Raw genomic sequence first — 110971 nt, 5'->3', positions numbered from 1 at the left:
TTTGCGCTGTATCCCCCGCACATTCGACACAAGGAGCCACACGTCATGGCCGACTCCAGTTTCGACATCGTCTCGAAGGTCGAGCGGCAGGAGGTCGACAACGCCCTCAACCAGGCCGCCAAGGAGATCTCCCAGCGTTACGACTTCAAGGGCACCGGTGCCTCGATCTCGTGGTCCGGCGAGAAGATCCTGATGGAGGCGAACGGCGAGGAGCGGGTCAAGGCGATCCTCGACATCTTCCAGTCCAAGCTGATCAAGCGGGGCATCTCGCTGAAGTCGCTGGACGCCGGTGAGCCGCAGCTCTCCGGCAAGGAGTACAAGATCTTCGCCACGATCGAGGAAGGCATCTCCCAGGAGAACGCCAAGAAGGTGGCGAAGATCATCCGCGATGAGGGTCCCAAGGGCGTCAAGGCGCAGGTCCAGGGTGACGAGCTGCGCGTCAGCTCCAAGAGCCGGGACGACCTGCAGGCCGTGCAGGCGCTGCTGAAGGGCCAGGACTTCGACTTCGCGGTGCAGTTCGTGAACTACCGGTAGGGACCGGGGCCGGGCCGTCGCGGCCGGGGCACACACCCGCGGGGGCACACCGCCGAGGCCCACCTCGACGGCGTGCCTCTCCGCTTTTCGGGCCGGGGGACGAGCGCATGGGCGTGGCGTCCGAAAACCGCCGGTGACGGGTGCGGGGTGCGGAGCAGACTGGCTGGTACGGATCCGGGTCGGCCGAGGTCCGCGGTTCGGTGGTCGGCCGGTTCGGCGGTCGGCCGGTTCGGCGGTGAGGGAGGTGAGTGGTCGTGACGACGGTGTACACGCGGGTGGCCGGTCCACTGGGCGAGTTGCTGCTGGTGGGTGAGTCGGACGGTACGGCCGAGGGGCTGCGGCTGGTGTCGTCGTCCGTGCCCGGGCAGAAGGGCGGTGCGGTCGTCCAGGACGGGTGGCTCCGGGCGCCCGAGTTGTTCGCGGGGGTCGTCGCCCAGGTGGAGGCGTACTTCGCGGGGCGTTCGACGCGGTTCGACGTGCCGTTCGCCGAGGCGGTGGGTACCGAGTTCCAGCGGCGCGTGTGGAAGGTGCTGGAGTCGATCCCGTACGGGCGGACCCTGTCGTACGGGGAGGTCGCCGCGCGGGTGGGGGCCTCGGGCGCGGGGGTGCGGGCGGTGGGGACGGCGATCGGGCGCAACCCGCTGCTGGTCGTGCGGCCGTGCCACCGGGTGATCGGCGCGGACGGGGCGCTGCGGGGGTACGCGGGGGGCCTGGAGCGCAAGCAGTTGCTGCTGGGGCTCGAAGGGGCCGCGTGTGTGCCTCGGGTGTGAGGACCGATGGCCGAGGGTGGTGTGACGGGTGGTCTCGCGTGGGGTTCCGGCGGCTTCCGGCGGGCTGTTCCCACGGCCCCGGCAGGTGGTCGCGCCGGGCGCCGTGCACGTACCGGAGTGGCTTTCGGTCGAGCGGCGGCGGGAGTTGGTGACGGCGTGCCGGGAGTGGGCGCGGGGGCCCGTTCCGCTGCGGCACACGGCGCTGCCGGGCGGCGGCGTGATGTCCGTGCGGACGGTGTGCCTGGGGTGGCACTGGCAGCCGTACCGCTACACGCGCACCGCCGACGATGTGAACGGCGCCCCGGTGGCTCCCTTGCCGCAGTGGCTGGTCGCGCTGGGGCGAGCGGCGGTGGCCGAGGCGTACGAGGACGAGGGCGCGGCGGAGGCGTTCGCTCCGGACACCGCGCTGATCAATTTCTATGACGACGCCGCGCGGATGGGGATGCACCAGGACAAGGAGGAGCGGTCGGGTGCTCCCGTGGTGTCGCTGAGCATCGGGGCGACGTGCGTGTTCCGCTTCGGCAACACGGAGGTTCGTGGGCAGCCCTATACGGACGTGGAGTTGGTCTCCGGGGATCTCTTCGTCTTCGGCGGCCCGTCGCGCTTCGCGTTCCACGGGGTGCCGAGGGTGTACGCGGGGTCGGCCGACCCGGCCGCGGGGATGCGGGCCGGCCGGCTGAACGTCACGCTGCGGGAGACCGGGCTGAGGTGACGGCCGTTCGCCCGCGGGCGCCGGTCCTCTTGCCCCGGGTCAGCGGCGTGCGCGGGAGTGGCCGCAGAGCAGCCGATAGAGGATCAGCAGTACCAGGGAGCCGGCGACGGCGGCGATCCAGGTCGCGGTGTCGTAGAAGTCGTTGCTGATGGGACGGTCGAGGAACTGGCCGGAGAGCCACCCTCCGACGAAGGCACCGGCGACGCCGATGACGGTGGTGCCGATGATGCCGCCCGGATCGCGGCCCGGGAGCAGGATTTTGGCTATGACTCCGGCGAGCAGCCCGAGAATGATCCAACCGACAATGCTCATGCCGCCGCTCCTGCCCTTCGCTCCGTCCTGGAACTCAAGACGCGGCGAGCGCTTGTTCGGTTGCCGGGAGCCGTCGGGAGGGGTGGGCGGATGCCGTTCGGGAGAGGCGGGACGGGTGCCTACTGCGGCGTGGCGCCCCTGTTCTCCCGGTCCGGCGCACCGCCGCTGCTGAGGGCGGTCTCCAGAAGAACGATGTCCGCGGTGTCCTTGGCCCGGCGCGGGCGTCCGGGGATCCAGACCGGTGTCATCCGCTTGATCTCGATCTGGGCGGCGGGGCTGATGACCGGGCAGGCCGTGGTGCCGATACGACCCACCGGACCGTCGAGCATGCCGTCCGGCCAGCGCTCGCCGGCCCAGGGGCCGCCCGCGACCACGGGATGGCCGGAACGGTCCGCGTCCAGCAGGGCGAAGCTGCTCTCCTCGCCGTGCTTCCCGAAGTCGAGCTGCTGCTCGGCGGGTGGGCCGGAGAGGCGTGTCCATCCCGACCGCAGCAGTTCACGGGTGAGCGGCCCGGCGTCCCGCTTCCGGGCGAACCAGTCGATGTCCATGTGGTCGCGGGTGGGTGAGCCGAGGAAGAAGTCCATGGCCCAGCCGCCGCGGAGCCAGAGGTCCACGCCGAGCGCGTCGGCGATCCGGGTCGTCTCGGCGATCAGCCGCAGCTGGCGTTCCGTGCGTTCCTTGTCCACGGCTGTGGAGGGTACGGGAGGGCTCCGGACTCGTCCGCTGATTTTCCCGGGCCTCAGCGGGCGGCGAAGGGCTGGTCCGTCGGGACGACCTCCTTGCCGAAGGGCATGAGGGAGACCGGGATCAGCTTGAAGTTGGCGATGCCCAGGGGGATGCCGATGATCGTGACGCAGAGGGCGATGCCGGTGGTGATGTGGCCGAGGGCGAGCCACCAGCCGGCGAGGATGAGCCAGAGGACGTTGCCGACGCAGGAGGGCGATCCCGCGTCCCTGCGCTCGACGACGGTGTGGCCGAAGGGCCAGAGCGCGTACATCCCGATCCTGAAGGCGGCGAGGCCGAACGGGATGCCGATGACGGTGATGCAGAGCAGGGCGCCCGCGGCGAGGTAACCGAGGAACATCCAGAAGCCGCACAGGACGAGCCAGATGACGTTCAGGATGGTGTTCATGGGCGGCGACCTGCCATCTGTTCCAGTCGGGTGATGCGCTCCGCCATCGGCGGATGGGTGGAGAACATCTTGGCCATTCCCTGTCCGGGGCGGAAGGGGTTCGCGATCATCATGTGGCTCGCGGTCTCGATCCTGGGTTCTGCGGGTAGCGGGAGCTGCTTCGTTCCTGCGTCGAGCTTGCGCAGGGCGCTGGCGAGGGCGAGCGGGTCTCCGGTGAGCTGCGCTCCGGAGGCGTCGGCCTCGTACTCGCGGGAGCGGCTGACGGCGAGCTGGATGACGGAGGCGGCGAGCGGGCCCAGGATCATGATGAGGAGCATGCCCAGGAGGCCGGGGCCTTCGTCGTCGTTGGAGCGGCCGATGGGGATGAGCCAGGCGAAGTTGACCAGGAACATGACGACGGAGGCGAGGGCTCCGGCGACTGAGGAGATGAGGATGTCCCGGTTGTAGACGTGGCTGAGCTCGTGGCCCAGGACCCCGCGCAGCTCCCGCTCGTCGAGGATCTGGAGGATGCCCTCGGTGCAGCAGACGGCCGCGTTGCGCGGGTTGCGTCCGGTGGCGAAGGCGTTGGGCGCCTGGGTCGGCGAGATGTAGAGGCGGGGCATCGGCTGCCGGGCCGCCGTGGAGAGCTCGCGGACGGTCCGGTAGAGCTGGGGCGCTTCGAACTCGCTGACGGGCCGGGCCCGCATGGCCCGCAGGGCCAGCTTGTCGCTGTTCCAGTAGGCGTAGGCGTTGGTGCCGACGGCCACGAGGAGCGCGACGACCAGGCCCGTACGTCCGAAGAAGCTGCCGATGACGACGATGAGTGCGGACAGGCCCCCGAGGAGTACGGCGGTTTTCAGCCCGTTGTGCCGGCGGTGCACGGTACGCCCTCCAAGTGGTGCGGCAGGGGAACCCTTTGCGTGGTGGTGCTCCACTCCCCCAGTGGAGCCTTCCGTACTGGTCAACGCCAGGCGAGGGGAGCTAGTTCCCTTGTGCGTGCGGCCGGAGGGCGGGGCCGCTCCGGCGTGATCCGGCCGGTTCGGGCTTCCGGCCCGTACGGAAGCGCACTGAGCCGTACGGGTGTCGGGGGCGTACGTCAGCGCTGGACGGGAAGCTTGGCGAGGGAGAGGGCCTCGGGGTCGGGCTCGACCTCGCTGGTGCAGTGGGCGCAGCGGGAGGCGACGGCGGGGATCTCGCTGAAGCAGCGCGGGCAGTCGCGGACGGCTGCCTTGATGTTGACCTCTTCCTCCTCCTTCGCGGTGAAACGGTTCTGGACCTTGGCCATGGGGACCACGACGCAGAAGTAGAGGACCGCGGCGGTGATGAGGAAGGCGATCGCGGCGCTGAGGAAGAGGCCGTAGGGGAACTCGACTCCGTCGGCCTTGAAGGTGGCCTTGCTGAAGTCGCCGGTGCCGCGGGTGATGACGCCGATGAGCGGGACGATGAAGGCGTTGCTGAAACCGGTGACGACGGCGGTGAAGGCCGCTCCTACGGCGAGTCCGATCGCCATCGAGATGACGTTTCCGCGCAGGATGAATTCCTTGAACCCGTTCAGCACCGCTCTGTCTCCTCTTGTCCTGGTATGCCGTCACCCTTATGAGACGTATGCAGCGAAAACCTTGCCCTGTGGCGGCGGCCACGGGCAAACCGGTCCTTCGCTTTTGAAGGACGTCAGAAGAGGGTGACGGCGGCGAACCTCAGGACGACCTGCGGGGCACCGGAGAGGAGGACGCCGACGACGGCGGTGAGCACGATCGCCGTGGTGAGCGGGGCGGGGGTCCGGAATCGGTGCGGCGGTTCGGAGGCCGGTGTCCGGGTTGCCGCTCCGGTGGATTCCGGGTCCCTGAAGAGGATCGCGGTCCACTGAAGGTAGTAGTAGAGCGCGATCACGACGTTGACGGCCATGACCAGGGCGAGCCAGCCGAGACCCGCGTCGACGGCCGCCGAGAAGACGGTGACCTTGGCGAAGAGGCCGATGATGCCCGGCGGCAGTCCGGCCAGGCAGAGCAGGAAGAAGCCGAGCGCGAGGGCGGCGAGGGGCCGGGTGGCGTACAGGCCCCGGTAGTCGGCGATGCGGTTGCCCGGCTTCGTACGGGCCACAAGGGCCGCGACACCGAAGGCGCCGAGATTCACGACGGCGTACATGAGGGCGTACGCGACGGTGGAGCCGATCTGTTCGTCGCTGGAGTACGCGGCGGCGGCGATGGGGACGAGCAGATACCCGGCCTGGGCCACGGAGGACCAGGCGAGCAGCCGGACCGCGCTGCGGGCGCGGCCGGCGTTCTGGCGGAGGGCCGCGACGTTGCCGACGGTCATGGTGAGGGCCGCCAGGACGGCCACGGCGGGCCCCCAGACGTCGGCATAGGAAGGGAACGCGATGACCGTGACGAGGATGAGGCCCGAGAAGCCGACGGCCTTGCCGACCACGGAGAGGTAGGCGGCGATCGGGAGGGGCGCGCCCACATAGGTGTCGGGCACCCAGAAGTGGAAGGGCGCGGCGGCGGTCTTGAAGGCGAAGCCGACGAGGGTGAGGACGACGCCGGTCTTGGCGAGGGTGTCGAGCTCCGGAGGCACGTCGTCCAGGTGGGCGGCGATATCGGTGAGGTGCAGGGTCCCCGTGGTCGCGTACACGAAGCTGACGCCGAGAAGCATGACGGCGGTGGCGACGACGGAGGAGAGGAAGAACTTCAGCGCGGCCTCGGAGGAACGCCGGTCGCCGCGCTTGATGCCCACGAGGGCGAAGGCGGGCAGCGAGGCGACTTCCAAGGCGACGACGAGGGTGGCGAGATCCCGGGAGGCGGGCAACAGGGCCGCGCCCGCCCCGGAGGTGAGGAGCAGGAACCAGTACTCGCCCGCCGGGATCTTGCGCGTGTCGTCGAGCGAGAGCAGCGCGGTGAGGAACGCCCCGCCGAGCACGAGGGCTTGGATGACCAGGGCGAAGTGGTCGGCGGTGTAACTGCACGCCTGGGCACCGGTGGTGACGCAGAAGGTGGCGCGGTCTCCCGCGCGCAACGGGATGAGGAGGGCGAGGGCGGCGGCGAGCGCGATGAGCGTTCCGTGGCCGAGGAGCCTCTTGCGGTGCTCGGGGAGGAAGAGGTCGGCGACGAGGACGAGCAGGGCGGCCAGCGCGGTGAGGGTGGGGGGCGCGACGGCGAGCCAGTCGATGGTCTGGACGACGCTGGGGGCGGTGTCGGCCGCCGCGGTGAGGGCGCCGGGGGCGGTGCTGAGGTCCGGGGCGGTGCTGAGGTCCGCGGTCACGACTTGCCTCCTGCGAGGAGCTTCTGCACGGCCGGGTCGGTGAGGCCGAGGAGGACGGCGGGCCAGAGTCCGGCGAGGACGGTGAGGGCGGCGAGCGGGGTCCAGGCGGCGGCTTCGTAACGCTGGATGTCGGCGAGCTGCGGGGTGGTGGCCGGCTGGACCGCGGCGGTCCCGGAGGGCCGGGACGCGTCGTTCGGCCGCTGGGGCTGCGTACTCGGGGAGAGCGGGGAGTGGGGCGCGTGTTCGCCCATGCAGACGCGGCGGACCACGATGAGCATGTACGCGGCAGTGAGCAGGGTGCCGAAGGCGCCGATGGCCATGAAGGTGCGGAACGCGGGGCGGCTGAGGCCTTCGGCGGGGCTGTAGGCGCCGAACAGGGTGAGCATCTCGCCCCAGAATCCGGCGAGTCCGGGCAGGCCGAGCGAGGCGACGGCGGCGAAGGCGAGCAGGGCGCCGAGACGGGGGGCCCGGCCGTAGAGCGCGGCTCCGGTGGCGCCGGCGAGGGTGTCCAGGTCGGCGGTGCCGTAGCGGTCCTTGATGGCGCCGACCAGGAAGAACAGCAGGCCGGTGATGAGGCCGTGGGCGATGTTGGCGAAGAGCGCGCCGTTGACTCCGGTGGGGGTCATGGTGGCGATGCCGAGGAGTACGAAGCCCATGTGGCCGACGGAGGAGTACGCGATGAGCCGCTTGAGGTCGCCCTTGGCGCCCCTGCGGGCGAGGGCCAGGCAGGCGAGCGACCCGTAGACGATGCCGACGACGGCGAACGCGGCGAGGTAGGGCGCGAAGGTGCGCATCCCGTCGGGGGCGACGGGGAGCAGGATCCGGACGAATCCGTACGTTCCCATCTTCAGCAGGACACCCGCGAGGAGCACGGAGCCGACGGTGGGGGCGGCGGTGTGGGCGTCGGGGAGCCAGCTGTGCAGGGGCCACATCGGGGTCTTCACGGCGAGCCCGATGCCGATCGCCAGTACGGCGGTGACCTGCACGGATGTGGTGAGCCCGCGGCCGTTGTCAGTGGCGAGTGCCACCATGTCGAAGGTGCCGCTCTTCAGTCCGATGAGGAGCAGGCCCAGCAGCATGACGACCGAGCCGAGCAGTGTGTAGAGGATGAACTTCCAGGCGGCGGCGCGCCGCTGGTCACCGCCCCAGCGGGCGATGAGGAAGTACATCGGGATGAGGACCATCTCGAAGGCCAGGAAGAAGAGCAGCAGGTCGAGGACGGCGAAGGTGGCGAGGGTGCCGGATTCCAGGATGAGGACGAGGGCGGTGAACGCCTTCGCTGAGGGGCCCGCGGGCAGCTTGAAGTAGCTGTACAGCGTGCAGAGGAAGGTCAGCAGCGCGGTCAGCAGGAGGAGGGGGAGCGAGATGCCGTCGATGCCGAGGTGGATGCGGACGTCGAGTGCCGGGATCCAGCTGATGTCGGTGGTCGCCTGCATCGTGGCGGGGTGGTCGTGGTCGAAGCCGGCGGCCAGGACGATCGCGGCGACGAGAACGGCGCCGGTCACGGTCATACCGTGGCGGAGCACGGCCTGGTCGGGGTTCCTGCCCCGGAGTCCGGGCGGGGCGGGGAGCAGGGCCGCGACGGCGCCGAGGAGCGGGGCGACGACGATGAACGCGAGAAGGAACTGCATCACGGACGGGTTGATATCGATCACGGTCACGACCCCGCGTTGACGTTGGCGAAGACGACGGCGGCGATCCCCAGCACGAGGGAACCGGCGAGCAGGGCGCTGAGGTAGGTCTGCACGTTTCCGGTCTGGGCGCGGCGTACGGCGGCGCCGAGGAGGCGCGTGGCGGCGCCCGATCCGTTGACGTAGGTGTCGACGACCGTGCGGTCCAGGAAGCGCACGAGGCGGGCGGCCTGCTGGACGGGCCGGACGAACAGCGCGGTGTACAGCGCGTCGAGGTGGAAGCCGGTGACCGCGTGGCGGTGGAGCGGGCCCAGGAGGAGGCGGCCGGGGTCGGCCGGGTCGGCGGCGTCCGCGATGGTGCCGTAGGCGGCGGTGTGCGACGTCATGGCCTCGGCTTCGACGAGGGCGGGTTCGGCGCCGGGGTGGGCGGCGACGGCACCGAGGGGGATGCGGGCGGCGAGCGCCGTGGTGTGGCGCCAGGCGCCGTAGGTGACGAGGCCGCCGACAAGGCCGGCGCCGGTGGAGAGGACGGCCGTGGTGAGGGACGGGGTGAGGGCATGGCCGTCGAACCAGTCGCCGATCACGCCCGCGGTGAGCCCGAAGGCGATGGTGGGGACGGCCAGGACCCACAGGACGGAGGTCATGGCCAGCGGCTGCCTGCCGCGGTCGGGGAGTTCGGCGCCGCGGCCCTTGAAGGCGAGGAGCCAGAGGCGGGTGGCGTAGGCCGCGGTGAGGACGGCGGCGAGCAGCCCGGCGGTCAGGATCGTCCAGCCCGCGGCGGCGGGGGCGACGGTCCGGTCCCCCAGCGCGGTGTGCTCGGCGGCGACGAGGACGGCTTCCTTGGAGAAGAAGCCCGCGAACGGCGGGATGGCGGCGAGCGCGAGGAGGGCGACGGTCATCGTCCAGTAGGCGTCGGGGACGCGGCGCGCGAGGCCGCCCATGCGGGACATGGCGGCCAGTGAGTTGGTGCCGGCGGCGTGGATGACGACGCCGGCCGCGAGGAAGAGGACCGCTTTGAACGCACCGTGCGAGATCAGGTGGAAGACGGCGGCGCCGCGGTCGGCGACGGCCAGGGCGCCGGACATGTAACCGAGCTGACCGATGGTCGAGTAGGCGAGGACGCGCTTGATGTCGTCCTGGGCGAGGGCGGCGAGTCCCGAGCCGATCATCGTGACGGCCGCCATCACGGCGAGGACGACCAGGGCCGCGCCGGAAGCGGCGAAGACGGGGAGCAGCCGGGCCACGAAGTAGATCCCGGCGGCGACCATCGTCGCGGCGTGGATGAGCGCGGAGACGGGGGTGGGGCCGGCCATCGCGTCGGGCAGCCAGGTGTGCAGGGGGAACTGGGCGGACTTCCCGGCGACGCCCGCGAGGAGCAGCAGGGCGATCAGGGTGGGGTGGTCCAGGCCGCCGTTGGTGACGGCCGCGAGGACCTTGGTGATCCGGAAGCTGCCGGTGTCGGCGGCCAGGGCGAACAGACCGATCAGGAAGGGGACATCGCCGAGCTTGGTGACGAGGAATGCCTTCAGGGAGGCGGCGCGGGCCTCGGGCGTCTCCCAGTAGTGGCCGACCAGGAAGTACGAGCAGATGCCCATGATCTCCCAGCCGACCAGCAGCACCATCAGGTCGCCGGAGTAGACGACGAGCAGCATCGCGGAGGTGAAGAGGGAGACCAGAGCCGCGTAGGAGGGGTAGCGGGCGTCGTCGCGGAGGTACGCCGTGGAGTAGAGCTGTACGCAGGTGGCGACGAGCCCGACGAGGACGGCGACGAGGACCGCGAAGCCGTCCAGGCGCAGGGCCAGGTCGATGGGGATCGACCCGGTGGGGGTGAGCTGGGTCGCGGCGTCGATGGCACGGCCGCCGCCCTGGCGGACGGCGACGACCACGGCGAGGACGGCCGCGGTGAGCGTCGGCAGGATCGCCAGGGGGCGGACGAAGCCGGGGGCGGTACGGCCGGTGGTGAGACCGGCGACGGCCCCGAGGAAGGGGAGGAGCGGGACGAGGGCGGCGAGGGTCGTCGTGGTCACGAGGTGGCCTCTGCGTTCGTGGTGCTCCCTGCTGTTTCGGCGTCGTCGGTCTCGGCGGTGTCGCGGAGCCGGTCGATGTCGGAGGAGCCGCGGTTGCGGTAGACGGCGAGAACGATCGCCAGGCCGATGCCGATCTCGGCGGCGGCGATGGCGATGGTGAAGAGGGTGAGGGCCTGGCCGGAGTGGAGGGTGTCGCGGAGCCAGACGTCGAAGGCGACGAGGTTGAGGTTGACGGCGTTGAGCATCAGCTCGACGGACATCAGGACCAGGATCGCGTTGCGGCGGGCGAGGACGCCGTAGAGGCCGGTGCAGAAGAGGAGCGCGGCGAGTACGGCCGGATAGGCGAGGTGCATCAGCTCCGTTCCTCCCTGTCCCGTCGGGCGGCCGGGTCCGGGCCGGGCTGGGCGACGGTGTCCGGCCGGGACGTGGTGTCCGGCCGGACGGCGGTGTCCGTGTCGTGCTTACGGGACAGGACGATGGCGCCGACGAGGGCGGCGAGCAGCAGGACGGAGAGCGCCTCGAAGGGGAGGACCCAGTTCCGGAAGAGGAAGGCTCCGGTGACGGCGGTTGAGCCCTGGGCCGCCCCTTCGAGGTCGATCCAGGTGGTGCGGAAGGCGTCCACCACGACCCAGACGAGCGCCACCGCCGAGGCGAGGGCCACACCGAGCGCGATCCACCGGTTGCCCGAGTCGGCGTCCGGGGAGCGGCCGATGGGGGCCCGGGTGAGCATCAGGCCGAAGAGGAGGAGGACGACGACGGAACCGACGTAGATCAGTACCTGCACCCAGGCGATGAACTCCGCGGTGAGCAGGAGGTATTCGACGGCCAGTCCGCCGAGCGCCACGACGAGCCAGAGCGCGGCGTGCACCAGCTGCCGGGTCGTGACGGTGATGACAGCGGCGCCGAGGGTGGCGAGGCCGACGAGGACGAACGCGATCTCCACGCCGGTCGGGGAGAGGAAACCGGGGTGGCCGGCGGCGGCCGCGGCGAGCACGGGGGGTGCGGTGTGAAGGGTCACGGGGTTCCTCCCTTCTCGTCGGGGTCCTGTGGCTCGGGGTTCCGAGGCCCGGGTTGCTGCGGCTGGGCGACCTGCTGGGCGGCGAGTTTGTCGGCCGCCTTGCGGGCGGCGGCGACCTCCTTCGGCTCCTCCGCCCCCGGGTCGAGGGCGGGCGGCTCCGGCACGGTCCACATCCACTCGCGGAGCTTGTCCCGCTCATGGGTGAGTTCGTGGATGTCCGTCTCCGCGTACTCGAACTCGGGCGACCAGAAGAGGGCGTCGAAGGGGCAGACCTCGATGCAGATACCGCAGTACATGCAGAGGGAGAAGTCGATGGCGAAGCGGTCGAGGACGTTGCGGCTGCGCTCACGTCCGCCGGGGGCGGCGGGCGGCACCGTCTCCTTGTGGGAGTCGATGTAGATGCACCAGTCGGGGCACTCACGGGCGCAGAGCATGCAGACCGTGCAGTTCTCCTCGAACAGCCCGATGACGCCCCGGGAGCGGGGCGGCAGTTCGGGCTGGGTCTCGGGGTACTGCGCGGTGACGGTCTTCCTCGTCATCGTGCGCAGGGTGACGGCGAGGCCTTTGGCCAGGCCTGATCCGGGGATCGGGGACATCAGTTGATCGCCACCTTCACGATGCCGGTGAGCGCGATCTGCGCGAGGGCGAGGGGGACGAGGGTGGTCCAGGCGAGCTTCTGCAACTGGTCCTCCCGCAGACGCGGGTAGCTGACGCGCAGCCAGATGACGACGAACGCGAGGAGGGCGGTCTTGAGGAGGGTCCAGAGCCAGCCGAGTCCGTCGGCGCCGAACGAGCCGTGCCAGCCGCCGAGAAAGAGGACGGTGGTCAGGGCGCAGAGGATGACGATCCCCGCGTACTCGGCCAGCAGGAACAGGGCGAAGCGCAGCCCCGTGTACTCGGTGTACGCGCCGAAGATGATCTCGGAGTCGGCGACCGGCATGTCGAAGGGCGGGCGCTGGAGCTCGGCGAGACCGGCGACGAAGAAGACCAGGGCTCCGACGATCTGCCAGGGCAGCCACCACCACTCGAAGGCGTCGAGGATGCCGGTGAGCGAGACCGTTCCGGCCGCCATGGCCACGGAGGCGGCGGTGAGGAGCATCGGGAGTTCGTAGGAGAGGAGCTGGGCGGCGGTGCGAAGCCCTCCGAGGAGGGAGAACTTGTTGGCCGAAGCCCAGCCGGCCATGAGCGAGCCGAGGACGCCGATGCCCATCACAGCCAGCACGAAGAAGATGCCCGCGTCGATGACCTGGCCCACCGCGCCGTCGCCGGGGCCGATGGGGATGGCCACGAGGACGAGGAGGTAGGGCAGGAGGGCGACGGCGGGGGCGAGCTGGAAGACGCGGCGGTCGGCGGCGGCCGGGACCACGTCCTCCTTCTGCGCGAACTTCACGCCGTCCGCGACGAGCTGGGCCCAGCCGTGGAAGCCGCCCGCGTACATGGGGCCCAGGCGGCCCTGCATGTGGGCCATCACCTTGTGCTCGGTCTGGCCCACGAGGAGGGGGGCGACCAGGAACACGACGAAGACGATGGCCAGGCGGAGGGCGACGTCGAGAACGTCGTTCACTCGGTATCGCCTCCGGCGGGGTGGGGGGTGTCGGGGTCGGGCTTGTCGCGGGTGGGGTCGGGCTTGTCGGGGTCGCCGCCTTCCGAGGGCTGGCGGGAGGGGGTGGGAGCGTCCGGGTCGTCGGGCGAGGTGTCCGGACCCTTGGGTGGGGTGTCCGCGCCCCTGGGCGAGGTGTCCGGACCCGTAGGTGGGGTGTCCGGACCCTTGGGTGGGGTGTCCGGACCCCTGGGCGAGGTGTCCGGGTCGTCGAACGCTGGTCGGGCGTCGTGCCAGGGGGCGTCCGTGCTGCGGGCGCGCCCGCTCGCCGAGCCCTGGGAGGCCGAGCGCGAGCGGCGCGGCGGGCGCGGTGCGGCGGCCTCCGGGCTCTGCTGCTGGCTCGCCGAACCGTCCGAGGCGGAGCGGGAGCGGCGCGGGCGCGCGGCCGGAGGCGGCCCGGTCGGTACGTCGTCGGGCGATGCGTCGCTGGGCGGCGCGGTCGCGGACGGAGGCTGTACGGGCTTCGGCGTCGCCGTGTCCGGCGCTGCGGGCGCGGAATCCTCAGGCCCGGGAATCTCGGGCGCGGAGGTCTCGGGCCGGGGAGTATCGGGCGCGTAAGTCTCAGGTTCGGGAGTCTCGGACCGGGACGTCTCGGGCGCCGGAGTCCCGGGCCGGGACGCCTCGGGCGCCGGAGTCCCGGGCCGTGAAACCTCAGGGGCGGAAGGCGCCGCCGGTCCCGTCTGCGGGCGTTGCGCTGCTGATCCCTCGCTCGCCGAGCGGGCGCGGCGCGGCGGGCGGTCGGCCGCCGGGCGGGCCGCCCGGGTCGGGCGCGCTGCGGCAGGGGGGAGCTGGCCCTTGAGAGGGCCCCATTCGTTCGGGTCCGGGACGCCGGGGGGAAGCATCGTGCGGCGCTTGGGGCCGCCGTGTTCCGACTCCCCGGGCTCCTTCGCACCGGGCCAGGCCTTGGCGACGCGGGCGGCCAGGACGAAGTCCTTGCGCAGCGGGTGGCCCTCGAAGCCTTCCGGAAGCAGCAGCGGGGCGAGGCCGGGGTGGCCCTTGAAGGCGACGCCGAACATCTCGTGCGTCTCGCGCTCGTGCCAGGCCGCGCCCGCGTAGACGTCGATCGCGCTGGGCAGGACGGCCGTGTCGTGCGGGACGGTGGTGCGCAGCATGAGCCGGCGGACCGAGCCGTCCCCGACAGCCGCGACGTGGGCGCAGACGCGGAAGCCCGTGCCCGGCTCGTCGACGGCGCTGAGCCAGTCGAAGTAGCGGCAGCCGAGGTCGTCGCGGGCGGTCCGCAGCGCGGTGATCCAGTCCGTGGCGGGGACGTCGACGGTCAGCAGGTCGTACGCCGACTCCGCCGTCGCGCCCTTGCCGAAGATCTCCGTGACGGCGTCCGGCAGCCGGTCGTACGGGTGGTGGGGCGGGGGTTGACGCTCGCTCACCGCTGCTCCTCCCCCGTTCCCGTCCCCGGTTCCGTCCCCGGAGTCGTTCCTGGTGCCGTCGGTGCGGCGACCAGGCCGCTGCGCAGCGCCGCCGTGGACGGGGCTCCGCCAGCGGGGCCGGTCGCGTACCGCTCCGCCAGGGACTCGCGCGCGATCTTCTCCTGGAGCTTGAGAATGCCCTGGAGCAGCGCCTCGGGCCGCGGCGGGCACCCGGGTACGTACACGTCGACGGGGATGATCTGGTCGACGCCCTTGGTGACGGAGTACGAGTCCCAGTAGGGGCCGCCGCAGTTGGAGCAGGCGCCGAAGGAGATGACGTACTTCGGCTCGGGCATCTGCTCGTAGAGGCGCTTCACGGCCGGGGCCATCTTGTCCGTCACCGTGCCGGAGACGATCATCAGGTCCGCCTGGCGGGGGCCGGGGGCGAAGGGGATCACGCCCAGCCGGATGAAGTCGTGGCGCGCCATGGAGGCGGCGATGAACTCGATGGCGCAGCAGGCGAGTCCGAAGTTGAAGACCCAGAGGCTGTAGCGGCGGCCCCAGTTGAGGACGACCTTCATCGGTTCGGGCGCGAGCCGGGAGAGGATGCCGAGGCGCTTCGGCTCCGGGAGGAGCACCGGCTCCGACGCGGCGGCGGCCCCTGGGCCGGCGGAAGGCGGGGGTGTCGGCGCGGGCTGCTGCGATGTGGAGGCCGGCCGGCTCGTCAGGCCCATGCGAGGACGCCCTTCTTCCATGCGTAGAGCAGTCCCACGGCGAGGAAGCCGAGGAAGATGAACATTTCCACCAGCGTGGTCGCACCGTACCCGGGTGCCGCGAAGACCGTGGCCCACGGGAACAGGAAGATGGAGTCGACGGCGAAGATGACGTAGAGGAACGCGTAGACGTAGTAGCGGACCTGGGTGTGCGCCCAGCCCTCACCGACCGGGTCGACGCCGCACTCGTACGTCAGCAGCTTCTCCGGCGTCGGGACCACGGGCCGCAGGAGCCGCCCCGCCCCGAACGCGACGGCGACGAACAGCACACCGACCAGGGTGAGCAGGCCGACCACCGAATAGCTCTGGAAGTACTCCGATGCGAGGGTGGCCGATGTGCCGACCGGGGGGCCAGGCACGTCCGGCACGTACGGCATGTGCGGCACTTCCGGCACGTACGCCACGTCCGTCACGTCCGCCCCTCGTTCCTCGTCGTCCGGCTCCGGCCCCGTCCGTTCCTGGGGCCCCTGTGTACGCACGGGAGTCTAGGCCCTGATAAACGCACGGTAAGCAGTCGCGTCGCGCACAGGTTAAGCAGTCGCGTCGCGCACAGGTGGGGTTATCCCTACTTCACGCCACCCATGAGCCCCATGGCGTGCGGGGACGCGGCCCGGCAGGCTGGTGCCATGACCATGAGCCCTTCCGTCCCGATCCCCGACCGGCCGCCGCCCGCCCGCCTCGCCCTCGACCGCTGGACCTGGCGGGAGATCGCCCACCTGCTCGTCAATCTGCCGATGGCCATCGCCGGATTCGTCTACGCGCTGCTCGTGATCGCCGTCGGCGTCGGCCTCTCCGTCACGGTGGTCGGCCTGCCGGTGCTCGTCGCCGGGTTGCGGGGAGCGCGGTTGCTGGGCCGGGGGGAGCGGGGCCGTGCCCGGTCGTTGCTCGGGATACGGATCGAGGAGCCGAGTCCGTTGACGCGCGGCCGCCAGGAGGAGGGGGTCTTCTCCTGGCTCTGGTCGGGGCTGAAGGACCCGGTGGGCTGGCGTTCCCTGCTGTACGCGTTCATCCGGCTGCCGTGGGGGGTGCTGACGTTCACGGTGACGCTGGTGAGCTTGTTCGTCCTGTGGCCGGTACTCCCGTTCATAACCCGCGGGCTGACGGCGGCGGACCGGGCGATGGTGCGGGGGCTGTTGTCGCCCTCGGACGAGTTGGAGCGGCGGATCGCGGAGCTGGAGTCGGACCGGGGCGTCGTCGTGGACACGGCCGCCGCCGACCTGCGCCGCATCGAGCGGGACCTCCACGACGGTGCCCAGGCCCGACTCGTCGCCCTCGCCATGGGGTTGGGGCTGGCCAAGGAGAAGCTGACGGACGATCCGGAAGCGGCCGCGCGGATGGTGGACGAGGCGCACGGGGAGATCAAGGTCGCTCTGCAGGAGTTGCGCGACCTCGCCCGGGGTATCCATCCCGCTGTCCTCACCGACCGCGGTCTCGACGCCGCCCTGTCCGCCATCGCCTCCCGTTGTACCGTGCCGGTCAGTGTCTCGGTGGACCTGGCGGGGCGCCCGGCGGAGGCGATCGAGGGGATCGCGTACTTCACCGTGTCGGAGCTCCTGCAGAACGTCAGCAAGCACAGCGGTGCCCGGTCTGCGTCCGTCGAGGTGTGGCGAGCAGCGGACCGGTTGCTGATCCAGGTCACGGACGACGGGGCGGGCGGGGCACGGATGGACGGCGGCACGGGGATGGCGGGGCTGGCCGAGCGGCTGGACGCGGTGGACGGGGTGTTCGTCCTCGACTCTCCGGTGGGCGGGCCGACGGCCGTCACCGCCGAGCTGCCCTGGCGCGACCGGGTCCCGGCCGGCAGCCGGGCGTCCTGAGCGCCCCGAGCGTGTGCCGGGGGTGGGGAAAACCCCCGCATGGATACGGAGACCGGCCGCATGGTGCCGGAGACGGCGGCCCAGCACCCTTGAAGAAGCACGGTCCGCTGAAGGAGTACGGTCCGCAGCGGCTGAACACGGACGCGGAACACGGACGCGGAGCACGGACGCGACACACTCCCCCGATCGACAGAGAAGACGGAACGGACGGCACTCATGGCCACGGCATACGGACCGGAGATCCGGGACCACAAGGGATCGGGCACGCGCGGCCACACAGGTCAGGGCCCGGGGCCCCAAGGGAAGGTCCCGGTGAGGCACTTCCTCCCGGCGGCGTTGCGCGCGCCGCTGGAGGCGCGCAGCTGGCGCGAGCTCCTCTACGTCCTGCTGAGCCTGCCGCTGAGCACGGTGATGTTCGTCTTCGCGGTCGCCATGACCTCGGTCAGCGCGGGCCTGCTCATCACCTTCATCGGCGTTCCGCTGCTGGCGGTCGGCCTGGCCGTCTGCCGGGGGTTCGGCGCGATGGAGCGGGCCCGGGCGCGCGGGCTGTTGAAGCTGGACGTGGCGGAGCCCGTGCGGGTGCGGGGGAAGACCGGCGGCCCGATGGCATGGATGGGCGCTGTCCTGCGGAGCGGGGTCTCCTGGCGTCACCTGCTCTATGCCCTGCTGCACTTTCCCTGGGCCGTGTTCACGTTCTGCGTGTCGGTGGTGTTCTGGACGTACGGCCTGATGGCTCTGGCGTACCCGCTGTGGCAGTGGGTCTTCCCGGTGTTCGTCGGGGCCGACGGCATCCAGTTGTACGGGGACCGCACCCACGCGTACTACCTGGACTCCCCCGTCGAGCTGGCTGCGACGAGCGCGGTGGGTCTGGTGCTGGTGCTGGTGGCGCCGTGGATCGTGCGGGGGCTGGTCTCGGTGGACCGGCTGATGGTGTCCGGTCTGCTGGGCCCGTCCGCGCTGTCCGCCCGGGTCACCGAGCTGGAGTCGGACCGCGGCGTGGTCGTGGACACCGCCGCCGCCGACCTGCGCCGTATAGAACGGGACCTCCACGACGGGGCACAGGCCCGGCTCGTCGCCCTGGCCATGGGCCTCGGGCTGGCGAAGGAGAAGCTCAGCGACGACCCGGAGGCCGCCGCGCGGATGGTGGACGAGGCCCACGGCGAGGTGAAGGTCGCCCTTCAGGAGCTGCGCGACCTGGCCCGGGGTATCCATCCCGCCGTCCTCACCGACCGGGGTCTCGACGCCGCGCTCTCCGCCATCGCCTCCCGCTGCACCGTCCCGGTCACGGTCGAGGTGGATCTGGACGAGCGGCCCGCACAGGCCATCGAGGGCATCGCGTACTTCACGGTGTCGGAGCTCCTGCAGAACGTCAGCAAGCATGCGCGGGCGACCCGGGCCACGGTCGACGTGTGGCGGACGTCCGACCGGCTGCTGCTCCAGGTCACGGACGACGGTCGGGGCGGCGCGGCCGTCTCGGCAGGCAGTGGTCTGGCCGGACTGACGGAGCGGCTGGACGCGGTGGACGGGGTCCTGGCGGTGAACTCCCCGGCCGGCGGCCCGACGACAGTCACCGCCGAGCTGCCCTGGCGCGGCTGACCACCACGCCAGCTGCCCTGACGCGACGGACCCCCACGCCAGCTGCCCTGACGCGACGGACCACCACGCCAGCTGCCCTGACGCGACGGACCGCCGCCGAGCTGGCCAGGTGCGACGGACCGCCGCCCCCCTACCCCCGCCGCCCCCCCTACCCCCGCCCCGGGCAGCCGCCGTCTCTCCCCGTCCCACCCCGTCGCCGGACTCCTGTCCGGTAGCCCCCCGTCACCGGACTCCTGTCCGGTGCCCCCCGTCACCGGATCCTGTCCGGGTGCCCCCCGTCACCGGATCCTGTCCGGTGGCGGGGTTTCCAGCTGGGTGGCCGGATCGGGCGCGTTATCCACAGGGCCCCCATCCGTGCCCCGGGCCTGGGATGCTGGGGCGTCGGGCGCGGTGCGCGCACGAGCACAGCACGAGCACGAGCACAGCAGCAGAGACTGGCTCGCTGACTCAGAAACTCTCTGACTCAGAAACGCAGAACAGCGGGGGACGCAGGGCCGTGGAGTACGTGGAGAACAGAGTGCGGGTAGTCATCGCCGAGGATTCGGTCCTGCTGCGGGAAGGGCTTACCCGTCTGCTCACCGACCTCGGGCACGATGTGGTCGCGGGGGTGGGGGACGCCGAGGCCCTGCTGAAGACCGTGGCGGACCTCGGCGCGGAGCAGGCGCTGCCCGATGTGGTGGTGGCCGATGTGCGGATGCCGCCGACCCATACGGACGAGGGCGTACGGGCGGCGGTGCGGCTGCGGAAGGAGTACCCGGGGATAGGGGTGCTGGTCCTCTCCCAGTACGTGGAGGAGCAGTACGCCACCGAGCTGCTGGCGGGCAGCAGCCGGGGCGTGGGGTATCTGCTCAAGGACCGGGTGGCCGAGGTCCGCGAGTTCGTCGACGCGGTCGTACGGGTGGCCCGGGGCGGGACGGCGCTGGACCCGGAGGTGGTGGCGCAGCTGCTGGGCCGCAGCCGCAAGCAGGACGTGCTGGCGGGGCTGACGCCACGCGAGCGGGAGGTCCTGGGCCTGATGGCCGAGGGCCGGACGAACTCGGCGATCGCCCGGCAGCTCGTGGTGAGCGACGGGGCGGTGGAGAAGCACGTCAGCAACATCTTCCAGAAGCTGGGGCTCTCGCCCAGCGACGGGGACCACCGGCGCGTCCTCGCCGTGCTGACCTACCTGAACTCCTAGCCGTCTGACACCCTGCCAATTGATCGACCCGGCCGCCGATCGGCGCCGGACGAGCACCCGGCGTACACCCGGCGGATCTCCGCCAGGGGTGTCCGGCGAGCTTCCGCCGGGCAGTCCTGGGCGGAAGGACCTAGCACCAAAGACCTACGAGCAGAGCACGTCCATCCGATGATCGGGGGGCTTGAGAAAGATGGCAAAACGGACTAAAAGGGTGTCTCAAAACGGGGTCCACCATATGATCGGCCCCTGGAGGGCGAACCGCACGGACGTAGGGTTGCCTCTGGGACCGCCGGCTGGCCGGACGGTTCCGAACCGCCGCCCCAAGGGAGGTCCAGTTCAGTGACGAGCCAGGTCAGTAGCGCGGCAGAGAAGGCCGATGAGGCCAACGACGCCGTCCTCGGGGGTCAGCGCGCCCCCCTGTCAGGAACGACGGGAACGACCGGCGGCGACGGTAAAGAGGTCCGCCGCCTGGACCGGGTGATCATCCGTTTCGCGGGTGACTCGGGTGACGGGATGCAGCTCACGGGTGACCGGTTCACCTCGGAGACGGCATCGTTCGGGAACGATCTCTCCACCCTGCCGAACTTCCCCGCCGAGATCCGGGCCCCCGCAGGCACCCTGCCTGGGGTTTCTTCCTTCCAGCTCCACTTTGCCGATCATGACATCCTCACCCCCGGTGACGCGCCCAACGTCCTGGTCGCGATGAATCCCGCCGCTCTGAAGGCGAACATCGACGACGTGCCGCGCGGCGCCGAGATCATTGTGAACACCGATGAGTTCACCAAGCGGCCGATGGCGAAGGTGGGGTATGCGACCAGCCCGCTGGAGGACGGGTCGCTGGAGGCGTACAACGTCCACCCGGTGCCGCTGACGACGCTGACGATCGAGGCGCTGAAGGAGTTCGGGCTCTCCCGAAAGGAGGCCGAGCGGTCCAAGAACATGTTCGCGCTCGGGCTGCTGTCGTGGATGTACCACCGGCCGACCGAGGGGACGGAGACGTTCCTGCGGCAGAAGTTCGCCAAGAAGCCGCAGATCGCCGAGGCGAACGTGGCCGCCTTCCGGGCCGGGTGGAACTTCGGCGAGACCACCGAGGACTTCGCCGTCAGTTACGAGGTCGCTCCGGCCTCGCAGGCGTTCCCCACCGGCACCTACCGCAACATCTCCGGGAACCTCGCCCTGTCCTACGGCCTGATCGCCGCCGGGCGGCTGGCGGACCTGCCGCTCTACCTGGGCTCGTACCCGATCACCCCGGCCTCGGACATCCTGCACGAGCTGTCCCGCCACAAGAACTTCGGCGTGCGCACCTTCCAGGCCGAGGACGAGATCGCCGGGATCGGGGCGGCGCTGGGTGCGGCGTTCGGCGGGGCGCTGGGCGTGACCACGACATCGGGGCCGGGTGTGGCGCTGAAGTCGGAGACGATCGGGCTCGCGGTCTCCCTGGAGCTGCCGCTGCTCATCATCGACATCCAGCGGGGCGGGCCCTCCACCGGTCTGCCGACCAAGACCGAGCAGGCCGACCTGCTCCAGGCGATGTACGGCAGGAACGGCGAGGCCCCGGTGCCGATCGTGGCCCCGCAGACCCCCGCCGACTGCTTCGACGCCGCGATCGAGGCGGCCCGCATCGCCCTGACCTACCGCACCCCCGTCTTCCTGCTCTCCGACGGCTACCTCGCCAACGGCTCCGAGCCGTGGCGCATCCCGGAGACCGACACCCTGCCCGACCTCACCACGTCCTTCGCCACCGGCCCGAACCACACCCTGGCCGACGGCACCGAGGTCTTCTGGCCCTACAAGCGCGACCCGCAGACCCTGGCCCGCCCCTGGGCCGTCCCCGGCACGCCCGGCCTCGAACACCGCATCGGCGGGATCGAGAAGCAGGACGGCACCGGCAACATCTCTTACGACCCCGCCAACCACGACCTGATGGTCCGCACCCGCCAGGCGAAGGTCGACAACATCGAGGTCCCCGACCTCACCGTCGACGACCCCGCCGGAGCCCGCACGCTGGTGCTCGGCTGGGGCTCGACGTACGGGCCGATCACCGCCGCCGTACGCCGTCTCCGCGCCGCCGGGCAGCCCATCGCCCAGGCCCACCTCAGACACCTCAACCCCTTCCCGAGGAACCTCGGCGAGGTGCTGAAGGGTTACGACAAGGTCGTCGTCCCGGAGATGAACCTCGGCCAGCTCGCCATGCTGCTGCGGGCGAAGTACCTGGTGGACGCCCACAGCTACAACCAGGTCAACGGAATGCCGTTCAAGGCCGAGCAGCTCGCCACCGCCCTCAAGGAGGCCATCGATGCCTGACACCGAGGAACTGCAGCACAACGAACTGCTGCAGTTGGTGCCCAAGGCCGAGGCGAAACAGTCCATGAAGGACTTCAAATCCGACCAGGAGGTGCGCTGGTGCCCCGGCTGCGGCGACTACGCCGTCCTCGCCGCGGTGCAGGGCTTCATGCCGGAGCTGGGGCTGGCGAAGGAGAACATCACCTTCGTCTCCGGCATCGGCTGCTCCTCCCGCTTCCCGTACTACATGAACACCTACGGGATGCACTCCATCCACGGCCGCGCCCCCTCCATCGCCACCGGGCTCGCCACCTCCCGCCGCGACCTGTCGGTCTGGGTCGTCACGGGGGACGGTGACGCGCTCTCCATCGGTGGCAACCACCTCATCCACGCCCTGCGCCGCAACGTCAACCTGAAGATCCTCCTCTTCAACAACCGGATCTACGGGCTGACGAAGGGCCAGTACAGCCCCACTTCGGAGATCGGCAAGATCACCAAGTCGACGCCGATGGGCTCGCTCGACGCGCCCTTCAACCCGGTGTCCCTCGCCATCGGCGCGGAGGCGTCGTTCGTGGCGCGGACGGTCGACTCCGACCGCAAGCACCTCACCAGCGTGCTCCGCGCGGCGGCCGAGCACCCCGGCACGGCGCTGGTGGAGATCTACCAGAACTGCAACATCTTCAACGACGGTGCCTTCGAGGTCCTCAAGGACCAGGAGCAGGCCGCCGAGGCCGTCATCCGCCTCGAACACGGGCAGCCGATCCTCTTCGGCACCCCGGCGGAGGACGGCCGGAGCACCAAGGGCGTCGTCCGGGACCCGGACACCGGCGATCTGAAGGTCGTCGCCGTCACCGACGAGAACCGCTCCCAGGTCCTCGTGCACGACGCCCACGCGGACTCCCCCACCACGGCGTTCGCGCTGTCCCGGCTCGCCGACGCCGACACCCTGCACCACACCCCCATCGGGGTGCTGCGCAGCGTCGTGCGGCCCGTCTACGACACGCTGATGGCCGATCAGGTGGACGCCGCCGTGGAGCGCGACGGCAAGGGTGACCTCGGCGCGCTCCTCGCCGGGGCCGACACCTGGACCGTCGTCGGCTGACGTACGGCGGCACAGGAACGACCCCCGGGGCCCGGGCCCGCTCCTCGACCAGGAGGATCAGGCCCGGGCCCCGTCGTACGCCTCGCGCGCGCTCTGCACGGCGTCCACCTGGCGTTCGGTCCAGCGGGCGAGCGCCCACACCTGTTCGGCGGCCTCGGCGCCGAGCGGGGTCAGCGAGTAGTCCACGCGCGGCGGGATCACCGGCTTCGCGTCGCGGTGGACGAATCCGTCGCGCTCCAGCGTCTGCAGGGTCTGGGCCAGCATCTTCTCGCTGACCCCGCCGATCGTGCGGCGCAGCTCGCTGAAGCGGTACGAGCGCTCCAGCAGGGCCGCCAGGACCAGAACCCCCCAGCGGCTCGTCACATGCTCCAGCACCAGCCGGGACGGGCACATCGGCTGATTGACGTCCGGAACGGCTCCCGTGCCTCCTGCACCGACTTCCCTTGCACTAACTTCCATACCAGTAGCTTACTTCAAAGTAGGTACTTTCCCCTGGTTAGTGCTCGGCGTACGCTCGATCGGGAAAGCCCCCCGCTGAAACAACTGAAACAGGAGCCCCCCATGAGCATCGTCGTCACCGGAGCCACCGGAGAACTCGGCCGCCTCGTCATCGATGAGCTGCGGGCCACGGTCCCCGCCGGCGACATCGCCGCCGTCGTCCGCAGCAAGGAGAAGGCCGCCGCGCTCGCGGCGCGGGGCGTCGAGCTCCGCATCGCCGACTACGACCGCCCCGAGACCCTTGACGAGGCGTTCCGGGCCGGCGACCGGGTGCTGCTGATCTCGGGCAGTGAGGTGGGCAAGCGGGTACGGCAGCACACCGCGCTGATCGAGGCGGCCAAGGCGGCGGGCGTGGCGCAGCTCGCGTACACCGGCGTCCTGGGCGGGCCGGACGCCGACTTCCTGCTGGCCGACGAGCACAAGGCCACCGAGCAGCTGATCCTCGGCTCCGGGCTGCCGCACACCCTCCTCCGCAACGGCTGGTACACGGAGAACTACACCGCCAACCTCGCCCCCGTCCTGGAGCACGGCGCCGTCGTCGCCAACGCGGGCGCGGGCCGGGTCGCCTCCGCCACCCGGGCCGACTACGCCGCCGCGGCGGCGACCGCGCTGACCGGCGAGGGCCACCTCGGCAAGGTCTACGAGCTGAGCGGCGACACCGCCTGGTCGTTCGCCGAGTACGCGGCCCTGCTGTCCGAGGTGACCGGCAAGGAGATCACGTACAACGACGTTCCGGCCGCCGTGCACCAGGAGATCCTGGTCGGGGCGGGCCTGCCCGAGGGGTTCGCCGCGGTCCTCACCGACGTGGACGAGGCCGTCAAGCGCGGCCTGCTGGCGGGGACGAGCGGTGACCTGGCCCGGCTGATCGGCCGCCCGACCACGCCACTGGCCACGACGGTACGCGCCACCCTCGCCACCGCCTGACGCACCACCACCACCCCCACCCCCTGTCATGAGCGTCTCCCTGAGACGGCTATGACACGAGGCCCCTCCGGCGTTACCTTCATCCCGTCGGCAGACGCGTCGGCGCAGGCAGTCCAGGAGGGGCCCGTGAACGGGAAGAACGAACAGCGGGCCGGCCTGCTGTACGGAGTCGGCGCATACAGCATGTGGGGCTTCGTCCCCATCTTCTGGCCGCTGCTGAAGCCGTCCGGGGCGGTCGAGATCCTCGCCCACCGGATGGTCTGGTCCCTGGCCGTCGTCGGAGCGGCCCTGCTCGTGGTCCGGCGCTGGGCCTGGATCGGCGAGCTGGCCCGTGATCGGCGCAAGATGGGCCTGATATCGATCGCGGCGACGATCATCGCCGTCAACTGGGGCCTCTACATCTGGGCCGTCAACAACGGGCAGGTCGTCGAGGCGTCGCTGGGTTACTTCATCAACCCGCTGGTCACCATCGCCATGGGCGTCCTGCTGCTCGGCGAGCGGCTGCGGCCGGTCCAGTGGATCGCGGTCGCCACCGGCCTGACCGCCGTGCTCGTGCTGGCGATCGGGTACGGGAGGCCGCCGTGGATCTCGCTGGTCCTGGCGTTCTCCTTCGCCACGTACGGCCTGCTGAAGAAGAAGGCCGACATGGGCGGCCTGGAGTCGCTGGCGGCCGAGACCGCCGTCCTGTTCCTGCCCGCGCTCGGCTTCCTCCTCTGGCTGGCGGCCACCGGCACGTCCACCTTCACCACCGGAGGCGCCGGCCACGGGGTGCTGCTCGCCGCGACGGGGATCGTCACGGCGGTGCCGCTGATCTTCTTCGGCGCGGCGGCGATCCGGGTGCCGCTCTCCACGCTGGGGCTGCTCCAGTACCTGGCTCCGGTCTTCCAGTTCGCGCTGGGCATCGCCTACTTCCACGAGGAGATGCCGCCCGAGCGGTGGGCCGGGTTCGCGCTGGTCTGGCTGGCCCTCTCCCTCCTGACCTGGGACGCGCTGCGCAACGCCCGGCGCAACCGGACCCTGGCGGCGAAATTGCTGGCGACAGCGGCGGCCGCCCCCGCGACCCCGGAGACCTCCGGCGACGCCCAGTTCCCCGACGGGGCGGAGGCGACCTGGTCGGCACGGTGGACGCCGAGCGGTAAGGCTGATTGAGTGCCCGGATGGGGACTGTCCTGGGCCAGATGAGGAACGTGCGATGGCACGAGTTGCAGCATGCGTACGGCTCCGCTTCCCAGGTTCCCGGCATGTTGTCGCGGATCGCCTGGGGTGACGGCCCGACCGCCGAGGACGCGCTGAGCGATCTGGGTCAGTGGATCGGCGCCCCCGCCGTGTTCGACTCGACCGTGGCCGCGGTGCCGTTCCTGTGGGAGCTGGCGGTGACGGACACGGTCGAGGACCGGGCGGGCGTGCTGGAGCTGCTCGCCTCGATCCTGGCCTCCGGGCACGCCCAGCACCCCGAGTGGACGCGCGCCGCGCACGACGCGGTGGCGCAGGGGCGCCCGACAGCCGTCCGGCTGGCCGCGAGCACCTCTGCGCCCCAGGTGCAGACGCGGACGCGGGCCCAGGCACAGGCGCGGACACCGGCGCAGGCACAGGTCGTACGGGACGCTGCCGCCCGTCTGCTGACCGCGCTGGACAGGCACACCTGCGCGGCCTGCCCACCGCGTACGGCGTAGAAGCGCAGCCCCCGCGTACGGCGTGGAAGCACAGCCCCCGCGTACGGCGTGGAAGCGCAGCCCCCGCGCCTGCCCCGGCGCACCGCCCCCGCGCCCGCTCCCTCACGTCAGCTCGGTGACCACCCGGTCCATCACGCCCTTCCAGTGCGTACGCCGCTCCTCCCGCTCCTCCGCGCTCGCCAGCCGTTCCTGGTGGAAGCGGAGCACCGCCCGGTCCTCGGAGCTGCCGGGCGACACGGCGACCTGGATCGTGGACGTGCCGTGGGTGAGGCGGACGCGGTCGACCGGGCGGTAGCTGCGGATCTCGCCCTCGGTCCCGTCCGCCGTACGGTATGGAGTGCCCTTCTCCGTCGGGAGCGGGCCGTCGATGCCGAGCCAGAGCGCGACGCCCTCCGGCCCGGTGATGAAATCCCATACGGCCCGCGGAGGTTGCTGGATCGTCCGGGAGACGCCGATCTCCCAGCCCGCGTCCTGAGTGAGTCCGGTAGGCATGGCGAAGACCCCTTCGGTTTCAGTCGTCCCTACCTTGTTGATCGGGCTGAGCGAGCCATTCGTAGGGTTGGCTCACCCAGGGGTGCCGGGTGTGGCTTTCAGTCGTCTGCCGTAGTTGTGGCTTCCGTCGATTCGCCGCCCGGCGCCCCACGACGACTCGGCTGCTCATGAGGAATTGCGGCACTGATCGCTCAGTAGGGACTCGACAGCGAGGTCGTCCGTGGTACCTGTCCGAACACGACCTGCGGAGTAGCGAGTGACAGCGATCTGGGCCGGTATCGACGCCGGGAAGACCCATCACCACTGCGTGGTGATCGACGACACCGGCAAGCGGCTGCTGTCCCGGCGCGTCGCCAACGACGAGAACGACCTGCTCAAGCTACTCGGAGACGTTCTAGATCTGGGCGACGAAGCGACATGGGGCATCGACCTGGACCAAGCCCGCATCCGGCGCGACCTCACGCCCTTGCGGCCCGGCGACGAGCTGGTGTCCGAGCTGAAGGTCCTCACTCGCCACCGCCGAGATCTCAGCGACGACCGCACCCGGACCATCAACCGGCTCCGCGGCCACCTCACCGAGATCTTCCCCGGCCTGGAACGTGAACTCGACCTGGGCAACACCGGCCCCCTGGTGCTGCTGACCGGTTACCAGACCCCAGCAGCCATCCGCCGCACCGGCCGGCGACGCCTGGCCACCTGGCTGCGCAACCGCAAGGTCCGCAGCGCAGACGAACTCGCCGCCAAGGCCGTCCAGGCGGCCGAAGGACAACACACCACCGTCCCCGGCGAGGAAATGACCGCCCACGTCGTGCACTCCCTGACCAGGGAGGTGATGGCCCTCAACGAGAAGATCGCGGAGACCGACAAGCTCATAGAGGGCCGGTTTCGCCGCCACCGCAACGCGGAAGTGATCACGAGTATGCCCGGCATCGGTGTCCTGCTGGGCGCCGAATTCCTGGCTGCCGCCGGCGGAGATATGGACGCCTTCGCCAGCCCGGACCGGCCGGCCGCCTTCGCCGGCGTCTCCCCGGTGCCTCGTGACTCCGGGAAGGTGAGCGGCAACCTGCACCGTCCCACCCGCTACAGCCGACGCCTCCAACGCGTCTTCCACACCTCCGCATTGATCAGCATCCGCTGCTGCGACGAATCCCGGCGCTTCTACGACCGCAAGCGCGCCGAAGGCAAACGACACAGCCAGGCCGTCATGGCCCTCGCCCGCCGCAGGGTCAACGTTCTATGGGCCCTTCTGCGTGACGGACGGTGCTACGACCCCACACCGCCCGTCACACTGGCCGCTTGACATCTCCATGAGGAATCGTCGGCAGTGGCCAGCCGGGCGCGGTGGGCCCGGACCTTGTGGCGGTTGCCGCACCGTTCCATCGAGCACCAGCGCCGCCTGCCGGGCCGGGAGGTGTCGACGAACAGCAGGCGGCAGTCGTCCGCGCCGCACGTACGGACCCGGTGGGCGTAAGCCCCGGTGAACAGGTCGACGGCGTCGCGCGCGACGGTGGAGAGCAGCCCGGTCCCGGTCGCGCCCGGCCCCCACTCCCGCTGCCCCTCAGCGGTCAGCCGGGCAACCAGGGGCGGGTGCGCCGCCGCGTCGTTCACGGTGGCGAGGTCGTCCGAAGCGGGCTGCCGGGCGGACACATGGGCCTCCGCCAGCCGCCAGAGCGCATCACGCAGCGCGCGCGCGGCGTCCACCTCGACCTGGCTCACGGCGGGTTCGAGCTCACCGGGCAGCCGGCTCTCCCCCACCCAGCGCACCAGGTCCTCCGGCCCGTGCAGCACCTCGAAATACGCGAGCGGCCCGGGTCCGCCGGTCGGCAGGAGCTCCAGGCAGAGCGCGCCCGGGTCGAACCGGAACGAGCTGCCGTCCGGGTGGACCAGCAGCATCCCCGTCGGTTCCGGCCGTCGTCCCGGCGCCACTCCCGGCGTGTCCATTGCGCTCGCACTCATGTAACCATTATAAACGGTTTCCATGACACAGACACTGTCCTGGAAGCTCGTCATCGACAGCGCCGACCCGCACGCCCAGGCCGGCTTCTGGGCCGAGGCCCTCGGCTATCTGATCGAGGACAACAGCGCCCTGGTCGAGCAGCTGCTCGCCGCCGGAGCCGTCCCCGAGGCCGCCACCACCCGCGCCCACGGCCGCCGCGCCTGGCGCGATCTCGCGGCGGCCCGGCACCCGGACGACCCGTACGACGAGACGAGCGGTACGGGGTTGGGGCGGCGTCTGCTGTTCCAGCGCGTCCCGGAACCGAAGACGGTGAAGAACCGCCTCCACATCGACGTCCACACCGCCCCCGGGGAGCGCGACGCGCAGGCGGAACGGCTGGTGGCGCTGGGCGCGCGCATCCTGCGCGCGGTCGACGAACAGGGCGGCAGCTGGCTCGTCCTGGCAGATCCCGAGGGCAACGAGTTCTGCGTCAACTGAGGCACCGAACTCCTGCTGGAACCGGATCGCCACCGCGCGGTCGGGCCCTACCGGACGGCCCTGGTCGAGGACGGCATCCCGGCCGCCGCCTTCGCCGTGGACGACGTACGGGCGGCGTACGGGCGGAGTTCGGCCGGCTGCGGGGGCTCAACCTGATCCAGCTCGCGCGGCACGGCAAGCGGACGCGGGCGTCACGTAGGCGGCTCCCCGCCCCGCTCGCGCCGGATCTCCTCCCTCATCCGCTCGGCCATCAGGTCCGCGAGCGGGTCCGTGACATCCCAGGAGTGCGGGGCCGGGTGCCGGTCGAACAGGAGGCATGCCTCCCGCTCGCCGGTCGCCAGGGTGCGCATGACCGCCAGGCACGGCGGCAGTTCAACGAACCGGAACGTGCGGCGCACGCGGTTGTCGGCGTCGGGACCCGGGCCGGGGTCAGGGTCGGCGTCGGGGTCGGGGTCGGGGTCGGGGTCGGGGCTGACATCAGCACCGGCGTCGATCCAGAACATCCACAGGTCCCGCGCCGCGTCCATCTCACCCGCCCAGAGCTGCGCGGCGTGCTCGGTCGCCCCGTCGTGCTCACCCAGCTCGCACAGCAGCATGTCGTCCAGGTCGGGCACCTCCGTCGTGGGGCCCGCTTCGGCGTTCATGGCGATGAGCACGACGAGCGCGCCCATCTCGGGGACCGCCGCGAAGGCGGTGCACTGCAACACGTCGATCGATCCTCGGTGGTTGGGGGTGGGGGCGGACAGGCGCCCGGAGCGGGGGCGCGTCCGGTTACCGGCGGCCCAGCGGGCGGACCACGAGCCCGTACCAGGCCAGGGCGTCGCGGGCGACGAACTCGTACGGGAGCCCGTCCGCGAGCCGCAGCAGCGCGTAGTCGTGCTCGCGGAGACTGTCCGCCCACGCCCGGAGTTCGGCCGGCGCGTCGGGCAAGGCGCCGGCGGCCGGAAGCCGCGCGCCGGTCACCGGGTGCGGGATGTCCGTGACCGGGTGCGGGGCGCCCGCGACCGGGTGCAGCGCGTGGGCCGGAACCCAGGGGGCGTACGGGTCGGGGTCGAGCGCGTCCGCGAACCGCCGCGCCTGCCGCCGCAGCCACCGAAGCGCGAGCCGCCGGGTCGGGGCGACGACCCCGCCGAGCCGGACGGACCTCGCCGCATCGCCCGCCCGGCACTCGGCGGCGTACCAACGCACCGGCCGCTGCGCGGGGTTCACAGCACCTCTCCCCGACTGCGCGCGTTGAGGCGGGCGGTACGGGCCCGGAGCTGCTCCATGAGGAGCGCGGGGCGTACGTAGCGGGGCTCGACCTCCCACTCGACCCCGCCGCCCACGGGCCGCAGCGACCAGTAGAAGCCGGCGACCCCCCGGAACTCCCCCACGCGGTCACCACGACTGGTGTCCACCAGGAGGGTGCCGGGATCGGGGACGCGCGGACACCGTTCGTTATTAGGACAGACGTTCTCGCCGTACACCTACGGCTCCTCTCTGTAGCCATTTGACTACCGGGGAGCTTCAGCGTGGCCTACCGTCGAATGGTCTTCAACATGGCCGTATTGGAGGGCACGTTTGTGTACCGCAAGGAACTGAATCCCGAGGCCAACCCCCAGGCGGCGTACGGGGCGCGACTGCGCAAGTTACGCGACTCGCGGGGCTGGACCCAGGACGAGCTGGGCGATATGGCGGGTTGCACCGGCCGCCATATCTCAGCGATGGAAACTGGTCGCAAGTCCGCAACCCTGCCGTTCTCGCGGCGAGCCGATCAGATCTTCGGTCTGGTCGGCAGCCCCGAGTCCTTCGAGCGCGAATGGCGGGAGATCAAGCAGGGCAGCCTGCTGGAAGGCTTCCCGGAATACCTGCGCCTGGAGCGGCGGGCGGCGGAGATCCGGCTGTACGAGGTCGGTGTCATGCCGGGGCTGCTCCAGACACCGGAGTACGCCACGGTCCTCGCGGAGAGCGCCGTCCGGCGCGGGGTCATCACCCCCGAGCAGGCCCAGGAGCGGGTCGCGGTCACCGCGGAGCGGCAGGCGGCGGTCTTCGGGGGCCGGGAGACGATGGTCTTCGGCATGCTGGACGAGAGCTGTCTGCGCCGCCCGGTCGGCGGGTCCGAGGTCATGCGGGCGCAGTTCGATCACCTCATCGCGTTCGCCGCACTGCCCAACACGATCCTTCAGGTGGTCCCGTTCGACCTGGGCGAGCGCCGCCCGTTCGACCTGCCGGTCTACGTCCTGACGATGGTGGACCGTTCGATCATGTCGTACGCCGAGTCCGCACAACAGGGCTATGTGGAACGGGAAACCACTGCTGTGCTGCCCCTGCTCTCCGCCTACCATCAGATGCAGGCGGTAGCGCCCTCGCAGGCGGCCTCCGTTGACATCGTCAAGCAGTTGCGAAAGGGCACCCCGTGACAACCGAAACCCCCCGCTGGTTCACGTCCTCGTACAGCAACAACGGCGGCGCGTGCGTCGAGGTCGCCACCAACCTCGCCGCCCCCCACGGCATCGTCCCTGTCCGCGACTCCAAGAACACCACCACCGGCCCGGTCCTCACCGTCCCCGCCACCGCGTTCTCATCATTCGTCGCGGGCGTCCGGGCCGGGCGGTTCGACACCGTCTGAGCCGTTCGGCCGCGAAGCCCCACCGCACACGTGCGGTGGGGCTTCTTCAGCTTCTCCGTCCCGCCCGATTTCCAGTAACGGAAACCGACACCCCTTGTGACCCTCCGTGGGACCCGCGATCATCGGACGGGACACCCGACGACGAGGGGGCGGACTGTGAAGCTGACACGGCTGGTTGGCGAGTGCGAGGACGGCGACTGCCCGACCGTCTACGCGACGGACCGGGGCACGCTCGCCATCCAGGGGGACAGGGTCGCCGACCACGGACTGAACCTCCCGGCGCAGGAAACCCTGGTAGAAATTCCGATCGCGCTCATCCGAAAGGTCATTCGTGACAACCTCATCTAAGACCCCCGGCGACTGGTTCGACGAATTTGAGCGGGAGGCATTCCGGCTGGAAACGCTGGACGACTACAGCAAGTCGGGGGGCGTTGAAGCCTACCGCGCATTCCTTGCCGACGAGCCTCAGCCCGAGGACTACGCGACAGCCGACTGGATGACGACGGTCGGCAACGCCGTCCAGACGGGAAGGCGCATCTACCGCGTCCACATTCTCGCCCGTCCGCTGACGGACTATCTACGTTTCGAACTCTCCTGGGGCTACCGCCGAAACATGACGGCCGGGGAAGAGTTCTTCATCCTGGACACGACCGACCAGGAGAACCCGATTCCGCATGCCCCGGATTTCTGGCTCTTCGATGAGCGGGTCATCAGCACCATGAAATATGACGGAGCGGGCAAGTATCTGGGTTCCGATTTCCTCGGGGAGGACCAGCTGCCCAGGTTCCTCGCCTACCGCGACACGGCCTTGGCCCAGGCCGTACCGTTCTCCGACTGGTGGGATAAGTACGGGGAGTGAACAAGTCCGGCCTCGGGGCAGCACTGCGGGTACTGCGGGAGTCTTCCGGTTTGGAAGCCAAGGCAGTTGCCCGCAGCGCTGCCATGTCCCGTTCCAAACTCTCCAAGATTGAGACCGGGAGTATCGCTCCGAGCATCACGGATGTCGACTGTGTCCTCTCGGCCATAGGCGTATCGGATGACGTCAAGGCCGAGTACATGGCTGCCGCCAGGGAAGCGGCCACAGAGATTACGGCCTGGCGGCTCATCCGGCGCCTGGGGTACAGCAGGAAGCAGCAACAGGTGCAGGCCCTTGAGGCCCGAACGGCACTGCTGCGTCTATTCCAGCCGTCGCTCGTTCCCGGGCTGCTCCAGACGCCCGAGTACGCGCGGGCGGTCTTCGCCCGAAAGAACCTTTCCAGTGCGCAGCTGGAACGCACCATCGGCGCACGGCTGGCGCGGCAAGCTGTTCTGTACGCGGAGGGCAAGGCCTTCCGGTTCATCATCGTGGAATCGGTTCTCCACTGGCGCATCCTTCCGCCCCTGGCCATGGCAGGGCAGCTCGACCGGTTGATTTCGGCCTCTCGGCTCCCCGGCGTGGATATCAGCGTTGTTGAGCTGTCGGCTCCGCAGGTGGACTTCCCGGGCCACTCATTCTGCATCAAGGACGACCGGACCGTGACTGTCGAGCTGGTCCACGCGGAGACGGTGGTGACCGACCCGAGGGACATTTCCCTGTACGTATCCAAGTTCGAGAGGTTCAGCGAATCCGCCGTTTCCGGTGACGCCATGCGGGCCCTGATCGAAGGAATCCGGGACGAGCTTTTGCGCGAACAGGAAACCGCCTAGAAACCACCCCCCCTCCTGGACACCATTGCTGCCGACACACGAAGACGTCAGCATCCCAGAAAGGGAGGATCAACCATGTCCGACCTGTACGAGCTCCCCATCGACGGAGCCGAATTCTCGAAGGCCTGCGGCGGCAACACTCACCCCGACGGCGAGGCGTGCGTGACGCTCGCGCGGATCGGGGCGGACGCGTGGGCCGTGGGTGACAGCAAGCGTCCGGGCGCCGAGCCGCTGCGGTTCACCACGGCCGAGCTGGACGCGGCGGGCATCGACCCCGCCCGCTTCGACCTCTCCGCCTGAGCGGCAACGCACCGGTGCACCACCACGGTTACGCCTGGCTCGGGGAGAAGCGGACCTTCGACAAGGAGAGCCTCCGCAGACCCCCGGGCCAGGCCCCGACGGCGACCAGCGACCCCGATGTGCACAACCGCTACCGGGAAGCCGTGGCCGCCTTCCCGACCTCCGACGTACCCCCGATCCAGACCGCGCACTGGCTCCTGAAACCACCCTCGATGATCCGGGGCACCTGGGAGGAGCCGAAGGAAGCCGGCGCCTGGCTGGGCCGGCAACTCAGCGAGTTCGCGCCCCGGTTCGCCTCCGCGCAGGACCGGGAGGCGGCCAGGCTGGTCCTCCTCGTCAGGGCGGCCGTCGAACGTCTCACGTGGGGCGGCGACGCGCACCTCGGCCACTACCTGAAGGGCACGGTCTTCCACTCCGTCGCCCTGGTGACCTGCTCGCCGAACCGCAGCACCCCCGACCTGCCCTGCCCCGCCCGGCCGACCAGCTCATGACGGGAGCGCGCACGACGGCGCGTTCGCCACCTCCGACGTGGGTAGCAAGCCCTCAGAGTTGCAGCACCCACCCGCCCCAACCGACAGGCTACGAAAGGGCACCTCGTGACGACCGAGACCGAAATCCCCCGCTGGTTCACGTCCTCGTACAGCGAAAACGGCGGCGCGTGCGTCGAGGTCGCCACCAACCTCGCCATCCCCCACGGCTTCGTCCCCGTCCGCGACTCCAAGAACACCACCACCGGCCCGGTCCTCACCGTCCCCGCCACCGCGTTCTCGTCGTTCGTCGCGGGCGTCCGAGCCGGGCAGTTCGACACCGTCTGACCGTCAGGCCGCCCCAGGCCCGGCCGAGAAGCCCCGCCGCACGCGTGCGGCGGGGCTTCTCCGTGGTGGCGGGCGGTGCCCCGCTCGACAGGGCCGCGCAGGAAGGCCAAGGTGACGTACAGGCGCACGAACCACGGGGCTTCACCCCACCGGCCCGAATCGACGGAGGCTCCGATGCAGGTCGACTCACTGCCCTACCTGGACGAGCACGCGACGGTCATCACCGCAGCGGCGGACGGCGTCTGGCGCGTTCTGTGCGCGGAGCTGGAACGGTCCTTCTCGCGGGCCCCCGCAGCCGCCTACGCGCGGCTGGTCCGGGCCGACGACACCCGGCCGTCCGGGCCGCGCCCGCTCGCCCAGGGATCGGCGTTCCCCGGCTTCCGGGTGCTCGTCGCCTCACCCGGACAGGAGCTGACCCTCCAGGGCCGTCATCGCTTCTCCTCCTACGCCCTGATCTTCCGGCTCGAACCCGACGGCCCGGGCCGCACGCGTCTGCGCGCCGAGAGCCGTGCCGCCTTCCCGGGCCTGGCGGGGGGTGCCTACCGGCGGCTCGTGTTCGGGTCGGGCGGTCACGCGGTCGGTGTGCGGCGGCTGCTCGCGGCGGTCCGCCGTGCCGGCGAGCGCCCGGGCTGACCGGCCGCCGCCCCCGCCCTCGTAGCGCTTACCGGATCTCTCCCTCGCGCGCAAGCGGACGTCCGGGCCCTCCTAGGCTGTGGCCCATGCCCACGCCACCCGCATATGCCCTCGTCGCCACCGACCTGGACGGCACCCTGCTCCGCCCGGACGACACCGTGAGCGCCCGCTCCCGCGCGGCGCTCACCCGCGCCGCCGCTGCCGGGGCCCGGCACCTGATCGTCACCGGGCGGCCGGTCCCCGGCATACGGGCGCTGCTCGCGGACCTGGCGTACACCGGGCTCGTCGTGTGCGGCCAGGGCACGCAGTTGTACGACGCCGGGGGCGTGCGGCTCCTGCGTTCCGTCAGCCTGGACCGGGAGGCCGCCGACACCGCGCTCGGGAAGATCGAGGCGGAGGTCGGGGCGGTGTTCGCGGCGGTGGACCAGGACGGGGTGGACGGCCTCACGCTGATCGAGACCGGCTACCGGATGCCGAACCCGACGCTCCCCGCGCTCCGCGTCAACTCCCGGGACGCCCTGTGGGAGCGGCCGGTGATCAAGGTGCTGGTCCGCCACCCGGAGCTGGACGACGACGCGCTGGCCGCCGCCGCACGCGGGGCGGTGGGTGACCTGGCGAGCGTCAGCATGGCGGGGCCCGGCACGGTCGAGCTGGCTCCGTACGGGGTGGACAAGGGCACCGGGATCGCGGCGGCGGCCGAGTTGCTGGGGGTCGGTCCCGAGCGGACGGTCGCGTTCGGGGACATGCCCAACGACCTGCCGATGTTCCGCCGCTCCGGCCACCGGGTGGCGATGGGCAACGCACACCGGGAGCTGCGGGCGGCGGCGGACGAGGTGACGTCGACGAACGCGGAGGACGGGGTGGCGGCGGTCCTGGAGCGGCTGTTCGGCTGAGCCGGTCCTCGCGGGCCGTCTCCCTCCGCCCACGCTCCTGCCGGCCGGTCAGGGCGTGCCGCCGCCCCCCGGAAGGTCCTGTTCCGTCCACAGCACCTTGCCGTCCGGGCCGTGCCGGGTTCCCCAGTGGGCGGCGAGGCGGGAGACGATGAACAGGCCCCGGCCGCCCTCGTCCACCGTACGGGCGTGGCGCAGGTGCGGGGAGGCCGTCGAGCCGTCGTGGACCTCGCAGGTGAGGGTGGTGTCCAGGAGGAGGCGCAGCCGGAGCGGCGGGGTGCCGTAGCGGACGGCGTTGGTGACCAGTTCGCTGACGATCAGCTCGGTCGAGTCGACGGTGTCCTCGTCGAGTCCCCAGCCCTGGAGCCGGTCGCGGACCATCAGACGGGCGTCGGCGGGGGTCGTGCGCTCCTGGGCGAGGTCCCAGGTGGCGACCCGGTGGTCGCAGACCGTACCCGTGCGGGCCAGCAGCAGCGCCGCTCCGGCGGAGCCGGCGTCGTCGGGGAGGGCGTAGACGATGTCGTCGCCCAGTTGCTGGAGGCTGCGGTCGTTGCGGGCGAGGGCGTGGGTGATGCGTTCCGCGGCGCGCTCGTCGGCGAGCAGTTCGGCCGTGCAGAACGCGAGGACGCTGCCCTCCTCCAGAGTGACGGTGGCGGGGGCGAAGAGGGCGCTGTCGGTGGCGAAGAGGCCCGGGCCTTCGGGGGCGTCGACGGTGACCGTACGCCCGTCGGGCCCGACGACGAGGGGCGCGGGGTGGCCGGCACGGGCGACCGTGCAGGTCCGGGTGAACGGGTCGTAGATCCCGTACACGCATCCCGCCCGCAGGGGTTCGCCGTGCAGGGAGTCGCTCGGGGGCAGGGACGCGCGTTCGTGGGCGAGACGGTCCGCGGTCTCCTTGAGGCGGGCCAGTACCTCCTCCGGCTCCAGGTCGAGACCGGCCAGCGCCTGGATGACCGTACGGAGCTGGCCCATGGCGATGGCGGACTGGAGACCCTCCCCCGCGACACCGCCGACGACGAGTGCCGTCCGGGCCCCGGAGAGGGGGATCGTGTCGAACCAGCAGCCGCTGTCCCGGCCGGGCAGCAGCACGTGGGCGGTCTCCACGGCGGCCTGGTGGCGTTCGGCCGGCGGGAGGAGGCGGCGCTGGACGGTGGAGGCGATGACGTGCTCGCGCTCGTACCGGCGGGCGTTGTCGATGGCGAGGGCCACGCGGGTGGCCGCCGAAGCCGCGAGGCAGACGTCCTCCTCGTCGAAGGGCTCGGCGGCCTCGCAGCGGTAGAGGTTGACCAGGCCGAGGACGGCGCCCCGCAGGGTGAGGGGTACGACGATCAAGGAGTGCGCGCCGGCTTCGACGAAGGCTCGGGACCCGCCCGGACCGGAGTCCAGCCACGGGGTGTCGGCGGTGAGCGGGACGAGCCGGGGCCGCAGGTCCGCGACGGCAAGCGCGTACGGCGTACGGAGGGGGAGGCGGCGGGTCCCGCCGATCGGATGCCCCCCGCTCACCTCGTCGCACTGGAGGGAGTCGCAGCGGCCGCTCGCCGCCCGGCGCAGCGGGGTGTCCGGCGGCAGCGGCCCCACCGGCGGGTCGGCCCCGCGCAGGACCTCGTCCACCACCTCGATGACGGCGAGATCGGCGAACCCGGGCACCAGCGCGTCGACGAACGCCCGGCAGGCGGTGGCCACGTCCAGGGAGCCGCCGACGGCGTCGCGCACGGCGGCCAGCGTGGTTTCCCTGGCCCTGGCCCGCTCGCGCTCGGTGACGTCGACGACCGCGGCCAGCAGGCCGAGGGCGCTGTGCCCGGGGCCGTCGTCGGGGCCGTCGAGGCGGTAGGCGGAGACCAGGAAGACCCGGTCACCGGGGATCTGCCGGAGCCGGCCGCGTACGAGATGGTCGCGTACGGGCCCCTCGCCGGCGAGCACCCCCTTCAGCAGCTGCTCGGAGCCGCCCGGGTCGTCGGGCCGGAAGGCATCGCTGAAGCGGAGGCCGATGTACCCGCCGGTCCCGACGCCCTCGACGAGGGAGTTGGCGCGGACCAGCCTGAGCTGCGGGTCGAGCACGAAGAGGCCTACGGCGGACTGGGCGAAGAGGGCCTTCAGGAGCGCGTCGCCCAGGGCTTCCGGACGGGTCTCGCCTTCGGCCCGTTCGCGCCCGGCCCGTTCGCCCCCGGCCCGTTCGCCCCCGGCCCGTTCGCGCCCGGCCCGTTCGCGCCCGGCCTTTCCGGATTCGGCCGGGGTATCGGCGTACGACACGGTTCCACCCACCCTCAGGCCCTCAGGCTCCGGCGCACCGGTGCACCGGCACGTGCCGGACCAGCATCACCCGGCGCGGCGGAAGGGGCCACCGGGGGGCGGCAGAGGTGTGAGGCACCCACCGGGCACCCCCTCGGGCGGCCGGTTCACGCCCCGGTTGACGCCTCGATCCACGCTCCCGGTTCACGCTCCCGATTCACGCCTCCGGTCCACGCCCCCGGTTCACGCCCCCGGTCCACGCCCCCGGTTCACGCCCCCGGTCCACGCCCCCGGTGACCACGCAGCCGGCGGCCCGGCACAGGGCGATGCCGGCGGCGAAGTGGACGCTGCCGGACAGGTCGCCGCCGTCGGTGACGTACGCGGCGCACCGGCCCGCGGCGACCCAGGCCAGGGCCAGCGACGTGGACACGACGCGCGGCCGGAACCGTTCGGCGAACCCGGGGTGGGCTCCTCACCGAGCACCGCGTCATCGGGCCGGGCGGAGCGGATGACGCCGAGGATCGTCCTCTCGGCCTCGACATCGGCGGTGGTGGCGAAGTCCCCGGCCCCCTTGTCGATACGGGCGAGCCGCCCGCCGTACATGCCGCGCACCACGTCCGCACCGGCCCGCACCGCGGCCGTCGCCACCCCGACGTCGTCCAGCCCCGCAGATGAGTCGATCATCCGGGGGGCGTCCAGCCCCGCAGATGAGTCGATCATCCGGGGAGCGTACCGGTGGCGGAGTTCACGCCCCCAGCGCGCGCAGCACATGGGCCACGAGGGCGGCGACCGTCTCCTCGTCCTGGACCGGCTTGCGCAGGACATGGCGGTAGTAGACGGGGCCGTACAGCATCTCCACGGCCAGCGGAAAGTTCGCGCCCGGCGGGATCTGGCCTTGGTTCTGCGCGCTGCGCAGCCGGGCCACCGCCTCCTCCACGCGCGGGTCGACCAGCTGGTCCCGCAGTGCCTGGGCGAGGACGTCGTCGTGGTGGAGCTCGGAGAGGATGCCCGCGTAGGCCGGGCCGAAGGGCGGTGTGGAGAGCAGCTTCACCGCGCCCGCCACGTGGGTGCGCAGGTCGGCGGCGATGTCACCGGTGTCCACGAACGGCGTGGCGTCCACCAGGGCGTCCGTGAACGCCTCCAGCAGGACCGCCCCTTTTGACGGCCACCAGCGGTAGATCGTCTTCTTGCTGACGCCGGCGCGGGCCGCGATGGCCTCGATCGTCACGCGCCCGTACCCCTTCTCCGTGCAGAGGTCGAGCGCGGCCTGCAGCGTCGCGCGGCGCGCTCTCTCGCTGCGGCGCAGGCTACTGGGCGGTGTGATCATCCGGTGAGCATAGGGTGGTTTGAGCCATTCCTTGTTGACAGGTCGTCGTCAGAGGCCGAACAATACCCAAGCGGAAACGGAACGTACCGTGTCGTGTCGTTCCACTCTCCGCACCGTTCGTGCCGTTCGTGCCGCGACGAGCCGATCGGGGGACGGCTCGCCCGGCCGACGGCATGGACGACCGCTCACCGATCCGATCCGGCCACGGGACGACCTCCTCGCCTCGCTCACGGAGCCGGGATCACCGCACTCCGGCACCCGCTCAGGCCGTGATGTCCTTCGTCGTGAAGCGGGCCCAGGCAGCCGATGCGAACACCGCCGCGTACGCGCCCTGGAGCTGGAAGTTCCTGACCAGCCCGTCCCAGTGGACCGGCTCGCGCAGGACGTCCGCGAAGGACGTCCAGTAGTGCGGGAACAGGTAGGGGTGGACAGCGCTCAGCTGCGGGATGCTGCCCAGGATCTGCACCGTGATCAGCAGCCCGACCGTCGCCGCCATCGCCCCGATCCCGCTGTTGGTCAGCGTCGAGACGAACAGACCCAGCGCGGCGAACCCGGCCAGCGACACCGCGACGACCGCCGCCGTCAGCGCGGCCCGCACCAGGCCCTCGCCGAAGCTGATCCGGGTCCCGGAGATCGTGGTGACCTCGCCCACCGGGAAGAGCAGCGCCCCCACCGCCAGCGCCGAGAGGGCCACCACCACGGTGGCGACCAGGCAGAAGGTGAGGACCGAGGCGTACTTGGCCAGCAGGAGCCGGGTCCGGCCCGCCGGGGCGACCAGCAGATAGCGCAGGGTCCCGGTGCTCGCCTCGCCCGCGATCGCGTCGCCCGCGACCACGCCGACGGCCATCGGGAGGAAGACCGGCAGGGTGGCCGCGAGGGCGGCGAAGACGAGGAAGAGGCCGTTGTTGGTGACCTGGGTCAGGAACGCCGGCCCGCCCCCGCCGCCCGCCCCGCCCCCGCCCCCCGGACCGCCACCGCCCGTCTCGATGCGGACGGCGATCCCGATGAGTACGGGGACGGCGGCGAGCACCGCGAGGAGCGCGTAGGTCCGGTGGCGGCGGAGGGTGGTGGTGATCTCGGAGCGGAGGATTCCGAGTGGCCGGAAAGGGTTACGGGGGCGGGGCCCCACGCTCTCCCGGGGCAGGGCCGGCCCCGTCCGCGGAACGTCAGCCTGCGACATCGAATCCCTCTCCGGTCAGTGCCACGAACGCGTCCTCCAGCGAGCCGCCCTCGATCCCGAACGACCGCACCCGGACCCCGCCGCCCACCAGCGCCGCGTTGAGGTCCGCGAGATCCACGGCGGCGGGCGGGGCGTCGGCGGTCAGCCGGCCGCCGTCGGTGGCCAGGCCGGTGAGGCCGTGCTCCGCCAGGATGCGGACGGCGTCCCCGGGGTCGGGCGTGGTGACGGCGAGCCGGCCGCGGGCGCTCGCGGCGAGGTCGGCGACCGGGCCCTGGACCAGCAGCCGGCCCCGGGCCATCACCGCCGCGTGGGTGCAGACCTGCTCGATCTCGTCCAGCAGGTGCGAGGAGAGGAAGACCGTGGTGCCCTCGGCCGCCAGCTCCCGGACCAGGGAGCGGATCTCGCGCATGCCCTGCGGGTCCAGGCCGTTGGTCGGCTCGTCCAGGACGAGCAGGCGGCGCGGCCGGAGCAGGGCGGCGGCGAGCCCGAGGCGCTGTTTCATGCCGAGGGAGTACGCCTTCGCCTTCTTGGCCGAAGCCGCGCCGAGGCCGACCCGCTCCAGGGCGTGGGCGACGCGGTCCCGGCGGGTGCGCGGGTCGGCGGTGGGGTCGGCGCGGTCGTACCGCAGGAGGTTGTCGCGGCCGCTCAGGTAGCCGTAGAGGGCGGGCCCCTCGATCAGCGCGCCGACCTCCGGGAGGACCGTGCGGGAGGCCTGGGGCATGGGCCGGCCGAGGACCCTGGCGGTGCCGGAGGTGGGGTCGATGAGGCCCATGAGCATCCGGATGGTGGTGGTCTTGCCGGAGCCGTTGGGGCCGAGGAAGCCGAAGACGCTGCCGCCGGGGACGGTGAGGTCGAGGCCGTCGACGGCCAGTTGACCGCCGCGGTAGCGCTTGGTGAGGCCCCGGGTCTCGATGACGGGGGCCTGGACGGTGGCGGTGGGGTCCGTGGCCGTGCGCACGGCCGCTGGGTCCGTCATGCCGGTCGCACCTCTCAGTACGCGCAGGGGCCGGCCCGCCCCGCCGCAGACCTGTGCGGCGGGGCGGGCCGGCCGGGTGACCCGGAAAGGCCCTACTTGGCGCCGTCGGCCGCCCGTACCAGCGCGTCCTTCGTCACCGCTCCGACATATACCTTGCCGTCGTCCGTCAGCAGGGCGTTGACGAGGCGGGTCTTGAAGACCGTGCCCGAGCCGAACTTCCCGGTGACCTTGTCGCCGAGCGCGTCCAGGAAGCCCTGGGCCTCGGCCGGCACGTCGCCCGAGCCCGCCGTGGGCAGGCCCTTGCCGCCGGGGATCTCGATCGCGGCGATCGACGTCCAGCCCTCGCCGATGACCTTGACGCCCTCGGAGCCCTCCAGTCCTTCCAGCCCGGGGATCTGCCCGGAGAACTGCTCCGGGAGCGCCTTCTGCGGCGCGCCGTGCTCGTCCTCGCCGGTCTCCAGCTCGTCGGCCTCCGTCACCTTGGCGCCCTTGGGCGGGGTGAAGTCGAAGGAGGAGGCGGCGGGCTCGGAGAAGTCGACCTTGGTGAAGCCGGCGTCGACCACGGCCTTGCCGCCGCTCGCCGCGGCCAGCGTGAACTTCAGCGGTACGCCGTTCTCCGCGTCCACCGCGATCCGCACCGAACCGACCGTCGAGCCGGTCTGCTTGGGCTTGATGACCAGCTGGTACGCGTCCCGGCCCGCCACCTGCGCGGTGCCGTCCACGGTGACCGACGTGGTGTCGCCGACCGCCGCGAGCGCCTGCTCGGCGAAGTCCTTCGGGGTGGCCGGTACGTCCTTGGGGGCCTTCGGGGCCTCCTTCTCGGCGCCCGCGCCCTCGGGCGCCTCAGCGTGGTAGACCTCGTCGGACCTGGAGTCGTACGCCCAGACCTCGCCCTTGTTGTGGATGACGCTGTACTCGGAGGCGTCCTGGAGGATGGAGAGCCGCTGCCTCTCCGGGCCGTCTGCGGCCACCCGCAGGGTGTGCGTGCCCGACGTCAGCTCCATGAGCTTGTCCTGCGGGGCGGCGGCGCCCGCGCCCTGGTCCTCGCCGGCGCCCGGCACGAACGAGCCCGCGAGGCCGTCGAGGGGCAGACCGAGGTCCGTGCTGATCTTGAGCGTCCCGGAGAGCTGCTCCTCGTCGGAGGCGGCGATCTTCTCGATGAGCTCCTGTGCGCTGATCTTCGGCAGGTCCGGGTCGCCGGAGCTCGCGAGTGCCGGGACGAGTCCGATGGTCGCGGCCGCCACCCCCGCGACCGCGACGGGGACGATGTAGCGCGCCGCCTTCCGGCGGCCCACGACAGTGCCCGTGGCCTCGCCGGTGTTCTCCGCGCTGTCGTTCGGTGCCATGTGTGCCCTACCTCCGTGGTCGGCGGCTTCCGTCCGATTGCTCGTCCACTCCCCGCCGCCGTTCTCACCCGATGTGGTCAGGAGTGGTCGGTATCCATCTGACCAAACCGGGCGGCTTGAAGCGTCAGTCCCGGGGATCAACCCGCCTACTGCTCCGGTATGACAACCGGACGGGGTAAGTCCCCCATCCCGTAGGGGTAGGGCCCTGTCGGGTGCGGCGTCGTCAACCTGGGGAGCACACCGGGCGCGGTTCAGCCCGCGCGGTGCACCACGGCGTCGCACAGCTCCTCCAGCGCGGACTTCGCGTACCCCTCGGGCAGCGGAGCGAGCGTGGCGCGTGCCTCCTGGGCGTAGCGGACGGTGTCCTGGCGGGCCTGCTCCAGCGCCGGGTGGGCGCGCAGCCGGCGCAGCGCCTCGGCGAGGCGGCCGTCGTCGCCGAGGTCGCCGTCGAGCAGCTCGACGAGTTCCAGGTCGTCGGGCTTGCCGTCGGCCGCCGCCTGGGCGCGCAGCCGCAGCACCGGGAGGGTGGGGATGCCTTCGCGCAGATCGGTGCCGGGGGTCTTGCCGGACTCGTGGGTGTCGGAGGCGATGTCGAGGACGTCGTCGGCGAGCTGGAAGGCGATGCCGAGCCGCTCCCCGTACTGCGTGAGGATGTCCACGGTCCGCTCGTCGGCCCCGGCCATCAGCGCGCCGAACCGGCCGGAGACGGCGACCAGCGAGCCGGTCTTGCCGCTGAGCACGTCCAGGTAGTGGTCGACCGGGTCACGGCCGTCGCGCGGGCCCGCGGTCTCCAGGATCTGGCCGGTGACCAGCCGTTCGAACGCCTCGGCCTGAATGCGTACGGCCTCGGGGCCCAGGTCGGCCAGGATGTGGGAGGCGCGGGCGAACAGGAAATCGCCGGTGAGGACGGCCACCGAGTTGCCCCAGCGGGTGTTGGCGCTCTCCACCCCGCGCCGTACGTCGGCCTCGTCCATCACGTCGTCGTGGTACAGCGTGGCCAGGTGGGTCAGCTCGACGACGACGGCCGAGGGGACGACACCCGGCGCGTCCGGATCACCGAACTGTGACGCGAGCATGACCAGCAACGGGCGGAACCGCTTGCCCCCCGCCCGCACCAGGTGCTGGGCGGCATCCGTGATGAAGGGCACATCGCTCTTGGTGGCTTCGAGCAGCCCCGCCTCGACAGCGGCCAGGCCCGTCTGGACGTCGGCCTCAAGAGCCTGGTCCCGCACGTGCAGTCCGAACGGCCCGACGACGGTCACGAGGGCATCTCCTGTCTGCTGATGATCACACGCAATGTCGACGTGTCACCTCTCGAATCAACTTCAGCGTATCCGGTCTCCTATGGATCACCGTGGGCGGCTTCCCACCACCGCCGGTATGTTCGGGATCAGCTCATAGGGCCAGGGGTATCCGCTTTGTCCCACACCGCCGCCGGCACCGCGCCGGCCCGGCCGCCGCCCGAGGACGACCGGTGTCGCGGCCTCATGAGAAGGCGTCCCCCGTCCCCCACCGAGGTGACCCATGAACATCACGACCGATCTCCCGTACGAGACGACCCGCGAGGACGTGTACATCCCGCTGCCCGGCGGCACCCGGCTCTACGCCCGGATCTGGCGGCCCCTGACCGACGAACCGGTCCCCGCGCTGCTGGAGTACCTGCCCTACCGACTCGGTGACCGGACCGCCCCGCGCGACTGGCAGCGCCACCCCTGGTACGCGGGCCACGGCTACGCCTGCGTACGGGTCGATGTCCGGGGCCACGGCAACAGCGAGGGGCTGCCGGGCGACGAGTACGACGCGCAGGAGCTCAGCGACGGGGTCGCCGTCATCCACTGGCTCGCCCAGCAGGAGTGGTGCTCCGGCCGGGTCGGCATGTTCGGCATCTCCTGGGGCGGTTTCAACTCGCTCCAGATCGCCGCGCTCGCCCCCGAGCCGCTGAAGGCGATCGTCACCGTCTGCTCGGCGGACGACCGCTACGACAACGACGTCCACTACATGGGCGGCTCGGTCCTCGCCATCGACATGCACGCCTGGGCCGCCACCATGCTCGCCTTCGTCTCCCGGCCGCCGGACCCGGCGCAGGTCGGCGACGCCTGGAAGGAGATGTGGCTGGAGCGGCTGGAGGCCGTCGACCCCTTCATCCACACCTGGCTGGCCCACCAGAGCCGCGACGACTACTGGAAGCACGGCAGCGTCTGCGAGGACTACGGGGCGATCAAGGCGCACGTCCTGGCGGTCGGCGGTTGGCACGACCCGTACCGCGACACCGTCCTGCGCCTGGTCGGGCAGCTCGATCCGGGGCAGGTGCGCGGGATCATCGGCCCGTGGTCGCACCAGTACCCGGACCGGGGGCTGCCGCCCGGGCCCGCGATCGGCTTCCTCCAGGAGACGCTGCGCTGGTGGGACCAGCACCTGAAGGGCAAGGAGACGGGCGTGATGCGGGAGCCGCTGCTGCGGTCCTGGATCAGCGGCTCGCACCCGCCCGCCACGGTGTACGAGACGCTGCCCGGCCGCTGGGTCGGGGATGCCTCCTGGCCGTCGGAGAACGTGACCCCGGTGGCGTACGCGCTCCAGGGCGGTGAACGGATCGTCGCCTCGCCGCAGCAGACCGGCCTGGACGCGGGCCGCTTCTTCCCGTTCGGCAACGACGCCGACCTGCCGCCGGACCAGCGCGACGAGGACGCCAAGTCGGTGTCGTTCGAGTTCCCCGTCGAGGAGGCGCCGATCGAGATCCTCGGCCGCCCCCGCGTGAAGCTCCGCATCCGGATGGACGTGCCGCGTGGCCAGGCCGTCGCCCGGCTCTGCGACGTGGGGCCCGACGGCTCCTCCACCCTGGTCACCCGGGGTGTCCTCAACCTCGCCGCCCGGCACGGCCGCGACCGCGCCGACGACTGGACGCCCGGCGAGAGTGAGGACGTCACCTTCGACCTCAACGGCATCGGGCACACCTTCCCGCCCGGCCACCGCATCCGGCTCGCGGTCTCCTCCTCGTACTGGCCCTGGATCTGGCCGCAGGCCGGTTCGGCGGGCTTCACCCTGGACGCGGACGGCAGCCGCGTGGAGCTGCCGGTGCGCCGCCACACCGAGGACCCGGCGATCACCTTCGGCGAACCGGAACAGTCCGAGCCGCTCGGCGTCGTCCACCCCGTCACCCTGGAGGAGCCGCGCCCCGAGCGCCTGGTCGTCCGCGATGTCGCCAAGGGCGAGTGGCGGCTGGAGGTCGACCCCCGCTACGGCACGCGGGTCTACCCCGACGGCCTGGAATTCACCGAGGACGCCCTGGAGACGTACACGATCCAGCAGGACGACCCGCTCTCCGCGCGCACCCGCAGCGACTGGCGGATCCGGCTGCACCGGCCGGAGATGGCCTGGGACGTGGAGATCGAGACACGCTCGGAGATCGCCGCCGACGACCACGACTTCATCACCTCCGACGAGGTGGTCTGCACGGACGGCGGCGAGGTGGTCTTCCACCGCACCTGGGAGAAGCGCATCCCGCGCACGGCGGGCTGAGCGGGCGGCGTGTTCCGTCGAGCGGGCCGAGTGTTTCCTGCCCGGGTCCCCCGGATTTCCGGGGGACCCGCCGAACTTTCCGGGCAATACGCGCAGTTGGGGATAGTCGGGGCACTGCCGTGGGGTAGGACCTCCGACGTAACGTGTCCCCCACACGACCTGGAAAGCGAGGCAGCAACAGATGCCCGAGCAGAGCAGCCCGCTCGATCTGGCCGAGGGCGATCCCTTCGGCCCGCACAACCTTCCCTACGGTGTGTTCTCCACCCCCGACCACTCCGAGGACCGCCGGGTCGGCGTCCGCATCGGCAACCACGTCCTGGACGCCGGGGCCGCCGCCCACGCGCTCGGCTCCCCGTACGCCGGGCTGCTGGCCCAGCCGAGCCTGACGCCGCTGCTCGCGGCGGGCCGCACCGCCTGGCGGGACGTGCGCCGCGCGCTCACCGCCTGGCTGACGGTCCCGGGCCACCGCGCGGACATCGAGCCGCTGCTGCACCCGGTGGACGCGGTGACCCTGCACCTGCCGTACGAGGTCGCGGACTACGTCGACTTCTACGCCAGCGAGCACCACGCCACCAACGTCGGGCGGATCTTCCGGCCGGACGGCGACGCGCTCACCCCGAACTGGAAGCACCTGCCGATCGGTTACCACGGCCGCTCCGGCACCGTCGTGGTCTCCGGTACGGACGTGGCGCGCCCCAGCGGCCAGCGCAAGACCCCCACCGACCCGGCGCCCGTCTTCGGGCCCTCGGTGAAGCTGGACATCGAGGCCGAGGTCGGCTTCGTCGTCGGCGTCCCCTCCGCCCACGGCACCCCGGTCCCGCTCGCCGACTTCCGCGAGCACGTCTTCGGGCTCTCGCTCCTCAACGACTGGTCGGCGCGCGACCTCCAGGCCTGGGAGTACGTGCCGCTCGGCCCGTTCCTCGGCAAGTCCTTCGCCACCTCCGTCTCGGCGTGGGTGACCCCGCTGGAGGCCCTGGACGCCGCCCGCACCGCTCCGCCGGCCCGGGACGTTCCCCTCCTGCCCTACCTCGACGACTCCGAGGAGGAGGAGCCCGGCGGCTTCGACATCCGGATCAGCGTCGAGATCAACGGCCAGGTCGTCGCCGAGCCGCCGTTCGCCTCGATGTACTGGACGGCCGCCCAGCAGCTCGCCCACATGACGGTCAACGGCGCCTCGCTGCGGACCGGGGACCTGTACGGCTCCGGCACGGTCAGCGGCCCCGAGACCACCCAGCGCGGCTCGCTCCTGGAGCTCACCTGGAACGGCCGCGACGCGCTGGAACTCCCCGAGGGCAAGCGGACGTTCCTGGAGGACGGAGACACGGTCACGCTGACCGCCTGGGCACCGGGCCCGCACGGCACCCGCGTGGGCCTCGGCGATGTGACCGGCAGGATCGTCACGGCGCCATGAGTACTCCTGCTCCCGCGCTGACGCTCCCCGAGGAACTGATCCTGCTCGCCCTGGACCCGGAGCGCGGCAAGCCGCTGTGCTCCCGGGGCTTCCTCCGGTACGCCACAGCTGGTGCGTCCCTGGCCGAACTGGAGCTCCAGGGGCGGATACGCGAGGAGCGCGGCCGGGTCCAGGTGGTCAACCCGCTGGACCCGGCCGACCCGCTGCTCGCCCACCTGCTGCGCACCCTGGACCCACCCGGCAAGAGCCGCTTCCGTTCCGGCACCAGCGCCAAGCGGTGGGTGCGGCAGTACGCCCGGTACACGGAGGAGAATTTCCTCGAAACCCTCGTCGGGCGCGGCGTCCTGCGCCGGGAGACCGCCCGCTTCCTCGGCCTGTTCCCGTACGAGCGCCACTTCCCGGGCGATCCGGACCTGGGCGCACTGGCCCGGTGGCGCTTCCACCAGGCCGAGGCCCAGGGCTTCCCGGACTCCCGCAGCCGGGTCCTCGCGGCCATGGCCGCCGCCATCGGCCTCGCCACCACCCTGAGCGCCCAGGGCCGCGGCGGCCGCTCCACGATGAAGCTCCTGCTCCGCGCCCAGTGGACCGCCCTGGCCGTCCACCGCAACGTCAAGCAGGACCGCTCCAGCGGCGGCGGCGGGAGCGATAGCGGCGGCTGGGGCGACGGCGGGGGCGGGGGAGGCTGCGGAGGGGGCGGCGGGGACTGATGAGCTGTTGAGCGTGGCTCCGGTCAGCGGTGCGTGAGGCGTTCACACGTTCGGGGGAGCCTCATCCGGTTCCCGGCGGATACGCTGGTCTGGCCCGCGAGACTCCTCCCCATGGGAGCAACGATGAGCACCGAACCCGAGGCCTCCGAGCCGCGGTGGGCGGTCCCGCCCGAGGGCGGCTGGACCGCCGATGACCTGGACACACTCCCGAATCTGCCTCCACACACGGAGCTGATCGACGGGAGTCTCGTTTTCGTGAGTCCGCAGACCTTGTTCCATTCACGGGCGGTCGACTTCTTCAACTGGCAGCTGCAATCCCTGGCCCCGCCCGAGCTGGAGGTGGTGCGCGAGTTCACCATCGACATCGACCGCTACAACCGGCCCGAGCCCGATGTGATCGTCATCGACGGTGACATCATCCAGGACCCGAACCAGACCCGGTTCCCCGCCGAGTCGGTGCGCCTCGCCATCGAGGTCGTCTCCCCCGAGTCACGGTCCCGCGACCGGGAGACCAAGCCCGTGAAGTACGCCCGCGCGACGATCCCGCACTACTGGCGGGTGGAGAACCACGACGGGCGTGCCGTGGTGTACGTCTTCGAACGGGAACCAGCCACCGGCGCGTACACCTCGACGGGGATCTTCCACGACCGGATGAAGGTGTCGGTGCCGTTCCCCGTGGACCTGGACCTCACGGCGATCACGCCCCGCCGCCGGGCGGCGGACCCGGGGTAGGTCCCGCCGCCTTCCCCCGCCGCCCGGTCCGCACCTCACTCGTACTCGGGCGGCTCCTCGTCCCAGGCGAACTCCGGGTCGCTGTCCTGCCGGGCGGCCGGGGCCGCGGGGGCTGCCGGAGCTGCGGGGGCCGTTGCGCGGGCCGGGGTCGCCGGCGGGCGGGGCGTGGGAGCTTCGGCGGCTGCGGGAGCCTCCGGAGCAGGGCCCTGCGGAGCGGCCGCTCCCGGGGGCGTCTCCGCCAGGACCTCCAGCACGCCCTCCCCGTACGTCGCCAGCTTCTTCTCGCCCAGGCCGCTGATGGAGCCCAGCTCCGCGAGCGAGGACGGGTGCAGCGTCGCGATCTCCCTCAGCGTCGCGTCGTGGAAGATCACGTACGCCGGGACGCCCTGCTCCTTGGCCGTCGCGCCGCGCCAGGCGCGCAGCGCCTCGAAGACCGGGACCGCGGACGCGGGGAGGTCGGCGGCGGCCGCCTTGCCCTTGGCGCCCTTGGAGCCGCCGGCCGAGGACGACGAGCGGGTCGTGGGCTTCTTGGGCTCCTTGCGGAGCAGCACCTCCCGCTCCCGGCCGAGCACCGTCGCGCTCTCGTCGGTGAGGACCAGCGTGCCGTACTCCCCCTCGACCGCGAGCAGGCCCTGTGCCAGCAGCTGGCGCACGACGCCGCGCCACTCGGCCTCGGCCAGCTCCTCGCCGATGCCGAAGACGGAGAGCTGGTCGTGGTCGAACTGGATGACCTTGGCGGTCTTGCGGCCCAGCAGGATGTCGATGATCTGGCCCGCGCCGAACTTCTGGTTCCGCTCGCGCTTGAGGCGGACCACCGTGGAGAGCAGCTTCTGCGAGACGACCGTGCCGTCCCAGGTCTCCGGCGGGGTCAGGCAGGTGTCGCAGTTGCCGCAGGTGGCGGCCGTGGGCTCCTGGCCGAAGTAGGTGAGGAGCTGGGCCCGGCGGCACTGGACCGTCTCGCAGAGCGCCAGCATCGAGTCCAGATGGGCGGCGGCCCGGCGGCGGTGGGCCTCGTCGCCCTCGCCGCCCTGGATGAGCTTGCGCTGCTGGACGACGTCCTGGAGCCCGTACGCCATCCAGGCCGTGGACGGCTCTCCGTCACGGCCGGCGCGGCCGGTCTCCTGGTAGTACCCCTCGACGGACTTGGGAAGGTCCAGGTGGGCGACGAAGCGGACGTCCGGCTTGTCGATGCCCATGCCGAAGGCGATGGTCGCCACGACGACGAGGCCCTCCTCGCGGAGGAAGCGCGCCTGGTGGGTGGCGCGGGTCGAGGCGTCCAGGCCCGCGTGGTACGGCACAGCCTCGATCCCGTTGCGGCACAGATACTCCGCGATCTTCTCGGTGGAGGCGCGCGAGAGGCAGTAGACGATGCCCGCGTCCCCGGCGTGCTCCTCCTTGAGGAAGGTGAGGAGCTGCTTCTTGGGGTCGGACTTCGGGACGATCCGGTACTGGATGTTGGGCCGGTCGAAGCTGGCCACGAAGTGCTTCGCCTCGGGCATGGAGAGCCGGCGGGTGATCTCCTGGTGCGTGGCGTCCGTGGCGGTCGCCGTCAGGGCGATGCGCGGGACGTCGGGCCAGCGCTCGCCGAGCACGGACAGGGCCAGGTAGTCCGGGCGGAAGTCGTGGCCCCACTGGGCGACGCAGTGCGCCTCGTCGATCGCGAAGACGGAGATCTCGCCTCGGGCCAGCAGCGAGAGGGTGGAGTCCAGCCGCAGCCGCTCCGGCGCCAGGTAGAGCAGGTCCAGCTCGCCCGCGAGGAACTGCGCCTCCATCGAGCGGCGCTCGTCGAAGTCCTGCGTGGAGTTCATGAAGCCGGCCCGCACACCGAGCGCCCGCAGGGCGTCGACCTGGTCCTGCATGAGGGCGATCAGCGGGGAGACGACGACCCCCGTGCCGCGCCTGACCAGGGAGGGGATCTGGTAGCAGAGGGACTTCCCGCCGCCGGTCGGCATGAGCACGACGGCGTCGCCGCCGGACACCACATGCTCGATGACCGCGCCCTGCTCGCCGCGGAACGCGTCGTATCCGAAGACCCGGTGCAGCGTCCGCTGCGCCTCGGTCTCGGAAGCGCTGTCGGTGTCGGTCCCGTTGCCGGTCACCGTGCCGGTCACATCCATGGTCACGCCCAATGCTCTGTCCCCCGAGGTCCGCACGTCCGGCCCTGTCCGTCCTGCTCTCGTCCCCGACCACGATAGGCGGCTCCTACGACAACGCCGGACGGTCCTGTGGACAAAGGACCGCCCGGCGCCGTTCCACAGGGGAATCGCCTACCGCACGAAGACCCCCGCCTGGCCCGCCAGGTCCAGGAAGTACTGCGGGGCCAGGCCCAGCACCAGCGTGACCGCCACACCGACCGCGATCGTCGTCATGGTCAGCGGGGACGGGACGGCGACCGTGGGGCCGTCCGCCTTCGGCTCGCTGAAGAACATCAGGACGATCACGCGGATGTAGAAGAAGGCGGCGATCGCCGACGAGATCACACCGACGACGACCAGCGCGCCCGCGCCGCTCTCCGCCGCCGCCTTGAAGACGGCGAACTTGCCGGAGAAGCCCGAGGTGAGCGGGATCCCGGCGAAGGCCAGCAGGAACACCGCGAAGACCGCCGCGACCAGCGGCGAGCGGCGGCCGAGCCCGGCCCACTTCGACAGGTGCGTGGCCTCGCCGCCCGCGTCCCGAACCAGCGTGACGACGGCGAACGCGCCCACCGTCACGAAGGAGTACGCGCCCAGGTAGAAGAGGACCGAGGAAATCCCCTCCGGGCTGGTGGCGATGACGCCCGCGAGGATGAAGCCCGCGTGCGCGATCGAGGAGTAGGCCAGCAGCCGCTTGATGTCGGTCTGGGTGATCGCGACGACCGCGCCGCCCAGCATCGTGATGATGGCGACGGCCCACAGCACCGGCCGCAGGTCCCAGGTGAGCCCGGGGAGCACCACGTACAGCAGGCGCAGCAGCGCGCCGAACGCGGCGACCTTGGTGGCGGCGGCCATGAAGCCGGTGACCGGGGTCGGGGCGCCCTGGTAGACGTCCGGGGTCCACATGTGGAACGGGACGGCGCCGACCTTGAAGAGCAGGCCGACCAGGATCATCGCGCCGCCGATGAGCAGCAGCGCGTCGTTGCCCATGGTGCCGGCGAGGGCCGGGTCGACCTCCAGGACCGAGCCGTCGACGACGTTGGCGATGGTGGCGTACGACAGGGAGCCCGCGTAGCCGTAGAGGAGGGCGATCCCGAAGAGCAGGAACGCCGAGGAGAACGCACCGAGCAGGAAGTACTTCACGGCCGCTTCCTGCGACATCAGCCGCTTGCGGCGGGCGACGGCGCACAGGAGGTAGAGCGGGAGCGAGAAGACCTCCAGCGCGATGAAGAGGGTCAGCAGGTCGTTGGCGGCGGGGAAGACGAGCATGCCCGCCACCGAGAAGAGGACCAGCGGGAAGACCTCGGTGGTGGTGAAGCCCGCGCGGACGGCGGCCTTCTCGCTGTCGCTGCCGGGGACCGTACCGGCCTGGGCGGCGAAGGAGTCGACCCGGTTGCCGTGGGCGGTGGGGTCGAGCCGCCGCTCGGCGAAGGTGAAGACGGCCACCACGGAGACCAGGAGAATCGTGCCCTGGAGGAACAGGGTGGGGCCGTCGATCGCGATCGCGCCCATGGCCGCGATCCGGGCCTTCGTGGTGCCGTACCCGCCGGCGGCGAGGGCGACGACGGCGGCGAACGCGGCGGCCAGCGACACCACGGTCAGCAGGAGCTGGGTGTGGTAGCGGGCCTTGCGTGGGACGAAGGCCTCCGCCAGGACGCCCAGGACGGCGCCGATCACGATGACCAGGACCGGTGCGAGCTGGGCGTACTCGATCGTGGGCGCCGTGAAGCGGTCCCCCGGGGCTGCGGATGTCACCCCGCTCGCCGTCGTCCACAGGCTGTGGACAGCTGTTGCGCTCACTTGGCGGCCTCCACCTCGGGCTGGGGGTCCTTCTTCTGTACGTCGGACATGGTGTGCTCCACCGCCGGGTTGACGACCTCGGTGAGCGGCTTCGGGAAGACGCCCAGGAAGAGCAGCAGCGCGATCAGCGGTACGGCGACCACCAGCTCACGCGCCTTGAGGTCGGGCATGGTCCGGACCGACTCGTTGACCGGTCCGGTCATCGTCCGCTGGTAGAGGACGAGGACGTAGATCGCGGCGAGCACGATGCCGGAGGTGGCGATGATCCCGGCCACCGGATACGCGCTGAACGTGCCGACCAGCACCAGGAACTCGCTGACGAACGGGGCGAGCCCCGGCAGCGACAGGGTCGCCAGACCGCCGATGAGGAAGGTGCCCGCCAGCACGGGGGCGACCTTCTGCACCCCGCCGTAGTCCGCGATGAGCCGTGAGCCGCGCCGGGTGATGAGGAATCCGGCGACCAGCAGCAGCGCGGCGGTGGAGATGCCGTGGTTGACCATGTAGAGCGTGGCGCCCGACTGGCCCTGGCTGGTCATGGCGAAGATGCCGAGGATGATGAAGCCGAAGTGCGAGATCGAGGCGTAGGCGATGAGCCGCTTGATGTCGCGCTGGCCGACCGCGAGCAGTGCTCCGTAGACGATGGAGACGAGCGCCAGGACGATGACGACCGGGGTCGCCCACTTGCTGGCCTCCGGGAAGAGCCCGAGGCAGAACCGGAGCATCGCGAAGGTGCCGACCTTGTCGACGATCGCGGTGATGAGGACGGCGACCGGTGCGGTCGCCTCGCCCATCGCGTTGGGCAGCCAGGTGTGCAGCGGCCAGAGCGGGGCCTTGATCGCGAAGGCGAGGAAGAACCCGAGGAAGAGCCACCGCTCGGTGCTGGTCGCCATCCCCAGGGTGCCGTCGGCCCGGGCCGCGGCGATCTCGGAGAGCGAGAAGCTGCCCGCGACCACGTAGAGCCCGATGACGGCGGCCAGCATGATCAGGCCGCCGGCCAGGTTGTAGAGGAGGAACTTGACCGCCGCGTACGAGCGTTGCTTCGCGGCGTTCTCGTCGCTGCCGGCGTGGGCCCGGTCGCCGAAGCCACCGATGAGGAAGTACATCGGGATGAGCATGGCTTCGAACAGGATGTAGAAGAGGAAGACGTCGGTCGCCAGGAACGACAGGACCACCATGGCCTCGACCATGAGGATCAGGGCGAAGAAGCCCTGGGTGGGGCGCCATCGGTACGGCTTCGTCTCGTCAGGCCCCCCGCTCGAACGGAGTTGAGAGCTTGGGGACGGGTCGGCGTCGTGCCAGCCGGCCACGATGACGAACGGGATCAGCAGCGCGGTGAGCCCGAGGAGGGCCACCCCGATGCCGTCCACGCCCAGTTCGTACCGGACGCCGAAGTCGGCGATCCAGGCCTTGGACTCGGTCAGTTGGTAGCGGTCGCCGCCCGGCTCGAAGCGGGCGAAGACGATGCCCGCCAGCACGAGTGTGCCCAGCGAGAAGAGCAGCGCGACCCACTTGGCCACGGTGCGCTGTGCGGCGGGGACGGCGGCGGTGGCGATGGCTCCGATGGCCGGGAGCGCCGCCGTCGCGGTCAGGAGGGGAAAGGACATGTGATCAGACCGCCCTCATCAGCAGGGTCGCGGCGATGACGACCGCCGCACCGCCGAACATCGAGACCGCGTAGGAGCGGGCGTAGCCGTTCTGCAGCTTGCGCAGCCGGCCGGAGAGTCCGCCGACCGACGCGGCCGTGCCGTTGACGACGCCGTCGACCAGGGAGTGGTCGACGTAGACGAGCGAGCGGGTGAGGTGCTCGCCGCCGCGCACCAGGACCACGTGGTTGAAGTCGTCCTGGAGCAGGTCGCGGCGGGCCGCCCGGGTGAGCAGTGAGCCGCGCGGGGCGAGCACGGGGACCGGCCTGCGGCCGTACATCGCCCAGGCGATACCCACCCCCGCGATCAGGGCCACCACGGTGGCTCCGGTGACGGTGGCCGCGCTCAGCGGGGAGTGGCCGTGGTCGTAACCGGTGACCGGCTCCAGCCAGTTGACGAAACGGTCACCGATGGCGAAGAAGCCACCGGCGAAGACCGAACCGACGGCCAGCACGATCATCGGGACCGTCATGGACTTCGGGGACTCGTGCGGGTGCGGCTCGTGACCCTCGCCCGCGGCGGAGCCGCTGTCCGACGCAGTGGGCTGCCAGCGCTTCTCGCCGAAGAACGTCATCAGCATCACGCGCGTCATGTAGAACGCGGTGATCGCGGCGCCCAGCAGGGCGACGGAGCCGAGGATCCAGCCCTCGGTGCCGCCCTTGGCGAAGGCCGCCTCGATGATCTTGTCCTTCGAGAAGAAGCCGGACAGGCCCGGGAAGCCGATGATGGCGAGATAGCCGAGACCGAAGGTGACGAAGGTGACCGGCATGTACTTCCGCAGGCCGCCGTACTTGCGCATGTCGACCTCGTCGTTCATGCCGTGCATCACCGAACCGGCGCCCAGGAAGAGCCCGGCCTTGAAGAAGCCGTGCGTCACCAGGTGCATGATGGCGAAGATGTAGCCGATCGGGCCGAGGCCCGCGGCGAGGATCATGTAGCCGATCTGGGACATCGTGGAGCCGGCCAGCGCCTTCTTGATGTCGTCCTTGGCGCAACCGACGATCGCACCGAAGATCAGCGTGACCGCGCCGACGATGACCACGACCAGCTGGGCGTCCGGGGCACCGTTGAAGATGGCGCCGGAGCGGACGATCAGATAGACACCGGCGGTGACCATGGTCGCGGCGTGGATCAGGGCGGAGACCGGGGTCGGTCCCTCCATCGCGTCGCCGAGCCAGGACTGTAGCGGCACCTGGGCCGACTTGCCGCAGGCGGCCAGCAGCAGCATCAGGCCGATGGCCGTCAGCGTGCCCTCGCTGGTCTCGCCGGTCGCCTCCAGCACCGGCCCGAAGGCGAAGGTGCCGAAGGTGGTGAACATCAGCATGATGGCGATCGAGAGGCCCATGTCACCGACGCGGTTGACCAGGAAGGCCTTCTTCGCGGCGGTGGCCGCGCTCGGCTTGTGCTGCCAGAAGCCGATGAGCAGGTACGACGCCAGACCGACGCCCTCCCACCCGACGTACAGCAGCAGGTAGTTGTCGGCGATGACCAGGATCAGCATCGCCGCGAGGAACAGGTTGAGGTAGCCGAAGAAGCGGCGCCTGCGCTCGTCGTGCTCCATGTAGCCGATGGAGTAGATGTGGATCAGCGTGCCCACACCGGTGATGAGCAGGACGAAGGTCATCGACAGCTGGTCGAGCTGGAAGGCGATGTCGGCCTGGAAGCCCTCCACCGGAATCCAGCTGAACAGGTGCTGGTGCAGGGCGCGGTCCTCGGCGCCCTTCCCCAGCATGTCGGCGAAGAGGACGACGCCGACGACGAACGAGGCGGCGGCGAGCACGGTGCCGAGCCAGTGCCCGGCCTTGTCCAGCCGACGGCCGCCGCAGAGCAGGACCGCCGCTCCGAGCAGGGGCGCCGCGACGAGCAGCACGATCAGGTTCTCCACGATTCCGGTCCCCTTACAGCTTCATCAGGCTGGCGTCGTCGACCGAGGCCGAGTGGCGGGAGCGGAACAACGACACGATGATCGCGAGCCCGACGACGACTTCCGCGGCGGCCACGACCATCACGAAGAAGGCGACGATCTGCCCGTCGAGGTTTCCGTGCATCCGGGAGAACGTGACGAGCGCCAGATTGCACGCGTTGAGCATCAGCTCGATGCACATGAACAGCACGATCACGTTCCGCCGGATCAGCACCCCGGAGGCGCCGATCGCGAAGAGCAGGGCCGCGAGGTAGAGATAGTTGACCGGGTTCACTTGGCGGCCTCCGAGTTCTCCGCCGCGGAGGCGGGGTTCGCCCCGCGCGCCACGGCGTCCGCGTCCTCACGTCCGAGCCGCTCGCCCGAGCGCTGCTCCAGCGCCTTGAGATCGGCGAGGGCCTCCTGGGAGACATCGCGGATCTGACCCCGGTCGCGCAGCGTCTTCATGACGGTGAGGTCGGACGGTGTGCCGTCGGGCAGCAGACCGGCGATGTCCACCGCGTTGTGCCGGGCGTAGACACCGGGGGCGGGCAGCGGCGGGAGGTGCTTGCCGCGCACGCGCTCCGTCGACATCTCCCGCTGGGTCCTGGCCCGTTCGGTGCGCTCGCGGTGCGTGAGCACCATCGCTCCGACGGTCGCGGTGATCAGCAGGGCGCCGGTGATCTCGAACGCGAAGACGTACTTGGTGAAGATGAGGTTGGCGAGCCCCTCCACGTTCCCGCCGTGCAGGGCGTTGGCGGCGCCCAGACCGTTGAAGGTGGACAGCGACGCGTGGCCGATGCCCGCGATCAGCAGGATGCCGAAGCCGAGGCCGCAGCCCACGGCCAGCCAGCGCTGCCCCTTGAGGGTCTCCTTGAGGGAGTCCGCGGCGGTGACGCCGACGAGCATGACGACGAAGAGGAACAGCATCATGATCGCGCCGGTGTAGACGATGATCTGGACGACGCCGAGGAAGTAGGCGCCGTTGGCGAGGTAGAAGACGGCCAGGACGACCATGGTCCCGGCGAGCGACAGGGCGCTGTGCACGGACTTCTTCAGCAGGATCGTGGCCAGCGCGCCGATTACGGCGACGGTGCCCAGGATCCAGAACTGGACGGCCTCACCGGTCGAGGTGGTGGTGGCCGCGGCGATCGCGTTCATGCGCCCGCCCCCCTGTCCTGCCGGGCTTTGCCGTCCTGGGTGATGACCACGGACTCGTCGGACTTGGGCTCACCCCTGGAGAGCGCCGGCTGGGGCACCGTGCCGGGGGCGGCCTCGGTGACCAGGCCCCGGTAGTAGTCCTGTTCGTCCATGCCCGGGAAGATCGCGTGCGGGCTGTCGACCATGCCTTCCTCCAGCCCCGCGAGCAGCTCGTCCTTGGTGTAGATGAGGCTCTCGCGGGTGGTGTTGGCGAGCTCGAACTCGTTCGTCATGGTCAGCGCCCGGGTGGGGCAGGCCTCGATGCAGAGTCCGCACAGGATGCAGCGCGCGTAGTTGATCTGGTAGACGCGGCCGTAGCGCTCGCCCGGGGAGTAGCGCTCCTCCTCCGTGTTGTCCGCGCCCTCCACGTAGATGGCGTCCGCCGGACACGCCCAGGCGCACAGCTCGCAGCCGACGCACTTCTCCAGGCCGTCCGGGTGGCGGTTGAGCTGGTGGCGGCCGTGGAAGCGGGGCGCCGTCACCTTCGGCGTCTCCGGGTACTGCTCGGTCAGCCGCTTCTTGAACATGGCCTTGAAGGTCACGCCGAAGCCGGCCACGGGGTTCTGGAACTTCTCCCCCGCCGCTCCCGATTCGCCCGAGGACCCAGCGGATCCCGATGAGCCCGTGAGCTCTGGTTTCTCAGACACCGCCGGCCTCCTTTCCGTCACTCGCGTTTCCGTCACTCTGAGTATCCGGTCCACCACTGACAACGAGCTCCCGCTCCCGCCGCGGTACGCGCCTGGGCACCGGCGGCAGGGTCTGTCCGGGCAGCGGTGGCACCGGGAACCCGCCCGCCATCGGGTCGAAGGCGGGCTCCGGTCCGGCCTCCGCCTCCTGGGCCCTGCCCCTGCGGTCGCGGAAGGTGTCGACGACCAGGGAGATCAGCAGGACGGCCAGCACGGCCCCGCCGACGTACAGGACGATCCGGGAGAAGTCGTAGCCCTCGTTGCGCAGCGCGCGGACGGTGGCGACGAGCATCAGCCAGCCCACGGAGACCGGGATCAGGACCTTCCAGCCGAGCTTCATCAGCTGGTCGTAGCGGACGCGTGGCAGGGTGCCGCGCAGCCAGATGAAGAAGAAGATCAGCGCCTGGAGCTTCAGGAAGAACCAGAGCATCGGCCACCAGCCGTGGTTCGCCCCCTCCCAGAACGCGGAGATCGGGTACGGGGCCCGCCAGCCGCCGAGGAACAGCGTCACCGCGATCATCGACACGGTCACCATGTGGATGTACTCGGCGAGCATGAACATCGCGAACTTGATCGAGCTGTACTCCGTGTTGAAGCCGCCGACGAGGTCGCCCTCGGACTCCGGCATGTCGAACGGGGCCCGGCTGGACTCCCCGATCATCGTCACCATGTAGATGAGGAAGGACATCGGCAGCAGGATGACGTACCAGCGGTCTCCCTGGGCCTGCACGATGGTGGAGGTCGACATCGACCCGGAGTAGAGGAAGACCGAGGCGAACGCGGCGCCCATGGCGATCTCGTAACTGATCATCTGGGCGCAGGAGCGGATCCCGCCGAGCAGCGGGTACGTCGAGCCCGAGGACCAGCCGCCGAGGACGAATCCGTACACCCCGACCGCGCCGACGGCGAGGATGTAGAGCGCGGCGATCGGCAGGTCGGTGAGCTGCATCGTCGTACGGGTGCCGAAGATCGAGACCTCGTTGCCCGCCGGGCCGAAGGGGATGACCGCGATCGCCATGAAGGCGGGGATCGCCGCGAGGATCGGCGCGAGGACGTAGACGGCCTTGTCCGCGCGCTTGACGACGACGTCCTCCTTCAGCATCAGTTTGACGCCGTCGGCGAGCGACTGGAGCAGTCCCCAGGGGCCGTGCCGGTTGGGGCCGATCCGCAGCTGCATCCAGGCGACGACCTTGCGCTCCCAGACGATGGAGAAGAGCACGATCAGCATCAGGAACGCGAAGCAGAAGACCGCCTTGACCAGCACCAGCCACCAGGGGTCGGTGCCGAACATCGACAGGTCCTCGGCGGCGAGGACGGCACGCTCCGGTGCCGTGGTGAGTGCGGTGAGGCCCATCACGCTCGTACCTCCGATGGTTCGACGGGCGCACCCGGTACGGCGGCGGGGCCGATCCGTACCAGGCCGCCGGGGTTCGCACCGGTGTCGGCGGGGATGCCGCGTCCCACCGAGTTCAGCGGCACCCAGACCACGCGGTCCGGCATGTCGGTGACCTGGAGGGGGAGTTCCACGGTGCCGGTGGGGCCGGTGACGGCGAGCAGGTCGCCGTCCTTGACGCCGGTCTCGGCCGCGGTGGTGGCCGAGAGCCGGGCGAGTGCCGCGTGCCGGGTCCCGGCGAGCGCGGTGTCGCCCTCCTGGAGCCGGCCGAGGTCGAGCAGCATCCGGTGGCCCGCGAGGACCGCCTCGCCGTCGCCGGGCCGGGGCAGCGGCCGGGCCGGCTCGCGCGGGTCGTCGGCGTGGCCGCCCTCCCAGCCGCCGAGCCGGTCCAGCTCGCGGCGGGCGGCGGTCAGGTCCGGCAGCGCGAAGTGCACGTCCATGGCGTCGGCCAGCATGTGCAGCACGCGGGAGTCGACCGGGGCGAGGGTCCGGGGCATCTGCTCCGGCTTCAGCGCCGCCTGGAACATCCGGACCCGGCCCTCCCAGTTGAGGAAGGTGCCGGACTTCTCCGCGACGGCGGCGACCGGGAAGACCACATCCGCCCGGGTGGTGACCTCGCTCGGCCGCAGCTCCAGCGAGACCAGGAAGCCGACCTCGTCCAGGGCCCGCAGCGCGCGCGCCGGGTCGGGCAGGTCCTCCACGCCGACCCCGGCGACGACGAGCGCGCCCAGTTCGCCGGTGGCCGCGGCCTCGATGATCTGGCCGGTGTCGCGGCCGTGGCGGGCGGGCAACTCGGCGACGCGCCAGACGGCGGCCACCTCGTCCCGGGCCCGCGGGTCGGTGGCCGGTCGGCCGCCGGGCAGCAGGGTGGGGAGCGCGCCGGTCTCCACCGCACCCCGGTCGCCCGCCCGGCGCGGAATCCATACCAGGCGTGCGCCGGTCGCGGTGGCCGTACGGATCGCGGCGGAGAGGGCGCCGGGCACTCCCGCGAGCCGCTCCCCGACGATGATCAGGGAGTGCTCGCCGCGCAACGCCTCGGCCGCGGCGGCCCCTTCGGCCTCCAGGCCGACGCCGCCGGCGAGGGCGTCCAGCCACTCGGTCTCGGTGCCGGGGGCGGCAAGCAGCAGCGTGCCACCCGCCTTCACCAGGCCGCGCGTGGCGTGCGAGGCGAGGGCGAAGGTCTTCTGGCCGCCCCTGCGGTGGGCCTTGCGCAGCCGCAGGAAGACGCCGGGAGCCTCCTCCTCGGACTCGAACCCGACGAGCAGGACCGCGGGGGCCTTCTCCAGCGCGGTGTACGTGACCCCCTCGCCGTCCAGGTCCCGGCCGCGTCCGGCGACCCGGGCGGCCAGGAAGTCGGCCTCCTCGGCGCTGTGGACCCGGGAGCGGAAGTCGATGTCGTTGGTGTCGAGGGCGACCCGGGCGAACTTGCTGTACGCGTAGGAGTCCTCGACGGTCAGCCGGCCGCCGGTCAGGACGCCCGCGCGCCCTCGGGCGGCGAGGAGCCCGGCCGCCGCGGCTTCCAGCGCCTCGGGCCAGCTCGCCGGTTCCAGGACGCCTTCGGCGTTGCGGACCAGCGGGGTGGTGAGCCGGTCGCGCTGCTGGGCGTAGCGGAAGCCGAACCTCCCCTTGTCGCAGATCCACTCCTCGTTGACCTCGGGCTCGTTGGCCGCGAGGCGCCGCATGACCTTGCCGCGCCGGTGGTCGGTACGCATCCCGCAGCCGCCGGAGCACTGCTCGCACACCGAGGGGGTGGAGACCAGGTCGAAGGGGCGGGAGCGGAAGCGGTACGCCGCCGAGGTCAGCGCGCCGACCGGGCAGATCTGGATGGTGTTGCCGGAGAAGTACGACTCGAAGGGGTCGCCCTCGCCGGTGCCGACCTGCTGGAGGGCGCCGCGCTCGATCAGCTCGATCATCGGGTCGCCCGCCACCTGGTTGGAGAACCGGGTGCAGCGCGCGCAGAGCACGCACCGTTCGCGGTCCAGCAGCACCTGGGTGGAGATCGGGACGGGCTTCTCGAAGGTCCGCTTCTTGCCCTCGAAGCGGGAGTCGGCGGCGCCGTGCGACATCGCCTGGTTCTGGAGCGGGCACTCGCCGCCCTTGTCGCAGACGGGGCAGTCCAGCGGATGGTTGATCAGCAGCAGTTCCATCACGCCCTTCTGCGCCTTCTCGGCGACCGGGGAGGTGATCTGCGACTTGACGACCATGCCGTCGGTGCAGGTGATGGTGCAGGAGGCCATCGGCTTGCGCTGGCCCTCCACCTCGACGATGCACTGGCGGCAGGCGCCGGCCGGGTCGAGGAGCGGGTGGTCGCAGAAGCGCGGGATCTCGATGCCGAGGAGTTCGGCGGCCCGGATGACCAAGGTCCCCTTGGGGACGCTGATCTCGATGCCGTCGATGGTCAGCGTGACCAGGTCCTCGGGCGGGATCGCCGCCTCGCCGCCCCCGGAGGGCGCACTCGTGGTGACTGTCATGCGTTCACCCCCCGGTGAGCGTTCTTGCCGTCGGCGTTCTTCTCGTCGGCCCAGGCGGTGGATTTCGCGGGATCGAAGGGGCAGCCCTGGCCCGTGATGTGCTGTTCGTACTCCTCGCGGAAGTACTTGAGCGAGGAGAAGATCGGCGAGGCGGCGCCGTCACCGAGCGCGCAGAACGACTTGCCGTTGATGTTGTCGGCGATGTCGTTCAGCTTGTCCAGGTCGGACATCTCGCCCTTGCCCCCCTCGATGTCGCGGAGCAACTGGACCAGCCAGTACGTCCCTTCGCGGCACGGCGTGCACTTGCCGCAGGACTCGTGGGCGTAGAACTCGGTCCAGCGGGTGACGGCCCGCACCACGCAGGTCGTCTCGTCGAAGCACTGGAGCGCCTTGGTGCCGAGCATGGACCCGGCGGCGCCGACGCCCTCGTAGTCGAGGGGGACGTCGAGGTGCTCGTCGGTGAACATCGGCGTGGAGGAGCCGCCCGGCGTCCAGAACTTGAGGCGGTGCCCGGCCCGCATCCCGCCGCTCATGTCGAGGAGCTGGCGGAGCGTGATGCCGAGCGGGGCCTCGTACTGGCCGGGGCTGGTGACATGGCCGCTGAGCGAGTAGAGCGTGAAGCCCGGGGACTTCTCGCTGCCCATCGACTTGAACCAGTCCTTGCCCTTGTTCAGGATCGCGGGAACCGAGGCGATGGACTCGACGTTGTTCACCACAGTGGGGCAGGCGTACAGACCGGCGACCGCGGGGAAAGGAGGTCGCAGCCGGGGCTGGCCACGCCGTCCTTCGAGAGAGTCGAGCAGCGCGGTTTCCTCACCACAGATGTACGCGCCGGCACCTGCGTGCACCGTGAGTTCCAGATCGAGTCCTGAGCCCAGGATGTTCGTCCCCAGATAACCCGCCTCGTACGCCTCTCGTACGGCCTCGTGCAGTCGTCGCAGCACGGGGACGACCTCACCGCGCAAGTAGATGAACGCGTGCGACGAACGGATCGCGTAACAGGCGATCACGATGCCCTCGATGAGGCTGTGCGGGTTCGCGAAGAGGAGCGGGATGTCCTTGCAGGTCCCCGGCTCCGATTCGTCGGCGTTGACAACTAGATAGTGCGGTTTTCCATCACCCTGCGGGATGAACTGCCACTTCATCCCGGTGGGGAAGCCCGCGCCGCCTCGTCCGCGCAGACCGGAGTCCTTGACGTACGCGATGAGGTCGTCGGGCGCCATGGCGAGCGCCTTGCGCAGCCCCTCGTACCCCTCGTGGCGGCGGTAGGTCTCCAGGGTCCAGGACTCGGGCTGGTCCCAGAAGGAGGACAGGACGGGAGCGAGCAGCTTCTCGGGGCTCGTCCCGTTGTGGTCGATCTCGGCGGCCAAGGTCATCACTCCCCCTCCTCGGCTGTCGGCCCGGCCGGGTGCTCCGGGTCGGAGGCCGAGGTCTGCTGCGGTGCGTCGTGCGAGCTGAGGCGCTCGGTCGGCGACGGATCGTGGACCTGTGCGTCCTGCGGCTTCTCGTCCTTGGGCCGCCCGTCGCGCGGGGCGACGACCCGTGCCTTCGGCAGGACCTCACCCTTCGCGAGCCGGAGTCCGACGAGGGAGGCGGGGCCCGCGCCTCCGGTGGCCTCGACGGCGCCGGGGCGCTCGTCGGGGAAGCCGGCCAGGATGCGGGCGGTCTCCTTGTAGGAGCAGAGCGGGGCGCCGCGGGTGGGCTCGACGGTCCGCCCGGCGATCAGGTCGTCCACGAGTCGGGTGGCGCTCTCGGGCGTCTGGTTGTCGAAGAACTCCCAGTTCACCATCACGACGGGCGCGAAGTCGCAGGCCGCGTTGCACTCGATGTGTTCGAGGGTGACCTTGCCGTCCTCGGTCGTCTCGTTGTTGCCGACGCCGAGGTGTTCCTTGAGCGTGTCGAAGATGGCGTCGCCGCCCATGACCGCGCACAGGGTGTTGGTGCAGACCCCGACCTGGTAGTCCCCGCTGGGCCTGCGCCGGTACATGGAGTAGAAGGTGGCGACGGCCGTGACCTCGGCGGTGGTGAGGTCGAGGGTCTCGGCGCAGAAGGCCATTCCCGTACGGGAGACGTACCCCTCCTCGGACTGGACGAGGTGGAGCAGCGGCAGCAGCGCGGAGCGGCTTCCCGGGTAGCGGGCGATCACCTCCTTCGCGTCCGCGTCGAGCCGGGCGCGCACGTCGGCCGGGTAGGCGGGGGCGGGGAGCTGCGGCATCCCCAGACTGACCTCTTGATTTGCTGCGGTCACCGGTCGACGCCTCCCATCACGGGGTCGATGGACGCGACGGCGACGATCACGTCGGCGACCTGGCCGCCCTCGCACATCGCCGCCATGGCTTGCAGATTGGTGAAGGACGGGTCGCGGAAGTGGACCCGGTAGGGGCGGGTGCCGCCGTCGGAGACGACGTGTACGCCGAGTTCGCCCTTGGGGGACTCGACGGCGGTGTACGTCTGCCCGGGCGGGACCCGGAAGCCTTCGGTCACCAGCTTGAAGTGGTGGATCAGGGCCTCCATGGAGGTGCCCATGATGTTCCTGATGTGGTCGAGCGAGTTGCCGAGGCCGTCCGCGCCGAGGGCGAGCTGGGCGGGCCAGGCGATCTTCTTGTCCGCGACCATGACCGGGCCCGGCTCCAGGCGCTCCAGGCACTGTTCGATGATCCGGAGCGACTCGCGCATCTCGTCCATGCGGATGAGGAAGCGTCCGTAGGAGTCGCAGGTGTCGGCGGTCGGCACCTCGAAATCGTAGGTCTCGTAGCCGCAGTAGGGGTCGCTCTTGCGCAGGTCGTGCGGGAGCCCGGCGGAGCGCAGGACCGGCCCGGTGGCGCCGAGCGCCATGCAGCCGGTCAGGTCGAGGTAGCCGACGTCCTTCATGCGGGCCTTGAAGATGGGGTTGCCGGTGGCGAGCTTGTCGTACTCCGGCAGGTTCTTCTTCATGGTCCGGATGAACTCGCGCAGCTGGTCGACCGCGCCCGGGGGCAGGTCCTGGGCGAGGCCGCCGGGGCGGATGAACGCGTGGTTCATCCGGAGCCCGGTGATCAGCTCGAAGAGATCGAGAACCAGTTCACGATCGCGGAAGCCGTAGATCATGATCGTGGTCGCGCCCAGCTCCATACCGCCGGTGGCGATGCAGACCAGGTGCGAGGAGATCCGGTTGAGCTCCATCAGGAGCACACGCAGGACCGTGGCGCGGTCGGGGATCTGGTCCTCGATGCCGAGGAGCTTCTCGACACCCAGGCAGTACGCCGTCTCGTTGAAGAACGGCGTCAGGTAGTCCATCCGCGTGACGAACGTGGTGCCCTGGGTCCAGTTGCGGAATTCGAGGTTCTTCTCGATGCCGGTGTGGAGGTAGCCGATGCCGCAGCGGGCCTCGGTGACGGTCTCGCCGTCGATCTCCAGGATCAGCCGCAGCACGCCGTGCGTGGACGGGTGCTGGGGACCCATGTTGACGATGATGCGTTCGTCGTCGGACTTGGCGGCGGATTCGACGACCTCGTCCCAGTCGCCGCCGGTGACTGTGTATACAGTCCCCTCGGTCGTGGCACGGGGCGTTGCGTGGGGAGTGGTCATCAGGAGTACGACCTCCGCTGGTCCGGAGCCGGGATCTGGGCGCCCTTGTACTCGACGGCGATGCCGCCGAGCGGGTAGTCCTTGCGCTGCGGGAAGCCCTGCCAGTCGTCCGGCATCATGATCCGGGTCAGGGCCGGGTGCCCGTCGAAGACGATGCCGAAGAAGTCGTACGCCTCGCGCTCGTGCCAGTCGTTGGTCGGGTAGACCTCGACGAGGGACGGGATGTGCGGATCGCTGTCCGGGGCGGAGACCTCCAGCCGGATGAGCCGGCCGTGGGTGAGGGACCGCAGATGGTAGACGGCGTGCAGTTCGCGGCCCTTGTCCCCGAGGAAGTGGACGCCGCTGACGCCCGTACAGAGCTCGAAGCGCAGGGCGGGGTCGTCGCGCAGCGTGCGGGCGACCTGGACCAGGTGCTCGCGGGCGATGTGGAAGGTGAGCTCGTCGCGGTCGACGACCGTGCGCTCGATGGCGTTCTCGGGGAGCAGGTCCTGCTCCTCCAGGGCCCCTTCGAGCTCGTCGGCCACCTCGTCGAACCACCCTCCGTACGGCCGGGAGGAGGCTCCCGGCAGGGTGATGGTGCGGATGAGGCCGCCGTATCCGGAGGTGTCGCCGCCGTTGTTCGCGCCGAACATGCCCTTGCGTACGCGGATGACCTCGCCGCCGGTGTCGCGCGGCGCGGGTACGGCGTTGCCGTTCTGCTCGCCGCCCTGGTTGTTCCCGGTCACCGCAGGAGCCCCTTCATCTCGATCAGGGGCAGCGCCTTGAGGGCCGCTTCCTCCGCCTCACGGGCGGCTTCCTCCGCGTTCACCCCGAGCTTGCCGTCCTGGATCTTCTGGTGGAGCTTGAGGATGGCGTCCAGCAGCATCTCGGGACGCGGCGGGCATCCCGGCAGATAGATGTCGACCGGGACAATATGATCAACGCCCTGCACAATGGCGTAATTGTTGAACATTCCACCCGATGACGCGCAAACCCCCATGGAGATCACCCACTTGGGGTTCGGCATCTGGTCGTAGACCTGCCGCAGGACGGGCGCCATCTTCTGGCTGACCCGGCCGGCGACGATCATCAGGTCCGCCTGGCGCGGCGATCCGCGGAAGACCTCCATGCCGAACCGGGCCAGGTCGTAGCGGCCCGCGCCGGTCGTCATCATTTCGATGGCGCAGCAGGCGAGGCCGAACGTGGCCGGGAAGACGGAGGACTTCCGCACCCAGCCGGCGGCCTGTTCGACCGTGGTCAGCACGAAGCCGCTGGGCAGCTTCTCTTCGAGTCCCATGTGTGCCCCTCAGCCCCTCAGTCCCATTCCAGGCCGCCGCGACGCCAGACATACGCATAGGCGACGAAGACGGTGAGCACGAAGAGCAGCATCTCCACGAGCCCGAAGATCCCCAGGGCGTCGAAGGAGACCGCCCAGGGATAGAGGAAGACGATCTCGATGTCGAAGACGATGAAAAGCATCGCCGTCAGGTAGTACTTGATGGGGAAGCGGCCGCCTCCGGCCGGTGTCGGCGTGGGTTCGATACCGCACTCGTACGCTTCGAGCTTTGCCCGGTTGTACCGCTTGGGGCCGATAAGCGTGGCCATGACCACGGAGAAGATCGCAAACCCTGCCCCGAGGGCGCCGAGCACGAGGATGGGCGCGTAGGCATTCACGCTCCTCGCTCCTTCCAGTCGTCCTTGACCGTTGGACCGCATCGGGCGACCGGCTCGCCACCTCACCAAGATCGTGCACATGTGAGGCAGTTCACAAGCCCGACTGCCCCGCATCCTATGCCCGTCGCCCTGTGATCTGCGACACGGGGTACGTCACGGTCTTTGTGATCTCCACCACCTGGCGAAGGATCATGAAGTTGTATGAGCGGTGATCTTCATACGCGAAGCGGCGAAGTGATCACGAGACGTGACATTCGACGGTGTTACCCCTGGTCAAACGGGTGCGGTGCTATCAATGGACGGCCACTACAAGCAAATTGGCCATGGATGGCCAGGGGGTGATAAGGGCCCCGGTTCCTCTCACTCTCACCCGGACGAGCGGCGGCAGGGACCGAAGGGGACATGTGCACGCATTCACGAACTCCCGGAGGCGTTGCCGGCGGGAGCACCCGAGGAGGTGGTGGAGCGTCCGCCACCGCAGCGACGCGGACCTCGGCCGCGCGCGCGAGGGTTGCCTGCCATCGGAGACCCACGCTGTGACCTGCGCCACTCACGACACCGCACAGGAAAACCGGGCTTGGCCATCGGTGTGAACGGATGGTAAGTGGCAGGCAATTCGGGCGTATTGCCGAAAGCTAGAGATCACGGCCCTGATGGCGCCTGCCCGTTTTGCCCGTTACGGCGTCAATAAAGGCGCACGGAAAGCGGATTCGCAGATTCCGAACGTAACTGTGTCGCAACACACGTTTCTTGATGGGACCCCTACACCCCTGGTAGCGCTAGTACCTATGTCCCACACCGCTCACATACCCAGCCACCGGAAGCCCCGCCAGCGCGCCTCGAAGTCGGCGCTGCGAGCCGGAGTTGCCGGTGGCGTCCTCAGCACCATCGCGGTCGCGGGTGCCGCCGGCCCGGCCCAGGCCGAACCGGTGACCCAGACCATCGAGATGCCCACCATCACCGCCGGGCTCTCCACCGCCGTCGCCGCCTCCGCACAGGCCACACAGCAGGTCGCCCTCGACCTGGAGGCGCAGGCACACGAGGACGCCGCAGCCGAGAGCGCTGCGAAGAAGGCCAAGAAGGCCAAGGCCGAGGCCGTTCGCAAGGCAGAGGCGGAGGCCAAGAAGGAGGCCGAGGCCGCCGCCAAGGCCAAGGCGGAGGCCGAGGAGCGTACCGAGCGCGCCTCCCGTACCGCCGAGCGCACGACGCTCAGCGCCTCCGGCTCCTCCTCGGGCGACTCGGCCTCCGCGTCCGCCCCCTCGTCCTCCTCGTCGAACGCCACCGGCTCCGCCGCCGCCATCGTCGCGTTCGCCAAGTCCCAGGTCGGCGACGCGTACGTGTCCGGCGGCACCGGCCCCAACGCGTGGGACTGCTCCGGCCTCGTCCAGGCCGCGTACCGCACGGTGGGCATCGACCTCCCGCGCGTCTCGCAGTCCCAGTCGACCGCCGGGACCCAGGTCTCCCTGGACAACCTCCAGCCCGGCGACATCCTGTACTGGGGCGGTGCGGGCAGCGCGTACCACGTCGCGATCTACGTGGGTGGCGGCGAGTTCGTCGGCGCGCAGAACTCCAGCACGGGCACGGTCCAGCGCTCCATGGACTACGACCGGCCGACCGGCGCGGTCCGCGTTCTCTGATCCACCGGCTGATCACCGGCGATCCACCAGCGGTGCCGGGCATGTCCGGTGACAGCTGAGGGCCGCCACTCCCCCTCGGGAGTGGCGGCCCTCGCCCGTGCTCCGCTGACGCCGCCGCAGGTCTTACGGGCCCCACCGCCGCCCCCAGGTCGAACGCGCTCGTGGTGAAGGCCCCCAGCGCGTACCCGGGGGTGGGAACGGCCCGTGCCCGCGGTGATCCGGCGGGGACGGAGCCGTGATGAACAAGGCCGGTGACCCCTCGGGATCAGTCGGCGACGCTCAGCCGCGGTTCGCCCACCGGTGCACCGGTGGGCGGAGTCGGTCGGACTCGGGGCCGGACATGAGGGTCGGGCTGCCGGCCGGTCAGCGGCGGCGGGGGCGGCGGGTCGTCCGCTCCGGCTCCCGCGCGGAGGTGGTCGGCGCGGGCAGCGCCTCGTACGCCGCGTCCAGGTCCTCCTCGTCGTCGAGCGGGAGCAGCCCCGGAGCGAAGTGCGGTTCCAGGAAGAGGCCGTGGTGCTGGGGCGGCGTGGTGTCCTGGGTGCCCGGTTCCGGGCGGGAGGACTTCCGGGGCAGGGATGCGGTGGTCATGGCTGTCTGTCCTTGGGGTCGAGCAGCGCTGTATCGGCTTGTTCCGTACCCCGCTGGCCTGCGTTCGATGTGAGCGTGCGTCATGAAGATTCGTACGCGCCGCGGGTCGCCGCTGGGGCGAGGGCGGGCACCAGCCGGTCCGGGACTGCCGACGACCGGGGGTGGCGCGCAAATCATCGCACACGATCACGCGGGTGGCTGGGGATTATGCGCCGGGGCGGGCCGTGCCGGGCGCGGGGCCAGGGCCGGGCAGGGCCCGCGGCGGAGCTGCCCGGCCACGGCACCACCCGGCTCAGAGCACGACGCGGAAATGCGTCGTCAGGCGCCGGTCCTCGCCCAGGACGTGGAAGGCGAGGCCCGGGGGCTGGTCGCGGTCGGCCGGGCGGTCCCCCTCCCAGGGCATGCGCAGGGTCCACGTCACGGCGGGCCCGACGATGAGCGGGCGGCCGGCGAAGGTCGAGGCGGCCGCCGTGTGGGCGTGGCCGGTGAGGACGGCGACGACCCGGGGGTGGGCGTGGAGGAGGGCGGCGAGGTGTTCCGGCTCCTCCAGCCGCCCGGCGTCCGGCAGCGGGTGGTGGAGCTCGACGGGCGGCTGGTGGAAGGCGATCAGGGCGGGGACGCCGTCCGGGAGCGCGCCGAGGGTGGTGTCGATCCAGCCGAGCGTCTGCGCGTCGAGGCGTCCCTCGTCCCGGCCGGGGATGGTGGAGTCGCACATCAGGAGGGCGGTTCCGGCGATCCGGTGGACCCGGTTGACGGGGCCTTCCTCGGGTGCCTCGCCGAGGAAGGTCTTGCGGTAGGCGGGGCGCGCGTCATGGTTGCCCGGGCAGGCCAGGACGGGGAAGGGGGCGGCCAGCAGGCGGGTCGCCTCCTCGTACTCCGCCTCCGTCGCGTGATCGGCGATGTCCCCGGTGACCAGCAGGGCGTCGACCGGGCGGGGCAGGGCCCGCAGGTACTCCATGACGCGGGTCGCGCGGTGCGTCGCGCGTTCACCGCCGTCCAGGTGCAGATCACTGATCTGGGCGAGCAACATGTCGGACCGCCCCCCGGTTAACGTTAAAATCTTATCTTCCGTTAGGACTCTAGAGTGGGGGGCGGACCGAGTTCAAGAGGCCGTCGACGACCGGTCGGGGGCGGCGAAGGGGGCGACCGGTGACACAGCGGCCCGTCATGGAGCTGGCGAGCACCATCCACCACGACGGGGACGGTGGCGTCGCCGACGACCTGGAGACGGTCCGGGGGACGACGCGGTGGATCCAGCAGCAGACCAGGGGCATCGCCCCCCGGGAGTTCCGCACCGGGGAGCTCGTCGCCGACGAGGAACTCCGGGACCGGATCGTCGGCGTACGGCGCGCCGTGCGGGCCCTGTTCGCGCGGGTGGTCAGCCCGGCCCCGCCCAGTCCGGCGGACGCCCACCGCCTGATGCCGGCCGACGAGGCGCTGGCCCGCCTCAACGCGGCCGCGGCCCGGGAGCTCGTCGCCCCGCAGCTGGAGTGGCCCGCCGAAGGAGCGCCCGCCGCCCGGCTGTTGTCGGCCGAGGACGATCCGCGCGTACGGCTGGTCGCGGCGCTGGCGCGCGACGCCGTGGACTTCCTGAGCGGGCGGGAGCGCGAACAGCTGCGGGCCTGCCACGCGCCGCGCTGCGTGCGGTACTTCATCAAGAGCCACGGCCGCCAGGAGTGGTGCAGGCCGTCCTGCGGCAACCGGGCCCGGGTGGCCCGCCACTACGAGCGCACGCGGGGCGCGGCGACGGGCCAGGGGCCCGCCGCCGCGCTGTGAGCCGTGGGCCTCAGGCCTTCGGGGCCACCTTCGACAGCCCGTTGATGATGCGGTCCATCGCGTCGCCGCCCGTCGGGTCGGTCAGGTTGGCCAGCATCTTAAGCGTGAACTTCATCAGCAGCGGGTGGGTCAGGCCGCGCTGGGTGGCGACCTTCATGACCTTCGGGTTGCCGATCAGCTTCACGAAGGCGCGGCCCATCGTGTAGTAGCCGCCGTAGGTCTCCTTGAGCACCTTCGGGTAGTTGTTCAGGGCCAGTTCACGCTGGGCGGGGGTGGCCCGGGCGTGGGCCTGGACGATGACGTCGGCCGCGATCTGGCCCGACTCCATGGCGTACGCGATGCCCTCGCCGTTGAACGGGTTGACCATGCCGCCCGCGTCGCCGACGAGCAGCAGGCCCTTGGTGTAGTGCGGCTGGCGGTTGAAGGCCATCGGGAGAGCGGCGCCCCGGATCGGGATCGTCATGTTCTCCGGGGTGTAGCCCCACTCCTCGGGCATCGAGGCGCACCAGGCCTTGAGCACCTCGCGCCAGTCCAGCTCCTTGAAGGCGGAGGAGGAGTTGAGGATGCCGAGCCCGACGTTGGAGGTGCCGTCGCCCATGCCGAAGATCCAGCCGTACCCCGGCAGCAGCCGGTCCTCGGCGCCGCGCCGGTCCCACAGCTCCAGCCACGACTCCAGGTAGTCGTCGTCGTGGCGGGGCGAGGTGAAGTACGTACGGACGGCGACGCCCATCGGGCGGTCCTCACGGCGGTGCAGACCCATCGCCAGGGAGAGGCGGGTGGAGTTGCCGTCGGCGGCGACGACGAGCGGGGCGTGGAAGGTGACCGGGGTCTTCTCCTCGCCGATCCTCGCCTCGACGCCGGTGATGCGGCCGGTGCGCTCGTCCCGGATCGGGGCGCCCACGTTGCAGCGCTCGTACAGCCGGGCGCCGGCCTTCTGCGCCTGCCGGGCCAGCTGCTCGTCGAAGTCGTCGCGCTTGCGGACCAGCCCGTAGTCCGGGTAGGAGGCGAGATCCGGCCAGTCCAGCTGGAGCCGCACGCCGCCGCCGATGATGCGCAGGCCCTTGTTGCGCAGCCAGCCCGCCTCCTCGGAGATGTCGATCCCCATCGAGACGAGCTGTTTGGTGGCGCGCGGCGTGAGGCCGTCGCCGCAGACCTTCTCCCGGGGGAACGCCGTCTTTTCCAGCAACAGGACGTCGAGTCCGGCCTTGGCGAGGTAGTACGCGGTCGTGGAGCCGGCTGGGCCCGCTCCGACGACGATCACGTCCGCGCTGTGCTCGGAGAGGGGCTCGGTCACGGTCGGATCTCCCGAAGACTCGAATTCGCGTGCCGCGCGGCACATGTCCCGTGCAGTCTATGGGGGCCTGCTGAACAACCCTCCGAAGGGCTCCCTCATGTCGATAGCACCTGTTCCGCCCACTGCCCCCGCCCCCGCGGTACGGCTGCGCGTCCCGACCGACGAGGACGCCCTGATCTGGCACCGGGTCTTCGACGACCCCGAGGTGATGGAGTTCCACGGCGGGCGGAGCGCGGAGTTCTCCGTCTACGAGGAGCTGACCGCGCGCCAGCGGCGGCACGACGCGGAGCGCGGGTTCTGCCTGTGGACGCTCACCGACGAGGACGACACCGTGCTCGGCTTCACCGGCGCGCAGCCGTGGCCGCACACCCACTTCGGTCCGGTCGGCGCGATCGAGATCGGCTGGCGGCTGGGGCGCTCCGCGTGGGGGCGCGGGTACGCCACCGCCGCCGCCCGCACCACGCTGGAGCGGCTGCGGGCGGCCGGGGTGCCGGACGTCGTCGCGATGGTCGACTCCCGTAACGCCCGGTCCATCGCGGTGGCGGAGCGGCTCGGGATGCGGCTCGCGGAGACCTTCACCACCCCGCGCCCCGGACAGGAGGCGCGCTGCTACCGGCTGGAGCTCTGAGGCCTCGTACGAAGGTCAGGCGCGGGTGGCCCGGTGCAGGGCCACCACGCCGCCGGTGAGGTCGCGCCACGCCACCTTCGACCAGCCCGCCTTCTGAAGGAGTGCGGCGAGGCCGGGCTGGTCGGGCCAGGCGCGGATGGACTCGGCGAGATAGACGTACGCGTCCGGGTTGGAGGAGACGGCCCGGGCGACCGGCGGCAGCGCGCGCATCAGGTACTCGCTGTAGACCGTGCGGAACGGGGCCCAGGTCGGCTGCGAGAACTCGCAGATCACGACCCGGCCGCCCGGCCTCGTCACCCGGTACAGCTCGCGCAGCGCGGTCTCGGTGTCCTGGATGTTGCGCAGCCCGAAGGAGATCGTGACGGTGTCGAACACCTCGTCCTTGAACGGCAGCTTCATCCCGTCGCCCGCCGTGAACGGCATCCACGGGTGGCGCTGCTTGCCGACCTTCAGCATGCCGAGCGAGAAGTCGCACGGCACCACATAGGCACCGGCCCGGGCGAAGGGCTGCGAGGAGGTCGCGGTGCCCGCCGCCAGGTCGAGGATCCTCTGCGCGGGGCGGGCGTCGACCGCCGCCGCGACCGCCTTGCGCCACAGCCGGGCCTGGCCCAGCGAGAGCACGTCGTTGGTCAGGTCGTAGTTGGCCGCCACCCCGTCGAACATCGAGGCGACTTCGTGCGGCTGCTTGTCCAGGGAGGCTCGGGTCACCCGTCCATTCAAGCAGCCCGCCCGTACGGATCAGTGGGGGCGGTCCCCCGCGATCGCGACCCGTTCGGCGACCCGGCGGTGCGGGGCGTAGTCGTTGACCGCATAGTGCTGGGTGGCCCGGTTGTCCCAGAACGCGACGTCGCCCGCCCGCCAGCTGTACCGCACCTGGAACTCCGGCGCGTGCGCCTGCTGGAACAGCAGGCGCAGCAGCCGGTCGCTCTCCTCCTGGGCGAACCCGACGATCCGGGTGGTGAACGAGGCGTTGACGAAGATCGTCCGACGGCCGGTGACCGGGTGGCGCCGCACCACCGGGTGCTCGACGGGCGGGAACCGGTCCTGGTACGGGGCCAGCCGCTCCGGCGGGTAGAACCGGGAGAAGCCGGGGATGAAGTCGTGCACCGCCCGCGCCCCCTCTATGCGCTCCTTCACCTCCTCGGGCAGGTTGTCGTACGCCGCCGCCATGTCCGCCCACAGCGTGTCCCCGCCCACCGGCGGCACCTCGCGGAGCTGGAGGACCGCGCCGAGGGCCGGGCGCTCGCGGAAGGTGACGTCGGCCGTTCCCAGGGGACGGGACAGGTCGACGCCGTGGATCTCCGCGCCGATCACCCGGCCGCGCGGCACCAGCTCGAAGAGCTCGTAGGGCCGCTCAATCCAGCCCTCCGGCACCCGGCGCAGGGTGCGCGGGCCCTCGTACAGGCCGTCGGCGGGTGGTGCGGTGGTCGCGCAGGGCGGGGGCGGTCGTGAGGGTCATGGTTCTCCTTCGGCCGTGGTCGTACGGGGGATCAGCGGGCCGCGTCGCGTACCGCCGTACCGATCTCGGCGCGCAGCGCGGCGTACTCCGGCAGCCCGCGCAGTTCGTCGGGGCCGGTGCCGGTGCGCGGCAGGCCGATCGGGATGTCCAGGGAGATCCGGCCCGGCCGCGCACTGAGCACGACCGTGCGGGTGCCGAGGAAGACCGCCTCGTCCACGCTGTGGGTGACGAAGACCGACGTGGTGCCGGTCTCGGCGCTCACCGTGCGCAGGTCCTCCTGGAGCCGCTCCCGGGTCAGCGCGTCGAGCGCGGCGAACGGTTCGTCGAGCAGCAGCAGCCGCTTGCCGCCCGCCAGGGCGCGGGCGATGGCCACCCGCTGCTGCTGGCCGCCCGAGATCTGCCAGATGCGGCGGCCGGCGGTGTCCGCGAGGCCGACGCGCTCCAGCAACTCGGCGGTCCGCTCTCCCCGTTCGGCCCGGGGCACACCCGCGTACCTCAGCGCCAGGCCGACGTTGTCGCCGACCGTGCGCCACGGGAAGAGGCGGGGCTGCTGGAAGACGATGCCCGCCTGGTCGCCGGGCTCGGGGTGCTCGCCGAACACCTCGACCTCGCCCGACGAGGCCCGCTCGAAGCCCGCGATGAGGCGGAGCAGGGTGCTCTTGCCGCAACCGGAGGGGCCGACGAGGACCAGGAACTCACCTGCGGGGATCTCCAGCGAGATGGGCCCCAGGGCGGTCACCGGCTCCGCGCCCCGGCTGCCCCCGTAGGTGTGCTCGACCTCGCGTACGGAGACGACGGGACCGCCCTCGCGCTGCTCGGGGAGGGAAGCCTTCCGGGTGTCCGTGTCAGGGAGAGACGGCATCGGTGAGCCCTTCCACGTAGATGGACTTCCGCAGCTTGCCGAGGTCGGGCGCGGAGTCGATCTGCTTCTGGTCGACGAGGAACCGCGCCGCGCTGTGCAGGTTGTCCGCGAGACCGCCGACCTTGCCGGGGGTCCCGAGCCACTTGGCGTCGGCCTGTTCGGCCGGCTTGAGGAAGATGCCCTGCTCGATCTGGGCGCCGGCCTCGGCCGGGCTGATGCCGAGCTGCTTGCCGACGGCGGCGGAGGCCGCGTCGGGGTCGGCGTGGATCAGGTCGAGCGCCTGGGCCTGCGCCTCGCGCCAGGCGGGCAGCACGTCGGGGTGCGCCTTGAGGAAGCTGGTGGAGGCGACTCCGAGGTCGAGGGTGGGCTTGCCCGCCGCGGCGAGCTCGCGGCTGGAGACGAGGACCTTGCCGGTCTTCTTGAGCTCCTCCAGGGTGGGCAGCCAGACGTACGTGGCGTCGATGTCGCCGCGCGTCCAGGCGGCCAGGATGTCCTGCGGCTCCAGATCCAGGAGCTGGACCTTCGAGGCGTCCACCCCGGCCTGGTCCAGCGCCGCGAGCAGGCTGTAGTGCGAGGTGGAACTGAACGGTGTCGCCACCTTCTTGCCCTCCAGGTCCTTGACGGAGGAGACCTTGGAGCCGTCACGGGCGACCAGCGCCTCGTTGTCCCCGGCCACATCCAGCACCCAGGTGACCTGGTACGGGATGTTCAGCGGCTCGGAGAGACCCCGGGCGACCGGGCTGGAGCCGATGGCCGCGAGGTCCACCGAACCGGCCACGAAGGCGGTGTTGATGCTGGCGCCCGAGTCGAACTTGGTCCACTTGATCTGGTAACCGGGGAGCGCCTTCTCCAGCCAGCCCTTCTCCTTGACGATCAGGTCCCCGCTGGGAAAGGCCTGGTAGGCGATGCGTATCGTCTTGCCGCCGTCCCCGCCCCCGTCGCCGGAACCGCCCTGACCGCAGGCCGTCACCACCAGCAGGGCCCCGAGTGCGGCGGCGATCGAGGAGAGGCGGAGCCAACCGCGTGTTCCGGCCATGTGCGTGTCCTTCGTACGGGAGGGGATGAGGGGAAAGGGAGAGCGGGTGGGCTTACGCATGGCGTCGCCACGGGGCGAGCCGGTCCGACAGCACCCGCAGCCCGGCGTCGATGAGCAGGCCGGAGACGCCGATGGCGAAGAGGCCGAGGACGACGGTGTCCGACTGGTTGTAGCGCTGGGCGTCCCGGATCAGGCCGCCGATGCCCGGCAGCCCGTTGACCGTCTCGGCGGCGACCACCGAGGAGTACGCGATACCGAAGGCGAGGCGGACGCCGACCAGGATCTCGGGCAGCGCGGACGGCAGCACGACCGACGTCACGACCTGCCCGCGTCTGGCCCCGATCGCCCGGGCCGCCTCGACCAGCGCGCTCGGCGCGGAGGCGACGGCGGATGCGGTGGCCACGGCGACCGGCGGCATCGCGGCGATGGCGAGCAGCCAGAGCTTGGGCGCCTCGTCGATGCCGAACCAGATGATCAGCAGGCTGAAGTAGGCCAGCGGCGGCAGGGTGCGCAGGAACGCCACGGCGGGCTCCAGCACCACCCGCACCCACGGCAGCGTCCCCATCAGGACACCGATGACGAGCCCCGCGACGACGCCCGCACCGGCACCGATGGCGATGCGGCGCAGGCTGATGCCGAGGTGCTCGATCAGGGTGTGGCCCTGGTAGCCGCGCACCCCGTCGTGCGTGCCGGAGGTCTCCAGCAGCGCCCGCCACACGGCGGCGGGCGAGGGGACCAGCACCGGCGACCAGAGCTGGAGCACGATCACCAGCTGCCAGAGGGCGAGGAGGGTGGCGAGGGCGACGAGGCGGAGCCCGACGCGGCGCAGCCGCGCACCGCGCCCCGGCCGGCGGCCCGCGGGCGCGGTGGCAGGGGCGTCGGGGGCCCGTTTCCGCACGGAAGTGGGCGTGGTCATGGAGGGCTCCGGGGACAGGGGCAGGGCGGACCACCGGGCTTGGCGACAAGCCGGGAGCGGACAACCGCCGGGAGGCGAGGAAGAAGAAGGAGGGAGGAGGAGAGAGGAAGCAGAGGCCGGAGGCGATGACGTCCGGCCCGAGAGGGATCAGGTGTCCAGCACGCACACGGGCGGCACGAAGACGTCAGCGCGGCGGGGTCGGGGCATCACCGAGGATGCCGCGGCAGGGCCTCAACAACAGGAAGCGCTGGACACACGGCAGAGATCGATGTGGAGGCACTCCACCAGAAAACGATCGACTGTCACGGCAGTTATTCTAGCACAGGCCCTCCGCGAGGCACCAGATTCGTACCGCGGAGTGAGACGTTCCGTCCCGCCCGCCGGTCCCTCGGACCGTACCGGGCCCTGATCATCAACCACGAGGCCGGCCACTGGCTGGGGCGCGGCCACGAGGCCTGCCCGGGGCCCGGCGCCCCGCGCCCCGCGCCCGCGCTGACGCAGCGGATTGGCGGGCTGAAGGGGTGCGTCGCCGACGCATGGCCGTACGGCGCCAAGGGGCGCTACCCGGGCGGGCCTTCGGTGCCGTAAAGCCCTCCCGCCGGAAAGCCGGCCTCAGCGGGCCCGGTGCACGAGCCGCCCGGCGAGCACCGTCGCCACGCAGAGCCCCGCCCCGCCCGCGCGCAGGGCCGCCTCGTCGGGCACGTCGAAGACGGCGAGGTCCGCACGGCCGCCCACCCTCAGCGGCCCGTGCACGGTGGCGGCCAGGTCGCCGCCCGCCGCGAAGGGGTCCAGGTCCGGCGGACCGGCGGGGCCGGGGGCCTGGATCTGGACCAGCCCCGACCGGGCGACGGCGGTCCGCAGCCCGGGGTCGTCCGCCCCGAAGGGGCCCACCACATGCGTGGTCCCGTGCCGCAGCATCCGCTGAAGCCCCCGCCGTACGCTGCCCGCCCGCCGGGCCGGGTCCATCGTCGCCGCGACGCGCTCGAACTCCTCGCCCCACAGCGGCAGTTCACCCAGCTCGTCCGCCTCCCGCGGATCCGGGTGGTAGCAGCGGGTGAGCAGCTCGCGGGCCCGGTCCTGGCGGAGTCCGGGCGTGAGGAGGCCGGGCCAGCGGCGGACCCGGGCGGCCGGGTGCGCGGCGACGACCTCCTCGTACGGCCCGATGGCGGCGATCCGGTCGCCGTCCACGGCCACCGCGCCCGCCAGGACAGCGTCCGCGCCGACCGGAAGAACCAGCGGCGCGGCGTGAATCGTCAGCACGGGGGCGTCAGTTGGCGTTGAGGAGCTTCAGCTCCGGGTGGGCCGTGCCGCCCTCGATCGCCGTGGAGGAGATGTGCGAGACCACGCGCTCGTCGACCGGGTCGTTCGCCGGGTCGTCGTGCACGACGAGGTGTTCGTAGGTGGTGGCGCGCTGGGCCGGGACCCGGTCCGCCTTGCGGATCAGGTCGATGATCTCCAGCCGGTTGGACCGGTGCTTGGCGCCGGCCGAGGAGACGACGTTCTCCTCCAGCATGATCGAGCCGAGGTCGTCGGCCCCGTAGTGCAACGACAGCTGGCCGGCCTCCTTGCCGGTGGTCAGCCAGGAGCCCTGGATGTGGGCCACGTTGTCGAGGAAGAGGCGGGCGATGGAGATCATCCGCAGGTACTCGAAGATCGTGGCCTGCGTGCGGCCCTTCAGCTTGTTGTTCTCCGGCTGGTAGGTGTACGGGATGAAGGCGCGGAAGCCGCCCGTACGGTCCTGGACGTCCCGGATCATCCGCAGGTGCTCGATGCGCTCGGCGTTGGTCTCGCCGGTGCCCATCAGCATGGTGGAGGTGGACTCGACGCCGAGGCCGTGGGCGATCTCCATGATCTCCAGCCACCGCTCGCCGGACTCCTTGAGCGGGGCGATGGCGTTGCGCGGCCGGGCGGGCAGCAGCTCGGCACCCGCGCCGGCGAAGGAGTCGAGGCCGGCGGCGTGGATACGGCTGATGGCCTCCTCGGCGGAGACCTTGGAGATCCGGGCCATGTGCTCGATCTCGGAGGCGCCCAGCGAGTGGATGACCAGTTGCGGGAACGCCTGCCTGATCGCGGAGAAGTGCTCCTCGTAGTACTCGACGCCGAAGTCCGGGTGGTGGCCGCCCTGGAACATGATCTGGGTGCCGCCGAGCTCGACGGTCTCCGCGCAGCGGCGCAGGATGTCCTCGATGTCCCGGGTCCAGCCCTTGGCCTTGTCCTTGGGGGGCGCGTAGAAGGCGCAGAACTTGCAGGCCGTCACACACACGTTGGTGTAGTTGATGTTGCGCTCGATGATGTACGTCGCGATGTGTTCCGTACCGGCGTACCGGCGTCGGCGCACGGTGTCGGCTGCTGCCCCCAGCGCGTGCAGCGGCGCCGAGCGGTAGAGGTCGAGCGCCTCCTGCGGGGTGATCCGACCGCCCTCGGCGGCTCGGTCGAGGACGGGCTGGAGATCGGCCTTCTCGGTCACCGGGCTGTCACCTTTCGGCGGTTTTTCTACGGATCCTCGGACCGATCCAGCGTACGCCAGCCCCTTGCGCCGTCAGCCGCCGGACCGGGTGAGGTTCCCGTACGGGAGGCCCGCGCCGCGCTCCTGGGAGCGGTAGCCGAGGGTTCCGTCGTCGGCGAGGCGGAAGAGCAGGTCGGCCTCGGTGGTGGTGCACAGGCCCGGGGTGCCGGGGCGGTCCGGGTCGGTGCGCTCGCGGACCTGGAGCTCCTTCGGGGTGCCGGAGGTGAGGGTGCCGACGCTGTTGCAGGTGACGGTGACGCCCAGCTGGGAGACGGTGGTGGACATCCTGACGACCTGGGTGCCCTTCCTCCCGTCGGTGAAGACCGCGGTGAGGGTGCCGTGCGGCTGCCCGCTCGTCCTCTCGGTGAGCGGGCCCTCCCAGCTGCCGACGAACGCCTTCGGCAGCTCGCCCACCGAGGGCTCGCCCGCGTCGGAGGGGTCCTCTGACGCGGAGGGGCCCGGCTCCTGGGACGCGGTGGCGGTGGCGGTGGCGGACGGCGGGGTGGCCGCGGTGTCGTTGTCCTTGAGCCGGTCGGTGTCGCCGCCCGGCAGGAAGCCGTCGAGCAGGCCCGCGCCGAGGGCGACGACCGCGAACGCGCCCGCCACGGCCAGCGCGACGGTGCAGCTCACCCGGCGGTTCCGGCGCGCCCCGGCGCTCGCGCCCGTCCGCGCGTCCGCGCTGACGGTGACGGAGAACCGGGGGTCGCCCGCCCGCTGACCGGGGAGCCCGCCGCCCGGGGGTGTGCCCGGCGGGGGCGGGGTGCCGGGAGAGTCGTCCGGTACGTGGCCCAGGGGCGGGCCGAAGACCCCGATGAGGCCGGCCTCGGCACCCGGGGAGACGTCGGGGCCGTTAGGGGAGTCAGGGCCGGCGGCGGGACCGGAGCCGTACGCGCGTCGCGGCCGGGCCCGTCGTGCGCTTCGGTGCCCGGCCACCCGCCGAACCCCTCCCCCAGCGACGCGCTGCTGAACGGCACCGGGCCCGACCCCGCCGGAGCGTCCTGCGGTTCCAGGTCCAGCAGCGCCACCGCCGACCGGCTGACCTCGCCCACCAGCCGGCCCGGCAGCCACCCCGCCGCGACCATCGCCGCCGCCCCGCCCGGAGCGAGGGTGCGGGCGAGGTCGGCCGGGGCGGGCCGCGCGTCCGGGTCCTTGGCCAGGCACCCGGCGACCACCTCGCGCAGTTCTCCCTCCAGGTCGCCCAGTTCGGGCTCCTCGTGCACCACCTTGTACAGGAGTACGGCGGAGGAGTCACCGGAGAAGGGGGCCGCGCCGGTCGCCGCGTACGCGAGGACCGCGCCCAGCGAGAAGACGTCCGCCGCCCCCGAGATGTCCCGGCCGCGGATCTGCTCGGGCGCCATGTAGCCGGGCGAGCCGACGGAGACGCCGGTGGAGGTGAGGGAGACGGTCGCGCCGAGGGCCCGGGCGATGCCGAAGTCGATCAGGCGGGGGCCGTCCAGGGCGAGCAGCACGTTGGAGGGCTTCACATCGCGGTGGACGATGCCCTGTCCATGGACGGCGTGGAGGGCCTCGGCGAGCCCGGCGCCCAGAGCGCGTACCGCGTGCTCGGGCAGCGGGCCGTGCTCGGTGATCGCCTGGGAGAGCGGCGGCCCGGCGACGTACCCGGTGGCGACCCACGGCACCGGGGCGTCCGGGTCGGCGTCCAGGACCGGGGCGGTCCACTGCGCGCCGATGCGCCGCGCGGACTCCACCTCGCGCCGGAACCGGGCGCGGAACTGCTCGTCGAGCGCGAAGTGCGGGTGGACGACCTTGACCGCGACCGTGCGCCCGCCGGCGCTGCGCCCCAGATAGACCCGGCCCATGCCGCCCGCGCCGAGCCTGCCGAGCAGCCGGTAGGCGCCGATGGTGTGCGGTTCGCCCGCTTCCAGCGGCTGCATATGGCCTCCCCCTGTGAACCCCTGTGGACGGTGCGCGCCTCGTGGGCGGTGAACCCTGCGATCGGTCCGGACTCGGACCGAAGCCTAGGGGGCGCCACCGGCGCGGTCACCGGGAAACGGCCGGACCATTCCCCCTTCTCAGGGCAGGAGGGGGCGTTTTCGCCACGGGGAAAGGCGTAAATGCGCTGTTCCGCCGGCTCCCCATTCCCTGAACGGGAACGGGAACAGGAACAGGAACAGGAACAGGAACGGGAACGGGAACGGTAAAGGGAGCGGGAACGGGAACGGCCTCCATTCCCCGCTCAGCCGCCGAGGAGTTCCACGTGCACATCCGCCGGGTATCCGGTGCCCGATCCGGTCCGGCGGGCGAACTCGCGGACGCCGGCCAGCTGGTCCGGGCCGAAGCGGAAGTCCAGGGTCGTGAAGTACCGCTCCAGCACCTCCGCGTCGAAGGCCTCCCAGCGGGCCGCCTGCTCCGCGACCTTGGTGACCTCCTCCAGGGAGAGGTCCCGGGAGGCGAGGAACGCCTCGTGCACCTTGACCGCCGTCTCGGGGTGGGCGGCCAGGAAGTCCTTGCGGGCCGCCCAGACGGCGAAGACGAACGGCAGCCCCGTCCACTCCTTCCACAGCTGCCCCAGGTCGTGGACCTGGAGCCCGAGGCGGGGGGCGTCGTGCAGGTTGGCGCGCAGGGCGGCGTCGCCGATCAGTACGGCCGCGTCCGCCTCCCGCATCATCAGCCCGAGGTCGGGCGGGCAGGTGTAGTAGTCGGGCCGGACCCCGTAGCGCTCGGTGAGCAGCAGCTGGGCCAGGCGTACGGAGGTGCGCGAGGTGGACCCGAGCGCGACGCGCGCCCGGTCGAGCTGCTCCAGCGGGAGCTGGGAGACGATCACGCAGGACATCACGGGGCCGTCGCAGCCGACCGCGATGTCGGGAAAGGCCACCAGGTCGTCGGCGTTGCGCAGGTACTCCACGAGGGTGACCGGGCCGATGTCCAGGTCACCCCTGATCAGCTGCTCGCTGAGCCGCTCCGGGGTGTCCTTCGAGAGCTCCAGGTCGAGCAGGGTCCCCGTACGCGCCAGGCCCCAGTAGAGCGGGAGGCAGTTCAGGAACTGGATGTGGCCGACGCGGGGCCGGCTGCGACGGTCGTCGCCTTCACTGGCTGAGACGGTTGAATTGTCCACATCGTGAGGCTAGACCCGCCCCCGGCCGCGGGCACCACCGGGGCGCCCGTGATGCTCCCCCGGCAGGGCAGTCAAACGTTCGGGTGAAGTGATCTTTCCCTCTACCGCTCTCCGGAGACCGCGTGCTAGGCTCGCCCGCAAGTTGCAGTTTGGTTTCCCTTGCAGTACAGAGCCTGCGGAGCATGTAACCCGCAGGCTTTTGTAGTTTTCAGACTTGTTTGCAGGTTCTGGAGCAGGGCAACCCTTTGGCCCAAGGAGGGCTTATGGCTACCGGAACCGTCAAGTGGTTCAACGCTGAAAAGGGCTTCGGCTTCATCGCCCAGGACGGCGGCGGCCCGGATGTCTTCGTTCACTACTCCGCGATCAATGCGTCCGGGTTCCGCTCCCTGGAGGAGAACCAGGTCGTGAACTTCGACGTCACTCAGGGGCCCAAGGGTCCGCAGGCTGAGAACGTCACCCCGGCCTAGTTGCCCGGGTCGGTCGATCGCGGCCGCACAGAGCAGTACCCAAGGAGCCCCGCTCCCCCGTCTCGGCGGAGGAACGGGGCTCCTGCCTGTATACGGTCCGCGTCCGGCGGCGCTTGACCTTCACACCGTGTGAAGCCGTGCAGTGGGAGCCATCATGTTCACCATCGGAGACTTCGCCCGGTACGGTCGGGTGTCGGCCCGCATGCTGCGTCACTACGACGCCATCGGGCTGCTGCGCCCCGACCGCACCGACCCCGCCACCGGCTACCGCTTCTACGGCGCCGCCCAGCTCGCCCGGCTCAACCGGATCATCGCGCTCAAGGACCTCGGCTTCACGCTCCAGCAGGTGCGGGACGTCCTGGACGAGCGGGTGGGTCCGGAGGAGCTGCGCGGGATGCTGCGGCTGCGCCGGGCGGAGCTGGCGGAGGCGGCGGCAGCGGCGACGGCACGGCTGGCCCAGGTCGAGGCGAGGCTCCGGTCGATCGAGAGCGAGGGGCACATGCCTGCCGACGACGTTGTGATCAAGGCCGTTGCCGCGGTCCGGGTGGCCGAGCTGACCGGGACGGCCGCGAGCTACGAGCCGCAGCACATCGGGCCGGTGATCGGTCCGCTGTACGAGGAGCTCTTCCCGCTCCTGGAGGGCACCGGCGTCCGGCCCACCGGTCCCGGGATCGCCCGGTACGAGGACGCCCCCGAGGGCGGCGGCGCGATCGTGGTGCACGCGGGCGTGACGGTGTCGGCCCCGGTGGGGCCGGTCGGTGACACCGGGGTGAGCGTGGTGGAGCTGCCCGCGTTCGAGGCGGCGACGATCGTGCACCGGGGCGCGATGGACGACGTGATGCCGACCGTGCAAACCCTGGCCCGCTGGCTGGACGCCAACGGCTACCGCTCCACGGGGTACACCCGCGAGGTCGACCTGGAGTGCCCGGCGGACCGGAGCCAGTGGGTGACGGAGCTCCAGGAGCCGGTGGTGAAGGTCTGACGACCGGTGTACGGGGAGGGGGCGGCGGCCCCCTCCCCGTACACCCCTGCACGCCCCTGCCCCCTCCCCGTACACCCCTGCACGCCCCCGCCCCCTCCCCGAACGCGTGCGCCCGCTCCCCTACGCCCCCGCCCAGAGCCCGTCCTCCGTCAGCCCCAGCAGGTCGATCGCGTTGCCCCGGACGATCCGGTCCACGACGTCCGGGGGGAGGTGGCCCATCTGGTCCTCGCCGACCTCGCGGGACTTGGGCCAGGTGGAGTCGGAGTGCGGGTAGTCCGTCTCGTACAGGACGTTGCCGACGCCGATCGCGTCCAGGTTCCGCAGCCCGAAGGCGTCGTCGAAGAAGCAGCCGTAGACGTGGTCCGCGAACAGCTCGGACGGCGGGCGGTGGACCTTGTCGGCGACGCAGCCCCAGGCGCGGTTCTCTCCTCCCAGACGACGTCGGCGCGTTCCAGGATGTACGGGATCCAGCCGATCTGGCCCTCCGCGTACATGATCCTCAGGCCCGGGAAGCGCTCGAACTTGCCGCTCATCAGCCAGTCGACCATCGAGAAGCAGCAGTTGGCGAAGGTGATGGTGGAGCCGACGGCGGGCGGGGCGTCGGCGGAGGTGGACGGCATCTTCGAGGAGGAGCCGATGTGCATGGCGATGACGGTGCCGGTCTCGTCGCAGGCCGCGAGAAGGGGATCCCAGTCGTCCGTATGTAGGGACGGAAGCCCGAGATGAGGAGGTATCTCGGAGAACGCGACCGCGCGCACGCCCCGGGCCGCGTTGCGCCGGACCTCGGCGGCGGCGAGCTCCGCGTCCCAGAGCGGGACGAGGGTGAGCGGGATGAGGCGGCCGTGCGCCTCGGGGCCGCACCACTCCTCCACCATCCAGTCGTTGTACGCGCGCACCCCGAGCAGCCCGAGCTCGCGGTCCTTCGCTTCGGTGAACGTCTGGCCGCAGAAGCGCGGGAAGGTGGGGAAGCAGAGGGCGGACTGGACGTGGTTGACGTCCATGTGGCGAGCCGGTCGGGGACCGAGAACGACCCCGGCCGCATCTGCTCGTAGGTGAGGACCTCCAGCTTGATCTCGTCCCTGTCGTAGCCGACGGCCGTGTCCAGGCGGGTGAGCGGCCGGGGCAGGTCCTCGTAGACCCACCAGTCCCCGACCGGGCCGTCGTCGCCCGGTGCCCCCATCACGGGTGCGAACTTTCCGCCCATGAAGGTCATTTTCTTCAGCGGTGCGAGGACGATGCGCGGGCCGGATTCCGCGTATCTGGACGGGAGCCGGTCCCGCCAGACATGAGCGGGCTCCAGCGTGTGGTCGTCCACCGAGATGATCTTCGGGAAGGTCTCCATACCCTCCACGGTAGCGCCGATCTGACGAGGCGTCAGCTAACGTGCGGGTACCGGCTCGGGGCACGGTTTCCCAATCGTTGTCGAGGGCTTGTGCAGAGCGTCACCCGCTGCTGACGGGGCCGCCCGCGACAAGGCAGACTGTTGAGCGCGATACCAGCGGTACCGGTCCATCCGGATGCACACCGCAGGTCGACACACGACGGACAACGCGCGGACCCGGGCGGGCAGCGGGCAGGCATGCGGAGCCGGGCACCACCGGCAGGACCCACCGACGAGCAGGACCGGCAGGACCGGCAGCACCGGCAGGACCCGCTAACGAGCAGGACCGGCAGGCGAGCAGGACAGGGGGCATCAATGGACCGCGACCACGGGCCACGCGTGCGCGTACCGGAGCAGCGCGCCCCGGAGGAACCGGGGGCCGCCGACTCCCTCAGGTTCACCGTCCTGGGTCCCGTACGGGCGTGGCGGGAAGCGGAGGCGCTTCCCACCGGCTCCCCCCAGCAGCGGGCGCTGCTCGCCGCCCTGCTGCTGCGCGAGGGCCGGACGGCCACGGCGGGCGAGCTGATCGACGCGTTCTGGGGCGAGGACCCGCCCTCGCAGGCGCTGGCCACGATCCGTACGTACGCCTCCCGGCTGCGCAAGATCCTGGGCCAGGACACCCTGGTGAGCGAGTCCGGCGGGTACGCGATCCGGATCGGCCGCGGGGCGCTCGACCTCACCCTGGCGCAGGACCTGGCCGCCGAGGCGGAGAAGGCGCGCGCCGGCGGGGACCGCTGCCAGGCGCGCACGCTGATCAACAAGGTGCTGGGGCTGTGGGACGGCGAGGCGCTGGCCTCGGTGCCGGGGCCGTACGCGGAGAACCAGCGCACCCGGCTGGAGGAGTGGCGCCTCCAGCTCACCGAGGCCCGGCTCGATCTGGACCTGGAGGTCGGCAGCCACGCGGAGGCCGTCTCCGGACTCACCGCGCTCACCGCCGCGCACCCGCTGCGCGAGCGGCTGCGCGAGCTGCTGATGGTGGCGCTCTACCGCAGCGGCCGGCAGGCGGAGGCGCTGGCCGTGTACGCGGACACCCGGCGGCTCCTGGCCGAGGAGCTGGGGGTCGACCCGCGCCCCGAACTGGCCCAGCTCCAGCAGCGCATCCTGCGGGCCGACGAGGAGCTGGCCCGGCCGGCGGACGAACCGGCGCCGGCTCCGGCTCCGGCTCCGCTGAAGCCCGCGCAGCTTCCGGCGACCGTGCCCGACTTCACCGGGCGGGCCCCCTTCGTCCGGGACCTGGGCGCCCAACTGGCCACCGCCGAAGGGTCGGTGATGGCGGTGTCCGCGCTGGCCGGGATCGGTGGCGTCGGCAAGACGACGCTGGCCGTCCATGTCGCGCACCAGGCCCGCCCGCACTTCCCCGACGGCCAGCTCTACGTCGACCTCCAGGGCGCGGGCGCCCGGGCGGCGGAGCCGGAGACGGTCCTCGGCTCGTTCCTGCGCGCCCTCGGTACCGCGGACTCGGCGATTCCGGACACCCTGGACGAGCGGGCCGCGCTCTACCGCTCGACGCTGGACGGCCGCCGCGTCCTGGTCCTGCTGGACAACGCCCACGACGCGGCCCAGATCCGCCCGCTGCTGCCCGGTACGCCGGGATGCGCGGCCCTGGTGACGAGCCGGGTGCGGATGGTCGACCTGGCCGGGGCGCATCTGGTGGACCTGGACGTGATGTCGCCGGACGAGGCGCTCCAGTTCTTCACCCGGATCGTCGGCTCGGAGCGGGTCGGCGCGGAGCGGGAGGCGGCCCTCGATGTGGTGGCCGCCTGCGGTTTCCTCCCCCTCGCCATCCGCATCGCCGCCTCCCGGCTGGCGGCCCGCCGCACCTGGACGGTCTCGGTCCTCGCCGCCAAGCTGGCCGACGAGCGCCGCCGCCTGGACGAGCTCCAGGCGGGCGACCTCGCGGTCAAGGCCACCTTCGAACTCGGCTACGGCCAGCTGGAACCGGCCCAGGCCCGCGCCTTCCGCCTGCTGGGCCTCGCGGACGGCCCGGACATCTCGCTGGCGGCCGCGGCGGCCCTGCTGAACCTGGAGCCGCACACGGCGGAGGACCTGCTGGAGGCCCTGGTCGACACCTCCCTCCTGGAGTCGGCCGCGCCGGGCCGCTACCGCTACCACGACCTGGTACGCCTCTACGCGCGTGCCTGCGCGGAACGCGACGAACAGCCGCCGGTGGAGCGGGAGCTGGCGCTGTCCCGGCTGCTGGACTTCTACCTGGCGACGGCGGCGGGGGTGTACGCGCTGGAGCGGCCCGCCGACCGGCTGGTGGACCACCTGGAGCCGACGGACCACCCGGGGCTCACGTTCGGCGACCGGCAGGCGGCGCTGGACTGGCTGTACACGGAGGCGACCAACCTGCTCGCCTGCGTACGCCAGGTGGCTCGTCCGGCCACCCTGCGCCGGGCGGTGGACCTGCTGTACGCCGCCCTGGACCTGGGCGAGTCCGGGGCCAACGCCAAGCAGTACGAGGCGGCGGCCGTGACGGTGCGCGAGGCCGCCCGGGAGTGCGGCGACCCCCGGGCGGAGAGCCGCGCCATCATGTCGCTGGCCAACGTCCACCAGCTGGCGGGCCGGTTCGACCACGCGGACCGGGAGGCCGAGGAGGCGATGCGGCTCGCCGACGTCGCTCAGGACCTGCTGGCGGGCAGCTGGGCGGCCAACGCCCGCGGCATCATCGCGCTCTACCACAATCGCCACGAGGACGGAGAGGCCTTCCTGAGCCAGGCGATCGACGCGTTCCGCAGCGACGGGAACCTCCCGGGGGAGGCGAGCGCCCTGTGCAACCTCTCCCGCATCCACCTCGCCACCGGACGCACCGCCGGCGCCATCACCCTCGCCCGGTCCGGCATCGACATCTACGACTCCCTCGGCCACGCCTTGCGCGGGGCGAACGGCCGCTACGCCCTGGGCATGGCGCTGACCCAGAACGGGGAGTTCGCGGCGGCCACCGGAAAGCTGACCGAGGCGCTGGAGATATTCCGCGACAGCCGCCAGCGGCTGTGGGAGGGGATGACCCTGTTCCGGCTGGCCGAGGTGGAGATCGCGTCGGGCCGGCCCGCGCAGGCCGCCCAGTACGCCGAACTCGCCCTGACCGTACTGCGGGGCATCGGCGGTGACTGGCGGCGGGGGAACGTCCTGACCGTACTGGGCCGCGCGCTGGCCGGCATAGGCCAGACCGGCCGCGCCCAGGTCTGCTGGACCGAGGCACTGGCCATCTACGACGCGCTCGGATCGACGGAAGCGGCCCAGGTCCGGTCGCTGCTGACGACCACGGCACCCTGAGAAACGGGCACGTTCATCGTTCGTTTATCGCCCCCCGGCATGCTCAGCGCTGTCGATCCGTCGCGTCGGGGGGCAGACGGGGACGACATCGGCCGCACCACTGAGGTGAGCGGCCCTGAGGGACCCGTCCGGCCGTCCACGGGGGAACAGCCGGACGGGTCTCGTCAACCCACTGCTGACGCACGAGAGAAGGAGTTGACCACCATGGCCGATGCCACGAAGAAGGACCCGGTCTTCAAGCCCGCCGACCAGCACGCCACCGGCGATCCGACCACGCAGGACCAGCACGCCACCGGCGAACCGCTCACGACGCAGGACCAGCACGCCACGTCCGAGCCGTTCAAGCCGAAGAAGTAGACCTGCACGACGGGGGACACGGGGGGAGGGGGAAACAGGGGGACACGGGGGGTACGGGGGAGCAGCCGCGGCGGCGTGGAGGGGGAGCCGTCGCGGCTGCCGTACACCGGGGGGCCCGGGCCTGGGGATGGGCTCGGGCCCCTCGGGCATGCCCGGACGGGCGCGGCAGAAACGGACCGGTCACCTCGTCCGGTGAAGCCGGACCGGCATGCCTATCCCCGCCCCCGCCGCTCCCCCTTCACCACCTTGCCGCTCGCGTTGCGCGGCAGCTCCGGGACGAACTCCACCGCCCTCGGGACCTTGAAGTTCGCCATCTCGCGGCGGGACCAGGCGATCAGGTCGTCCGCCGTGAGCGTGGCCCCCCGGCGGCGGACCGCGTACGCCTTGCCGACCTCGCCGAGGCGCGGGTCCGGGACGCCGACGACCGCCACGTCGGCGATGTCCGGGTGGAGGCCGAGGAGCCGTTCGATCTCGGCCGGGTAGGCGTTGAAGCCGCCCACGATGAACATGTCCTTGATCCGGTCCGTGATCCGCAGGTTGCCCGCCTCGTCCAGGACGCCCACGTCATCGGTGCGGAGCCAGCCGTCCGGGGTGAACGCGCCGGCCGTGGTCTCCGGGTCCTCGAAGTAGCCGCTCATCACGTTGAAGCCCCGGACCTGGATCTCCCCGGGCACCCCGGGGTCACCGACGACGCGGACCTCGGTGCCGGGGATCGCGCGGCCGGACGTGGTGGCCACGGTCTCCGCCGCATCGCCCCGGCGGCACATCGTGACGATGCCGCCGGCCTCGGAGAGGCCGTACGCCGTGAGGACCGTGGCGATGTGGAGTTCGGTGCGCAGGCGCTCCACCAGCCGGAGGGGGACCACCGCCGCGCCCGTGACCACCAGGCGCAGGGCGGACAGGTCGTGGGCGTCACGGGCCGGGTGGTCCAGGAGGGACTGGTGGAGGGTGGGCGGGCCGGGCAGGACCGAGATGCCTTCCGCGGCGATGTTCGCCAGCACGGTGTCCACGCCGAACACCGGCTGCGGGACCATCGTGGCCCCCCGCATCAGGCAGGCGATGATCCCGGCCTTGTAGCCGAAGGTGTGGAAGAACGGGTTCACGATCAGATAGCGGTCGCCTTCGCGCAGGCCCGCCAGATCGCTCCAGATCTCGTACGCGCGCAGCGTCTGCGCGTGCGTGATGACCGCGCCCTTGGGGGCGCCCGTGGTACCCGAGGTGTAGATGATGTCGGAGGGGTCGGAGGGGGCGACGGCATCGGCCCGTTCCCGTACGACGGAGGCCGGTACGCCCTCGCCCGCCGCCAGGAACTCCGGCCAGCTCGTGTAGTCCTCCGGCGCGGTCTCCGCCAGCACCACCACCCGCTCCAGGTCCGGCAGCTTCACCTCCGCCCGGCGCAGGGACGCCACGTACGAGGTCCCCAGGAACGTGCCGGTGACGAAGAGCAGCCTGGCCCGGCTGCGCCGCAGGATGCGCGCCGCCTCCGTGCCCTTGAAGCGGGTGTTCAACGGCACCAGCACCGCGCCGGCGCTCACCGCCCCGAGCGCGGAGACGATCCAGTCCAGCGTGTTCGGGGCCCAGATCGCGACCCGGTCGCCCGGCGCCACCCCGGCGGCGACGCACGCGGCGGCGGCGCGCTCCACCCGGTCGCCGAGTCCGGCGTACGTCAGGCGGGTGCGGCCCTCGACCACCGCCTCCACCGGTCCGTACCGCCGCGCCGCCTCCCGTACCAGCCCCGGGATGCTGCCCCACTCCTCGTCGCCTCGCATCGCGTGCCCTTCCTGTCCCTGACCCCGGCGGAACACCGTGCTCCGAACGTCTCATACCGAGCATGGAAGCTGACTATCCGTCAGATTAACGGTAGCCTCTGCCGCTGTCAGCAGGGGCGACGGTGCGGGAGGTCGGCGGATGGCGACGTTGAAGGACGCGACAGCGATAGCCGGGATCGGACAGACGGCGTTCGCGAAACGGCTCCCGGAGTCCGAGAACACCCTCGCCTGCCGGGCCATCCTGGCCGCCCTCGACGAGGCGGGGATCGCGCCGTCGGAGGTCGACGGCTTCGCCTCGTACACGATGGAGGAGACCGACGAGGTGGAGGTCGCCAAGGCGATCGGCGCCGGGGACGTCACCTTCTTCAGCAAGGCGGGGTACGGCGGCGGCGGCTCCTGCGCCACCCTCGCCCACCTCGCCGCCGCCGTCGCCACCGGCCAGGCGAGCGTCGGTGTCGCCTGGCGGTCACGGAAACGCGGGTCCGGGCCCCGCCCGTGGAAGAACACCGCCGTCCAGCTCCCCACGCCCGCCCAGTGGACCCGGCCCTACGGGCTCCTGCGGCCCGCCGACGAGATCGGGATGCTGGCCCGCCGCTACATGCACGAGTACGGCGCCACCCGCGACCACCTCTTCAACGTGGCCCTCGCCTGCCGCAACCGGGCCAACCAGAACCCGGCCGCGATCATGTACGACCCCCCGCTGACCCGCGAGATGTACATGACCTCCCGCTGGATCAGCGAACCCCTCTGCCTCTTCGACAACTGCCTGGAGACGGACGGGGCGCTGGCCTGCGTGATCGTTTCGGCCGAGCGCGCCCGCGACTGCCGGCGGAAACCGGTCTACCTGCACTCCGTCGCCCAGGGGCTGCCCGCCCAGCACCACGGGATGGTCAACTACTGGAACGACGACCCGCTCACCGGGCCGGCCTGGACGGCCGCCCGGCAGCTGTGGAAGCAGGCCGCCTTCGGACCGGACGACGTCGATGTCGCCCAGATCTACGACGCGTTCACCCCCCTCGTCCCGCTCTCCTTGGAGGGGTACGGCTTCTGCGGGCGCGGCGAGGGCGGGGCGTTCACCGTGGGCGGGGCGCTGGAGAGCGGCTGGCGGCTGCCCGTCAACACCGGGGGCGGCGGGCTGAGCGAGGCGTACGTGCACGGATTCAACCTCATCACCGAGGGCGTCAAGCAGCTGCGCGGCACCTCCACCGCCCAGGTGCCGGACGCCGCCACCTGCCTGGTCACGGCCGGTGAGGGCGTACCGACGTCGGCTGTCCTGTTGCGGAACTGAGGAGATGAGGAGTTGAGGAGATGGGTGTGAACGATTGCCCGCTGCTGCCCGTCGTCGACGAGGACGGGGCGCCCTTCTGGGAGTACGCCGCCCGGGGCGAACTGCGCGTCCAGGCCTGTGCCGCCTCCGCCTGCGGCGAACTGCGCTTCCCGCCCCGGCCCTGCTGCCCGCACTGCGGCTCCTTCGACAGCGCGTGGCGGGCGATGAGCGGGCGCGGCCGGCTCTGGTCGTACGTCATCCCGCACCCGCCGCTGCTCCCCGCCTACGCCGAACAGGCGCCGTACAACGCGGTGCTGGTCGAGCTGGTGGAGGCCCCGCGCATCCGGCTGGCCGGGAACGTCGTCGCCTCCCCCGGCGCGCCGCTGAACTCGGTGGACCCGGCGCGGCTGCGGATCGGGGCGCCGGTGCGGGCGGTGTTCTGCCCGGGCGGGCCCGGTGGCGATGGCGGTGGCGGAGGCGGTGGCGGTGGCGGGAAGGGTGACGCGCCCGGCGTCACACTCGTCCGCTGGACGCTGGAGCGGTGACCCATGGCCCTACGCATCGAGCGGGACGTCACGCGCGGGGTCGCGCTGGTCGCCCTGGACCGGCCGGAGAAGCTCAACGCGATCGATCTGGAGACGGCTGCCGCGCTTCCCTCCGTGTGGCGAGAGTTGCGGTACGACGCCGCCGTGCGGGCCGTCGTCCTCACCGGGACCGGTACCCGCGCCTTCTGCACCGGGATCGACCGGGGCGTGCGGGTCCCGCAGCCCCCGTCCCCGTACGCCCTCGACGACCCCCTCCTGCGGATCGGGCCCAAGGCGAACGACCTGTGGAAGCCGGTGGTCGCGGCCGTGGGAGGGGCGGCGGGGCGGGGGCGGGGCGCCGAGGGTGCGGTGAGGGGCGGGGCGGGGAGCGGCGGTGAGGGGCGCGGCGGGGAGCGTCGCGTTGCCGGTGTCCAGCATGCCGGTCGGCGCCGACACGCACGTCATGGCCCTGTCACGGTCCGGTCATGGTCCGCGGGTCGGGGCATCCTGGTGGCGGCCGGCGGCGTCCGCGTGGCGGGGGTGATCGTCCCGGCGTAGCGTCGGCCGTGCGGGGGGTGTTCGCCGTACGCCGTTGGAGGCTGACGATGATCCGCAACATCCTCGGCTCACTCGTCGCCCTGGCCGGGGCGGCGTCGGCTGTGCTGAGCCCCTTCCGTGACTGGTACGGCGGACGGCTGGGGCGTGACTACCGGGTGCGGGACCTCTTCGAGGGGATCACCGGTACGGGGTCGGGGGTGCTGGTCTCGATCCTGCTGCCGTTCCTGGTCGCGGCGGTGCTGGTGATCGCGGGCGTGGTGCTCCGGTCGCGGCTCGTGGTCGCGTTCGCGGGGGTGGTGGTGCTGGGCTTCACGATCCTGTGGATGGTCCGCCAGGGGCAGGCGGCGGGGTCGCTGGTGGTGGGCGGGGACGGGGCGGGGATGCGGGTGGGGGTGGCGAACGCGTTGGCGGGTGGGGTGCTGACGGTGATCGGGGCGCTGCTGATGAAGGGGCGGGGGCGGGGGGCGGCTCGGGCGCGGCGGGAGCGGAGGGTGGTGGAGCCGTACGCCGCGCCGCCCGCGGACCAGGTGGACATGTGGCCGCCGACGCAGGAGCCGGGGATGGCCGCGCAGACGTCGCCGTGGCCGGAGCCGGAGGTGGATGCGTATACGGGGCCCGATCCGTACGACCCCCGTACGCGGTCGTATCCACGGGTGCCGCCGGCGGAGTGGGAGCCGGGGGACCCCCGGGATCCGGTGCATCCGCCGCATCGGCCTCCGCCGCCTACGCCTCCGCCTCCGCCTCCGCGGGGGTGACGGTCGCCCCGTCGGGGGTTCCGTCCCCCAGCGCCGGACGGGCTGGAAGCCCGCCGCACCGGCTGTACAGGCTCAGGTCCGGGTCCTGTTTCCCGTGCCTGTCCCCTTCAAGGCGTCCAGCGCGTACACGCAGCGGTCCTTGCTGCAGGCGTAGACCACGCCCGCCTGGGCCACCGGTGAGCCCGTGATCTCGCCGCCCGTCGCCAGCTTCCAGCGGAGTTGGCCGCCGGCCGCGTCCAGGGTGTAGAGCACGTGGTCCGCCGAGCCGAAGTGGACCCGGCCGTCCGCCACCACCGGGGAGCCCACCACGTCGCCGCCCGCCGCGAAGCGCCACTTCGGGGTGCCGGTGACCGCGTCCAGGGTGTAGAGCGCGCTGCCGCTGCCCACGTGGACGTTGCCCACCGCGACCAGGACCGGTTCCACTGAGGCGCGGGCCTCCGTGGCGATGCGCCAGCGGTCCTTGCCGGTCGTCGCGTCGAGCGCGTACACCGTGCCGAGGTGGTCCGCGAGGTAGACCCCGCCCCCGGTCACCGCCGGGCCCGGCGCGAACGCGGGCGGGGACAGGAAGACCGCCGGGGTCTCGAAGTGCCACCGCACCCGGCCGGACGCGGTGTCCACCGCCAGCACCCGGGTGCCCGCCGCGACGTAGACGTAGCCGTCGGGGGCGGGGGTCACCCGGACCGGGACGCCGCCGCAGGAGGCCGCGTCGCCGATCGGGTACGACCAGCGCTCCAGGCCCGTACGGGCGTCGAGCGCGCGCAGCCGGGCGTCCTGCCAGACGTAGACCGTGCCGTCGTGGATGACCGGCGCGGCCTCCACCGTCTCGAAGTCGCTCTGGGCACCGGTGATCTCCCACAGCTTGTCGCCGTTGGACGCCTCCCACCCCTGGACCCCGCCGCCCCGGGTCGCGGTCAGCACCGTGCCCCGGTCGGCCTTGAGCGCGTACACCCAGGCGTCGGTCCGCAGCCGCCACTGCTCGGCGCCGGACGCCGCGTCCAGGGCGTACAGGGAGGGGCCGTCCGAGGCGTGGATGCGACCGCCCTCGACGGCCATCGCCCAGGCCACGTCCCGGGTCTTGAACTGGCGCCGCCCGTTGCCGACGTCCAGGGCGTGGATCTCGAAGGAGGTGACGTACAGCAGGTCACCGGAGACGACCGGTGTCCCCCACACGTCGTTGGACATGCGGAAGCGCCAGGGCCGCCAGCGCTCCGGCGCGGCGGGTGCGGCGTCCGGGGCGGGCCCCGGGGCCGGTACGGGCGCGGTGGGCGCCGTGGACGCACCGGCCGTGCCGTTCAGCCCGGCGGGCGGGCGGACCCAGCCCGTCGCGGCGGCCGGATGCGCGGCGGCGGCCCCCCGCCCCTCCCCCGCGCGCGGTCCGGGCCCGATCGGCGCCTTCGCACCGGGCAGGTGGACCGGCCCGCCGTCGGGAGAGGGGGCCGGGACCGACACCGGCGCGGGCGAGGAGAGTGGGGACGGTGAGCGCAGGTCGCCGCCGGCGCGCCACTCGGGACCCCGGTCCGGCGCGCGCTCCGGGGCGCGTGGGGGCTGCGGAGGGCGCGGCGGGGGCGCGGCGGGCGCGGGCGGGGCGGTCCGGCCGCCTCCCCGGCGGCGTTCGATCATGGCGGTGGCCGGGGACGGCAGCCAGGCCGACGCCGTACCGCTGTCGTCGCTGCCGGAGGCGAAGAGGTGCGGGGCGAGCTGGGCCTGGAGGTCGGCGGGGCTGGGCCGCCGGGTGGCGTCCATCTGCATGCACGACTCGATCAGCGGCCGCAGGTCGTCCGGCAGCCCCTCCAGGTCGGGCCCCTCGCGCAACAGCATGAACACCGTCTCGACCGGGTTGGCGCCGTGGAAGGGGGCGTGGCCGGTGGCGGCGAAGACGAGCGTGGAGCCCAGCGAGAAGATGTCGCTGGCCCCGGTGACGCTGCGGGAGTCCCGGGCCTGCTCGGGCGACATGTACGCCGGGGTGCCCACGGCGACGTTCGTCATGGTCAGGCGGGTGTTGGAGACGCCGGACGCGATGCCGAAGTCGATGACCCGGGGGCCGTCCTCCACCACGAGCACGTTGGACGGCTTCAGGTCGCGGTGGACGAGCCCGGCACCGTGGATGGACTGGAGGGCCTCGGCGATCCCGGCGGCCAGCCAGCGCACGGCCTGGGTCGGCATCGGCCCGCACTCGTTCACTATCTCCTCGAGCGAGGGCGCGGGCACATAGGCGGTGGCCAGCCACGGCACGGCGGCGCGGGGGTCGGCGTCGACCACGGCGGCGGTGTAGAACCCGCTGACCGCGCGGGCGGCCTCCACCTCACGTGTGAAGCGGACCCGGAAGAGCTGGTCCTCGGCGAGCTCGGTCCGTACCGTCTTGATCGCCACCCGCCGGCCCGACGCCGACCGGGCGAGATAGACCAGCCCCATGCCGCCGGCCCCGAGCCGTCCCAGCACCTCGAACGGGCCGATCCGTCTCGGGTCGTGCTGCGTCAGCTGCTCCATCACGTGCCTGCCACCTCCCCGTACGGGCCTCAGCGACGAAGCCCGCGAATTACCCGCCCGTCACCGCCCGGTGCGATTCCCGGCCTGCGCAGCCTCTCACCACTGGGCACCACCTGGCGGTGCGCACCCTGATTCTTCCTGGCTCGGGCGCCGGTGGCGAACCCGGGGGCGGATGTGGGTGTCTCATGCCACTTCGGCTGATTCTCGCCCACAAGGGTTACGGGAGCAGCTCGCTCGGCTGCAGAACGGCGAAGAGGGCGCCCTGGTCGTCCTGGAGGACGGCCATCCGCCCGTACGGGATGCCGAAGGGCGGCGCGGAGACGCGGCCGCCGAGCCGGACGGCGAGTTCGGCCGCCGCGTCGCAGTCGGCGACGGCGAAGTAGGTGAGGAAGTAGCTGGGCAGCTCGGCGGGGAACGCGTCCGTGATGACGCTGCGGCCGCCCAGGGCGGTGTCCGGCCCGGGCTCACTGCCTTCGGGTGACCACATCCGGAAGTCGACCAGCGCCTCGGCGTCGCCGGTGACGTCGTTGCCGGCCTCGTCCAGGTCGGTGCCCCGGAAGCCGAAGACCTTCTCGTAGAAGGGGTCCACGCGCTCCGGCTGCCGGGTGTGGACCTCGGTCCAGCAGTAGGAACCGGGCACGTTCTGCCTCTCGAACCCCTCGCGCTCCTGTGGCTGCCAGAGGCCGAAGACCGCGCCTCCGGGGTCGGCGGCCTGCGCCACGACGGCCGCCCGCCCCGCCCGGACGGGGTCGGTGATGATCTGGCCGCCGTGTTCGCGGACCGCGGCGACGGTGGCCCGGATGTCGTCGGTGGCGAAGTAGACGCCCCAGGCCGTCGGCATCCGCCCGTCCTTCTTGGCGGCCAGGGCGGCGACGAGCTTCCCGTCCCGCAGGGCTTCCGCGAAGGGCATGCCGTCGCCGGCGCGGAAGGTCCAGCCGAAGAGGCCGCCGTAGAAGCGCTTGCCCGCTTCGAGGTCGGAGAGCTGCACGTCCGCCCAGCACGGCGCCGAGTGCGCGAATGCGGCCATGGGGCCCGGTCCTTCCGTTGCAGTGACGCCCGTCACATTCAACGTAACGTCGCGTCCGGCCGGGCGCGCCTCGGCGCGGGCCGAACACGGACGCGGAACACCCAGCGAAACACCCATAGGGAACATATGACCGAATAGTGGAGGCCCGGCCACCGCGTGGACGAAAGTTGTCCACCGAAGTTGTCCACAGGCTGTTGATAACACTTTCACTCGCGGTGTCCGCTCGGCCGTCCGGCCGGAATCAGGTGCCGGCGGCACCGGACCAGGAACCCGTACACATCACCGGCGCAGCGGCCGAAAACATTCGTCCCGCACCCACCACACCCCGCAGGTCCTGCGGCGTTCCCCATTTGCAGTCGGCCGAATCGCGCTCCCATCGGCCCTCGGTAAGCTGACGGCATGACAGGACAAGTACGTACCGTCGACGGCCGCGTGGCCGGTCGACGCGGTCAGGCGACGCGGCAGAAGCTGCTCGACTGCCTCAGCGAGATGCTCAGCTCCTCGCCGTACCGGGACGTCAAAGTCATCGACGTCGCCCGGAAGGCCGGGACTTCACCCGCGACTTTCTACCAGTACTTCCCCGACGTGGAGGGCGCCGTCCTCGAAATCGCCGAGGAAGTCGCCAAGGAGGGCGCCGGGCTGACCGAACTGGTCGCCGGACGCCCCTGGGTCGGCAAGGCCGGCTGGCAGACGGCGGAGGAACTCGTCGAAGGGTTCCTCGATTTCTGGCGCCGCAACGACGCGATCCTCCGCGTGATCGACCTCGGCGCGGCCGAGGGGGACAAGCGGTTCTACAAGATCCGGATGAAGATCCTGAACTCGGTCACCAACTCCCTCACCGATTCGGTGAAGGAGCTCCAGGCCAAGGGCAAGGTCGACAAGGACATCAGCGCCGCCGCGATGGCGGGCTCCCTCGTCGCCATGCTGGCCGCGGTCGCCTCGCACCAGAAGGGGTTCACCACCTGGGGTGTGAAGCAGGCCGAACTGCGCCCGAACCTCGCACTGTTGGTCCACCTCGGCATCACGGGCAAGAAACCCACCAAGTAGGCCCACGGCACGTCCTGTCTCACCGACGGCGGACCACCACGCACCCTTGCCGGTGGTCCGCCGTCGGTGTTCCCGGACCCCCGCACAGGCGGGGCCGGTGAACTACCGCCGCTCCAGCCGGAAAAGCCGGATCTGCCGCTCCACCCGCGCCTGGTACGCCGCGTACGGCGGCCAGAACGTCAGCGCCGCCCGCCACACCTCCTCCCGCTCCGCCCCCTCCAGCAGCCGCGCGCGCACCGGGATCGCCCGGCCCCGCCAGCTGATGACGGCCTCCTCCGGGCGGGCCAGCAGGTTCGCGGTCCACGCCGGATGCCCGCTACGGCCGAAGTTGCTGCCGACGAGGATCCAGGTGCTCTCCGCCTCCCCCTCCGGCATGCATGCCAGCGGGGTCACTCTCGGCCGCCCGCTGCGCGCCCCCGGCACGGTCAGGACGAGCCCCGGCAGCATCCGGGCACTGGGCAGCACCTTGCCCCGGGTGAGCCGGTGCACGGTGCGGTCCAGGACGGGGACGACGTGCGGGGCGACCTTGGCGAAGGCGCGGGTCGAGGAGACCTTCTGGATCAGCCGGGCGGCCCGGTCACCGGCACCGGGCATCAGACGGCCACCCCGTGCGCGAGACCGTCCGGCGTCACGCCCCCGAACAGCCCGGCCTGCCCCGCCGCGTGGTCGCGCAGCCGGTGTACGGGCCCGAAGAGCAGCTCGTCCGCCGCCGCCCGCTTCACATACAGGTGCGCCTCGTGCTCCCAGGTGCGGCGGTGTTTGACGGCCTGGACCGACCCGATGGCCCGGCCGAACTGCTCGCGCTCCTTGACGTATGCCACGGTCCTGCCCAGCGCGCCCGCCGCCGCCCCGACCGCCTCGGCGGCCAGAACGGCCGCGGCGGTGCGCCCGGTGGCGGCGAGCGCGCCGCACACATCGCCGGCCTCGTCCGAGCCCAGGAGTTCGGCCGCGGTGTCGCGCAGCTCGACGCGGGCGAGAGGCCGGGTCTCGTCCATCGAGGTCAGCCGCGTACGGAGCAGCCCTTCGGCCGGGGCAGGCACCAGGAAGAGCAGCGTCCGGCTGCGCGGATAGCCCCCGGTGTGGGCGGCGACCAGCAGGAGCCCGGCGCTGTGCCCGTCGAGCACCCGGTCGGCCTCCCCGTAGAGCCGCCAGCCGTGGCCCTCCGGGGACTTGCGGGCCTGGACGCCCCCCGCCCGGCCGCCGCCCGCCCAGGCGATGGCCCGGTTGTCCGCGGTGAGGCCGAGGGCGGCGGCCATCGATCCGCCGGGGACCGCGAGGGCGGCGGTCAGGGTCCCGTCGGCGGTCCGGGGCAGCAGCCCGGCCCGCTGCGCCGGGGTGCCCAGGGCGGCGATCAGGGGCGCGGCGAGTACGGCGGTGGCGAGCAGCGGGGAGGGCAGCAGGGTGCGGCCGGTCTCCTCGCAGGCGAGGGCCAGCTCGGTGGCGGTGCAGCCGGCCCCGCCGTACTCCTGCGGCAGCGCGAGCCCGGGCAGCCCGAGCTCCTGGGCGAGCCGGCGCCACAGGGCCGGGTCGTGGCCTTCGGGGGTACGGACGGCGGCGCGGACCTCGCCGGGTCCGCCGTGCCGGGCGAGCAGGTCGCGCAGGGTGCGGCGGATCTCGTCCTGTTCCGCGGTGAAGGCGGCGTCCATCGTCGGGCTCCTCCCCTCAGGAACCGGAGCGGCTCCTCAACTGACGGTCAGTCATTTTACGTACAGAGCAGGTCGATTCCCAGAGTCCCGCACACCCAAGGGAACACGGAAGGCATGTGCACCCCCGGTTACGCGGTCGCTCATCTGATGTACCGTCAGATTCATGCCCGCCTCCCGCCTCCCCCGCAAGGTCGCTGTCGTCGGCATCTTCCTGGCGGACTGCGGACGCGTCGACGACGCCACCCCGTACGCCCTGCACGCCCAGGCCGCCCGCCGCGCGCTGGCCGACTCCGGCCTGGACCGCTCGGTGGTCGACGGCTTCGCCTCCGCCGGGCTCGGTGCGCTGGCCCCGGTGGAGGTCGCGGAGTACCTGGGACCGCGGCCCACCTGGGTCGACTCCACGGCGGTGGGCGGCGCCACCTGGGAGGTGATGGCCGCCCACGCGGCGGACGCGATCGCGGCGGGCCGGGCCCGGGCGGTGCTCCTGGTCTACGGCTCCACGGCCCGGGCCGACATCAGGGCGGGCCGCCGCACGTCGAACCTGTCGTTCGGGGCGCGGGGACCGCTCCAGTTCGAGGTGCCGTACGGGCACACGCTGATCGCCAAGTACGCGATGGCCGCCCGCCGCCACATGCACGCGTACGGCACGACGCTGGAACAGCTCGCCGAGGTGGCGGTGACGGCCCGGGCGAACGCGGCGGCGAACCCGGAGGCGATGTTCCGCACCCCGATCACGGTCGACGAGGTCCTCTCCGGCCCGATGATCGCGGACCCGTTCACCAAGCTGCACCGCTGCGTCCGCAGCGACGGGGGGTGCGCGGTGCTGCTGGCGGCGGAGGAGTACGTACCGGACACGGCGAAGGCGCCGGTGTGGGTCCTGGGGCCGGGGAGCACGCCTCCCACTCCACGATGTCGCAGTGGGAGGACTTCACGGTCTCCCCCGCCGCCGTCTCGGGCCGCCTGGCCTTCGAGCGGGCCGGGGTACGCCCTGCCGACATCGACCTGGCGGAGATCTACGACGCGTTCACGTACATGACACTGGTGACGCTGGAGGGCCTGGGGTTCTGCGCGACGGGGGAGGGCGGCGCGTTCGTCGAGAGGGGCCGCACGGGCCTGCGCGGTGAGCTCCCGGTGAACACGGACGGCGGCGGCCTCTCGGCCTGCCATCCCGGGATGCGCGGCCTGTTCCTGCTGGTGGAGGCGGTACGCCAGCTACGCGGCGAGGCCGGCGCCCGCCAGGTCCACAAGGCCGGTGGCCGCCTGCCGGAGCTGGCGGTGGCGTCGGGGACGGGCGGCTGGTTCTGCTCGTCGGGGACGGTGGTGCTGGGGCGGGGGTGAGGAGGCCACCGCCCCGTCTGCCTCACAGTCCGACGACCGTGACCGCGCTCTCCAACCCCTTGAAGTCGTCGGCGTTACGCGTGTAGAGCGGCAGATCCCGGACCGATGCGATGGACGCGATCATCAGGTCGAGGCGTCGCGGCCGGGGGTCGCGGCCGGCCGCGAGGACGAGCGTGACGAGGGTCCCGTAGCGCGCGGCGGCGGCCGCGTCGAAGGGGAGCGGTTCGAAGTCGGCTACCGCCGCCCCCAGCTTCTCCATCCGCGCGGCCCGCACCAGCGGGTCCTTCGCCATGGCCACCCCCTGCTGGAGCTCGGCCAGCGAAACGGCCGTGAGTACGGGCAGCACGGGCAGCCGCTCCGGGTCCAGCACATCGAGATCGATGTACGCGCAGGTATCGAGCACGCCCGCGCGGCGCCGCTCAGCCACCGTTGCGCTCCCACACGTCGTCGTCGCCCACCCGGTCGTCCCCGCCGAAGAACTCATCCGCCTCGCGGCGCAGCAGCGCACCATTCACTCGGGGCAGCCGCCGATGCCGGGCCACAAGTTCCTCTGCGCTGAGCTGCCTCTTGCGACTGAGGGGGCGCAATTCGGCGACCTCTATGCCATTCCGGGTGATGTGAAAGGTCTCACCGCCCTCCACCGCGTCCATGACCTCTGCGGACTTGTTCCGGAACTCCCGCTGCGTGATGGTCTTCATGGACCTACCGTAGCGCGGCGCGTCTCACCGCGCTACAGCGGACAGAAGCAGTCCGTGCGATCCAATAGCCACCATGAACGCACCCACCCCGCGCCCCTTCTCCGCCCTCCTGCACGCCCAGCGTGTCTGGGACACCGAGCTGCCGGCCTTCGACCCGGCGGCCGCCCCACCCGCGCCCCTCCCCCTCTTCCACACCTGGTTCGCCGACGCCGTAGCCGCCGGACAGCCCGAGCCGCACGCGATGACCCTCGCTACGGCGGACGCCGAAGGCCTCCCCGACGTACGCACCCTGCTCCTCCACGACGCCGACCAGCGCGGCTTCCACTTCGCCTCGCACGCCAGCAGCGCCAAGGGCCACCAGCTCGCCGCCCGCCCGTACGCCGCGCTCGGCTTCTACTGGCCGGCTCTGGGCCGCCAGGTACGGGTCCGGGGCCCGGTCCTCCGCTGCACACCGGCCGAGAGCCACGCCGACCTGCACGCCCGGTCCACCGGAGCCCTCGCCGCAGCCCTGACCGGGTCCCAGAGCGAGGTCGTGGAGTCGGTGGACACCCTCCACCGGACGGCCGACGCGGCCTGGGCGCGGGCCCAGGCGGAACCGGACGCCGAGGCTCCGACCTGGACCCGGTACGTGGTCGAGCCGGCCGAGGTGGAGTTCTTCCAGGGCGACGCGCGGCGGCGGCACATCCGGCTCCGCTACCGGCGTACGGAGGCGGGCACCGGGATCTGGACGCGCGAGCTGCTCTGGCCTTGAGGAACATCCGTGTCAGATCGTGGGCGGGCCGACCGGAGCCGCACACACGCGGGTCCAGTCGGCCGTCCTGGTCCTACGCGCCGGTCAGGACCTTCCGTACGCCGTCGGTGACGCCCGGCAGCTCACCGGTCGGGGCCGCCCACTGATGCGAGTCGTGTTCGGTCAGGACGACCGGCCCGGTCTCGGCGACGGTGACAGCGAAGTTGAACTGGCGTGTGGTGGTACCGCGGCTGTTCTCGTAGTCGAAATGCCCGAGGTATCGGTCCACGGAAAAGACGGTCAAGCCGGTCTCCTCCTGCGTCTCCCGCCGGACCGCGTCCAGGATGCTCTCCCCGGCGTCGTGTGGCTGGTATCGCTTCGACCAGGGCGAGCACTGCGCGGTCGGCAAGCTTTGGAACGCGGCTCTCACGAACGCGCACACCGCCCGCGACCGGGATCTCGGGGCCGGCGTCCTGTCCGATTTCGCCTATCAGTCGATCTGGCTCGGCCGGCCTGGATCCGCGGTGGACCCCCTGAGCCAGGCCCTGATCCATACGCGGCACCCCACCGCCCGCTCGCTGCTGCACCTGCGCAGGGCACGAGCTCACGCCGCTCTCGGGGCCGCCGCCGACTGCCACCGGGACCTCGCCGCCGCCGAGACCGCCCTGCTGACCGACGCGGCCGACCCGGCCCCGGGCTGGTGCCGGTGGATGAGCGCGGCGGATCTGGCCGTGGACTCCGGCCAGTGCCTCCTCGACCTCGGCCGCACCGACGACGCCCGAGCCCGCATCGATGAGGGCCTGACCCTGCTTCCACGTGCCCGGGACAAGACGCGTGGCGTCTTCCGCACCTACGAGGCACGCAGCCTCCTCCAGGCCCGCGAGGTCGAACAGGCACTCGTCGTCAGCACCAAGTCACTCGACCTCGCCACCCGCATCGGCGCCGACCGATGCGTCACCCTGGTCCGCGACCTCGCCCCCGCCTTCAAGCCCTACCAGAGGGTGGACGGCGTCCCCGCATTCCTCGAACGGCTCCGGACTGCCTGAGGCAGCCCCACCGGCACCCCGCAGGCACCCTTAACCCGGTTTCAACAAGAAAAGGGCACTATGGGAGGACGGCGAGTCGCTGGAGGTACCGATGCCACGAGCCCGTTCCCGCTACGCCCCGGACCGGGGCCTGACCGGTCGTATGGTCACCACCATGTTCCTGATCGGTCTGCTGTACGTCGTCTTCGTGGGCGTACTCCTCGCGGCCCTGCGCGGTTCCTGGCCGATCATCCTGATCATTACGGGCGGCTTGTTCATCGCCCAGTTCTGGTTCAGCGACCGCATCGCGGCGTACGGTATGGGCGCCCGCGAGGTCACCCCCGAACAGGCCCCCGAGCTGCACGGCACCATCGACCGCATCTGCGCGCTGGCCGACATGCCGAAGCCCAAGGTGGCCATCGCCGAAAGTGACGTACCGAACGCGTTCGCCACCGGCCGCAGCGAGAAGACCGCCCTCGTCTGCGCCACGACGGGGCTGCTCCGCAGACTGGAGCCGGAGGAGCTGGAGGGCGTCCTCGCCCATGAGATGTCGCACGTCGCGCACCGGGACGTCGCCGTCATGACGATCGCCTCGTTCCTCGGCGTGCTGGCGGGCATCATCACCCGCATCGCCCTGTGGGGCGGGTTCGCGCGGAGCCGCCCCGGCAACGACCCGGCCGGCATCCTGCTCCTGCTCATCCCGCTGATCAGCGCCGTCGTGTACGCGATCAGCTTCCTGCTGACCCGGCTGCTCTCCCGCTACCGCGAACTCTCCGCCGACCGCGCCGCCGCGCTCCTCACCGGCCGGCCCTCCGCCCTCGCCTCGGCCCTGACGAAGGTCAGCGGCCAGATGGCCCGTATCCCGACCGAGGACCTGCGCAAGGCGGAGCCGTACAACGCGTTCTACTTCATGCCCGCGTTCTCCTCGAAGGAGTCCCTGGGCCGACTGTTCTCCTCGCACCCGACGCTGGAACAGCGCCTGGACCAGCTGTCCCGCATCTCCACCGACCTGTCCCGATAAGTCCTCAAGGAGTTACGCCCGTGGGCCTGCTCGACGCCATCCTCGGCCGCAGCAAACCCGTCCGCCCCGATCTCGACCAGCTCTTCGCCGTCCCCTCGGCCGCCCTCACTCTCCAGGCCGCCACCGGCTTCACGCCGACGGGCCTGGGCTCGGTCTGCTTCGCGGGCGTGGAGGGCGGCGGTTTCGCCCGCCTCCAGGAGGACGTACGGGAGCTGCTGGACGCGGACACGGAGCGCGGCGGCATCCCGGTGGAGTTCAGCCGGGACGCGTACGGCTACACGTGGCTGCTCGCCACCCACCCGGCCGACGACACGGCAGGCCTGGTCAACGACCTGCACGCGGTGAACACCCTGCTCCAGGACGGCGGCTTCGGCCCGCACCTGCTGTGCTCGCTGATCGGCTTCCGGGACGCGGAGGGCCGCGCGCTGGCCCTGGTCTACCTCTACAAGCGCGGCACGTTCTACCCGTTCGCCCCGCTGCCCGGCGACGCCGAGAAGCGGGACAACCAGCTCGAACTCCAGGTGCGCGGCGCCCTCGGCGACGACCTGCGGGTCGAGAAGGACCTGTCCCGGTGGTTCCCGGTGTGGGGTGCGCCGGGGTTGTGATCAGGCGTTGACGGTCGCGGTGGCGGTCGCGTGGTCCAGGAACGTGGTCCAGGCGGCCGGGGCGACGGCGAAGGTGGGGCCGTCGATGACCTTGGAATCGCGGACGTGGACGGTGTGGGGGCAGGTGGAGACCTCTACGCAGGCCCCGCCTTCGTTGCCGCTGTAGCTCGACTTACGCCAGTCGTAGGCGACTTCGATGCAAGCTTCGCCTTCGTTGCCGCTGTAGCTCGACTTGAACCAGGTCAATCCGGGTCCGTGGCTCACAGTTGCCTCACCTTCGTCTCGATGATCTCCGCCGACTTCCAGGGGTTGTGCGCCTGAGCCCGCAGAATGCCGAAGAGGTCCAAATGGTCGCTCACTTGCTCCGGCTTCGAGATCAACCTACCGCCGCCCTGAGCCTCGACATACAGCAGATTGCGACCTTCCGCCGTGGACATCAACTGCATGGGCCCCATCAGCCCCGCATGCGTGTGCTGGTCCGACGGCATCACCTGAACCGTCAGGTGATTGAACCGCTCGATGCAGTCCAGGATGTGCAGCAACTGCTCCTTCAGCACCTCCGGTCCGCCGAGCGTCCGGTCCAGGACCGACTCCTCGATGACGTATCCGATACGCGGCGGAGACTTGCGGGTCAGCACCGTCTGCCGTTCCAGTCGCGCTTGGACGTGCTTGAGCATTTCGGCCTCCGAGTACGCCGGTACGCGCGAGCGGTACAGAGCCGTCGCGTACGCCTCCGTCTGGAGCAGGCCCGGGATCAGCATCGTCTCGTACGCGCTGATGATGCGCGCAAGCCGTTCCAGCCGCGCCCAGTCCAGGAACTTCGCCGGGTACTTCTCCTCGTCCACCAGATCGCAGCACGCCTCCAGCGCCCCATCCGCTCCGAACGCGCGCTCGGCGTCCGCCAGCACCTCCCGCGAAGGAATGCGTTCCGCTCGCTCGAACGCTCCCATCAGGGATTCCGAGATCAGCAGCACGTCGGCCGCCGTCTTCTGCGTGTGTCCGGCCCGCGCCCGGTGGATACGGATCAGGTCTCCCACGAGCCGCAGTCCGTGCGTCGGTGCACCACTCGTCCCCACAGCCATCCCGCCCTCCTCACATCGCCTTGATGTACGCCGTGTTCCGCTGGTCACGCTACGCAGCCGAGGGAATGCTCGTAGCCATGACGAGCAAGAAACACCCCGAATGGGTACCGGCCGCCGGACACCAACTCCACCTCACCGGCAGCTACTTCGACGCCATCCGGCTCCGGGGCGTCCGAGGCGAGGCCGTGCTCCAGCATCTGGCGACGCTGACCGAGGGCGAGCCGGGCCCTGTGGTGCGGGAGATGGCCGGGGCGCGGTGGACGTACTTCCTGATTCCGCCGGGCGCGAGCGAGGGGTACGACTGGCCGCCGGGCGTGAAGTGCTTCGGGCCGGCCACGCGCGACGAGTGGGTGGGCATCCCGGCCCCGGACGGCAACACGTACCCGCTGAGCTGGCGGTGCGGGGCGCCGGAGGAGGACGAGTTCGTGGATCCGGAGCTGCTGCACGGGCTGGTGATGGCCCAGCTGGCTCCGGCGGCGGGCGACGAGTGATACCGGTGGGCCTCAGCCTGCGGGCCGGAAGACCGGTACGGCCTCCCCCGCCTCCCGGAACGTGACCGTCAGCCCCATACCGATGCGGAGGTCGCCGTGCGCGCACTCCACGACCTCCGTCATCATCCGGGGCCCCTCCGCCAGGTCGACGACAGCGGCCACGTACGGGACGCGGTCCCCGAAGGGCGGCAGGTCGTTGCGGTGGACGACCCACCACGTGTAGAGCGTCGCCCGACCGCTCGCGCGCTCCCACCCCACGTCTTCGCTCCAGCAGTACGGGCAGAACTCGCGCGGGTAGTGATGCGCCCGCCCGCACCCGCCGCACCGCCGGATCAGCAGCCGCCCCTCCCCCCGCCGCGTCCCAGTACGGTCGGGTGAAGGCGTCCGGCTCGGGCAGGTCGAAGCGCGGGGACGCCGCCGCACGCTCCGGCGGCGTCACAGGAACATCCCGAACGCCGCGTCCAGCGACCACGTCTGCCAGGCCATCGCGAGCAGGACCACCAGCGAGATCAGGGCCATCATCGCGTTCTGCCCCTGCTCGGCCCAGTCGTGGATCATCAGGACCAGGTAGAGCAGGTTGAGGAGGAGGCCGGCGATCAGGGCGATCGGGGTGAGGAAGCCCGTCACCAGGCAGAGCCCCAGGGCTAGTTCGGCGTAGACGACGACGTACGCGATCACTTTCGGGCGTAATTCGACGACCCGCCGGAAGCCGGTGCGCACCACATCCCACCGGTGCTTGCCCGCGATGTCCGCCGCCCAGGCGATCCCCGTGCCCCGCTCGAACCAGCCCTTCTTGTCCTTGTGCCGCCAGCTCTCCAGCCACCACAGGCCGAGGCCTGTACGGAGGACGGCGAGCCACTCCGCACCGCTGAGCCAGATCGTCCGCATCGGGCAGCCTCCGGTCCCGAGAAACTGACGGTACGTCAGTTCAGCGGATGCCGGCCGCCCCGCGCAAGGGGTATGCACGGACCCGTACGCCTCGCCTCAGCGCCGCTGCCCGCGCCCCAGCAGCCACGCCAGGTAGACCCCGCCCAGCGCGCCCGTCACCACCCCCACCGGCAACGGGCCCGCCGTCGGCAGCGTGACCGCCACCAGGTCCGAGGCGGAGAGCAGCAGGGCGCCCATCGCGGCGGCGGGCAGCAGCCCCGTTCCCGTACCCCTGCTGAGGCGGCGGGCCAGCTGGGGCGCGCAGAGGGCCACGAACACGATCGGTCCGGCCACCGAGACCGCCACCGCGCTCAGCCCCACCGCGATCAGGAGCACCACCACACGGGTGCGGCCCGCGTCGACGCCCAGGCCGCCCGCCGCCTCGTCGCCCATCTCCAGCAGGTCCAGGCGGCGGACCAGAGGGAGGGCGAGCAGGAGCAGGGCCGCCAGCGAGAGGAGAGCGGGGAGGATCTGGTGGCGTTCGGTGGAGCCGAGGCTGCCGATCAGCCAGAGCTGGGCCGACTGGGCGTGGTCCAGGGCGGCCCGGGTGAGCAGGTACGCGTTGACCGAGGCCAGCAGCGAACCGACCGCGATCCCGGCGAGGATGAGCCGGTTGCCCCGGAACGAGCCCCTTCGGGCCAGGAGTTGCACGATGAGCGCCGTGGCCAGGCCGCCGCTCGCCGCGCCCGCCGCCACGTACCCCGGGTTCCCGTGCAGCAGGACCAGCAACGCGCCTGTCGCCGCACCGGAGTTGAAGCCCACGATGTCCGGGCTGCCGAGCGGATTGCGGGAGAGCTGCTGGAACAGCGCCCCGGCCGCGCCGAGTGCAGCGCCGACGACGAGCCCGAGGGCCACCCGGGGCAGCCGCAGCTCCAGGACCACGAACGCGGCCTGCTCCGAGCCCGCGCCGAACAGGGCGCCCAGCACCTCGGCGGGCGGTACGAGACCGTCCCGGGTGAGCGCGAGCGCGCCGCTGCCCGCCGCGAGGAGGGCCAGGAGGAGGGTGACGGCGAGGGGGCGGATGCGTACGCGGAGGGAGAGGCCTCGGCTCCGTACCACCGTGGTCCGGGTCAGAACGCTCACGCCGCCGCCTTCCGCGAGGCGGACCTGTTGCGGCCGATCAGCCAGACCAGTACGGGCGCCCCCACGAACGCCGTCACGATGCCCACCTGGATCTCGGCCGGGCGCGCGATCACCCGGCCCACGATGTCCGCGACGAGCAGCAGGCCCGCGCCGACGAGGACCGCGTACGGCATCAGGCGGCGGTGGTCCGGGCCGGTGAGCAGGCGGGCCACGTGCGGGGCGACCAGGCCGATGAAGCCGACCGGGCCGATGGCGGCGGTGGCGGCGCCGCTGAGCAGCACCGTGGCGAGCGTGCCGAGCAGGCGTACGCGTCCGGGGGCGACGCCCAGCGCCCGGCCCGCCTCGTCGCCGAGCGCGAACGCGTTGAGGGCGGGCGCGACGGTGAGCGCCAGCACCGCGCCGGCCAGGAGGAACGGCAACACCTCCCACAGCGCCGGGAGTTCGCGGCCGGAGAGGGTGCCGACGGACCAGATGCGCAGGGTCCCGTACGCGTCCGCGTCCAGCACCCCGAGCCCGCTGACCACCGCCCCCAGCACCGCGGTGACGGCCACCCCCGCGAGCACGAGCCCTTCGGGGGTGCCGCGCCCCGCGCCCCGGCCGCCGAGCAGGTACACGACCACCACTGCGACCGCCGCCCCGAGCAGCGCCCACCAGACGACGGCCTGGAGCGAGCGCGTGCCGAGCAGCACGGTCGCGGCGACCACCGCGCAGGCGGCTCCGGTGTTGACGCCGAGGATGCCGGG

Annotated in this window: 110 protein-coding genes and 8 pseudogenes (1 of these 118 only partly in view); 47 read left to right on the top strand and 71 right to left on the bottom strand. The window is 71.6% G+C overall.

All coding sequences use genetic code 11. The features are described 5' to 3' along the window. Positions 1–45 precede the first annotated feature (45 nt). The 3 genes from ACIQAK_RS14350 to ACIQAK_RS14340 all read left to right on the top strand — a co-directional run bounded on the left by ACIQAK_RS14350 (position 46) and on the right by ACIQAK_RS14340 (position 2016). On the top strand, positions 46–534 hold the full coding sequence (locus ACIQAK_RS14350) for a YajQ family cyclic di-GMP-binding protein (RefSeq protein WP_030926258.1): 489 nt from the start codon (positions 46–48) through the stop codon (positions 532–534). Between the two features lie 254 nt (positions 535–788). Beyond that, positions 789–1304, top strand: coding sequence for a methylated-DNA--[protein]-cysteine S-methyltransferase (locus ACIQAK_RS14345; protein WP_366390779.1), 516 nt, complete (start codon positions 789–791; stop codon positions 1302–1304). Between the two features lie 85 nt (positions 1305–1389). Continuing rightward, a complete protein-coding gene (locus ACIQAK_RS14340; RefSeq protein ID WP_366390778.1) occupies positions 1390–2016 on the top strand; it encodes an alpha-ketoglutarate-dependent dioxygenase AlkB in 627 nt (208 codons plus the stop codon). A 39-nt stretch (positions 2017–2055) separates the two neighbouring features. Here the strand turns inward: ACIQAK_RS14340 and ACIQAK_RS14335 are convergent, their stop codons facing one another. The 15 genes from ACIQAK_RS14335 to ACIQAK_RS14265 form a co-directional block, all read right to left on the bottom strand. Further along, the gene (locus ACIQAK_RS14335; RefSeq protein ID WP_366390777.1) at positions 2056–2328 is read right to left on the bottom strand and encodes a GlsB/YeaQ/YmgE family stress response membrane protein; all 273 of its coding nucleotides are present in this window, start codon (positions 2326–2328) and stop codon (positions 2056–2058) included. Positions 2329–2447: 119 nt separating this feature from the next. Continuing rightward, entirely contained in the window at positions 2448–3014 is a 567-nt protein-coding gene (locus tag ACIQAK_RS14330) for a nucleotidyltransferase domain-containing protein (RefSeq protein WP_366390776.1), read from the bottom strand. Between the two features lie 53 nt (positions 3015–3067). Beyond that, a complete protein-coding gene (locus tag ACIQAK_RS14325) occupies positions 3068–3460 on the bottom strand; it encodes a YccF domain-containing protein (protein ID WP_366390775.1) in 393 nt (130 codons plus the stop codon). Further along, complete coding sequence (gene htpX / locus ACIQAK_RS14320) at positions 3457–4320, bottom strand: zinc metalloprotease HtpX (protein WP_366390774.1); 864 nt, start codon at positions 4318–4320, stop codon at positions 3457–3459. Before htpX (ACIQAK_RS14320) ends, ACIQAK_RS14325 begins: the two co-directional genes overlap by 4 nt. A gap of 215 nt (positions 4321–4535) precedes the next feature. After that, positions 4536–4997, bottom strand: a complete 462-nt coding sequence (gene mscL / locus ACIQAK_RS14315) for a large conductance mechanosensitive channel protein MscL (protein WP_366390773.1) — start codon at positions 4995–4997, stop codon at positions 4536–4538. Between the two features lie 113 nt (positions 4998–5110). Beyond that, on the bottom strand, positions 5111–6697 hold the full coding sequence (locus ACIQAK_RS14310; RefSeq protein ID WP_366390772.1) for an NADH-quinone oxidoreductase subunit N: 1587 nt from the start codon (positions 6695–6697) through the stop codon (positions 5111–5113). Then, complete coding sequence (locus tag ACIQAK_RS14305; RefSeq protein WP_366390771.1) at positions 6694–8358, bottom strand: NADH-quinone oxidoreductase subunit M; 1665 nt, start codon at positions 8356–8358, stop codon at positions 6694–6696. The genes ACIQAK_RS14310 and ACIQAK_RS14305 overlap by 4 nt, the downstream gene beginning before the upstream one ends. Continuing rightward, positions 8355–10355, bottom strand: coding sequence for an NADH-quinone oxidoreductase subunit L (locus ACIQAK_RS14300; RefSeq protein ID WP_366390770.1), 2001 nt, complete (start codon positions 10353–10355; stop codon positions 8355–8357). The genes ACIQAK_RS14305 and ACIQAK_RS14300 overlap by 4 nt, the downstream gene beginning before the upstream one ends. Further along, positions 10352–10708 (bottom strand): NADH-quinone oxidoreductase subunit NuoK, encoded by a 357-nt coding sequence (nuoK, locus tag ACIQAK_RS14295; protein ID WP_031127528.1) that lies wholly within the window; start codon positions 10706–10708, stop codon positions 10352–10354. Before nuoK (ACIQAK_RS14295) ends, ACIQAK_RS14300 begins: the two co-directional genes overlap by 4 nt. After that, on the bottom strand, positions 10708–11373 hold the full coding sequence (locus tag ACIQAK_RS14290) for an NADH-quinone oxidoreductase subunit J (RefSeq protein ID WP_366390769.1): 666 nt from the start codon (positions 11371–11373) through the stop codon (positions 10708–10710). The genes nuoK (ACIQAK_RS14295) and ACIQAK_RS14290 overlap by 1 nt, the downstream gene beginning before the upstream one ends. Further along, positions 11370–11969: an NADH-quinone oxidoreductase subunit I gene (locus tag ACIQAK_RS14285; RefSeq protein ID WP_366390768.1), complete on the bottom strand. Its 600-nt coding sequence runs from the start codon at positions 11967–11969 to the stop codon at positions 11370–11372. The genes ACIQAK_RS14290 and ACIQAK_RS14285 overlap by 4 nt, the downstream gene beginning before the upstream one ends. Continuing rightward, on the bottom strand, positions 11969–12937 hold the full coding sequence (locus ACIQAK_RS14280) for a complex I subunit 1 family protein (protein WP_366390767.1): 969 nt from the start codon (positions 12935–12937) through the stop codon (positions 11969–11971). The genes ACIQAK_RS14285 and ACIQAK_RS14280 overlap by 1 nt, the downstream gene beginning before the upstream one ends. Continuing rightward, entirely contained in the window at positions 12934–14358 is a 1425-nt protein-coding gene (locus ACIQAK_RS14275) for an NADH-quinone oxidoreductase subunit C (RefSeq protein WP_366390766.1), read from the bottom strand. Before ACIQAK_RS14275 ends, ACIQAK_RS14280 begins: the two co-directional genes overlap by 4 nt. After that, positions 14355–15071, bottom strand: coding sequence for an NADH-quinone oxidoreductase subunit B family protein (locus ACIQAK_RS14270; protein ID WP_366390765.1), 717 nt, complete (start codon positions 15069–15071; stop codon positions 14355–14357). Before ACIQAK_RS14270 ends, ACIQAK_RS14275 begins: the two co-directional genes overlap by 4 nt. Then, positions 15062–15487, bottom strand: coding sequence for an NADH-quinone oxidoreductase subunit A (locus tag ACIQAK_RS14265; RefSeq protein ID WP_366390924.1), 426 nt, complete (start codon positions 15485–15487; stop codon positions 15062–15064). Before ACIQAK_RS14265 ends, ACIQAK_RS14270 begins: the two co-directional genes overlap by 10 nt. A 249-nt stretch (positions 15488–15736) precedes the next feature. Between ACIQAK_RS14265 and ACIQAK_RS14260 the strand changes: the two genes are divergently transcribed. The 5 genes from ACIQAK_RS14260 to ACIQAK_RS14240 all read left to right on the top strand — a co-directional run bounded on the left by ACIQAK_RS14260 (position 15737) and on the right by ACIQAK_RS14240 (position 23085). Beyond that, complete coding sequence (locus ACIQAK_RS14260) at positions 15737–16927, top strand: sensor domain-containing protein (RefSeq protein WP_366390764.1); 1191 nt, start codon at positions 15737–15739, stop codon at positions 16925–16927. Between the two features lie 216 nt (positions 16928–17143). Further along, the gene (locus ACIQAK_RS14255; RefSeq protein WP_366390763.1) at positions 17144–18523 is read left to right on the top strand and encodes a sensor histidine kinase; all 1380 of its coding nucleotides are present in this window, start codon (positions 17144–17146) and stop codon (positions 18521–18523) included. 517 nt (positions 18524–19040) lie between these two features. Beyond that, positions 19041–19700 carry a response regulator transcription factor gene (locus tag ACIQAK_RS14250; RefSeq protein ID WP_366390923.1) on the top strand — a complete coding sequence of 220 codons (660 nt, stop codon included), beginning with the start codon at positions 19041–19043 and terminating at the stop codon, positions 19698–19700. A 339-nt stretch (positions 19701–20039) separates the two neighbouring features. Continuing rightward, complete coding sequence (locus ACIQAK_RS14245; protein ID WP_366390762.1) at positions 20040–22004, top strand: 2-oxoacid:acceptor oxidoreductase subunit alpha; 1965 nt, start codon at positions 20040–20042, stop codon at positions 22002–22004. Continuing rightward, complete coding sequence (locus ACIQAK_RS14240) at positions 21997–23085, top strand: 2-oxoacid:ferredoxin oxidoreductase subunit beta (protein ID WP_366390761.1); 1089 nt, start codon at positions 21997–21999, stop codon at positions 23083–23085. Before ACIQAK_RS14245 ends, ACIQAK_RS14240 begins: the two co-directional genes overlap by 8 nt. A gap of 57 nt (positions 23086–23142) precedes the next feature. Here ACIQAK_RS14240 and ACIQAK_RS14235 read toward each other — a convergent pair whose 3' ends face one another. Further along, positions 23143–23544: a helix-turn-helix domain-containing protein gene (locus ACIQAK_RS14235; protein WP_366390760.1), complete on the bottom strand. Its 402-nt coding sequence runs from the start codon at positions 23542–23544 to the stop codon at positions 23143–23145. Positions 23545–23646: 102 nt separating this feature from the next. On the opposite strand from ACIQAK_RS14235, the gene ACIQAK_RS14230 reads away from it, so the two are divergent. The 3 genes from ACIQAK_RS14230 to ACIQAK_RS14220 all read left to right on the top strand — a co-directional run bounded on the left by ACIQAK_RS14230 (position 23647) and on the right by ACIQAK_RS14220 (position 26180). Next, positions 23647–24507 (top strand): SDR family oxidoreductase, encoded by an 861-nt coding sequence (locus ACIQAK_RS14230; protein ID WP_366390759.1) that lies wholly within the window; start codon positions 23647–23649, stop codon positions 24505–24507. Between the two features lie 126 nt (positions 24508–24633). Then, positions 24634–25656, top strand: a complete 1023-nt coding sequence (gene rarD, locus ACIQAK_RS14225; protein ID WP_366390758.1) for an EamA family transporter RarD — start codon at positions 24634–24636, stop codon at positions 25654–25656. A gap of 8 nt (positions 25657–25664) precedes the next feature. After that, complete coding sequence (locus ACIQAK_RS14220) at positions 25665–26180, top strand: hypothetical protein (RefSeq protein ID WP_366390757.1); 516 nt, start codon at positions 25665–25667, stop codon at positions 26178–26180. Between the two features lie 102 nt (positions 26181–26282). Here ACIQAK_RS14220 and ACIQAK_RS14215 read toward each other — a convergent pair whose 3' ends face one another. Continuing rightward, positions 26283–26672: an SRPBCC domain-containing protein gene (locus ACIQAK_RS14215; protein WP_366390756.1), complete on the bottom strand. Its 390-nt coding sequence runs from the start codon at positions 26670–26672 to the stop codon at positions 26283–26285. Between the two features lie 256 nt (positions 26673–26928). Between ACIQAK_RS14215 and ACIQAK_RS14210 the strand changes: the two genes are divergently transcribed. Further along, complete coding sequence (locus ACIQAK_RS14210) at positions 26929–27972, top strand: IS110 family transposase (protein WP_366390595.1); 1044 nt, start codon at positions 26929–26931, stop codon at positions 27970–27972. Here ACIQAK_RS14210 and ACIQAK_RS14205 read toward each other — a convergent pair. Next, a complete protein-coding gene (locus ACIQAK_RS14205; RefSeq protein WP_401848088.1) occupies positions 27936–28613 on the bottom strand; it encodes a CGNR zinc finger domain-containing protein in 678 nt (225 codons plus the stop codon). The two genes, ACIQAK_RS14210 and ACIQAK_RS14205, sit on opposite strands and share 37 nt — an antisense overlap. 37 nt (positions 28614–28650) lie before the next feature. On the opposite strand from ACIQAK_RS14205, the gene ACIQAK_RS14200 reads away from it, so the two are divergent. Beyond that, on the top strand, positions 28651–29106 hold the full coding sequence (locus ACIQAK_RS14200; protein ID WP_366390577.1) for a VOC family protein: 456 nt from the start codon (positions 28651–28653) through the stop codon (positions 29104–29106). Beyond that, positions 29107–29261, top strand: a pseudogene (locus ACIQAK_RS14195) (VOC family protein); the annotation flags it as partial. 36 nt (positions 29262–29297) lie between these two features. On the opposite strand, the gene ACIQAK_RS14190 reads toward ACIQAK_RS14195, so the two are convergent. The 3 genes from ACIQAK_RS14190 to ACIQAK_RS14180 form a co-directional block, all read right to left on the bottom strand. After that, a complete protein-coding gene (locus tag ACIQAK_RS14190) occupies positions 29298–29813 on the bottom strand; it encodes a hypothetical protein (protein ID WP_366390576.1) in 516 nt (171 codons plus the stop codon). Between the two features lie 64 nt (positions 29814–29877). Further along, positions 29878–30315: a hypothetical protein gene (locus ACIQAK_RS14185; RefSeq protein ID WP_366390575.1), complete on the bottom strand. Its 438-nt coding sequence runs from the start codon at positions 30313–30315 to the stop codon at positions 29878–29880. Continuing rightward, positions 30312–30572, bottom strand: coding sequence for a hypothetical protein (locus ACIQAK_RS14180; protein WP_366390574.1), 261 nt, complete (start codon positions 30570–30572; stop codon positions 30312–30314). The genes ACIQAK_RS14185 and ACIQAK_RS14180 overlap by 4 nt, the downstream gene beginning before the upstream one ends. Positions 30573–30644: 72 nt before the next feature. Between ACIQAK_RS14180 and ACIQAK_RS14175 the strand changes: the two genes are divergently transcribed. From ACIQAK_RS14175 to ACIQAK_RS14130, 10 genes are all read left to right on the top strand, one after another. Further along, a complete protein-coding gene (locus tag ACIQAK_RS14175) occupies positions 30645–31505 on the top strand; it encodes a helix-turn-helix transcriptional regulator (RefSeq protein WP_366390593.1) in 861 nt (286 codons plus the stop codon). Further along, positions 31502–31714 carry a DUF397 domain-containing protein gene (locus ACIQAK_RS14170; protein ID WP_366390573.1) on the top strand — a complete coding sequence of 71 codons (213 nt, stop codon included), beginning with the start codon at positions 31502–31504 and terminating at the stop codon, positions 31712–31714. Before ACIQAK_RS14175 ends, ACIQAK_RS14170 begins: the two co-directional genes overlap by 4 nt. Before the next feature lie 156 nt (positions 31715–31870). Then, positions 31871–32062 (top strand): hypothetical protein, encoded by a 192-nt coding sequence (locus ACIQAK_RS14165; RefSeq protein ID WP_366390572.1) that lies wholly within the window; start codon positions 31871–31873, stop codon positions 32060–32062. Next, entirely contained in the window at positions 32046–32573 is a 528-nt protein-coding gene (locus ACIQAK_RS14160) for a DUF6879 family protein (RefSeq protein ID WP_366390571.1), read from the top strand. The genes ACIQAK_RS14165 and ACIQAK_RS14160 overlap by 17 nt, the downstream gene beginning before the upstream one ends. Continuing rightward, a complete protein-coding gene (locus ACIQAK_RS14155; RefSeq protein ID WP_366390570.1) occupies positions 32570–33400 on the top strand; it encodes a helix-turn-helix transcriptional regulator in 831 nt (276 codons plus the stop codon). The genes ACIQAK_RS14160 and ACIQAK_RS14155 overlap by 4 nt, the downstream gene beginning before the upstream one ends. A gap of 75 nt (positions 33401–33475) precedes the next feature. Further along, on the top strand, positions 33476–33700 hold the full coding sequence (locus tag ACIQAK_RS14150; RefSeq protein ID WP_366390569.1) for a DUF397 domain-containing protein: 225 nt from the start codon (positions 33476–33478) through the stop codon (positions 33698–33700). Positions 33701–33714: 14 nt separating this feature from the next. Next, positions 33715–34191 carry a hypothetical protein gene (locus ACIQAK_RS14145; protein ID WP_366390568.1) on the top strand — a complete coding sequence of 159 codons (477 nt, stop codon included), beginning with the start codon at positions 33715–33717 and terminating at the stop codon, positions 34189–34191. Positions 34192–34296: 105 nt separating this feature from the next. Beyond that, positions 34297–34515, top strand: coding sequence for a DUF397 domain-containing protein (locus tag ACIQAK_RS14140; RefSeq protein ID WP_366390567.1), 219 nt, complete (start codon positions 34297–34299; stop codon positions 34513–34515). Between the two features lie 174 nt (positions 34516–34689). Further along, a complete protein-coding gene (locus ACIQAK_RS14135) occupies positions 34690–35148 on the top strand; it encodes a hypothetical protein (protein WP_366390566.1) in 459 nt (152 codons plus the stop codon). A gap of 86 nt (positions 35149–35234) precedes the next feature. Continuing rightward, positions 35235–36041, top strand: coding sequence for an HAD family hydrolase (locus ACIQAK_RS14130; protein WP_366390565.1), 807 nt, complete (start codon positions 35235–35237; stop codon positions 36039–36041). Positions 36042–36089: 48 nt separating this feature from the next. Here ACIQAK_RS14130 and ACIQAK_RS14125 read toward each other — a convergent pair whose 3' ends face one another. The 7 genes and pseudogenes from ACIQAK_RS14125 to ACIQAK_RS14095 all read right to left on the bottom strand — a co-directional run bounded on the left by ACIQAK_RS14125 (position 36090) and on the right by ACIQAK_RS14095 (position 44358). Beyond that, positions 36090–38150, bottom strand: a complete 2061-nt coding sequence (locus ACIQAK_RS14125; RefSeq protein ID WP_366390592.1) for a SpoIIE family protein phosphatase — start codon at positions 38148–38150, stop codon at positions 36090–36092. 334 nt (positions 38151–38484) lie between these two features. Further along, positions 38485–38951: pseudogene (locus ACIQAK_RS14120) on the bottom strand (inositol monophosphatase family protein). A 61-nt stretch (positions 38952–39012) separates the two neighbouring features. Next, entirely contained in the window at positions 39013–39594 is a 582-nt protein-coding gene (locus ACIQAK_RS14115) for a TetR/AcrR family transcriptional regulator (protein WP_366390564.1), read from the bottom strand. 262 nt (positions 39595–39856) lie between these two features. Then, positions 39857–40774 (bottom strand): ABC transporter permease, encoded by a 918-nt coding sequence (locus ACIQAK_RS14110; protein WP_366390563.1) that lies wholly within the window; start codon positions 40772–40774, stop codon positions 39857–39859. Next, positions 40761–41750: an ABC transporter ATP-binding protein gene (locus ACIQAK_RS14105; RefSeq protein WP_366390562.1), complete on the bottom strand. Its 990-nt coding sequence runs from the start codon at positions 41748–41750 to the stop codon at positions 40761–40763. The genes ACIQAK_RS14110 and ACIQAK_RS14105 overlap by 14 nt, the downstream gene beginning before the upstream one ends. Positions 41751–41842: 92 nt before the next feature. Then, on the bottom strand, positions 41843–43096 hold the full coding sequence (locus ACIQAK_RS14100) for a sigma-E factor regulatory protein RseB domain-containing protein (RefSeq protein ID WP_366390561.1): 1254 nt from the start codon (positions 43094–43096) through the stop codon (positions 41843–41845). Positions 43097–43347: 251 nt separating this feature from the next. Next, a complete protein-coding gene (locus tag ACIQAK_RS14095; RefSeq protein ID WP_366390560.1) occupies positions 43348–44358 on the bottom strand; it encodes a polyprenyl synthetase family protein in 1011 nt (336 codons plus the stop codon). 262 nt (positions 44359–44620) lie between these two features. Between ACIQAK_RS14095 and ACIQAK_RS14090 the strand changes: the two genes are divergently transcribed. The 4 genes from ACIQAK_RS14090 (at position 44621) to ACIQAK_RS14075 (ending at position 49462) form a co-directional block, all read left to right on the top strand. Next, the gene (locus ACIQAK_RS14090; RefSeq protein ID WP_366390559.1) at positions 44621–46612 is read left to right on the top strand and encodes a CocE/NonD family hydrolase; all 1992 of its coding nucleotides are present in this window, start codon (positions 44621–44623) and stop codon (positions 46610–46612) included. Positions 46613–46793: 181 nt separating this feature from the next. Beyond that, on the top strand, positions 46794–48023 hold the full coding sequence (gene fahA / locus ACIQAK_RS14085) for a fumarylacetoacetase (RefSeq protein ID WP_366390558.1): 1230 nt from the start codon (positions 46794–46796) through the stop codon (positions 48021–48023). Further along, positions 48020–48730, top strand: coding sequence for a GPP34 family phosphoprotein (locus ACIQAK_RS14080; RefSeq protein ID WP_366390557.1), 711 nt, complete (start codon positions 48020–48022; stop codon positions 48728–48730). The genes fahA and ACIQAK_RS14080 overlap by 4 nt, the downstream gene beginning before the upstream one ends. Before the next feature lie 123 nt (positions 48731–48853). Beyond that, on the top strand, positions 48854–49462 hold the full coding sequence (locus ACIQAK_RS14075) for a Uma2 family endonuclease (protein WP_366390556.1): 609 nt from the start codon (positions 48854–48856) through the stop codon (positions 49460–49462). A 35-nt stretch (positions 49463–49497) separates the two neighbouring features. Here the strand turns inward: ACIQAK_RS14075 and recQ are convergent, their stop codons facing one another. From recQ to ACIQAK_RS14000, 15 genes are all read right to left on the bottom strand, one after another. Then, positions 49498–51579 carry a DNA helicase RecQ gene (gene recQ / locus ACIQAK_RS14070; RefSeq protein ID WP_366390591.1) on the bottom strand — a complete coding sequence of 694 codons (2082 nt, stop codon included), beginning with the start codon at positions 51577–51579 and terminating at the stop codon, positions 49498–49500. A gap of 150 nt (positions 51580–51729) precedes the next feature. After that, on the bottom strand, positions 51730–53394 hold the full coding sequence (nuoN, locus tag ACIQAK_RS14065; protein WP_366390555.1) for an NADH-quinone oxidoreductase subunit NuoN: 1665 nt from the start codon (positions 53392–53394) through the stop codon (positions 51730–51732). After that, positions 53391–54998, bottom strand: coding sequence for an NADH-quinone oxidoreductase subunit M (locus tag ACIQAK_RS14060; RefSeq protein ID WP_366390554.1), 1608 nt, complete (start codon positions 54996–54998; stop codon positions 53391–53393). Before ACIQAK_RS14060 ends, nuoN begins: the two co-directional genes overlap by 4 nt. A gap of 4 nt (positions 54999–55002) precedes the next feature. Further along, positions 55003–56922, bottom strand: a complete 1920-nt coding sequence (gene nuoL / locus ACIQAK_RS14055) for an NADH-quinone oxidoreductase subunit L (protein ID WP_366390553.1) — start codon at positions 56920–56922, stop codon at positions 55003–55005. A gap of 13 nt (positions 56923–56935) precedes the next feature. Further along, a complete protein-coding gene (gene nuoK, locus ACIQAK_RS14050; RefSeq protein ID WP_031127582.1) occupies positions 56936–57235 on the bottom strand; it encodes an NADH-quinone oxidoreductase subunit NuoK in 300 nt (99 codons plus the stop codon). Next, positions 57232–58098 carry an NADH-quinone oxidoreductase subunit J gene (locus ACIQAK_RS14045; RefSeq protein ID WP_366390552.1) on the bottom strand — a complete coding sequence of 289 codons (867 nt, stop codon included), beginning with the start codon at positions 58096–58098 and terminating at the stop codon, positions 57232–57234. Before ACIQAK_RS14045 ends, nuoK (ACIQAK_RS14050) begins: the two co-directional genes overlap by 4 nt. Next, complete coding sequence (gene nuoI, locus ACIQAK_RS14040) at positions 58095–58784, bottom strand: NADH-quinone oxidoreductase subunit NuoI (RefSeq protein WP_366390551.1); 690 nt, start codon at positions 58782–58784, stop codon at positions 58095–58097. The genes ACIQAK_RS14045 and nuoI overlap by 4 nt, the downstream gene beginning before the upstream one ends. Continuing rightward, the gene (nuoH, locus tag ACIQAK_RS14035) at positions 58777–60177 is read right to left on the bottom strand and encodes an NADH-quinone oxidoreductase subunit NuoH (protein ID WP_366390550.1); all 1401 of its coding nucleotides are present in this window, start codon (positions 60175–60177) and stop codon (positions 58777–58779) included. The genes nuoI and nuoH overlap by 8 nt, the downstream gene beginning before the upstream one ends. Beyond that, complete coding sequence (locus ACIQAK_RS14030; protein ID WP_366390549.1) at positions 60177–62687, bottom strand: NADH-quinone oxidoreductase subunit G; 2511 nt, start codon at positions 62685–62687, stop codon at positions 60177–60179. The genes nuoH and ACIQAK_RS14030 overlap by 1 nt, the downstream gene beginning before the upstream one ends. Next, positions 62684–64066, bottom strand: a complete 1383-nt coding sequence (gene nuoF / locus ACIQAK_RS14025) for an NADH-quinone oxidoreductase subunit NuoF (protein WP_366390548.1) — start codon at positions 64064–64066, stop codon at positions 62684–62686. Before nuoF ends, ACIQAK_RS14030 begins: the two co-directional genes overlap by 4 nt. After that, positions 64063–64902, bottom strand: coding sequence for an NADH-quinone oxidoreductase subunit NuoE (gene nuoE, locus ACIQAK_RS14020; RefSeq protein ID WP_366390590.1), 840 nt, complete (start codon positions 64900–64902; stop codon positions 64063–64065). Before nuoE ends, nuoF begins: the two co-directional genes overlap by 4 nt. 29 nt (positions 64903–64931) lie before the next feature. Beyond that, on the bottom strand, positions 64932–66254 hold the full coding sequence (locus ACIQAK_RS14015; RefSeq protein WP_366390547.1) for an NADH-quinone oxidoreductase subunit D: 1323 nt from the start codon (positions 66252–66254) through the stop codon (positions 64932–64934). After that, on the bottom strand, positions 66254–66979 hold the full coding sequence (locus tag ACIQAK_RS14010; RefSeq protein WP_366390546.1) for an NADH-quinone oxidoreductase subunit C: 726 nt from the start codon (positions 66977–66979) through the stop codon (positions 66254–66256). The genes ACIQAK_RS14015 and ACIQAK_RS14010 overlap by 1 nt, the downstream gene beginning before the upstream one ends. After that, complete coding sequence (locus tag ACIQAK_RS14005) at positions 66976–67530, bottom strand: NADH-quinone oxidoreductase subunit B family protein (RefSeq protein WP_018490715.1); 555 nt, start codon at positions 67528–67530, stop codon at positions 66976–66978. The genes ACIQAK_RS14010 and ACIQAK_RS14005 overlap by 4 nt, the downstream gene beginning before the upstream one ends. A gap of 17 nt (positions 67531–67547) precedes the next feature. Then, positions 67548–67907, bottom strand: a complete 360-nt coding sequence (locus tag ACIQAK_RS14000) for an NADH-quinone oxidoreductase subunit A (protein WP_003967084.1) — start codon at positions 67905–67907, stop codon at positions 67548–67550. Between the two features lie 788 nt (positions 67908–68695). Here ACIQAK_RS14000 and ACIQAK_RS13995 point away from each other — a divergent pair. Further along, positions 68696–69544: a C40 family peptidase gene (locus tag ACIQAK_RS13995; RefSeq protein ID WP_366390545.1), complete on the top strand. Its 849-nt coding sequence runs from the start codon at positions 68696–68698 to the stop codon at positions 69542–69544. Positions 69545–69907: 363 nt separating this feature from the next. On the opposite strand, the gene ACIQAK_RS13990 is transcribed toward ACIQAK_RS13995, so the two are convergent. Further along, positions 69908–70132: a hypothetical protein gene (locus tag ACIQAK_RS13990; protein WP_366390544.1), complete on the bottom strand. Its 225-nt coding sequence runs from the start codon at positions 70130–70132 to the stop codon at positions 69908–69910. A gap of 292 nt (positions 70133–70424) precedes the next feature. Next, positions 70425–71162, bottom strand: a complete 738-nt coding sequence (locus ACIQAK_RS13985) for a metallophosphoesterase (protein WP_366390542.1) — start codon at positions 71160–71162, stop codon at positions 70425–70427. 137 nt (positions 71163–71299) lie between these two features. On the opposite strand from ACIQAK_RS13985, the gene ACIQAK_RS13980 reads away from it, so the two are divergent. Further along, the gene (locus ACIQAK_RS13980) at positions 71300–71908 is read left to right on the top strand and encodes a CGNR zinc finger domain-containing protein (protein ID WP_366390589.1); all 609 of its coding nucleotides are present in this window, start codon (positions 71300–71302) and stop codon (positions 71906–71908) included. A 10-nt stretch (positions 71909–71918) separates the two neighbouring features. On the opposite strand, the gene ACIQAK_RS13975 is transcribed toward ACIQAK_RS13980, so the two are convergent. Further along, positions 71919–73202, bottom strand: a complete 1284-nt coding sequence (locus ACIQAK_RS13975) for a geranylgeranyl reductase family protein (RefSeq protein ID WP_366390541.1) — start codon at positions 73200–73202, stop codon at positions 71919–71921. Positions 73203–73299: 97 nt separating this feature from the next. On the opposite strand from ACIQAK_RS13975, the gene ACIQAK_RS13970 reads away from it, so the two are divergent. Further along, complete coding sequence (locus ACIQAK_RS13970; protein ID WP_366390540.1) at positions 73300–73830, top strand: GNAT family N-acetyltransferase; 531 nt, start codon at positions 73300–73302, stop codon at positions 73828–73830. 15 nt (positions 73831–73845) lie between these two features. Here the strand turns inward: ACIQAK_RS13970 and ACIQAK_RS13965 are convergent, their stop codons facing one another. The 5 genes and pseudogenes from ACIQAK_RS13965 to ACIQAK_RS13945 form a co-directional block, all read right to left on the bottom strand. Next, a complete protein-coding gene (locus tag ACIQAK_RS13965) occupies positions 73846–74538 on the bottom strand; it encodes a demethylmenaquinone methyltransferase (RefSeq protein ID WP_366390539.1) in 693 nt (230 codons plus the stop codon). Positions 74539–74568: 30 nt separating this feature from the next. After that, positions 74569–75289 (bottom strand): annotated as a pseudogene (locus ACIQAK_RS13960) (TauD/TfdA dioxygenase family protein). 31 nt (positions 75290–75320) lie between these two features. Further along, entirely contained in the window at positions 75321–76151 is an 831-nt protein-coding gene (locus ACIQAK_RS13955; protein WP_366390537.1) for an ABC transporter ATP-binding protein, read from the bottom strand. Continuing rightward, positions 76135–77187, bottom strand: a complete 1053-nt coding sequence (locus ACIQAK_RS13950; protein ID WP_366390536.1) for an ABC transporter substrate-binding protein — start codon at positions 77185–77187, stop codon at positions 76135–76137. Before ACIQAK_RS13950 ends, ACIQAK_RS13955 begins: the two co-directional genes overlap by 17 nt. Before the next feature lie 52 nt (positions 77188–77239). Next, positions 77240–78103, bottom strand: coding sequence for an ABC transporter permease (locus ACIQAK_RS13945; RefSeq protein WP_366390535.1), 864 nt, complete (start codon positions 78101–78103; stop codon positions 77240–77242). A 396-nt stretch (positions 78104–78499) separates the two neighbouring features. On the opposite strand from ACIQAK_RS13945, the pseudogene ACIQAK_RS13940 reads away from it, so the two are divergent. Next, positions 78500–78691: pseudogene (locus ACIQAK_RS13940) on the top strand (hypothetical protein); the annotation flags it as partial. A gap of 24 nt (positions 78692–78715) precedes the next feature. Here ACIQAK_RS13940 and ACIQAK_RS13935 read toward each other — a convergent pair. The 5 genes from ACIQAK_RS13935 to ACIQAK_RS13915 form a co-directional block, all read right to left on the bottom strand. Continuing rightward, positions 78716–79363 carry an imidazolonepropionase-like domain-containing protein gene (locus ACIQAK_RS13935; protein ID WP_366390534.1) on the bottom strand — a complete coding sequence of 216 codons (648 nt, stop codon included), beginning with the start codon at positions 79361–79363 and terminating at the stop codon, positions 78716–78718. Positions 79364–79370: 7 nt separating this feature from the next. After that, on the bottom strand, positions 79371–80570 hold the full coding sequence (mqnC, locus tag ACIQAK_RS13930) for a cyclic dehypoxanthinyl futalosine synthase (protein WP_366390533.1): 1200 nt from the start codon (positions 80568–80570) through the stop codon (positions 79371–79373). Between the two features lie 72 nt (positions 80571–80642). Next, positions 80643–81239, bottom strand: a complete 597-nt coding sequence (locus ACIQAK_RS13925) for a hypothetical protein (RefSeq protein ID WP_366390532.1) — start codon at positions 81237–81239, stop codon at positions 80643–80645. Then, a complete protein-coding gene (locus tag ACIQAK_RS13920) occupies positions 81236–82504 on the bottom strand; it encodes a protein kinase domain-containing protein (protein WP_366390531.1) in 1269 nt (422 codons plus the stop codon). The genes ACIQAK_RS13925 and ACIQAK_RS13920 overlap by 4 nt, the downstream gene beginning before the upstream one ends. 302 nt (positions 82505–82806) lie before the next feature. Then, positions 82807–83685 (bottom strand): menaquinone biosynthesis protein, encoded by an 879-nt coding sequence (locus tag ACIQAK_RS13915; protein ID WP_366390530.1) that lies wholly within the window; start codon positions 83683–83685, stop codon positions 82807–82809. Between the two features lie 263 nt (positions 83686–83948). Here ACIQAK_RS13915 and ACIQAK_RS13910 point away from each other — a divergent pair, with 263 nt between their 5' ends. Together ACIQAK_RS13910 and ACIQAK_RS13905 are read left to right on the top strand one after the other, a co-directional pair. Further along, the gene (locus ACIQAK_RS13910; protein WP_003967102.1) at positions 83949–84152 is read left to right on the top strand and encodes a cold-shock protein; all 204 of its coding nucleotides are present in this window, start codon (positions 83949–83951) and stop codon (positions 84150–84152) included. A 154-nt stretch (positions 84153–84306) separates the two neighbouring features. After that, complete coding sequence (locus ACIQAK_RS13905; RefSeq protein ID WP_366390529.1) at positions 84307–85134, top strand: MerR family transcriptional regulator; 828 nt, start codon at positions 84307–84309, stop codon at positions 85132–85134. 120 nt (positions 85135–85254) lie between these two features. Here the strand turns inward: ACIQAK_RS13905 and ACIQAK_RS13900 are convergent. After that, positions 85255–86476: pseudogene (locus tag ACIQAK_RS13900) on the bottom strand (amidohydrolase family protein). Positions 86477–86830: 354 nt separating this feature from the next. Between ACIQAK_RS13900 and ACIQAK_RS13895 the strand changes: the two are divergent. Next, positions 86831–89791: a BTAD domain-containing putative transcriptional regulator gene (locus ACIQAK_RS13895; RefSeq protein WP_366390528.1), complete on the top strand. Its 2961-nt coding sequence runs from the start codon at positions 86831–86833 to the stop codon at positions 89789–89791. Between the two features lie 204 nt (positions 89792–89995). Next, complete coding sequence (locus ACIQAK_RS13890) at positions 89996–90148, top strand: hypothetical protein (protein WP_366390527.1); 153 nt, start codon at positions 89996–89998, stop codon at positions 90146–90148. A gap of 212 nt (positions 90149–90360) precedes the next feature. Here ACIQAK_RS13890 and ACIQAK_RS13885 read toward each other — a convergent pair whose 3' ends face one another. Further along, positions 90361–91917 (bottom strand): FadD3 family acyl-CoA ligase, encoded by a 1557-nt coding sequence (locus tag ACIQAK_RS13885; RefSeq protein WP_366390526.1) that lies wholly within the window; start codon positions 91915–91917, stop codon positions 90361–90363. 139 nt (positions 91918–92056) lie between these two features. Here ACIQAK_RS13885 and ACIQAK_RS13880 point away from each other — a divergent pair, with 139 nt between their 5' ends. The 4 genes and pseudogenes from ACIQAK_RS13880 (at position 92057) to ACIQAK_RS13865 (ending at position 95021) form a co-directional block, all read left to right on the top strand. Then, positions 92057–93205 carry a lipid-transfer protein gene (locus tag ACIQAK_RS13880; RefSeq protein ID WP_366390525.1) on the top strand — a complete coding sequence of 383 codons (1149 nt, stop codon included), beginning with the start codon at positions 92057–92059 and terminating at the stop codon, positions 93203–93205. 20 nt (positions 93206–93225) lie between these two features. Further along, positions 93226–93729 (top strand): OB-fold domain-containing protein, encoded by a 504-nt coding sequence (locus ACIQAK_RS13875; RefSeq protein ID WP_366390524.1) that lies wholly within the window; start codon positions 93226–93228, stop codon positions 93727–93729. A 3-nt stretch (positions 93730–93732) separates the two neighbouring features. After that, positions 93733–94059 (top strand): annotated as a pseudogene (locus ACIQAK_RS13870) (enoyl-CoA hydratase/isomerase family protein); the annotation flags it as partial. A gap of 254 nt (positions 94060–94313) precedes the next feature. After that, a complete protein-coding gene (locus ACIQAK_RS13865) occupies positions 94314–95021 on the top strand; it encodes a hypothetical protein (protein ID WP_366390523.1) in 708 nt (235 codons plus the stop codon). Positions 95022–95093: 72 nt separating this feature from the next. Here ACIQAK_RS13865 and ACIQAK_RS13860 read toward each other — a convergent pair whose 3' ends face one another. Both ACIQAK_RS13860 and ACIQAK_RS13855 read right to left on the bottom strand, forming a co-directional pair. Continuing rightward, on the bottom strand, positions 95094–97508 hold the full coding sequence (locus tag ACIQAK_RS13860) for a PQQ-binding-like beta-propeller repeat protein (protein ID WP_366390522.1): 2415 nt from the start codon (positions 97506–97508) through the stop codon (positions 95094–95096). 217 nt (positions 97509–97725) lie between these two features. Further along, the gene (locus tag ACIQAK_RS13855) at positions 97726–98535 is read right to left on the bottom strand and encodes a VOC family protein (RefSeq protein ID WP_366390521.1); all 810 of its coding nucleotides are present in this window, start codon (positions 98533–98535) and stop codon (positions 97726–97728) included. 399 nt (positions 98536–98934) lie between these two features. Here ACIQAK_RS13855 and ACIQAK_RS13850 point away from each other — a divergent pair, with 399 nt between their 5' ends. Beyond that, positions 98935–99582: a TetR family transcriptional regulator gene (locus tag ACIQAK_RS13850; protein WP_026241229.1), complete on the top strand. Its 648-nt coding sequence runs from the start codon at positions 98935–98937 to the stop codon at positions 99580–99582. Positions 99583–99684: 102 nt separating this feature from the next. On the opposite strand, the gene ACIQAK_RS13845 is transcribed toward ACIQAK_RS13850, so the two are convergent. Next, entirely contained in the window at positions 99685–100176 is a 492-nt protein-coding gene (locus ACIQAK_RS13845) for a nitroreductase family deazaflavin-dependent oxidoreductase (RefSeq protein WP_366390520.1), read from the bottom strand. Then, positions 100176–101228, bottom strand: a complete 1053-nt coding sequence (locus tag ACIQAK_RS13840) for an acyl-CoA dehydrogenase family protein (RefSeq protein WP_366390519.1) — start codon at positions 101226–101228, stop codon at positions 100176–100178. Before ACIQAK_RS13840 ends, ACIQAK_RS13845 begins: the two co-directional genes overlap by 1 nt. A gap of 163 nt (positions 101229–101391) precedes the next feature. Here ACIQAK_RS13840 and ACIQAK_RS13835 point away from each other — a divergent pair. After that, positions 101392–102566: pseudogene (locus tag ACIQAK_RS13835) on the top strand (thiolase C-terminal domain-containing protein). 22 nt (positions 102567–102588) lie between these two features. On the opposite strand, the gene ACIQAK_RS13830 reads toward ACIQAK_RS13835, so the two are convergent. Beyond that, positions 102589–102993, bottom strand: a complete 405-nt coding sequence (locus ACIQAK_RS13830; RefSeq protein WP_366390518.1) for a type II toxin-antitoxin system VapC family toxin — start codon at positions 102991–102993, stop codon at positions 102589–102591. Beyond that, entirely contained in the window at positions 102986–103264 is a 279-nt protein-coding gene (locus tag ACIQAK_RS13825) for a type II toxin-antitoxin system Phd/YefM family antitoxin (RefSeq protein WP_366390517.1), read from the bottom strand. Before ACIQAK_RS13825 ends, ACIQAK_RS13830 begins: the two co-directional genes overlap by 8 nt. Before the next feature lie 73 nt (positions 103265–103337). Here ACIQAK_RS13825 and ACIQAK_RS13820 point away from each other — a divergent pair, with 73 nt between their 5' ends. Beyond that, positions 103338–104015 carry a pyridoxal 5'-phosphate synthase gene (locus ACIQAK_RS13820; protein ID WP_366390516.1) on the top strand — a complete coding sequence of 226 codons (678 nt, stop codon included), beginning with the start codon at positions 103338–103340 and terminating at the stop codon, positions 104013–104015. Between the two features lie 73 nt (positions 104016–104088). Here ACIQAK_RS13820 and ACIQAK_RS13815 read toward each other — a convergent pair whose 3' ends face one another. Continuing rightward, complete coding sequence (locus ACIQAK_RS13815) at positions 104089–104298, bottom strand: hypothetical protein (RefSeq protein WP_366390515.1); 210 nt, start codon at positions 104296–104298, stop codon at positions 104089–104091. 40 nt (positions 104299–104338) lie between these two features. Here ACIQAK_RS13815 and ACIQAK_RS13810 point away from each other — a divergent pair, with 40 nt between their 5' ends. From ACIQAK_RS13810 to ACIQAK_RS13800, 3 genes are all read left to right on the top strand, one after another. After that, complete coding sequence (locus tag ACIQAK_RS13810; protein ID WP_366390514.1) at positions 104339–105040, top strand: hypothetical protein; 702 nt, start codon at positions 104339–104341, stop codon at positions 105038–105040. Positions 105041–105131: 91 nt separating this feature from the next. Beyond that, positions 105132–106040 carry a zinc metalloprotease HtpX gene (gene htpX, locus ACIQAK_RS13805; protein ID WP_093687418.1) on the top strand — a complete coding sequence of 303 codons (909 nt, stop codon included), beginning with the start codon at positions 105132–105134 and terminating at the stop codon, positions 106038–106040. A 20-nt stretch (positions 106041–106060) separates the two neighbouring features. After that, positions 106061–106645: a hypothetical protein gene (locus ACIQAK_RS13800; protein ID WP_073877353.1), complete on the top strand. Its 585-nt coding sequence runs from the start codon at positions 106061–106063 to the stop codon at positions 106643–106645. Here the strand turns inward: ACIQAK_RS13800 and ACIQAK_RS13795 are convergent, their stop codons facing one another. Both ACIQAK_RS13795 and ACIQAK_RS13790 read right to left on the bottom strand, forming a co-directional pair. Beyond that, on the bottom strand, positions 106646–106909 hold the full coding sequence (locus ACIQAK_RS13795) for a DUF397 domain-containing protein (protein WP_366390513.1): 264 nt from the start codon (positions 106907–106909) through the stop codon (positions 106646–106648). It lies immediately after the preceding gene. Next, the gene (locus ACIQAK_RS13790) at positions 106906–107727 is read right to left on the bottom strand and encodes a helix-turn-helix transcriptional regulator (protein WP_366390512.1); all 822 of its coding nucleotides are present in this window, start codon (positions 107725–107727) and stop codon (positions 106906–106908) included. The genes ACIQAK_RS13795 and ACIQAK_RS13790 overlap by 4 nt, the downstream gene beginning before the upstream one ends. A gap of 77 nt (positions 107728–107804) precedes the next feature. On the opposite strand from ACIQAK_RS13790, the gene ACIQAK_RS13785 reads away from it, so the two are divergent. Beyond that, a complete protein-coding gene (locus ACIQAK_RS13785; RefSeq protein WP_366390511.1) occupies positions 107805–108218 on the top strand; it encodes a hypothetical protein in 414 nt (137 codons plus the stop codon). 12 nt (positions 108219–108230) lie between these two features. Here the strand turns inward: ACIQAK_RS13785 and ACIQAK_RS13780 are convergent. From ACIQAK_RS13780 to ACIQAK_RS13765, 4 genes and pseudogenes are all read right to left on the bottom strand, one after another. After that, positions 108231–108657 (bottom strand): annotated as a pseudogene (locus tag ACIQAK_RS13780) (Zn-ribbon domain-containing OB-fold protein). Beyond that, positions 108654–109106, bottom strand: coding sequence for a DoxX family protein (locus ACIQAK_RS13775; protein WP_366390510.1), 453 nt, complete (start codon positions 109104–109106; stop codon positions 108654–108656). The pseudogene ACIQAK_RS13780 and the gene ACIQAK_RS13775 overlap by 4 nt, the downstream one beginning before the upstream one ends. 96 nt (positions 109107–109202) lie before the next feature. Beyond that, the gene (locus ACIQAK_RS13770; RefSeq protein WP_366390509.1) at positions 109203–110228 is read right to left on the bottom strand and encodes an iron chelate uptake ABC transporter family permease subunit; all 1026 of its coding nucleotides are present in this window, start codon (positions 110226–110228) and stop codon (positions 109203–109205) included. Further along, on the bottom strand, positions 110225–110971 hold the 3' portion of the coding sequence (locus tag ACIQAK_RS13765; RefSeq protein WP_366390508.1) for an iron ABC transporter permease. 279 nt of this gene lie beyond the right edge of the window; 747 of the gene's 1026 nt are visible here — the last part of the coding sequence; its start codon lies beyond the right edge, outside the window; it ends in the stop codon at positions 110225–110227. The genes ACIQAK_RS13770 and ACIQAK_RS13765 overlap by 4 nt, the downstream gene beginning before the upstream one ends.

Source organism: Streptomyces sp. NPDC088706 (assembly GCF_044752765.1).
Lineage (GTDB): Bacteria > Actinomycetota > Actinomycetes > Streptomycetales > Streptomycetaceae > Streptomyces.
The sequence above is the reverse complement of the archived record's forward strand: the minus strand, read 5'-3'. Positions and strand labels throughout refer to the sequence as shown.

Excerpts from the sequence above, each read along its gene's own strand:
- ACIQAK_RS13950 (WP_366390536.1), bottom strand. The coding sequence starts at position 77,187 with ATGGCCGGAACACGCGGTTGGCTCCGCCTCTCCTCGATCGCCGCCGCA.
- ACIQAK_RS13985 (WP_366390542.1), bottom strand. The coding sequence starts at position 71,162 with ATGTTGCTCGCCCAGATCAGTGATCTGCACCTGGACGGCGGTGAACGC.
- ACIQAK_RS13775 (WP_366390510.1), bottom strand. The coding sequence starts at position 109,106 with ATGCGGACGATCTGGCTCAGCGGTGCGGAGTGGCTCGCCGTCCTCCGT.
- ACIQAK_RS14265 (WP_366390924.1), bottom strand. The coding sequence starts at position 15,487 with ATGCCGTACGTGCCGGACGTGCCTGGCCCCCCGGTCGGCACATCGGCC.
- ACIQAK_RS14240 (WP_366390761.1), top strand. The coding sequence starts at position 21,997 with ATGCCTGACACCGAGGAACTGCAGCACAACGAACTGCTGCAGTTGGTG.
- ACIQAK_RS14110 (WP_366390563.1), bottom strand. The coding sequence starts at position 40,774 with ATGTCGCAGGCTGACGTTCCGCGGACGGGGCCGGCCCTGCCCCGGGAG.
- ACIQAK_RS14005 (WP_018490715.1), bottom strand. The coding sequence starts at position 67,530 with ATGGGACTCGAAGAGAAGCTGCCCAGCGGCTTCGTGCTGACCACGGTC.
- ACIQAK_RS13910 (WP_003967102.1), top strand. The coding sequence starts at position 83,949 with ATGGCTACCGGAACCGTCAAGTGGTTCAACGCTGAAAAGGGCTTCGGC.
- ACIQAK_RS13810 (WP_366390514.1), top strand. The coding sequence starts at position 104,339 with ATGCTCTCCCCGGCGTCGTGTGGCTGGTATCGCTTCGACCAGGGCGAG.
- fahA (WP_366390558.1), top strand. The coding sequence starts at position 46,794 with ATGCCCGAGCAGAGCAGCCCGCTCGATCTGGCCGAGGGCGATCCCTTC.
- ACIQAK_RS13890 (WP_366390527.1), top strand. The coding sequence starts at position 89,996 with ATGGCCGATGCCACGAAGAAGGACCCGGTCTTCAAGCCCGCCGACCAG.
- ACIQAK_RS13875 (WP_366390524.1), top strand. The coding sequence starts at position 93,226 with ATGGGTGTGAACGATTGCCCGCTGCTGCCCGTCGTCGACGAGGACGGG.
- recQ (WP_366390591.1), bottom strand. The coding sequence starts at position 51,579 with ATGGATGTGACCGGCACGGTGACCGGCAACGGGACCGACACCGACAGC.
- ACIQAK_RS14200 (WP_366390577.1), top strand. The coding sequence starts at position 28,651 with ATGACACAGACACTGTCCTGGAAGCTCGTCATCGACAGCGCCGACCCG.
- ACIQAK_RS13865 (WP_366390523.1), top strand. The coding sequence starts at position 94,314 with ATGATCCGCAACATCCTCGGCTCACTCGTCGCCCTGGCCGGGGCGGCG.
- ACIQAK_RS14030 (WP_366390549.1), bottom strand. The coding sequence starts at position 62,687 with ATGACAGTCACCACGAGTGCGCCCTCCGGGGGCGGCGAGGCGGCGATC.
- ACIQAK_RS14350 (WP_030926258.1), top strand. The coding sequence starts at position 46 with ATGGCCGACTCCAGTTTCGACATCGTCTCGAAGGTCGAGCGGCAGGAG.
- ACIQAK_RS14045 (WP_366390552.1), bottom strand. The coding sequence starts at position 58,098 with ATGAACGCGATCGCCGCGGCCACCACCACCTCGACCGGTGAGGCCGTC.
- ACIQAK_RS13825 (WP_366390517.1), bottom strand. The coding sequence starts at position 103,264 with ATGAAGACCATCACGCAGCGGGAGTTCCGGAACAAGTCCGCAGAGGTC.
- ACIQAK_RS14090 (WP_366390559.1), top strand. The coding sequence starts at position 44,621 with ATGAACATCACGACCGATCTCCCGTACGAGACGACCCGCGAGGACGTG.
- ACIQAK_RS13840 (WP_366390519.1), bottom strand. The coding sequence starts at position 101,228 with ATGGACGCCGCCTTCACCGCGGAACAGGACGAGATCCGCCGCACCCTG.
- ACIQAK_RS14130 (WP_366390565.1), top strand. The coding sequence starts at position 35,235 with ATGCCCACGCCACCCGCATATGCCCTCGTCGCCACCGACCTGGACGGC.
- nuoE (WP_366390590.1), bottom strand. The coding sequence starts at position 64,902 with ATGCCGCAGCTCCCCGCCCCCGCCTACCCGGCCGACGTGCGCGCCCGG.
- htpX (WP_093687418.1), top strand. The coding sequence starts at position 105,132 with ATGCCACGAGCCCGTTCCCGCTACGCCCCGGACCGGGGCCTGACCGGT.
- ACIQAK_RS14175 (WP_366390593.1), top strand. The coding sequence starts at position 30,645 with ATGGCCGTATTGGAGGGCACGTTTGTGTACCGCAAGGAACTGAATCCC.
- ACIQAK_RS14325 (WP_366390775.1), bottom strand. The coding sequence starts at position 3,460 with ATGAACACCATCCTGAACGTCATCTGGCTCGTCCTGTGCGGCTTCTGG.
- ACIQAK_RS14220 (WP_366390757.1), top strand. The coding sequence starts at position 25,665 with ATGGGGACTGTCCTGGGCCAGATGAGGAACGTGCGATGGCACGAGTTG.
- ACIQAK_RS13845 (WP_366390520.1), bottom strand. The coding sequence starts at position 100,176 with ATGCCCGGTGCCGGTGACCGGGCCGCCCGGCTGATCCAGAAGGTCTCC.
- ACIQAK_RS13785 (WP_366390511.1), top strand. The coding sequence starts at position 107,805 with ATGACGAGCAAGAAACACCCCGAATGGGTACCGGCCGCCGGACACCAA.
- ACIQAK_RS14150 (WP_366390569.1), top strand. The coding sequence starts at position 33,476 with ATGTCCGACCTGTACGAGCTCCCCATCGACGGAGCCGAATTCTCGAAG.
- ACIQAK_RS13880 (WP_366390525.1), top strand. The coding sequence starts at position 92,057 with ATGGCGACGTTGAAGGACGCGACAGCGATAGCCGGGATCGGACAGACG.
- ACIQAK_RS14100 (WP_366390561.1), bottom strand. The coding sequence starts at position 43,096 with ATGGCACCGAACGACAGCGCGGAGAACACCGGCGAGGCCACGGGCACT.
- ACIQAK_RS14135 (WP_366390566.1), top strand. The coding sequence starts at position 34,690 with ATGCAGGTCGACTCACTGCCCTACCTGGACGAGCACGCGACGGTCATC.
- ACIQAK_RS13995 (WP_366390545.1), top strand. The coding sequence starts at position 68,696 with ATGTCCCACACCGCTCACATACCCAGCCACCGGAAGCCCCGCCAGCGC.
- ACIQAK_RS13955 (WP_366390537.1), bottom strand. The coding sequence starts at position 76,151 with ATGCCGTCTCTCCCTGACACGGACACCCGGAAGGCTTCCCTCCCCGAG.
- ACIQAK_RS13990 (WP_366390544.1), bottom strand. The coding sequence starts at position 70,132 with ATGACCACCGCATCCCTGCCCCGGAAGTCCTCCCGCCCGGAACCGGGC.
- ACIQAK_RS14285 (WP_366390768.1), bottom strand. The coding sequence starts at position 11,969 with ATGTCCCCGATCCCCGGATCAGGCCTGGCCAAAGGCCTCGCCGTCACC.
- ACIQAK_RS14235 (WP_366390760.1), bottom strand. The coding sequence starts at position 23,544 with ATGGAAGTTAGTGCAAGGGAAGTCGGTGCAGGAGGCACGGGAGCCGTT.
- ACIQAK_RS13850 (WP_026241229.1), top strand. The coding sequence starts at position 98,935 with ATGACAGGACAAGTACGTACCGTCGACGGCCGCGTGGCCGGTCGACGC.
- ACIQAK_RS14080 (WP_366390557.1), top strand. The coding sequence starts at position 48,020 with ATGAGTACTCCTGCTCCCGCGCTGACGCTCCCCGAGGAACTGATCCTG.
- ACIQAK_RS13980 (WP_366390589.1), top strand. The coding sequence starts at position 71,300 with ATGGAGCTGGCGAGCACCATCCACCACGACGGGGACGGTGGCGTCGCC.
- ACIQAK_RS14105 (WP_366390562.1), bottom strand. The coding sequence starts at position 41,750 with ATGACGGACCCAGCGGCCGTGCGCACGGCCACGGACCCCACCGCCACC.
- ACIQAK_RS14015 (WP_366390547.1), bottom strand. The coding sequence starts at position 66,254 with ATGACCACTCCCCACGCAACGCCCCGTGCCACGACCGAGGGGACTGTA.
- ACIQAK_RS14215 (WP_366390756.1), bottom strand. The coding sequence starts at position 26,672 with ATGCCTACCGGACTCACTCAGGACGCGGGCTGGGAGATCGGCGTCTCC.
- ACIQAK_RS14115 (WP_366390564.1), bottom strand. The coding sequence starts at position 39,594 with ATGATCACACCGCCCAGTAGCCTGCGCCGCAGCGAGAGAGCGCGCCGC.
- ACIQAK_RS14270 (WP_366390765.1), bottom strand. The coding sequence starts at position 15,071 with ATGGGCCTGACGAGCCGGCCGGCCTCCACATCGCAGCAGCCCGCGCCG.
- ACIQAK_RS13855 (WP_366390521.1), bottom strand. The coding sequence starts at position 98,535 with ATGGCCGCATTCGCGCACTCGGCGCCGTGCTGGGCGGACGTGCAGCTC.
- ACIQAK_RS14255 (WP_366390763.1), top strand. The coding sequence starts at position 17,144 with ATGGCCACGGCATACGGACCGGAGATCCGGGACCACAAGGGATCGGGC.
- ACIQAK_RS13820 (WP_366390516.1), top strand. The coding sequence starts at position 103,338 with ATGAACGCACCCACCCCGCGCCCCTTCTCCGCCCTCCTGCACGCCCAG.
- ACIQAK_RS14075 (WP_366390556.1), top strand. The coding sequence starts at position 48,854 with ATGAGCACCGAACCCGAGGCCTCCGAGCCGCGGTGGGCGGTCCCGCCC.
- ACIQAK_RS13945 (WP_366390535.1), bottom strand. The coding sequence starts at position 78,103 with ATGACCACGCCCACTTCCGTGCGGAAACGGGCCCCCGACGCCCCTGCC.
- ACIQAK_RS14060 (WP_366390554.1), bottom strand. The coding sequence starts at position 54,998 with ATGTCCTTTCCCCTCCTGACCGCGACGGCGGCGCTCCCGGCCATCGGA.
- ACIQAK_RS14205 (WP_401848088.1), bottom strand. The coding sequence starts at position 28,613 with ATGGACACGCCGGGAGTGGCGCCGGGACGACGGCCGGAACCGACGGGG.
- ACIQAK_RS14230 (WP_366390759.1), top strand. The coding sequence starts at position 23,647 with ATGAGCATCGTCGTCACCGGAGCCACCGGAGAACTCGGCCGCCTCGTC.
- ACIQAK_RS13905 (WP_366390529.1), top strand. The coding sequence starts at position 84,307 with ATGTTCACCATCGGAGACTTCGCCCGGTACGGTCGGGTGTCGGCCCGC.
- nuoK (WP_031127528.1), bottom strand. The coding sequence starts at position 10,708 with ATGCACCTCGCCTATCCGGCCGTACTCGCCGCGCTCCTCTTCTGCACC.
- ACIQAK_RS13920 (WP_366390531.1), bottom strand. The coding sequence starts at position 82,504 with ATGCAGCCGCTGGAAGCGGGCGAACCGCACACCATCGGCGCCTACCGG.
- ACIQAK_RS14335 (WP_366390777.1), bottom strand. The coding sequence starts at position 2,328 with ATGAGCATTGTCGGTTGGATCATTCTCGGGCTGCTCGCCGGAGTCATA.
- ACIQAK_RS13895 (WP_366390528.1), top strand. The coding sequence starts at position 86,831 with ATGGACCGCGACCACGGGCCACGCGTGCGCGTACCGGAGCAGCGCGCC.
- nuoH (WP_366390550.1), bottom strand. The coding sequence starts at position 60,177 with ATGGGCCTCACCGCACTCACCACGGCACCGGAGCGTGCCGTCCTCGCC.
- ACIQAK_RS13860 (WP_366390522.1), bottom strand. The coding sequence starts at position 97,508 with ATGGAGCAGCTGACGCAGCACGACCCGAGACGGATCGGCCCGTTCGAG.
- ACIQAK_RS13970 (WP_366390540.1), top strand. The coding sequence starts at position 73,300 with ATGTCGATAGCACCTGTTCCGCCCACTGCCCCCGCCCCCGCGGTACGG.
- ACIQAK_RS13885 (WP_366390526.1), bottom strand. The coding sequence starts at position 91,917 with ATGCGAGGCGACGAGGAGTGGGGCAGCATCCCGGGGCTGGTACGGGAG.
- ACIQAK_RS13790 (WP_366390512.1), bottom strand. The coding sequence starts at position 107,727 with ATGGCTGTGGGGACGAGTGGTGCACCGACGCACGGACTGCGGCTCGTG.
- ACIQAK_RS14260 (WP_366390764.1), top strand. The coding sequence starts at position 15,737 with ATGACCATGAGCCCTTCCGTCCCGATCCCCGACCGGCCGCCGCCCGCC.